Source organism: Actinokineospora cianjurensis (assembly GCF_003663795.1).
Classification (GTDB): Bacteria; Actinomycetota; Actinomycetes; order Mycobacteriales; family Pseudonocardiaceae; genus Actinokineospora; species Actinokineospora terrae.
In genome coordinates this window covers 1-114,143 of sequence record NZ_RCDD01000008.1, presented here as the reverse complement: position 1 = coordinate 114,143, position 114,143 = coordinate 1, and the positions used below count along the sequence as shown (strand labels likewise).

109 protein-coding genes, 1 tRNA gene and 1 pseudogene (1 of these 111 running past the window's edge) are annotated in these 114,143 nt (G+C 71.6%); 80 read left to right on the top strand and 31 right to left on the bottom strand.

Going from position 1 to position 114,143, the window contains the following annotated elements; translation table 11 throughout:
• The 4 genes from CLV68_RS30250 to CLV68_RS30235 all read left to right on the top strand — a co-directional run.
• On the top strand, window positions 1-1,110 hold the 3' portion of the coding sequence (locus CLV68_RS30250; RefSeq protein ID WP_121394416.1) for a DUF2252 domain-containing protein. The gene continues 201 nt to the left of window position 1, outside the view; only the last 1,110 of its 1,311 coding nucleotides appear in the window; its start codon lies beyond the left edge, outside the window; it ends in the stop codon at window positions 1,108-1,110.
• Between the two features lie 50 nt (window positions 1,111-1,160).
• Entirely contained in the window at window positions 1,161-2,792 is a 1,632-nt protein-coding gene (locus CLV68_RS30245) for an alkaline phosphatase D family protein (protein ID WP_121394415.1), read from the top strand.
• A gap of 29 nt (window positions 2,793-2,821) precedes the next feature.
• Window positions 2,822-3,877 carry a hypothetical protein gene (locus CLV68_RS30240; protein WP_092783493.1) on the top strand — a complete coding sequence of 352 codons (1,056 nt, stop codon included), beginning with the start codon at window positions 2,822-2,824 and terminating at the stop codon, window positions 3,875-3,877.
• A gap of 140 nt (window positions 3,878-4,017) precedes the next feature.
• Window positions 4,018-4,527 (top strand): winged helix-turn-helix domain-containing protein, encoded by a 510-nt coding sequence (locus tag CLV68_RS30235; protein ID WP_121394414.1) that lies wholly within the window; start codon window positions 4,018-4,020, stop codon window positions 4,525-4,527.
• A gap of 54 nt (window positions 4,528-4,581) precedes the next feature.
• Here CLV68_RS30235 and CLV68_RS30230 read toward each other — a convergent pair whose 3' ends face one another.
• A complete protein-coding gene (locus CLV68_RS30230; RefSeq protein ID WP_121394413.1) occupies window positions 4,582-4,881 on the bottom strand; it encodes a DUF3467 domain-containing protein in 300 nt (99 codons plus the stop codon).
• Between the two features lie 32 nt (window positions 4,882-4,913).
• Window positions 4,914-5,858 carry a DJ-1/PfpI family protein gene (locus CLV68_RS30225; protein WP_121394412.1) on the bottom strand — a complete coding sequence of 315 codons (945 nt, stop codon included), beginning with the start codon at window positions 5,856-5,858 and terminating at the stop codon, window positions 4,914-4,916.
• A 71-nt stretch (window positions 5,859-5,929) separates the two neighbouring features.
• Here CLV68_RS30225 and CLV68_RS30220 point away from each other — a divergent pair, with 71 nt between their 5' ends.
• From CLV68_RS30220 to CLV68_RS30200, 5 genes are all read left to right on the top strand, one after another.
• The gene (locus tag CLV68_RS30220; RefSeq protein ID WP_121394411.1) at window positions 5,930-6,331 is read left to right on the top strand and encodes a rhodanese-like domain-containing protein; all 402 of its coding nucleotides are present in this window, start codon (window positions 5,930-5,932) and stop codon (window positions 6,329-6,331) included.
• Between the two features lie 118 nt (window positions 6,332-6,449).
• The gene (locus tag CLV68_RS30215) at window positions 6,450-7,079 is read left to right on the top strand and encodes a hypothetical protein (RefSeq protein WP_211346818.1); all 630 of its coding nucleotides are present in this window, start codon (window positions 6,450-6,452) and stop codon (window positions 7,077-7,079) included.
• Window positions 7,080-7,111: 32 nt separating this feature from the next.
• On the top strand, window positions 7,112-8,026 hold the full coding sequence (locus CLV68_RS30210; protein WP_121394410.1) for a hypothetical protein: 915 nt from the start codon (window positions 7,112-7,114) through the stop codon (window positions 8,024-8,026).
• Window positions 8,027-8,096: 70 nt separating this feature from the next.
• Window positions 8,097-8,618, top strand: a complete 522-nt coding sequence (locus tag CLV68_RS30205; protein WP_121394409.1) for a methylated-DNA--[protein]-cysteine S-methyltransferase — start codon at window positions 8,097-8,099, stop codon at window positions 8,616-8,618.
• Window positions 8,618-9,532: a hypothetical protein gene (locus CLV68_RS30200; protein WP_121394408.1), complete on the top strand. Its 915-nt coding sequence runs from the start codon at window positions 8,618-8,620 to the stop codon at window positions 9,530-9,532. The genes CLV68_RS30205 and CLV68_RS30200 overlap by 1 nt, the downstream gene beginning before the upstream one ends.
• Here the strand turns inward: CLV68_RS30200 and CLV68_RS30195 are convergent.
• Window positions 9,529-10,227, bottom strand: a complete 699-nt coding sequence (locus tag CLV68_RS30195; protein WP_246010199.1) for a FadR/GntR family transcriptional regulator — start codon at window positions 10,225-10,227, stop codon at window positions 9,529-9,531. The two genes, CLV68_RS30200 and CLV68_RS30195, sit on opposite strands and share 4 nt — an antisense overlap.
• Window positions 10,228-10,423: 196 nt before the next feature.
• Here CLV68_RS30195 and edd point away from each other — a divergent pair, with 196 nt between their 5' ends.
• The 23 genes from edd (at window position 10,424) to CLV68_RS30075 (ending at window position 36,664) form a co-directional block, all read left to right on the top strand.
• The gene (gene edd / locus CLV68_RS30190) at window positions 10,424-12,265 is read left to right on the top strand and encodes a phosphogluconate dehydratase (protein ID WP_170224672.1); all 1,842 of its coding nucleotides are present in this window, start codon (window positions 10,424-10,426) and stop codon (window positions 12,263-12,265) included.
• An 11-nt stretch (window positions 12,266-12,276) separates the two neighbouring features.
• On the top strand, window positions 12,277-12,882 hold the full coding sequence (gene eda / locus CLV68_RS30185) for a bifunctional 4-hydroxy-2-oxoglutarate aldolase/2-dehydro-3-deoxy-phosphogluconate aldolase (RefSeq protein WP_121394407.1): 606 nt from the start codon (window positions 12,277-12,279) through the stop codon (window positions 12,880-12,882).
• 442 nt (window positions 12,883-13,324) lie between these two features.
• Window positions 13,325-14,518 (top strand): helix-turn-helix domain-containing protein, encoded by a 1,194-nt coding sequence (locus CLV68_RS30180; RefSeq protein ID WP_147460222.1) that lies wholly within the window; start codon window positions 13,325-13,327, stop codon window positions 14,516-14,518.
• A 167-nt stretch (window positions 14,519-14,685) separates the two neighbouring features.
• Window positions 14,686-15,537, top strand: coding sequence for an SIS domain-containing protein (locus tag CLV68_RS30175; protein WP_121394516.1), 852 nt, complete (start codon window positions 14,686-14,688; stop codon window positions 15,535-15,537).
• Between the two features lies 1 nt (window position 15,538).
• Window positions 15,539-16,393 (top strand): class II fructose-bisphosphate aldolase, encoded by an 855-nt coding sequence (locus CLV68_RS30170; RefSeq protein ID WP_121394405.1) that lies wholly within the window; start codon window positions 15,539-15,541, stop codon window positions 16,391-16,393.
• Window positions 16,390-17,307, top strand: a complete 918-nt coding sequence (locus CLV68_RS30165; protein WP_121394404.1) for a 1-phosphofructokinase family hexose kinase — start codon at window positions 16,390-16,392, stop codon at window positions 17,305-17,307. The genes CLV68_RS30170 and CLV68_RS30165 overlap by 4 nt, the downstream gene beginning before the upstream one ends.
• Window positions 17,308-17,383: 76 nt before the next feature.
• Window positions 17,384-17,728 carry a YidH family protein gene (locus tag CLV68_RS30160; RefSeq protein ID WP_170224671.1) on the top strand — a complete coding sequence of 115 codons (345 nt, stop codon included), beginning with the start codon at window positions 17,384-17,386 and terminating at the stop codon, window positions 17,726-17,728.
• 435 nt (window positions 17,729-18,163) lie between these two features.
• Window positions 18,164-18,448, top strand: a complete 285-nt coding sequence (locus CLV68_RS30155; protein ID WP_211346816.1) for a DUF202 domain-containing protein — start codon at window positions 18,164-18,166, stop codon at window positions 18,446-18,448.
• A 344-nt stretch (window positions 18,449-18,792) separates the two neighbouring features.
• Window positions 18,793-19,266, top strand: a complete 474-nt coding sequence (locus tag CLV68_RS30150) for a helix-turn-helix domain-containing protein (RefSeq protein ID WP_121394401.1) — start codon at window positions 18,793-18,795, stop codon at window positions 19,264-19,266.
• A gap of 726 nt (window positions 19,267-19,992) precedes the next feature.
• Window positions 19,993-20,346 carry a hypothetical protein gene (locus CLV68_RS30145; protein ID WP_121394400.1) on the top strand — a complete coding sequence of 118 codons (354 nt, stop codon included), beginning with the start codon at window positions 19,993-19,995 and terminating at the stop codon, window positions 20,344-20,346.
• Between the two features lie 157 nt (window positions 20,347-20,503).
• Window positions 20,504-21,520 carry a phosphate ABC transporter permease subunit PstC gene (gene pstC, locus CLV68_RS30140; RefSeq protein WP_121394399.1) on the top strand — a complete coding sequence of 339 codons (1,017 nt, stop codon included), beginning with the start codon at window positions 20,504-20,506 and terminating at the stop codon, window positions 21,518-21,520.
• Entirely contained in the window at window positions 21,520-22,887 is a 1,368-nt protein-coding gene (pstA, locus tag CLV68_RS30135; protein WP_121394398.1) for a phosphate ABC transporter permease PstA, read from the top strand. The genes pstC and pstA overlap by 1 nt, the downstream gene beginning before the upstream one ends.
• On the top strand, window positions 22,884-24,473 hold the full coding sequence (gene pstS, locus CLV68_RS30130; protein ID WP_121394397.1) for a phosphate ABC transporter substrate-binding protein PstS: 1,590 nt from the start codon (window positions 22,884-22,886) through the stop codon (window positions 24,471-24,473). Before pstA ends, pstS begins: the two co-directional genes overlap by 4 nt.
• The gene (locus tag CLV68_RS30125) at window positions 24,470-26,959 is read left to right on the top strand and encodes a hypothetical protein (RefSeq protein WP_246010188.1); all 2,490 of its coding nucleotides are present in this window, start codon (window positions 24,470-24,472) and stop codon (window positions 26,957-26,959) included. Before pstS ends, CLV68_RS30125 begins: the two co-directional genes overlap by 4 nt.
• A 326-nt stretch (window positions 26,960-27,285) precedes the next feature.
• A complete protein-coding gene (locus CLV68_RS30120) occupies window positions 27,286-28,269 on the top strand; it encodes a substrate-binding domain-containing protein (RefSeq protein ID WP_121394396.1) in 984 nt (327 codons plus the stop codon).
• Window positions 28,270-28,322: 53 nt separating this feature from the next.
• Window positions 28,323-29,897, top strand: a complete 1,575-nt coding sequence (locus tag CLV68_RS30115; RefSeq protein ID WP_121394395.1) for an Ig-like domain-containing protein — start codon at window positions 28,323-28,325, stop codon at window positions 29,895-29,897.
• A 100-nt stretch (window positions 29,898-29,997) separates the two neighbouring features.
• Window positions 29,998-31,035: a WxL protein peptidoglycan domain-containing protein gene (locus CLV68_RS30110; RefSeq protein ID WP_121394394.1), complete on the top strand. Its 1,038-nt coding sequence runs from the start codon at window positions 29,998-30,000 to the stop codon at window positions 31,033-31,035.
• Complete coding sequence (locus CLV68_RS30105; RefSeq protein WP_121394393.1) at window positions 31,025-31,774, top strand: hypothetical protein; 750 nt, start codon at window positions 31,025-31,027, stop codon at window positions 31,772-31,774. Before CLV68_RS30110 ends, CLV68_RS30105 begins: the two co-directional genes overlap by 11 nt.
• A 43-nt stretch (window positions 31,775-31,817) precedes the next feature.
• Window positions 31,818-33,413: a hypothetical protein gene (locus CLV68_RS34850; protein WP_211346815.1), complete on the top strand. Its 1,596-nt coding sequence runs from the start codon at window positions 31,818-31,820 to the stop codon at window positions 33,411-33,413.
• 70 nt (window positions 33,414-33,483) lie between these two features.
• On the top strand, window positions 33,484-34,458 hold the full coding sequence (locus tag CLV68_RS30090) for a sortase (RefSeq protein ID WP_246010187.1): 975 nt from the start codon (window positions 33,484-33,486) through the stop codon (window positions 34,456-34,458).
• A gap of 11 nt (window positions 34,459-34,469) precedes the next feature.
• Window positions 34,470-35,288, top strand: a complete 819-nt coding sequence (locus tag CLV68_RS30085; protein WP_121394391.1) for a phosphate ABC transporter ATP-binding protein — start codon at window positions 34,470-34,472, stop codon at window positions 35,286-35,288.
• A 90-nt stretch (window positions 35,289-35,378) separates the two neighbouring features.
• The gene (locus CLV68_RS30080) at window positions 35,379-35,696 is read left to right on the top strand and encodes an STAS domain-containing protein (protein WP_170224670.1); all 318 of its coding nucleotides are present in this window, start codon (window positions 35,379-35,381) and stop codon (window positions 35,694-35,696) included.
• A gap of 155 nt (window positions 35,697-35,851) precedes the next feature.
• A complete protein-coding gene (locus CLV68_RS30075; protein WP_147460220.1) occupies window positions 35,852-36,664 on the top strand; it encodes an ankyrin repeat domain-containing protein in 813 nt (270 codons plus the stop codon).
• Here CLV68_RS30075 and CLV68_RS30070 read toward each other — a convergent pair.
• Window positions 36,661-37,398 carry a CAP domain-containing protein gene (locus CLV68_RS30070; RefSeq protein ID WP_211346814.1) on the bottom strand — a complete coding sequence of 246 codons (738 nt, stop codon included), beginning with the start codon at window positions 37,396-37,398 and terminating at the stop codon, window positions 36,661-36,663. The two genes, CLV68_RS30075 and CLV68_RS30070, sit on opposite strands and share 4 nt — an antisense overlap.
• Window positions 37,399-37,511: 113 nt before the next feature.
• On the opposite strand from CLV68_RS30070, the gene CLV68_RS30065 reads away from it, so the two are divergent.
• From CLV68_RS30065 to CLV68_RS30055, 3 genes are all read left to right on the top strand, one after another.
• Window positions 37,512-38,888, top strand: coding sequence for a sigma-70 family RNA polymerase sigma factor (locus CLV68_RS30065; RefSeq protein ID WP_121394388.1), 1,377 nt, complete (start codon window positions 37,512-37,514; stop codon window positions 38,886-38,888).
• Window positions 38,889-38,996: 108 nt separating this feature from the next.
• Window positions 38,997-39,404 carry a YciI family protein gene (locus tag CLV68_RS30060; protein ID WP_121394387.1) on the top strand — a complete coding sequence of 136 codons (408 nt, stop codon included), beginning with the start codon at window positions 38,997-38,999 and terminating at the stop codon, window positions 39,402-39,404.
• Window positions 39,401-40,555, top strand: coding sequence for an RNA polymerase sigma factor (locus CLV68_RS30055; RefSeq protein ID WP_121394386.1), 1,155 nt, complete (start codon window positions 39,401-39,403; stop codon window positions 40,553-40,555). Before CLV68_RS30060 ends, CLV68_RS30055 begins: the two co-directional genes overlap by 4 nt.
• A 15-nt stretch (window positions 40,556-40,570) precedes the next feature.
• On the opposite strand, the gene CLV68_RS30050 is transcribed toward CLV68_RS30055, so the two are convergent.
• Window positions 40,571-41,953 (bottom strand): lactate utilization protein B, encoded by a 1,383-nt coding sequence (locus tag CLV68_RS30050; protein WP_121394385.1) that lies wholly within the window; start codon window positions 41,951-41,953, stop codon window positions 40,571-40,573.
• On the bottom strand, window positions 41,950-42,636 hold the full coding sequence (locus CLV68_RS30045; protein WP_121394384.1) for a (Fe-S)-binding protein: 687 nt from the start codon (window positions 42,634-42,636) through the stop codon (window positions 41,950-41,952). The genes CLV68_RS30050 and CLV68_RS30045 overlap by 4 nt, the downstream gene beginning before the upstream one ends.
• A gap of 190 nt (window positions 42,637-42,826) precedes the next feature.
• Between CLV68_RS30045 and CLV68_RS30040 the strand changes: the two genes are divergently transcribed.
• The 3 genes from CLV68_RS30040 to CLV68_RS30030 all read left to right on the top strand — a co-directional run bounded on the left by CLV68_RS30040 (window position 42,827) and on the right by CLV68_RS30030 (window position 48,478).
• The gene (locus CLV68_RS30040) at window positions 42,827-45,178 is read left to right on the top strand and encodes a Tex family protein (RefSeq protein WP_121394383.1); all 2,352 of its coding nucleotides are present in this window, start codon (window positions 42,827-42,829) and stop codon (window positions 45,176-45,178) included.
• A 467-nt stretch (window positions 45,179-45,645) separates the two neighbouring features.
• Window positions 45,646-46,260: a LutC/YkgG family protein gene (locus tag CLV68_RS30035; protein WP_121394382.1), complete on the top strand. Its 615-nt coding sequence runs from the start codon at window positions 45,646-45,648 to the stop codon at window positions 46,258-46,260.
• Between the two features lie 310 nt (window positions 46,261-46,570).
• The gene (locus tag CLV68_RS30030) at window positions 46,571-48,478 is read left to right on the top strand and encodes a Calx-beta domain-containing protein (protein WP_246010186.1); all 1,908 of its coding nucleotides are present in this window, start codon (window positions 46,571-46,573) and stop codon (window positions 48,476-48,478) included.
• Window positions 48,479-48,544: 66 nt separating this feature from the next.
• On the opposite strand, the gene CLV68_RS30025 is transcribed toward CLV68_RS30030, so the two are convergent.
• The 3 genes from CLV68_RS30025 to CLV68_RS30015 form a co-directional block, all read right to left on the bottom strand.
• Entirely contained in the window at window positions 48,545-48,748 is a 204-nt protein-coding gene (locus tag CLV68_RS30025) for a cold-shock protein (protein WP_092783594.1), read from the bottom strand.
• Window positions 48,749-48,910: 162 nt separating this feature from the next.
• Entirely contained in the window at window positions 48,911-49,300 is a 390-nt protein-coding gene (locus CLV68_RS30020) for a hypothetical protein (RefSeq protein WP_121394381.1), read from the bottom strand.
• A 9-nt stretch (window positions 49,301-49,309) separates the two neighbouring features.
• Entirely contained in the window at window positions 49,310-49,882 is a 573-nt protein-coding gene (locus CLV68_RS30015) for a TetR/AcrR family transcriptional regulator (RefSeq protein WP_246010185.1), read from the bottom strand.
• Between the two features lie 49 nt (window positions 49,883-49,931).
• Here CLV68_RS30015 and CLV68_RS30010 point away from each other — a divergent pair, with 49 nt between their 5' ends.
• The 6 genes from CLV68_RS30010 (at window position 49,932) to serB (ending at window position 57,495) form a co-directional block, all read left to right on the top strand.
• Window positions 49,932-51,002 carry an FAD-dependent monooxygenase gene (locus tag CLV68_RS30010; protein WP_121394380.1) on the top strand — a complete coding sequence of 357 codons (1,071 nt, stop codon included), beginning with the start codon at window positions 49,932-49,934 and terminating at the stop codon, window positions 51,000-51,002.
• An 83-nt stretch (window positions 51,003-51,085) separates the two neighbouring features.
• Window positions 51,086-51,727 carry a M50 family metallopeptidase gene (locus CLV68_RS30005; protein WP_121394512.1) on the top strand — a complete coding sequence of 214 codons (642 nt, stop codon included), beginning with the start codon at window positions 51,086-51,088 and terminating at the stop codon, window positions 51,725-51,727.
• A gap of 92 nt (window positions 51,728-51,819) precedes the next feature.
• On the top strand, window positions 51,820-52,491 hold the full coding sequence (locus tag CLV68_RS30000) for a TetR/AcrR family transcriptional regulator (protein ID WP_121394379.1): 672 nt from the start codon (window positions 51,820-51,822) through the stop codon (window positions 52,489-52,491).
• Between the two features lie 239 nt (window positions 52,492-52,730).
• A complete protein-coding gene (locus tag CLV68_RS29995) occupies window positions 52,731-53,972 on the top strand; it encodes an aldehyde dehydrogenase family protein (RefSeq protein ID WP_121394378.1) in 1,242 nt (413 codons plus the stop codon).
• A 142-nt stretch (window positions 53,973-54,114) separates the two neighbouring features.
• On the top strand, window positions 54,115-55,890 hold the full coding sequence (gene ctaD / locus CLV68_RS29990) for an aa3-type cytochrome oxidase subunit I (RefSeq protein WP_121394377.1): 1,776 nt from the start codon (window positions 54,115-54,117) through the stop codon (window positions 55,888-55,890).
• 375 nt (window positions 55,891-56,265) lie between these two features.
• Window positions 56,266-57,495: a phosphoserine phosphatase SerB gene (gene serB, locus CLV68_RS29985; protein WP_121394376.1), complete on the top strand. Its 1,230-nt coding sequence runs from the start codon at window positions 56,266-56,268 to the stop codon at window positions 57,493-57,495.
• Window positions 57,496-57,866: 371 nt separating this feature from the next.
• Here serB and CLV68_RS29980 read toward each other — a convergent pair whose 3' ends face one another.
• The gene (locus CLV68_RS29980) at window positions 57,867-58,727 is read right to left on the bottom strand and encodes a LysR family transcriptional regulator (RefSeq protein WP_121394375.1); all 861 of its coding nucleotides are present in this window, start codon (window positions 58,725-58,727) and stop codon (window positions 57,867-57,869) included.
• A gap of 69 nt (window positions 58,728-58,796) precedes the next feature.
• Between CLV68_RS29980 and CLV68_RS29975 the strand changes: the two genes are divergently transcribed.
• Together CLV68_RS29975 and CLV68_RS29970 are read left to right on the top strand one after the other, a co-directional pair.
• Complete coding sequence (locus CLV68_RS29975; RefSeq protein WP_121394374.1) at window positions 58,797-59,783, top strand: EamA family transporter; 987 nt, start codon at window positions 58,797-58,799, stop codon at window positions 59,781-59,783.
• A 283-nt stretch (window positions 59,784-60,066) separates the two neighbouring features.
• Window positions 60,067-60,840 (top strand): peptidyl-tRNA hydrolase, encoded by a 774-nt coding sequence (locus tag CLV68_RS29970; protein WP_121394373.1) that lies wholly within the window; start codon window positions 60,067-60,069, stop codon window positions 60,838-60,840.
• 27 nt (window positions 60,841-60,867) lie between these two features.
• On the opposite strand, the gene CLV68_RS29965 is transcribed toward CLV68_RS29970, so the two are convergent.
• Together CLV68_RS29965 and CLV68_RS29960 are read right to left on the bottom strand one after the other, a co-directional pair.
• Complete coding sequence (locus CLV68_RS29965) at window positions 60,868-61,215, bottom strand: hypothetical protein (protein ID WP_246010184.1); 348 nt, start codon at window positions 61,213-61,215, stop codon at window positions 60,868-60,870.
• Window positions 61,216-61,247: 32 nt separating this feature from the next.
• On the bottom strand, window positions 61,248-63,272 hold the full coding sequence (locus CLV68_RS29960; RefSeq protein WP_121394510.1) for an ATP-dependent DNA helicase: 2,025 nt from the start codon (window positions 63,270-63,272) through the stop codon (window positions 61,248-61,250).
• Between the two features lie 182 nt (window positions 63,273-63,454).
• Here CLV68_RS29960 and CLV68_RS29955 point away from each other — a divergent pair, with 182 nt between their 5' ends.
• Window positions 63,455-64,150 carry a hypothetical protein gene (locus CLV68_RS29955; protein WP_121394372.1) on the top strand — a complete coding sequence of 232 codons (696 nt, stop codon included), beginning with the start codon at window positions 63,455-63,457 and terminating at the stop codon, window positions 64,148-64,150.
• 181 nt (window positions 64,151-64,331) lie between these two features.
• Window positions 64,332-64,541: a S1 RNA-binding domain-containing protein gene (locus CLV68_RS29950; RefSeq protein WP_170224669.1), complete on the top strand. Its 210-nt coding sequence runs from the start codon at window positions 64,332-64,334 to the stop codon at window positions 64,539-64,541.
• A 266-nt stretch (window positions 64,542-64,807) separates the two neighbouring features.
• On the opposite strand, the gene CLV68_RS29945 is transcribed toward CLV68_RS29950, so the two are convergent.
• Both CLV68_RS29945 and xrtP read right to left on the bottom strand, forming a co-directional pair.
• A complete protein-coding gene (locus CLV68_RS29945) occupies window positions 64,808-66,178 on the bottom strand; it encodes a glycosyltransferase family protein (RefSeq protein ID WP_483902898.1) in 1,371 nt (456 codons plus the stop codon).
• Window positions 66,175-66,696: an exosortase P gene (xrtP, locus tag CLV68_RS29940; protein ID WP_246010183.1), complete on the bottom strand. Its 522-nt coding sequence runs from the start codon at window positions 66,694-66,696 to the stop codon at window positions 66,175-66,177. Before xrtP ends, CLV68_RS29945 begins: the two co-directional genes overlap by 4 nt.
• A gap of 297 nt (window positions 66,697-66,993) precedes the next feature.
• Here xrtP and CLV68_RS29935 point away from each other — a divergent pair, with 297 nt between their 5' ends.
• From CLV68_RS29935 to wecB, 3 genes and pseudogenes are all read left to right on the top strand, one after another.
• Window positions 66,994-67,722 (top strand): choice-of-anchor protein CoaP, encoded by a 729-nt coding sequence (locus tag CLV68_RS29935; RefSeq protein WP_121394370.1) that lies wholly within the window; start codon window positions 66,994-66,996, stop codon window positions 67,720-67,722.
• A 13-nt stretch (window positions 67,723-67,735) separates the two neighbouring features.
• A complete protein-coding gene (locus tag CLV68_RS29930) occupies window positions 67,736-67,897 on the top strand; it encodes an LPXTG cell wall anchor domain-containing protein (RefSeq protein WP_121394369.1) in 162 nt (53 codons plus the stop codon).
• A gap of 77 nt (window positions 67,898-67,974) precedes the next feature.
• A pseudogene (gene wecB, locus CLV68_RS29925) lies at window positions 67,975-69,099 on the top strand (non-hydrolyzing UDP-N-acetylglucosamine 2-epimerase); the annotation flags it as partial.
• On the opposite strand, the gene CLV68_RS29920 reads toward wecB, so the two are convergent.
• Window positions 69,093-69,674: an isochorismatase family protein gene (locus CLV68_RS29920; RefSeq protein ID WP_246010182.1), complete on the bottom strand. Its 582-nt coding sequence runs from the start codon at window positions 69,672-69,674 to the stop codon at window positions 69,093-69,095. The pseudogene wecB and the gene CLV68_RS29920 overlap by 7 nt on opposite strands.
• Complete coding sequence (locus tag CLV68_RS29915; RefSeq protein WP_121394367.1) at window positions 69,674-70,993, bottom strand: nicotinate phosphoribosyltransferase; 1,320 nt, start codon at window positions 70,991-70,993, stop codon at window positions 69,674-69,676. The genes CLV68_RS29920 and CLV68_RS29915 overlap by 1 nt, the downstream gene beginning before the upstream one ends.
• A gap of 262 nt (window positions 70,994-71,255) precedes the next feature.
• On the opposite strand from CLV68_RS29915, the gene clpS reads away from it, so the two are divergent.
• From clpS to rdgB, 12 genes are all read left to right on the top strand, one after another.
• On the top strand, window positions 71,256-71,555 hold the full coding sequence (gene clpS, locus CLV68_RS29910) for an ATP-dependent Clp protease adapter ClpS (protein ID WP_121394366.1): 300 nt from the start codon (window positions 71,256-71,258) through the stop codon (window positions 71,553-71,555).
• Window positions 71,552-72,112, top strand: a complete 561-nt coding sequence (locus CLV68_RS29905) for a DUF2017 domain-containing protein (RefSeq protein ID WP_092783645.1) — start codon at window positions 71,552-71,554, stop codon at window positions 72,110-72,112. Before clpS ends, CLV68_RS29905 begins: the two co-directional genes overlap by 4 nt.
• On the top strand, window positions 72,109-73,050 hold the full coding sequence (locus tag CLV68_RS29900) for a P1 family peptidase (RefSeq protein ID WP_121394365.1): 942 nt from the start codon (window positions 72,109-72,111) through the stop codon (window positions 73,048-73,050). Before CLV68_RS29905 ends, CLV68_RS29900 begins: the two co-directional genes overlap by 4 nt.
• 143 nt (window positions 73,051-73,193) lie before the next feature.
• Window positions 73,194-73,646 (top strand): M67 family metallopeptidase, encoded by a 453-nt coding sequence (locus CLV68_RS29895; RefSeq protein ID WP_121394364.1) that lies wholly within the window; start codon window positions 73,194-73,196, stop codon window positions 73,644-73,646.
• A gap of 79 nt (window positions 73,647-73,725) precedes the next feature.
• Window positions 73,726-74,004, top strand: coding sequence for a MoaD/ThiS family protein (locus CLV68_RS29890; RefSeq protein ID WP_121394363.1), 279 nt, complete (start codon window positions 73,726-73,728; stop codon window positions 74,002-74,004).
• 28 nt (window positions 74,005-74,032) lie between these two features.
• Window positions 74,033-74,983, top strand: coding sequence for a PLP-dependent cysteine synthase family protein (locus CLV68_RS29885; RefSeq protein WP_121394362.1), 951 nt, complete (start codon window positions 74,033-74,035; stop codon window positions 74,981-74,983).
• Between the two features lie 415 nt (window positions 74,984-75,398).
• Window positions 75,399-75,872: an SRPBCC family protein gene (locus CLV68_RS29880; protein WP_092783657.1), complete on the top strand. Its 474-nt coding sequence runs from the start codon at window positions 75,399-75,401 to the stop codon at window positions 75,870-75,872.
• Between the two features lie 54 nt (window positions 75,873-75,926).
• Window positions 75,927-76,547: a rhomboid family intramembrane serine protease gene (locus tag CLV68_RS29875; protein ID WP_121394361.1), complete on the top strand. Its 621-nt coding sequence runs from the start codon at window positions 75,927-75,929 to the stop codon at window positions 76,545-76,547.
• Window positions 76,544-77,335, top strand: coding sequence for a glutamate racemase (gene murI, locus CLV68_RS29870; protein WP_121394360.1), 792 nt, complete (start codon window positions 76,544-76,546; stop codon window positions 77,333-77,335). Before CLV68_RS29875 ends, murI begins: the two co-directional genes overlap by 4 nt.
• Window positions 77,336-77,371: 36 nt before the next feature.
• Window positions 77,372-78,142: an MBL fold metallo-hydrolase gene (locus tag CLV68_RS29865; protein ID WP_121394359.1), complete on the top strand. Its 771-nt coding sequence runs from the start codon at window positions 77,372-77,374 to the stop codon at window positions 78,140-78,142.
• A gap of 23 nt (window positions 78,143-78,165) precedes the next feature.
• Complete coding sequence (rph, locus tag CLV68_RS29860; RefSeq protein WP_121394358.1) at window positions 78,166-78,927, top strand: ribonuclease PH; 762 nt, start codon at window positions 78,166-78,168, stop codon at window positions 78,925-78,927.
• The gene (gene rdgB, locus CLV68_RS29855; RefSeq protein ID WP_121394357.1) at window positions 78,924-79,526 is read left to right on the top strand and encodes an RdgB/HAM1 family non-canonical purine NTP pyrophosphatase; all 603 of its coding nucleotides are present in this window, start codon (window positions 78,924-78,926) and stop codon (window positions 79,524-79,526) included. The genes rph and rdgB overlap by 4 nt, the downstream gene beginning before the upstream one ends.
• On the opposite strand, the gene CLV68_RS29850 is transcribed toward rdgB, so the two are convergent.
• Complete coding sequence (locus tag CLV68_RS29850) at window positions 79,527-80,396, bottom strand: serine hydrolase (RefSeq protein WP_121394356.1); 870 nt, start codon at window positions 80,394-80,396, stop codon at window positions 79,527-79,529. It lies immediately after the preceding gene.
• A 125-nt stretch (window positions 80,397-80,521) separates the two neighbouring features.
• Window positions 80,522-80,995, bottom strand: a complete 474-nt coding sequence (gene bcp / locus CLV68_RS29845) for a thioredoxin-dependent thiol peroxidase (RefSeq protein WP_121394355.1) — start codon at window positions 80,993-80,995, stop codon at window positions 80,522-80,524.
• Between bcp and CLV68_RS34360 the strand changes: the two genes are divergently transcribed.
• Window positions 80,994-81,410 (top strand): hypothetical protein, encoded by a 417-nt coding sequence (locus tag CLV68_RS34360; RefSeq protein WP_170224668.1) that lies wholly within the window; start codon window positions 80,994-80,996, stop codon window positions 81,408-81,410. The genes bcp and CLV68_RS34360 overlap by 2 nt on opposite strands.
• A gap of 39 nt (window positions 81,411-81,449) precedes the next feature.
• On the top strand, window positions 81,450-81,632 hold the full coding sequence (locus CLV68_RS33565) for a hypothetical protein (protein ID WP_147460219.1): 183 nt from the start codon (window positions 81,450-81,452) through the stop codon (window positions 81,630-81,632).
• Between the two features lie 1,323 nt (window positions 81,633-82,955).
• On the opposite strand, the gene CLV68_RS29835 is transcribed toward CLV68_RS33565, so the two are convergent.
• Window positions 82,956-83,029: transfer RNA gene (locus tag CLV68_RS29835), tRNA-Leu, on the bottom strand.
• A 98-nt stretch (window positions 83,030-83,127) separates the two neighbouring features.
• Between CLV68_RS29835 and CLV68_RS29830 the strand changes: the two genes are divergently transcribed.
• Window positions 83,128-83,349 (top strand): DUF3618 domain-containing protein, encoded by a 222-nt coding sequence (locus CLV68_RS29830; protein ID WP_092783681.1) that lies wholly within the window; start codon window positions 83,128-83,130, stop codon window positions 83,347-83,349.
• Here the strand turns inward: CLV68_RS29830 and CLV68_RS29825 are convergent.
• Together CLV68_RS29825 and CLV68_RS29820 are read right to left on the bottom strand one after the other, a co-directional pair.
• A complete protein-coding gene (locus tag CLV68_RS29825; protein ID WP_121394353.1) occupies window positions 83,346-83,660 on the bottom strand; it encodes a hypothetical protein in 315 nt (104 codons plus the stop codon). The genes CLV68_RS29830 and CLV68_RS29825 overlap by 4 nt on opposite strands.
• A 113-nt stretch (window positions 83,661-83,773) precedes the next feature.
• Window positions 83,774-84,397 (bottom strand): TetR/AcrR family transcriptional regulator, encoded by a 624-nt coding sequence (locus tag CLV68_RS29820; RefSeq protein ID WP_121394352.1) that lies wholly within the window; start codon window positions 84,395-84,397, stop codon window positions 83,774-83,776.
• 76 nt (window positions 84,398-84,473) lie between these two features.
• Here CLV68_RS29820 and CLV68_RS29815 point away from each other — a divergent pair, with 76 nt between their 5' ends.
• The 3 genes from CLV68_RS29815 to CLV68_RS34355 are packed head-to-tail and all read left to right on the top strand — an operon-like array spanning window position 84,474 to window position 86,689.
• A complete protein-coding gene (locus tag CLV68_RS29815; RefSeq protein WP_121394351.1) occupies window positions 84,474-85,994 on the top strand; it encodes a flavin-containing monooxygenase in 1,521 nt (506 codons plus the stop codon).
• A gap of 10 nt (window positions 85,995-86,004) precedes the next feature.
• Complete coding sequence (gene smpB / locus CLV68_RS29810; RefSeq protein ID WP_121394507.1) at window positions 86,005-86,499, top strand: SsrA-binding protein SmpB; 495 nt, start codon at window positions 86,005-86,007, stop codon at window positions 86,497-86,499.
• A 13-nt stretch (window positions 86,500-86,512) separates the two neighbouring features.
• Complete coding sequence (locus tag CLV68_RS34355; protein WP_092783693.1) at window positions 86,513-86,689, top strand: hypothetical protein; 177 nt, start codon at window positions 86,513-86,515, stop codon at window positions 86,687-86,689.
• Between the two features lie 323 nt (window positions 86,690-87,012).
• Here CLV68_RS34355 and CLV68_RS29805 read toward each other — a convergent pair whose 3' ends face one another.
• From CLV68_RS29805 to CLV68_RS29785, 5 genes are all read right to left on the bottom strand, one after another.
• Window positions 87,013-87,705, bottom strand: a complete 693-nt coding sequence (locus CLV68_RS29805; protein ID WP_121394350.1) for a hypothetical protein — start codon at window positions 87,703-87,705, stop codon at window positions 87,013-87,015.
• Between the two features lie 4 nt (window positions 87,706-87,709).
• Window positions 87,710-88,057, bottom strand: a complete 348-nt coding sequence (locus tag CLV68_RS29800; protein ID WP_121394349.1) for an effector-associated constant component EACC1 — start codon at window positions 88,055-88,057, stop codon at window positions 87,710-87,712.
• A gap of 21 nt (window positions 88,058-88,078) precedes the next feature.
• Window positions 88,079-88,534, bottom strand: coding sequence for a helix-turn-helix domain-containing protein (locus tag CLV68_RS29795; RefSeq protein WP_121394348.1), 456 nt, complete (start codon window positions 88,532-88,534; stop codon window positions 88,079-88,081).
• Between the two features lie 120 nt (window positions 88,535-88,654).
• Window positions 88,655-90,169, bottom strand: a complete 1,515-nt coding sequence (locus tag CLV68_RS29790; RefSeq protein ID WP_246010181.1) for an LCP family protein — start codon at window positions 90,167-90,169, stop codon at window positions 88,655-88,657.
• Window positions 90,170-90,918: 749 nt separating this feature from the next.
• Window positions 90,919-93,090, bottom strand: coding sequence for a phospholipase A2 family protein (locus CLV68_RS29785; protein ID WP_121394347.1), 2,172 nt, complete (start codon window positions 93,088-93,090; stop codon window positions 90,919-90,921).
• A 350-nt stretch (window positions 93,091-93,440) separates the two neighbouring features.
• Here CLV68_RS29785 and CLV68_RS29780 point away from each other — a divergent pair, with 350 nt between their 5' ends.
• A complete protein-coding gene (locus CLV68_RS29780) occupies window positions 93,441-96,920 on the top strand; it encodes a BTAD domain-containing putative transcriptional regulator (RefSeq protein ID WP_121394346.1) in 3,480 nt (1,159 codons plus the stop codon).
• Window positions 96,921-96,978: 58 nt separating this feature from the next.
• Here CLV68_RS29780 and CLV68_RS29775 read toward each other — a convergent pair whose 3' ends face one another.
• A complete protein-coding gene (locus CLV68_RS29775) occupies window positions 96,979-98,205 on the bottom strand; it encodes an MFS transporter (protein WP_121394345.1) in 1,227 nt (408 codons plus the stop codon).
• Between the two features lie 417 nt (window positions 98,206-98,622).
• Between CLV68_RS29775 and CLV68_RS29770 the strand changes: the two genes are divergently transcribed.
• Together CLV68_RS29770 and CLV68_RS34350 are read left to right on the top strand one after the other, a co-directional pair.
• Complete coding sequence (locus tag CLV68_RS29770; protein WP_211346813.1) at window positions 98,623-99,504, top strand: SDR family NAD(P)-dependent oxidoreductase; 882 nt, start codon at window positions 98,623-98,625, stop codon at window positions 99,502-99,504.
• A 2,094-nt stretch (window positions 99,505-101,598) separates the two neighbouring features.
• Window positions 101,599-102,816, top strand: coding sequence for a GGDEF domain-containing protein (locus CLV68_RS34350; protein WP_170224666.1), 1,218 nt, complete (start codon window positions 101,599-101,601; stop codon window positions 102,814-102,816).
• Window positions 102,817-102,882: 66 nt separating this feature from the next.
• On the opposite strand, the gene CLV68_RS29760 is transcribed toward CLV68_RS34350, so the two are convergent.
• From CLV68_RS29760 to CLV68_RS29745, 4 genes are all read right to left on the bottom strand, one after another.
• On the bottom strand, window positions 102,883-104,388 hold the full coding sequence (locus CLV68_RS29760; RefSeq protein ID WP_121394342.1) for a S1 family peptidase: 1,506 nt from the start codon (window positions 104,386-104,388) through the stop codon (window positions 102,883-102,885).
• 198 nt (window positions 104,389-104,586) lie between these two features.
• Window positions 104,587-105,570, bottom strand: a complete 984-nt coding sequence (locus CLV68_RS29755) for a LysR family transcriptional regulator (RefSeq protein WP_092774623.1) — start codon at window positions 105,568-105,570, stop codon at window positions 104,587-104,589.
• 294 nt (window positions 105,571-105,864) lie between these two features.
• The gene (locus CLV68_RS29750; RefSeq protein ID WP_121394341.1) at window positions 105,865-106,692 is read right to left on the bottom strand and encodes a DUF4184 family protein; all 828 of its coding nucleotides are present in this window, start codon (window positions 106,690-106,692) and stop codon (window positions 105,865-105,867) included.
• A gap of 240 nt (window positions 106,693-106,932) precedes the next feature.
• A complete protein-coding gene (locus CLV68_RS29745) occupies window positions 106,933-107,835 on the bottom strand; it encodes a M28 family metallopeptidase (RefSeq protein ID WP_246010180.1) in 903 nt (300 codons plus the stop codon).
• Window positions 107,836-108,247: 412 nt separating this feature from the next.
• Here CLV68_RS29745 and CLV68_RS29740 point away from each other — a divergent pair, with 412 nt between their 5' ends.
• From CLV68_RS29740 to CLV68_RS29705, 8 genes are all read left to right on the top strand, one after another.
• Window positions 108,248-108,778: a sigma-70 family RNA polymerase sigma factor gene (locus tag CLV68_RS29740; RefSeq protein ID WP_121394340.1), complete on the top strand. Its 531-nt coding sequence runs from the start codon at window positions 108,248-108,250 to the stop codon at window positions 108,776-108,778.
• Entirely contained in the window at window positions 108,775-109,680 is a 906-nt protein-coding gene (locus tag CLV68_RS29735) for a zf-HC2 domain-containing protein (protein WP_121394339.1), read from the top strand. The genes CLV68_RS29740 and CLV68_RS29735 overlap by 4 nt, the downstream gene beginning before the upstream one ends.
• A gap of 22 nt (window positions 109,681-109,702) precedes the next feature.
• Window positions 109,703-110,011, top strand: a complete 309-nt coding sequence (locus CLV68_RS29730) for a hypothetical protein (RefSeq protein WP_121394338.1) — start codon at window positions 109,703-109,705, stop codon at window positions 110,009-110,011.
• Window positions 110,008-111,213, top strand: coding sequence for a hypothetical protein (locus CLV68_RS29725; RefSeq protein ID WP_121394337.1), 1,206 nt, complete (start codon window positions 110,008-110,010; stop codon window positions 111,211-111,213). Before CLV68_RS29730 ends, CLV68_RS29725 begins: the two co-directional genes overlap by 4 nt.
• A gap of 21 nt (window positions 111,214-111,234) precedes the next feature.
• On the top strand, window positions 111,235-111,726 hold the full coding sequence (locus CLV68_RS29720; RefSeq protein ID WP_147460217.1) for a hypothetical protein: 492 nt from the start codon (window positions 111,235-111,237) through the stop codon (window positions 111,724-111,726).
• Complete coding sequence (locus tag CLV68_RS29715) at window positions 111,723-113,006, top strand: PPE domain-containing protein (protein ID WP_121394335.1); 1,284 nt, start codon at window positions 111,723-111,725, stop codon at window positions 113,004-113,006. Before CLV68_RS29720 ends, CLV68_RS29715 begins: the two co-directional genes overlap by 4 nt.
• Window positions 113,003-113,737, top strand: coding sequence for an ESX secretion-associated protein EspG (locus CLV68_RS29710; RefSeq protein ID WP_121394334.1), 735 nt, complete (start codon window positions 113,003-113,005; stop codon window positions 113,735-113,737). Before CLV68_RS29715 ends, CLV68_RS29710 begins: the two co-directional genes overlap by 4 nt.
• On the top strand, window positions 113,734-114,143 hold a 410-nt coding region (locus CLV68_RS29705), incomplete at its 3' end, for a YbaB/EbfC family nucleoid-associated protein (RefSeq protein ID WP_147460216.1). The genes CLV68_RS29710 and CLV68_RS29705, both read left to right, overlap by 4 nt.

Below are 114,143 nucleotides of genomic sequence, written 5' to 3'. Positions count from 1 at the left end.
CGGGTGTGGATCCAGGGCGACCTGCACGCGGAGAACTTCGGCACCTACATGGACGCCGAGGGCACCCTGGTCTTCGACGTCAACGACTTCGACGAGGCGTACCTGGGCGCCTTCACCTGGGACGTGCGCCGCTTCGCCGCGAGCATGGCGCTGCTGGGCTGGCGCAAGGCGTTCCCGGACGAGGCGATCACCCGGCTGGTGCGCGCCTACACCGAGACCTACGTCCGCCAGGTCCGCGAGTTCGCCGACAAGCCCGGCGACGAGATGTTCAGCCTGCGCCTGGACAACACCGAGGGCGCCATCAACCAGGTGCTCCTGCAGGCCAGGCTCGCCACCAGGGTCGGCCTGCTCAACGAGACGACCAGCGTGCGCGACTTCGACCGCGTCTTCCGCATCGGCCCGGGCGTGCGCAAGCTCGACGACGAGGAGCGCGCCAAGGTCGAGGCCGCGTTCGAGGGCTACCTCGACACCATCCCCAGCGGCAAGCGCGCGTCGAGCAGCCTGAGCTACAAGGTGAAGGACGTGGTCGGCCGCAGCGGGTTCGGCATCGGCTCCGCCGGGCTGCCCGCGTACAACGTGCTGGTCGAGGGCCGGTCGCAGGCGCTGGAGAACGACGTGGTGCTGTCGATGAAGCAGGCCAACGTCGCCGCGCCGAGCCGGGTGGTCGACGACGAGAAGATCCGCTCGTACTTCCACCACCACGGCCACCGGACCGCGGTCTCGCAGCGGGCCCTGCAGGCGCACGCCGACCCGTGGCTCGGTTTCACCGAGGTCGACGGCACCGGCTTCGTCGTGGCCGAGCTGTCCCCCTACGTGACGGATCTGGACTGGTCCGACCTCACCGAACCGGGTGACATCCTCCCGGTGGTCGAGTACCTCGGCCGGGCCAGCGCCAAGGCGCACTGCGTGTCGGACTCCGACTCCGAGCAGACCCTGGTGGGCTTCCAGGTCGAGGAGGCCATCGCGGGCGCCATCGGTGACCGGGAGGGGCCGTTCGTCGACGCCGTGGTGGACTTCGCGCACCGCTACGCCGAGCAGACCCGGCTTGACCACCGGCTCTTCGTCGAGGCGTTCCGGGGTGGTGAGATCAAGGGCGTCGAATCCGTGTGAGGGTTCACCGGATCGGGGTACGTAGCGCCGGGCGGAGCTGAGGAGGTTTCATGCCTGATCTGATTCTCGGTCCGGTGCTGCGGCACGTCGACTCGACGTCGGCAACGGTGTGGGTGGAGACGGACGCGTCCTGCGACGTCACGGTCGCGGGGCGGTCCACCCGCACGTTCGAGGTGCTCGGGCACCACTACGCGCTCGTCGTGCTCACCGACCTGGAGCCCGCGTCGGTCACCGAGTACGACGTGCGGCTCGACGGCACCGTCCGCTGGCCCGAGCCGGGCGACGACCTACCGCCCAGCCGGATCCGGACGCTGCCCGACGGCGGCGACCACGACTTCCTGCTGCTGTTCGGCTCCTGCCGCAAGCCCGAGAGCGACGACCCCACCGAGCACAAGCTGTGGGGCACCGACGCGCTGGCCGCCTACGCGCTGCGGATGGCCACCCAGGAGGAGGTCGACTGGCCGGACTCGCTGGTGCTGCTCGGTGACCAGGTGTACGCGGACGAGACCAGCAAGGCCACCCAGGAGTGGATCAAGGGTCGGCGGGACGCGAGCAAGCCGCCTGGCACCGAGGTCGCCGACTTCACCGAGTACGTGCGGCTCTACCACGAGTCCTGGTCGACCCGGCTGGTCCGCTGGCTGTTCGCGACCGTGCCGACCTCGATGATCTTCGACGACCACGACGTGCGTGACGACTGGAACACCTCCCAGACCTGGCGCGACGAGATCGAGGCCACCGACTGGTGGGCCCAGCGCGAGCGCGCGGCCGTCGTCTCGTACTGGATCTACCAGCACATCGGCAACCTCGCGCCGGAGGAGCTCGCGCAGGACGAGACCTTCCGCGCGGTCACCGCCTCCGGCAGCGACGCGGTCGCGGTGCTCAGCGACTTCGCCGACGTCGCCACCCAGGAGTTCAACGGCCGTAAGGGCACGAGGTGGAGCTACCGGCGCGACTTCGGCAACGTGCGGCTGCTCGTCGTCGACACCCGGTCGGGCCGCATCCTCAAGGACGGCCACCGCTCGATGGTCGGCGACGGCGAGTTCGAGTGGATCGAGGCCAACGCCGACGGCGACTACGACCACCTGCTCATCGGCTCCTCGCTGCCCTGGCTGATGCCGCACGCGATCGCGCACGTCCAGTCCATGAACGAGGTCTCCTGCCGCCGCACCGACTGGCGCGGCAGGCTCGCCGAGAAGCTGCGCCAGGCCGCCGACCTGGAGCACTGGCCGTCCTTCCGGGCGTCATCCGACCGGCTGACCAAGCTCATCCGGCGGATCGCCGAGGGGAACGCCGCGACCGTGTGCGTCCTGTCCGGGGACGTCCACCACGTGTACGCCGCCGAGGCCACCTTCGACCGGCCGGTCAACGCCCGGGTCTACCAGCTCACCTGCTCGCCGCTGCACAACGCCGTCGAGCGGTTCATGCGGCCGCTGTTCCGGCTCGCCTGGTGGCAGCCGCTGGCCGGGGTGCTGCGCCGGTGGATGTACCGGTCGCCGGAGATCGAGCCGCTGCCGGTGGACTGGACGAAGGTCGCCGGTCCGTTCTTCGGCAACGCCGTCGCCACGCTGCGGGTTCGCGGCCGGGACGCGGACGTGGTCATCGAGATGGCGGGTGATGGCGACGACGGGCCGACACTGCGCCCGCTGCCCGCCGTCGCGCTCACGGCGGGTCGCCCGAGCTGACCCGGGCGCCCGCTCCTAGACTTCGCGGCGTGGAATACCAGCTCACCGCCGATGTGTCGCCGCCGTCGGACACCGACCTCGACCCGTTGCAGCGCCACGGTGTCGCCGCCGTGCTCGACGAGCAGCTGGAGCTGCTCGCGGGCATCGAGGGACCGGACGGGGTCGAGGTAGAGCCGCTGGACCACCGGGTCGCGGTGCACCCCACCGGCGCCGTCATCACCTGGCTGCTGGACGCCCCCGCGCTGTCGTTCGCCGAGGAGGCGGCCAGGCACGTGCTGACCGAGCTGCTCGCCACCAGCGAGCTGCTCTCGGACTGGACCCTGGGCCGGTGCGAGGTCATCGCCTCCGACGACGACCTGGCCGCCGCGCTCGGCCAGGACGACCCCGAGCTCGACGACGAGGACGAGGACGAGGAGCTGAGCCCGGAGGAGGTCGCCGCGCTGCGCGACGAGCTGCTGGTCTCCGCGGGCACGCTGCGCGCGTTCGGCCCCGAGGCGTTCGGCCACGACCCGGCCGACCCGGACAGCCCGGTCTCCGCCGAGGCCGCGCGCCTGGTCGCCGGTGCGCTGGTGCAGGCGATGGAGATCCTCACCGACGAGCTGTTCGCCGACGTGCAGGAACTCGAGGACGCCGAGGAGACGGCCAGCGAGGTCGACGCGCTCAGCGTGCTCAACCAGCTGCCGCTGCGCTACGCCGAGCACTACGGCGCGCTGTTCGCCAAGCAGTTCCTGGTGGTCAGCGCCATCTTGGGCTACCGGCTCGCGCAGCCGGGTTGGACGCCGCCGCTGTGCACCGCGGAGGCGCTGGCGCTGCACGTGCTCAAGGCCGAGGCCGGGGTCCAGCTCGACCTGGCCGGGCTGCTCGACGAGCTGCCGCTCAAGGACATCTTCGCCGCCTTCGACGCGCACGCCTTCGCCGACCTCGACCACGAGCGGCTCTTCGACCTCGACGAGGAGACCGGCGAGGACGAGATCGACCTGCTCGGCACCCCGGGCCTCGACATCGACGAGTGGTTCCTGCCGCGCGGCGCCGAGGTCCTGCACCCGTACCTGGCCGCGGAGTCCGCCGCCAGCCACGCCGAGTAGCTCCCACCTTCCGGACACCGTTGACCAGCCGTCGCCCGACTGGTCAGCTTGTCGCTGTGCGTCCCTACCCGATCACCGGCGGTCGATGTCAGGGCTGAGCACCATCGTGTCTCAGCCCTCCTTCGAACCCAGGGATCACCATGGCCTTGTCCGCGCTGCCCACCCACACCGAACCCTTGAGCGAGCCAGCCAGAGTCACCCTCACCGTCCACGTGACCGCCGAGGCCGACCGCATCCCAGCGCTGACCGCGGGCCTCGTCAACGCCCTCAACGCCCTGGGCCGCGACGAACTGGCGGTCACGGTGGACGGCCCGGTGGCCCCGGTGCTGCCGCTGCCCGCCCGCAAGACCGCGCCGCTGCGCGTCCAGGCTGACGCCCGCCGCGTCCTGTGGCGCGACCGCGAGGTCATCCTGACGCGGCTGGAGTTCGACCTCTTGCTCTACCTGGCCACGCACCCGAACCGCGTCCACCGCCGCCGCGCGCTGATGACGCAGGTGTGGCGCACCACGTACGTGAGTGAGCGGACGGTGGACGTCCACGTGCGGCGGTTGCGGGGGAAGATCGGGGGCGGGGAGCAGTTGATCCGCACGGTGCGCGGGGTCGGGTACCAGTTGGCCGACCCCGCAGTGGTCGCCGTGGAACGGGGCTAGGGCTAGTCGCCGTGGAACGGGGATAGGGCTAGCCGCCGTTGAGCAGGGCTAGGGCTACTGCAGCGGCTTGCGGCCGGTTTCCTGCTCCCACTTCGACAACTGCTGCTCCAGGGCCTTCATGATCTCGAAGACCTGGGACGGGGGGATGCGGACGCGGGAGACGATGCGGGCCGGGGTGGCGAGGAACTCGGTGCCGCTGTCGTCCTGGGTGGGGTGGTTGGGGCCGACGATGGTGGCGAAGTCCAGCACGAAGGACTCCTTGTCGTGCCAGACGACGGCGAAGTTGGCGTAGTGGCCGACCTCCTGCTCCGGGGGCATGTTGACCATGAAGCGGGATTCCAGCGGCTGGTCCATCTGCGTCCTCTCGTCGGCCTCTGGCCGCGATGCTAGCCGCGTTCGCGGAACGCCCGGCGGTACGCGGACGGGGAGGTGCGCATCGCGCGGGTGAAGTGGTGCCGGTAGGTGACCGGGGAGTCGAAGCCGACCGCGGCGGCGACGTCGGGGATCGGGTGCTCGCCGGACTCCAGCAGGGCGAGGCTGGCCTGGACGCGCTGGGTGATCAGCCAGCGGATGGGGCTGGTGCCCGCGGTCAGCCGGAACCGGCGCAGGTAGGTGCGGGTCGACAGGTGGGCGAGCCTGGCCAGCGACTCGACGGTGATCGGCGCCGCCAGGTTCGCCAGCGCCCACGTCATGCTCGCGGCCACCGCGTCCTCGGTCGGTTCCTGGACCGGTGCCTCGATGAACTGCGCCTGCCCGCCCTCGCGGTGCGGGGCCACCACCAGCCTGCGGGCCACCGCGTTGGCGACCGTGGCGCCGTGGTCGGCGCGGACCAGGTGCACGCACAGGTCGATGCCCGCCGCGCTGCCCGCGCTGGTGAGGATGTCGCCGTCGTCGACGTAGAGCACGTCCGCGTCGACCTCGACCGCCGGGTGCCGCTCGGCCAGCAGCGCCGCGTACTGCCAGTGCGTCGCCGCGCGCCTGCCGTCGAGCAGCCCGGCGGCGGCGAGGGCGAACGCGCCGGAGCAGATGGACACCAGCCGGGCGCCCCTGGCGTGCGCGGTCCGCAGCGCGGCCACCACCGGCTCCGGCACCGGGGACCGCACGTCCGACACCCCGGGGATGATCACCGTGTCGGCCGCGGCCAGGTCGTCGAGCCCGTACCCGGCCAGCATGGTCGCCCCGCCGACCACCCGGACCGGGCCGTCCGCGCAGATCACCAGCCGGTACCACGGCACGTCCAACTCGGGCCTGGACAGGCCGAAGACCTCGGTCACGATGCCGAGTTCGAACGGTGACATGCCGTCGTAGGCCAGGACGCTCACGGTGCGGATGGCGGAATGTTAGCGCACGGCGGCGTCCGCGCCACTTCCTCGACGGTCGTCGCACCCGCAGGATCAGCGGCATGAACGCCATCGCCCACTTCACCGCCCGGCTCACCTTCGAGACCGACTCCAGCGACGTGCACGCCACCCTCCCGGCGGGCGGCTTCACCCTCGTCGACACCCGCTCCGCCGAGGCGTGGGCCCAGGGGCACGTGCTCGGCGCCATCCACCTGCCGACCAAGGAGATCGCCGCGCGCGCCGCGGGACTGGTGCCCGCCGGGACCCCCGTTGTCACCTATTGCTGGGGGCCGGGGTGCAACGGCGCGACCAAGGCCGCGCTGGAGTTCGCCCGGCTCGGCTACCCGGTCCGGGAAATGCTCGGCGGCTTCGAGTACTGGGCGCGCGAGGGATTCCCGGTCGAGGGCCGCTCGGTGCCGGTCGACCCGCTGACCACCGTCGTCACCGGGGGTTGCGGCTGCTAGCAGGGGTCCACAGTGGACGGGTTGGGCCCAATGGCCCAACGTGGAACGGAAACCGTTTCACCCCCTGGGGGCGAGGGTATCTACCCGGCATCACGCGATGTCCGGGAAGGAGAACCCGATGTCAACAGGTGCGATCATCGGCATCGTCGTCGCGGTCGTCGTCGTTGTCGCCATCATCGCGGTGGCGCTGCGGGCCAAGGCGCGCAGCAACCACCTGCGAGACCGGTTCGGGGACGAGTACGACCGCACGGTCCACGCGAGCTCCAAGCGCGAGGCGGAGCGGGAGCTGCTCGGCCGCGAGAAGCGGCACGCCGAGCTCGAGATCCGCGACCTGACCCCGGCCGAGCGCGAGGACTACACCTCGCGGTGGTCGTTGGTGCAGGCCGAGTTCGTCGACCGGCCCGGTGCCGCCGTCGACGAGGCCGACCGGCTGGTGACCGCGCTCATGTCCGACCGCGGCTACCCCGTCGACGGCGACCACGACCAGCGGGTGGCCGACCTCTCGGTCCGCCACTCGTCCACTGTGGAGCACTACCGGCTGGCCCGATCGGTGCGCGCCAAGCACACCGGCGACGGCGACGCCTCCACCGAGGAGCTGCGCGAGGCGATCGTCCGCTACCGCGCGCTGTTCGACGACCTGCTCTCCGACGGTTCCGGCACGCACGCCGACGAGTCCCCTGTGGACGGTCAGGTGGCGGGCGGGGCGGACAGCGCCCACCCGCACGACGCCCGCCCCGCCACCCAGTGAGTCAGCCCCACGTCCCCACGGAAGGCCCAACCGTGACCAAGCCAGACAACGAACACCGGCTCCAGACCGAGGACCTCCTGGTCGACCGCGACACCGAGCACGCGACGACCGGCACCGGCAGAAAACCCGACGTTGACACCCACGACGGGGACGCCCACGGCACTGACACCCGCGACGGGGACACCCGCGGTGACGCCTACCGCGACGGCGAGGACGCCCGGACCGCGGACACCGCCTACGCGGGCACGACCCACGGTGACACGGCTGACACGGCGCGCGGGGACTCGGCCTACCGGGACTCGGGCTACGCCGACGAGGCGTACAGCGACACCGGCTACGGCGATCGCGACGACGCGCGCACCGACCCGCCGAACTCGCTGACCGACCCCGACTCGACCGACGCCGGGTACGCCGACCCCGAGCACACCGGGTCCACGCACGCCGGCGTCGAGCACACGGGATCCGAGCACACGGGATCCGAGCACACGGGATCCGAGCACACGGGAGTCGAGGACACCGGGGTCGACCACGCCGGAGTCGGGCACGCCGGATCCGAGCACACCGGGGCCGGGCACGCTGAGCCCGAGTACACCGAGAACGCGCCCACCGCGGCGATCCCGGAGCAGCAGAGCGTCCGCGAGTCCGGTCTCCCGGTCGCGACCGACGCCGAGGAGCCCGCGGCGCAGCTGTTCTCCGAGGAGGAGGTCGGCCGCTTCCGCGAGCAGTGGCAGGCCATCCAGACCACCTTCGTCGACGACCCGCAGGACGCGGTCCGCGGCGCCGACCACCTGGTGGCCGAGGTGATGCAGGCCCTCGCGGCGACCTTCACCGAGCACAAGCGCGGCCTGGAAGAGCAGTGGCAGGGCGGTTCCGCGGCGCAGACCGAGGACCTGCGGCTGGCGCTGCGCCGCTACCGGTCGTTCTTCCACCAGCTCCTGCACTCCTGAGCTGTTGCCAGGTCCCCGTTTCCGGCACACTGCCGGGGGCGGGGATCTCGGCACGTCCGGAGGTGGTTCGGTGTACGCGCTGTTCGACACGGCGATCGGCCGGTGCGGGGTCGCGTGGGGTGAGCGTGGCATCACCGCCGTGCAACTGCCCGAGCGCACCGAGTCGGCGACCGCGGCCCGGTTGCGCCGCTACGGCACCGAGGCCGAACCGCCCGCCGCGGTCGTGTCCGCCATCGCGCGCATGACGGCCCTGCTCGACGGCGAACGCGACGACCTCACCGACATCGTCGTCGACCCCGAGGGCATCCCCGAGTTCGACCTGCGCGTCCACGCCGTTGCCCGCGCCATCCCGGTCGGCGAGACGCTCACTTACGGCGAGGTCGCCACCCTGATCGGCCTGCCGGGTTCGGCGCAGGCCGTCGGCCAGGCACTCGGCCGAAACCCTTACCCCATCGTGGTTCCGTGCCACCGGGTGCTGGGCGCGAACGGGAAGGTCGGCGGGTTCTCCGCGGGCGACGGCGCGGTCACCAAGCTGCGCATCCTGGGCATCGAGGGCGCCGCGCCCGGCGGCCAACCGTCCCTTTTCGACTGATGGTCACCGACGCCCGCCTGCGCGAGGCCCTGGTGACGGGGCCGTTCAGCCTCGCGCTGCGGCTGGCGCTGCGGGCGAGCGGGCTGAGCCTGGACCGCGTGCAGTACCGCCTCGCCGAACGCGAGGTGCCGGTGAGCAAAACGGCGCTGAGCAACTGGCAAAGCGGTCGCACACAACCGGAACGGCCGGAGTCGTTGCGCGCACTCGCTGTCCTGGAAGAGATCCTGGTGCTGCCGGACCGCGCTTTGTCGTCCCTGCTGGGACCCCCGCGTCCGCGCGGCCGGTGGTTGACCCGTGCGCCGGACGACATGCGCGCCGACCAGGCGTGGGCACGGCCGGACGGGTTGCTGCGCACGCTCGACAGCCTCGGGACCACGCTGGCGGCGGTCGACCGGATGTCGAAGGTGTCGCTCCAGGTGATCTGCGTCGTCGGCGCGGACCGGCTGCTGTACCGCGTCGAGCACCTGGTCGTGCTCCGGGCCGAACAGGCAGGTGTCGACCGCTACACCGTCGCCTACCGCAGCGACCTCGGCGAACCGGAGATCACCGCGACGGTCGGGTGCAGGCAGGGGCGACGGCGCGGCGACGCGGAGACCGGGTTCACGACGTTCGAACTGCTGCTGGACCGCGGTCTTGGCGCGGGGGAGTTGGTGTCCCTGGGGTACACGATCGCTCCTGGGTCACCGGAGCTGTACCACTCGCAGCGGATCGGGGCGGCCACGCGGGTTTACGGGGCGACGGTCCAGTTCGACGCGGCCGCGCTGCCGGTCCGGGTCTACCGCCGTTTCCAGTCCTCCGTGGGCGAGACCGACTGCGCCGAAACCGACCTCCGACTCGGCGCCACCTCGACCGCCCAACACGTCGAAGCCGACCCGCCTCCCGGCATCTACCGCCTTGGTTGGGACTGGGATTAGGCCGCTCGTGCCGCCGTGATCCTGAGGCGGATGGGGGCGTAGTGGGCGGCTACCGCGGTGGCGAAGCTGTCGAGGTCGTTCGCGCGGGCGGCGGTGATGATGTCGCGGTGCAGCGCGACGGTGTCGTGCTCGTCGGTCGGGAGGCCAAGGTGCGGGGCGACCGTGGTGTAGACGTCCCAGAAGGCGTCGGTGAGCTGGCTGACCAGTTCGTTGCCGAGGGGGTGCACGAGCAGGGCGTGGAACGCGCGGTCGGCCGCCAACGGGTCGTCGCCGGTGTCCATGCGGTCGACCAGGGCGTCCAGGCTGGCCAGGTGCTCGGCGTCGAGGGCGGTGACGATGCCTGCCGCGTTGCCGCGCTCGAACAGTTCGCGGACCTCGACCAGGTCAGACAGCACGCCGAACTCGTCGTCCGGGCTGAGCAGGCCGCGGAAGGTCAGGCCCTCCACCAGCGCAGACAGGCTGAGGCCGCCGACGTAGGTGCCGTGCCCGTGCCGCACCTCGACGATGTCGAGCGCGTCCAGCGTCTTGATCGCCTCGCGGACACTGGAACGGGAGGCGCCCAGCGCGGCGCACAGCTCGTTCTCCGTGGGCAGCGGGGCACCCGGGCGCAGGCGGTTGTCGAGGATGTAGCGCTTGATGCGCTCGCTGACCTCCTCGCGCAGCAGCGACCGGCCGACCCGTTCGTTGGACACCACCTCGGGCAACCCCTCTCCTGTCGTGGGCGACACCCTCTCACGTTCTGCCCAGCCCCGCGTCTGGCGATCGGGGCACCGCAGCTGAATCGATTTTGACACCCGCTCGGGCCAGTCGGTAGTTTCGGTGGCGCGGTGCACGCCAGTGTCGTCGTTCGCCCGGGGGAACAACACCGACGATGCCCGGAGAGTAGTGACGATGAGCGTGCCGTTGAACTCGGTCGTTGCCGATGTGACCGCGAGGATCGCCGCCCGCAGCGCCGGGAGCCGGTCGGACTACTTACGCCGGATGGCCGCCGCCGTGCCGTCGCGGCCGATGCGCGCCGGGCTGGGGTGCAGCAACCTCGCGCACGGGTTCGCCGCCTGCGCCGGACCGGACCGGCTGGCCGTCAAGGGGGTCAGCGCCCCGGGGGTGGCGATCGTGTCCGCCTACAACGACATGCTCTCGGCGCACCAGCCGTTGCACGAGTTCCCCGGCTGGATCAAGGAAGCGGCCCGCCAGGCCGGTGGCGTCGCGCAGTTCGCCGGTGGGGTGCCCGCGATGTGCGACGGGATCACCCAGGGGCGGCCGGGCATGGAGCTCTCGCTGTTCAGCCGCGAGGTCATTGCGATGGCCACCGGTGTGGCGCTCTCGCATGACATGTTCGACGCAACGTTGCTGCTCGGGGTGTGCGACAAGATCGTCCCGGGACTGCTGATCGGCGCGCTGGCGTTCGGCCACCTGCCCGCGATCCTGGTGCCCGCCGGGCCGATGGCGTCCGGGCTGCCCAACGGGGAGAAAGCACGGGTCCGGCAGGCGTTCGCCGAGGGCAAGGCCACGCGTGACGACTTGTTGGCCGCGGAGTCGGCGTCGTACCACTCCCCGGGGACGTGCACGTTCTACGGGACGGCGAACTCGAACCAGCTCGTGGTCGAGGTCATGGGGCTGCACCTGCCCGGCGCCAGCTTCATCCCGCCCGGCACCCCGCTGCGGCGCGCGGTGACGGAGGCCGCCGCTCGGCGGGTCGTCGAGATCACGGCGCAGGGTGCGGAGTACACGCCGATCTCGCAGGTGGTGGACGAGCGGTCGGTGGTCAACGGTGTCATCGCGTTGTTGGCCACGGGTGGGTCCACCAACCACACGCTGCACCTGGTGGCCATCGCGGCCGCGGCCGGGATCCACCTGACCTGGGACGACTTCTCCGACCTGTCGTCGGTCGTGCCGCTGCTCGCCCGCGTCTACCCGAACGGATCGGCGGACATCAACCACTTCGTTGCGGCAGGTGGCGTCCAGTTGCTGGTGGGGGAGTTGCTGGACGCAGGGTTGCTGCACGGCGATGTGTCCACAGTGGCCGGTCCGGGGCTGGACCGGTACCGGCAGGAGCCCGTGCTCGACGGCGGGGTGCTGCGCTGGCGGGACGGGCTGCGCGAGTCGGCCGACCTCGACGTGCTGCGCCCGGTGTCGGCGCCGTTCGCGGCCGACGGCGGGCTGCGGATGCTGGCCGGGAACCTGGGGCGCGCGGTGGTCAAGGTGTCGGCGGTGGCCGAGGAGCACCGGGTCGTCGAGGCGCCCGCGCGGGTGTTCACCACGCAGGAGGCGGTCACCGAGGCGTTCCGGGCGGGGGAGCTGGACCGGGATGTGGTGATCGTGCTGCGGCAGCAGGGGCCCCGGGCGAACGGGATGCCGGAGCTGCACGGGCTGACGCCGTCGTTGAGCGCGGTGATGAGCCGGGGGCACAAGGTCGCGCTGGTGACCGACGGGCGGATGTCCGGGGCGTCGGGCAAGATCCCCGCGGCCATCCACTGCACGCCGGAAGCCGCGGCAGGTGGTCCCATCGCGTTGATCCGCGACGGCGACCTGGTCCGGCTGGACGCGGATGCCGGGCGGGTGGATGTCTTGGTCGCTGCTGAAGTTCTTGCTGTGCGGACGCCCGAGGATGTTGTGCCCACCGAGTGGACGGGCACCGGGCGTGAGCTGTTCACCGCGCTCCGCCGCGCTGTCGGTCCCGCGGACCAGGGCGCAAGCGTTTTCGCACCGTTCGACCTGGTCCCGGCGCTGTGAGGAGTCGTTCGATGAGCTTGCTTGACCTGTCGCCGGTGGTGCCGGTCGTGGTGGTCGACGACGTGGCGCGCGCGGTGCCGTTGGCCGAGGCGCTGGTGCGCGGGGGCGTTCGGATTATCGAGGTGACGCTGCGGACCGACGCGGCTCTTGAGTCCATCCGGCGGATCGTCGACGAGGTCCCGGACGCGGTGGTCGGCGCTGGGACTGTGACGACACCGGTTTTGGCCGCCGCCGCATTGGCCGCGGGCGCGAAATTCCTGGTGACCCCCGGCACCACCGAGTCCGTGCTGGCCGCCGCCGCCGACACCGGCCTCCCCATCCTCCCCGGCGCCGCCACCGTCTCGGAAGCCATGCGCCTGGCCGAACTCGGCTACACCGAACTCAAGTTCTTCCCCGCCGAAGCCGCGGGCGGCGTCCCCTTCCTCAAGTCCATCGCGGGCCCCCTCCCCGCCCTCCGCTTCTGCCCCACCGGCGGCATCACCGCCACCACAGCCCCCACCTACCTATCCCTCCCCAACGTCGCCTGCGTAGGCGGCAGCTGGCTAACCCCCACCACCGCCAACCCAACCACCATCGAACGCCTGGCCCGCGAGGCCACCGCGCTTCGCTCCAGCTGAGCCCTCCCCGGCGGCGTCGGTAGGCCACGCGGCCTTGCCCGCCCGGAACCATCCCCAGTCGGCGGCCCTACCACGCTGGTGTCACCGCTCCGCCCCAGCTCGACAGGTCGGACCGGTGACACCAGCGCCACACCTTGTGCCGCGTGAACAACTCTTCCTCTCTTCCCCGCCCCAGACCTGCGACGGCGTCGACGCCCACGGCGAACAGTGCGGCCTGTGCGCCCAGGTCGGCCTGATCCCCGAGCAGCCTGTACCCCAAATGGCGTGCCCCGGCCGGACGGCGATGGAACAGGCTGCTGGCTACCCACACGACGAAGCCGGGTCCTGCGCCGTCGCGCAAGAGGCTCGACCGCTAGGTCGATCGGGTGAAGAATCCGTTCGACTTTAGACCAAAGCCGTTCCGGAGAGGTTTTAAGCCGTTCGTTCGGATATTGTGTACGACATGAAGACCATGTTGCAGCACTTGCGCGAAGCCTTGGACGTTGGCCAACGCGAACTCGCGGCTCGCGCGCAGGTCTCGCAGGAGACGATCAGCCAGTTGGAGTCTGGCAAGTCGAGTAGGCCCCGACTTGACACGCTGACCAAGTTGCGCGATGCCCTGCAGTTGGGCGACCTGAAGCCGGAGGAACTGCTTGAGCCCAGTCCGCTCTTCGGTGACCCTGAACTCGTGCCCGCGGCGGCCTTGATGATCCGACTTCTCAAGGCGTTGCCCGTCTACCGCGGGGAGAACTCGCGGGCTGGTGAGTTCTGGAGGGAGTTGTCCCGAAGCTTGGGCTACACCGATCTCTACCCGGCCACCAAGATCCGTGGTCATCTCCGGGCGGCGGCCGAAGACGACTATCCGAACGCCGCCACGGACCTCGCCGAGTACGTGCTGACGTTCTTCGACCCCGACATCGACGCCGTGATCGGTGTCTTGGTCAAACACAGTGGCATCGGTCCGGGTAGGTACGGCGCCAGGCGATGGTGTCGCGATGTCACCGATGCCGCCTGGGTGCTGCACCGCGCTGCCATGACCTCGTACCCGACGCAGGTTGGGGAGTTTCTCCACGAGGCTCAGCAGACGACCGATCCTGCTCGCGTCCTCGAGTTGTGTGCGAGCGTCTATCCCGGTGTTCGTGCGCGCGCGTATGCGCGCGCACCCTTCGAGGTGCAGGTCGCGGCGCTGAGCGATGATCCTTCCGCTGAGGTCCACTACGCGATCGCCAAGGCCGCCGACGGTCGGTTGCAACGTGAGGTGTTGAGTTCTCCGACGGCTTGGTCGGGTCTCGCGATCAACCCGCGCTTGGACTCGCGCGTCGCCGAGCAGTTGGTCGACGCTGTGCTTGGCGCCTTGACCGGTCCGTATGAGTCGGAAGCCGGACGTGCGCTGTTCAGCCTCGCCGAGAACGTCGAGCTTCCTGAGCCCCTGCTTCGCCGCATCAGTGCCGCCATCGACCACGATGATCGTGACGAGGACGCCAGTGGCGGGAACATCTCTGCTGTCCTCGCAATCCGTCGCACGTTGCACACTCTCGACGCCGCCAAGTCCGCGAACGCCGACGAGTCCGGCGCGTCGGGCGAGCAGGCGTCCGAGGTGGCTGACCGGAAGGCCGATTCCGAGTCCTGGTGGCGACGTGCCTTTGGCGGCAAGTAGCGACTGGACCTGCCCCGCCCGGGTGCTCGACGTCTGCCCGGGCGGGGGTTGCCCGCCCCCGTCCTGCGGTCGAATTGGTTGAGACATCTGACCTCTTCGGCTGGTAGTCTGCGCACTGCTGCACTGTGGGCGCCGGTAATGTGCAGCTCTGAGCACGGAGGGTGGCCATGTCGTTCGTCGCGGTGGAGATCGCGGGGCAGCCTGGGTGTTGGGGGCGGGTGAGCGGGGCGCCGGTGGCTCGGGTGGGCGAGCGGGTGGCTGTGGTGGGGTGCGGGACGTCGTGGTTTGTGGGGATGGCGTTTGCGGCGTTGCGGGGTGCCAGGGGGGAGTGGACGGACGCGTTCGCGGCTTCCGAGGCTGTGCTGGGGCGGGGGTACGACCGGGTGGTGGCGATCACGCGGTCCGGGACGACCACCGAGGTCGTCGACCTGCTCGAACGAATCGACTTACCCAGCACGGTGATCACCGGGGTCGCGGGGTCGCCCGCGGCGGAGTTGGCCACCGAGACGGTCTTGCTGGACTTCGCCGATGAGCGGTCTGTGGTTCAGACCAGGTTCGCGACCACCGCCTTGGCGCACCTGCGGGCGTCGCTGGGTGAAGACCTCTCCGCGGCCATCGCCGACGCGGGAACGGCGCTCGAAGTTGACCTCCAGGACCTCCCGGACGCCGAGCAGTTCACCTTCCTCGGGCAGGGTTGGACCGTGGGACTCGCGCACGAAGCCGCCCTGAAGATCCGGGAAGCCGCCGGGTTGTGGAGTGAGTCGTACCCGGCCATGGAGTACCGGCACGGGCCGATCAGCATCGCGCAGCCGGGCCGGGTCGCCTGGGTGTTCGGGCAGGCGCCGGACGGGCTGGAGGCGGACATCGCCAAGACCGGGGCCACCTACGTCGGCAGCGACCTGGACCCCATGGCGCAGCTCGTGCTCGCCCAGCGCGTCGCGGTGGAAGCCGCGCTCCGGCGGGGGTTGGACCCGGACCGGCCGCGCAACCTCACCCGTTCCGTCGTCCTCGGCGCCTGAGATGCCACTGGTCCCCACCGCCGCCATCCTCGGCGCCGCGGCCGGTCGCGGGGTCGGGGCGTTCAACGTCATCCAGGTCGAGCACGCGGAGGCCGTCGTCGCGGGCGCCGAGCGCGCCGGTGCCGCCGTCGTGCTGCAGATCAGCGAGAACTGCGCGCGCTACCACGGTGCCCTGGAACCGATCACCCTCGCGACCATGGCCGTCGCCAGGAACGCGGGCGTCCCCGTCGCGGTGCACCTCGACCACCTCGAATGCACCGAACTGGTCGAGGAAGGTCTGCGCCTCGGCGTCGGCTCGGTCATGTTCGACGCCTCCGCACTGCCTTACGCCGACAACGTCGCGCTCACCACCGCCGTCGTGCGCCGTTGCCACGCGGCCGGGATCCCGGTCGAGGCCGAGCTCGGTGAGATCGGCGGCAAGGACGGTCACGCGCCCGGGGTGCGCACCGACCCCGCCGAGGCCGCCGCGTTCGTCGCCGCGACCGGGGTGGACGCGCTCGCCGTCGCGGTCGGCAGCAGGCACGCGATGCTGACCAGGGACGCCCGGCTCGACCTCGCCCTGGTGGCCGCGATCCACGCCGCCGTGCCGGTCCCGCTGGTGCTGCACGGGTCATCCGGCGTGCCGGACGCCGCGCTCGCCGCCGCCGTGCTGGCGGGCATCACGAAGGTCAACATCGGCACCCGGATCAACGCCGTGTTCACCGCGGCCGCCCGGTGCGCGCTCGCCGACGACGAGTCCCTCGTGGACACCAGGAAGTACCTCGGCCCGGCCCGCGCCGCGGTCGCCGCCGAGGTGGCCGGACTGCTGGGTGTGCTGGGCGCGGTCCCGGCACGGAAGATCGGGACAACCGGATGATCCTCACCGTCACCGCCAACCCCGCCCTCGACGTGAGCTACCGCGTCGACCGGCTGCGCCCCGGCCACGTCCACCGCATCGGCGCGGTGTTCGAGCGCGCGGGCGGCAAGGGCTTCAACGTCAGCCGCGTGCTGCACGACCAGGGCGTGCCCACCAGGGCGCTCGGCCCGGTCGGCGGCATCCTCGGCGACTCGCTGCGCGCGGACCTGCTCGACGCCGGGCTGCCGCACGACCTGCTGCCGGTCGCCGCCGCGACCAGGATGACCATCGCGGTGGTCGCCGACGAGGCCACCACGTTCAACGAGCCGGGCGGCCCGCTCTCGGCGTTCGACTGGTCGCGCCTGCACGACCTGGTGCGGTCGTACCTGCCGCGCACCGAGGTGCTGGTCTGCTCGGGCAGCCTGCCGCTGGACGCGCCGGACGAGTCCTACGCGGACTTCGTCGCGCTGGCCGCGGAGTTCGGCGTGCCCACCGTGGTGGACGTCGGTGGTGCCCCGCTGCGGGCGGCGGCCGAGGCCGGGGTCGCCATCGTGAAGCCGAACGCCGAGGAACTGGCGGCCGCTGTCGACGACGACGACCCGGTGGCCGGTGCCAGGCAGTTGCGCGCTCTGGGTGCCGAGGCCGTCGTCGTCTCGCTCGGCGCGGACGGTCTGCTGGCCGCGACCCCCGACGGCGAGTGGCGCGCGACCCTGCCAGAACCGGTCGCGGGCAACCCGACCGGCGCGGGTGACGCCGCCGTCGCCGCGCTCGCCGACAGCCTCCGCCGCGGCCTCACCTGGCCGGAACGCCTCCGCCTCGCCGTCACCTGGGCAGGCGCCGCCGTCGCCGCCCCCCTCGCGGGCACCGTCGACCACGACGTCCTGCGCGCGCTCTACAACCAGGTCGACGTCACCCCGCTCCAGTCCCCGCTCTAGTCACCGTGGGGATGCCCACTGAGCAGCGGTACCGGCCTCCCGGCGACCTAGGATGCGCGGGGAGGCGATGCGACCGATGGGTGAGACAGTGGGCGAGGAACCGGACTACCGGTTCACGCTGGCCAACGAACGCACCTTCCTGGCCTGGGTCCGCACCGCCCTCGCCCTGGTGGCAGGCGGAGTCGCGGTCTGGCAGTACCTCCCCGACATGGGCCTGCCCGCGCTGCGCTCGGGGATCGGGATCGCGCTGGTGGTCCTGGGGACCGTCCTCGCCGTGCTGAGCCACCACCGCTGGCGCGTGACCCAGCGCGCGATGCGATCGGGGGAGCCGCTGCCCGCAGGTCCTCAGGTACCGCTGGTGGCCATCGGGGTGAGCGTGGTGGCGATCGCCGTCCTGATCCTCGTCATCGTCGGCCGGTGACCGCCGACAGCGGGCCAGTCACTGTGGGTCGTGCACTGCTTACTGTGGACAGTGGGCTGTGACCACTGAGGACCGTGGGTTGCAGGCCGGGCGGGCGCGGTTGGCGTGGTCGGCCACGACACCGGACGCGCCTGCGGGTGGCGGCCGTTGGCGGAAGACAGCAGGGTCGGTAGCCGTGGGTGCGAACGCTGGATCAGCGGCTGACGATCTCGCGGCCGCGACCACGGGTCGGCGGCGGGTGTCAGCGGTGGGCACGCCCGCGGTGCAGGTGGCAGGAGTCCGGGAGCTGGCAGCTGTGGGCCTGAAGATCGGGGGCTGCGAGCCGATGACTGCTGAGCGCGCACCGGCGACCACACGCGGTGGGCGGGCGACCGCGACCACTGACCCGGCGGCCGCGAGGGCGAGCCGCTGGGGAGCAACCGCGGATGGTCGGGTGTGACCACTGAGGACCGTGGGTTGCAGGCCGAGCGGACGCGGTTGGCGTGGTCGCGGACGGGGTTGGCGTGTGCGGGGGTGGGGGCCTTGCTGCTGCACGGGGCGATGACGCCCGTGGCGGTGGGGGGTGGGGTGGGGGTGTTGCTGTGCTCGCTGGTGATGGTCCTGTGTGGAGCGCGGCGGTACCGGGGGCGGGTGTTGGTGCTGCCGGGGTGGGTGGGGTTGGTCGCGGTGGTGCCGTGCGTGGTCGTGGTGCTGGTGTTGGTGGTGGGGCAGCGGGGGTGACCCGGGGCCGGTGCGGCACCACCGGCCCCGGGCTCGCACTCGCTCGGACCCCGCTCCGCCGCAGGAGGGGGGCGGCGGGCTTCGACGCGAGGGCCGTGAGCCTGGTGCCCGGGCAGTATCCGCTGGTACCCGGCAGGTGGTCCAGCCCTACCGCGCGGTAGGAACACTGCGGTCGTCGCGCTACGCAGTGTGGAGTTCACCCGGTGTGGGCTCACTCGATGGTGGCACAGTCCGCGCGCGCCGGGTGCGCCGAAAGCAAATGTGCGTAACGTGGCACCAATCGGGGAAACCGCAGGTCAGCGCGCTGTCGAGAACAGGGCCCCACACGGGACGGGGGAAGCGGCATGGATGGTGTGGCATACCAGCGCGCGCTGGGGCGCGAGTTGCAGCAGTTGCGGATGCGCCGAAGGTGGACCCGGGCGCAGCTCGTGCAGCGGCTGCCCAACGAGCTCTCCGCCCAGGCGCTCGCCTCCTACGAGACCGGGACCCGCTCCTGCACCGTCGTCCGGTTCGTCCAGTTGTGCACCGCGCTGGAGGCGTCCCCGCACGACCTGCTGGAGCGGGTGCACGACCAGGTCAGCCACGAGGAGTACCCGGCGTCGCTGAAGGTCGACCTGACCGAGTTGGCCGGCGACTCGCGCCCGGAGCTGGCCCCGGCGCACCGCTGGGCGGTCACCGAGGTCGCCAGGCACGCGGCGAGCACCCGCGACCTCGACATCAGCGCGCTGGAGTCCCTCGCCGCCCTGTGTGGACTGTCCACAGTCGAACTGGTCCGGATGCTGCGCTCCGGTGGCAAGGTCGACGCGACCGCCGAGTAGCGGTGACTGGGAGCACTGCTCCGGGGTGGTCTAAGAGCGGGTAGCCGCCAGGCGAACGGCGGTTGGCCGCCAGGGCGGAGCCCGCCGCCGCGCCGCGCCGCCGATCGCGCGGACCCGTCGGTGTTCGGTGCATATCGTCGCGACCATTGCGCGCGTAACAGCTTCATGATCGGTACAGCCCCTCGCCGGGAGAACTCCACCGCGCCGGGGTGCCCCTCCGTGGACGCGTGCGCGGCCGATCGGCGACCGCGCCGGGGGAGATCGCCCGGGTCGGCCCGCCGCGGTCCTTTGTCGCCGAATTCGTCCGCTTCGGCGATGTCGATCAGCCCTCCGCCGCGGTGGCCGTCGCTGCGGGCGATCGCGCGGACACCGCAAGTGCCGCAACGGATCCAGCCCGGGTGTGACCCGCGCGACCTTCTCCGGCGAATGCGAACCGGGGTCCGGCCGAAAACGTTGCCAGGGCCGCGCGACCGTGACCGGATCGGCACGCAGCGTTCCGGTTTACAGCCTTTACCGAGGGCCGTGGTGGTGATTTTCCGCCACCTGGCGAGATCGATAGCGGCTAAGGCGTTACACCTGGTTTCCGAGTTGTGACAATTGGTTGCCCGTCGTCCGTCGTGAGCGTGATCGCAACCGGGCGGACGCCGTGGATTTTTCTCCCGTACACCCCGGAACAAGACGATTCGCGCACACGTCGGGGTGTGCCAGTTGATGGGAGAAACCTCGATGGCCCTCGCTCGCTTCCAGATCTACAGATCCGCCGACGATGCGGTGACGTGGCGGTTCCTCTCCGCGAACAACCGCAGCCTCGGCCAGGCCGCGCAGCGGTTCGTCGACGCCGAAACCTGTTCACGGGCGATGTTGGAACTGCGCACCAGGCTCACCGAGACCTCGGCCACCACCGCCAGGGAGACGCCGTCGCAGTTGTGGTCGTGGCGGGTTCGGCTCGCCGGGCTCGATCTCGCGGTGTCGAGTCGCAAGTACCACCGGCGGGTGCAGGCGCAGTACGCGTGCCGCAGTTTTCTCGGCCTCGTCGCCGAAGCCCAGGTCGCCGACCTCCCGCGAGTGGTGCATTTCTGATGCTCGGATCCGCCTATTCCCGGCGCTGCCATTCGGCGTATCCGGGGTCGGAGAATCCGGTGCGTTCGTCCGTTGTTCACACCGGGATGTGGACGCGGCCAACTGGGCGGGTTTGGCTATCGCCCATAACCCAGTCTGCGATCCGGAGCAACCCCAGATGACCCAGTTGACGAGCGCGCCCGGTCCGGTCGCGGTCGCCGAGGCACCGCGCAGGCGGGTGTCGCTGCCCGGCGGGATCGACCGGGTGTTCCGCACCGTGCTGCGCGGCGCCGGGTTCACCGTGCTGGCCCTGATGGCCACCGTCGGCGTCTTCCTGCTCATCCGCGGCCTCGGCGCGTTCTCCAGCGCGGGCCTCGGCTTCGTCACCACCCAGGCGTGGCAGCCGGACTCGGGGAACTTCGGCATCGCCGCGGTGCTGGTCGGCACGCTGCTGATCGCCTCGGTGGCGCTGGTGGTCGCCTTCCCGCTGGCCACCGGGATGGCCCTCTACATCTCCGAGTACGCGCCGCGCCGCGTCCGCGGGTTCTTCACCAGCCTGATCGACCTGATGGCCGCGGTGCCCAGCGTGGTCTACGGCCTGTTCGGTTCCACCCTGCTGCAGTGGGAGGGCACCGACATCCCGAAGTGGCTGTCCATCCAGTTCGGCTGGATCCCGTTCCTCGACGTGCCCGACGCCGACCCGGACAACCCGCTCTCGCCCAACGGGGTCTACATGACCTCCACCTTCTGGGCCGGTCTCGTGGTCGGGTTCATGATCATGCCGTTCATCTGCTCGGTGATGCGCGAGTCGTTCACCCAGGCGCCGCAGGGCGAGCGGGAGGGCGCCTTCGCGCTCGGCTCGACCCGCTGGGGCATGATCCGCAGCGTCGTGCTGCCCTTCGGCCGCTCCGGCATGATCGGCGGCACCATGCTCGGCCTGGGCCGGGCGCTCGGCGAGACCATCGCGGTCGCCATGATCATCTCGCCGGTGTTCGTGATCCAGCCGCACATCCTGGGCTCCGGCGCGAACTCGGTCTCCGCCCTGATCGCCCAGCAGTGGGGCTCGGCCAGCCCGTTCGGCCTCGGCGCGCTGATGGCCGCGGGCCTCGCGCTGTTCATGTTGACCCTGGTGGTCAACTTCGCCGCCTCCGCGGTCATCGCCCGCAGCCGGTCCGGCCAGGGGAGTGACGCCTGATGTCCACAGTGGAGCAGAAGCCGGTGCACCAGCCCACAGCGCACCAGCCTGCCGCGCAGCAGGACCCGACGCGGCCGGTCCCCCCGTACGGCAGGCACGCCGACCGGACCGAGGTCATCGTCGCAGGCCAGGTCACCACCCGGCCGCCGGGACCGCCGCGCGTCGGCCCGCCGGAGGTCCGCCGCGACACCAGGACCATCCGCCGCACCGACATCGTGGCCGCGTTCGGCGCGCTGGTCGCCGCCGCGGCGCTGACCGGGGTGCTGTTCGACCAGATCGCCCCCTTCTCCGGGGTGGTCGGTTTCATCGCCATCGCCTACCCGCTGTTCCTGGCGATCTACGCGCTGCTGGTGTCGCTGGAGGAGAACGCGCTCACGGTGCGCGACAAGGTCGTCTCCGCCGTGGTGCACAGCACGGCGGTCATCGCCATCGGCGCGCTCGGCGCGATCATCTTCTACCCCATCTGGATGGGCTGGAGCGCGCTGTGGAAGTCCAACTTCTACACCGAGGACATGGCTGACGCGGGCACCCTCGACCCGCTGGAGTACGGCGGGATCCTGCACGCCATCGTCGGCACGCTGGAGCAGATCAGCATCGCGCTCATCATCACCGTCCCGCTCGGACTGGCCACCGCGGTGTTCCTCAACGAGACCAGGGGCGTGTTCACCCGGCTGGTGCGGACCGTGGTGGAGGCGATGACCGCGCTGCCCTCCATCGTGGCAGGCCTGTTCGTCTACGCCTCGCTGATCCTGCTGCTCGGCTTCCAGCGCTCCGGGTTCGCCGCGGGCACCGCGATCAGCATCATGATGCTGCCGATCATGATCAGGGCCGCTGACGTGGTGCTGCGGCTGGTGCCCAGCTCGCTGCGCGAGGCATCGCTCGCGCTGGGCGCCGGGCAGTTGCGCACGGTGTGGCACGTGGTGCTGCCGACCGCGCGCTCCGGCCTGACCACCAGCGTGCTGCTGGCCACCGCCCGCGGCGTCGGCGAGACCTCGCCGGTGCTCATCGCCGCCGGGTTCACCCCCTACCTCAACGCCAACCCGTTCGTCGACGCCCAGGTCTCGCTGCCGCTGGCGACCTACCAGATGGTCGGCTCGTCCGAGGAGACCATGCAGACCAGGGCCTTCGGCGCCGCGACGGTGCTGATCGTGCTGGTGCTCGTGCTGTTCGTCCTGGCGCGGGTGCTCGGCGGCCGGGGGGCGGGCGCGCTGTCCAACGGCCAACTCCGCCGCAGGGCGCGGGCCTCGGCGCGCGACCGGGAGCGCTACATCGCCGCGCGCGCCCACCAGCAGGCGCACTTCCTGCCCGACCCCCAGCAGCAGCCCAGCCCCCAGCAGCCCGACCCGCAGCAAGGAGCTCAGTCATGACCCCGCAGGGACGCACGCGTGGGCGGGTGGTGGGCCTGCTCACCACGCTCACCGTGCTCGTCACCGTGGCGGTCGGGTTCGCCCCGGCCGCGTCCGCCCAGGGCTACGTGCCGATCAGCGGCTCGGGGTCGACGTGGAGCTTCAACGCCCTCGACCAGTGGCGCAAGAACGTGCAGCAGTTCGGCATCCGGATCAACTTCTCCGGCACCGGCTCGACCGACGGCCGCAACCAGTTCAAGGCCAACCAGGTCGACTTCGCCGTCTCCGAGATCCCCTACGGGCTCACCGACGGCGGCGTGAAGGACGAGCCGCCCAAGGACGGCAACTTCGCCTACATGCCGATCGTCGCAGGCGGCACCTCGCTGATGTACAACCTGAACATCGGTGGCAAGCGGGTCACCAACCTGCGCCTGTCCGGCGACACGGTGACCAAGATGTTCACCCGCAAGATCACCATGTGGAACGACCCGGCGATCGCCGCGGACAACCCGGCGCTGAGCCTGCCCGCCCGCCAGATCCTGCCGGTGGTGCGCAGCGACGGCTCCGGCTCCACCGCGCAGTTCACCAGCTACCTCGCCGACCAGCACGCCGGGGTGTGGGACGAGTTCTGCGCCAAGGCGGGCCGCAAGACCCCGTGCGGGTTCACCTCCAGCTTCCCCGCCTACAACGGGATCGTCGGCCAGGTCGGCTCGATCGGTGTGGCGAACTACGTGCGCCAGGCGCAGAGCGACGGCGCCATCACCTACGTCGAGTACTCCTACGCCAAGAACGCGGGCTTCCCGGTCGCCAAGCTGCTCAACAAGAGCGGCTACTACATCGCGCCGACCGCGCAGGCCGTGGCGGTGGGGCTGCTCCAGGCGCAGATCGACCCCAACGACCTGACCCAGAAGCTGCAGGGCGTCTACAACTCGACCGACAACCGCACCTACCCGATGTCGAGCTACAGCTACATGATCTTGCCGACCGCGGTGAAGGGCAACTTCAACGAGCTCAAGGGCAAGACGCTCTCGGACTTCGCCTACTACTTCCTGTGCGAGGGCCAGCAGCAGGCCGAGCGGCTCGGGTTCTCGCCGCTGCCGATCAACCTGGTGACCGCGGGCCTCAAGCAGGTGGAGCGGATCCCCGGCTCGACGAAGAAGCCGACCGACATCTCCAAGTGCAACAACCCGACCTTCTCCACCAACGGGTCCAACACGCTGGCCGAGACCGCGCCGCGGCCCCCGGAGTGCGACAAGTCCGGGTCGACGGCCCAGTGCGACGCCACGGGCAAGTCGGTGACCAAGAAGGGCAGCACCACCACCAAGACCAGTGGCGCGGCCAAGCCGGGTGAGGCGGCGCCGGGCGCGGCCGAGGCGGCGGGCGGCGATCAAGCGGCTGGTGGTGACCCGGCGGCCGAGTCGGCCGGGGAGACGACCGAGGGCGGGGACAGCGGCGGCGACGGCAGCCTCTCGGCCGTCCCGGTCTCGGTGGACCTGCCGCAGGACGACGGCACGTTGCTCGTCGTGGTCGCGGCGGTGCTCATGGTGGTGCTCGTCGCCGGGCCGCCGCTGGTGGCGCGGTTGATGCGCGGCAAGGGGGGATCATGATCCACGAGCGTGCCTGGCGCCTGGTGCTCGCGTCGCTGGTGCTCGCGACCGGCGGTGCCCTGATGGTGCCCGCCACCGCGGCGGCGCAGACCACCCCGAAACCGGTCCCGGCATCCGCGGTGACCGTCAAGGGAGCCGATGCCTTCGAGTCGTTGCGGTTCACCGTCGCCCAGACCAAGGGCCTGATCAACCAGACCGTGCACCTGTCGTGGACCGGCGGCAAGCCGACCGACGCCGGGCGCGGCTACAACTACCTGCAGATCATGCAGTGCTGGGGTGACGACGCCGCGGGGCCGCGGCGCGAGCAGTGCCAGTACGGCACGCCGATCGCGGCCTCCTACGTCTCGGCCGCGCAGTGGTCGCGTTCGCTCTCGGTGCGGCCCAAGGACCTGCCGCCGGGCGCCCCGGACCCCAAGGGCGTGCTCATCGACAAGAACGAGCTGACCCAGGAGCAGACCGACAAGCCCGGCTCGGCGACGTACCTGCCGTTCGTCCCGGTCGAGGCGTCCGGCCCGCCGACCAAGCCGAGCGAGCCGGGCTACGGCCTGTACTTCGACCCCAGCACCACCAACGAGGTGCAGTTGGGGGTCACCAGGGAAGACGGCAACGGCGCGATCGACTTCGAGATGCAGACCACGCTGGAGGCGCCCGGCCTCGACTGCGGTCGGGTGCGCACCAGCGGCCCCGACGCAGGCAAGCCGCGGCACTGCTGGCTGGTCGTCGTCCCCCGCGACGACACCGAGGTCAACGGCAAGAAGGTCACCGTCCCGACCGACCAGGGCGGGCACCTGCACGACTACCTCGACTCCTCCCCGCTGAGCCAGTCCAACTGGAACAGGCGGCTGCCGCCGATCCGGCTGGACTTCGAGCCGGTCGGCCTCTCCTGCCCGCTGGGCAAGGCCGAGCGCGCGCTCAGCGGCAACGAGTTCGTCGCCGACGCGGTCCTGCGCTGGCAGCCCGCGCTGTGCGCGAACGACGGCCCGGTGTTCGGCTTCGTGCAGATGCCCGACCGGCAGGCCCGCGACCTGCTCGGCGGTGACGACCCCGGGCTGGTCTTCCTCGCCAAACCCGCGGCGAAGGCGTCGATGATCGACGACAGGGCGCTGGTCTACGCGCCGGTCTCGATCTCGGCCTACACCGTGGCGTTCATCATGGAGCGCCAACCGCCTGGCGACGCGCCCGCGAATGTCAAGGCCGAGGACGGCAAGCTGATCGAGAGCCTCAAGCTCACCCCCCGGCTGGTGGCCAAGCTGCTCACCCAGTCCTACTCCGGTGCCATCCCCGGCGGGCAGGACTACCTCAAGGGCAACCCGACCCGGCTGAGCCAGGACGAGGAGTTCCTCATCCTCAACCCGGAGTTCCGCAAGCACGCCTCGCTGAGCATGTTCACCGTCGACGCCATGGCGTCCTCGGTGGACATGGACGCCAACGAGTCGCTGTGGGAGTGGATCAGTGCCGACCCCGACGCGCGCGCCTGGCTCAACGGCACCCCGGACCAGTACGGCATGAAGGTCAACAAGAACCACCAGAACGTCGCGCTGCCGGTGCAGAACTTCCCCAAGTCCGACCTGACCTGCGTGCAGGAGAAGGTCAACGGGCTCAAGGCCGAGGTGTGCGGCAACACGCGCCACCCGCTGGCCGCCGACATGCACGAGGCGGGTCGCTCGGTCAACCGCGGCGACACCCTCGGCCGCGAGCCCAACGGCGTGCGCGACCCCAACGACCGCGAGCGCTCGGCCTTCTCCAAGATCGGCCGCTCCGTGGTCGGCAAGCGCGCGATGCTGGCCGTGGTCGACACCGCGACCGCGCGGCGCTACGGCCTGACCGAGGCGCTGCTGCGCAACGCGGCGGGGGAGTTCGTCGCCCCGACCGAGGCCGCGGTGCTCGCCGGTGTCGCCGAGATGACCCCGAGCGACACCCCCGGCGTGAAGCTCACCAACCCCCGGCCCAAGGCCGCGAACGCCTACCCGCTGCCCGCGGTCACCTACGCCGCCACCGCGCCGTCGATGCTGACCAAGGACTCGGGCAAGGACTACGCCAGGATGCTGCGCTACGTCACCGGCGACGGGCAGGTCCCCGGTGAGGGCACCGGCAAGCTGCCCGCGGGCTACAACCCGCTCCCGCAGGACATGCGCGACCAGGCCGCCACCGCCGCGACGGTGATCGAGCGGGACGCGGGCATCAAGCCGCCCGTGCCGCCGGAGCCGGTCGAGGAGCCCGCGGCCGACACCGCGACCGGGGACGACCCGGCGCCCGCGCCGGAACCCGCGCCCGCCCCGGAACCCGCTCCCGCGCCCGCACCCGCCCCGCAAGCCTCTGCGCCACCGGCGAAGACGACCCCGGTGGCGCAGAGCAAGACCACACCGTCCACTCCGGTCGCGTGGGTGATGCGCTACCTGCTCGCCGGGCTGCTCATCGCCGGTGGGCTGACCACCGCGGCAGGCCCGGTGCTGACCAGGCTCGGCGCCCGCACGAGGGTCGGGTGAGCGGCGGTGGTGCGCACGGTAGTCCGATCGTCACTGTCCAGAGTGGACAGTCTGTTGCCAACGCCCTGTTCGCCAACCGGCCATGTAGCGGTGCCTGGGATGACAACTGCACCGCGATACACCAGGTGTGGGGACGATCCGGTCGCGGATCGCGCGGGCGTGGCGAGGGGGTGAGACGGCCGACCGGCCCGAGGCGGAGTAGCGACTCCGCCACCGGACCGGCCGGACCTGCTGCGTGGCTCCGGTGGTCACGGCCTGACAACCACCCACCGGGACGTGCTCGGACAACCAGTCCGCGCACCACTGCGAAGAAAAGGATACAGGTAGTGAGCAAGAAGCAGCGTATGATCGTCGTGGCCGCGGCCGCGCTCGCCATGGCAGCGGTCTTCTCGACCTCCGCCCAGGCGGACCCGACCGGCGCGCCGACCTACCGCGAGCTGGTGGGCACCGGCTCCGACACCACCCAGACCGTGCTCAACGGCCTGGCCGACGTCGTCACCATCAACGGCACCAAGGTGCTGGGCTCCTACGACGCCCGCGGTACCGCGAACATCACCACCAAGGACGCGGCCACCAGCCCGAACTGCACCTTCATCCGCCCGGAGAACTCCGGCCAGGGTGTCACCACGCTGAAGAACAACATCACCAGCGGTGACGGCTGCGTGCAGTTCGCGCGTTCGTCCTCGAACTCGGCCGCGGCGAACCCGGACCTGAAGTTCATCCCGTTCGCGATCGACGCCCTCACCTACGCGGTGCGTAGCGACAGCGCGGTGCCGAAGAAGCTCACCAAGGCGCAGCTGACCGCGATCTACACCTGCACCAACACCGCGTTCAAGCCGCTGGCGCCGCAGTTCGGTTCCGGCACCCGCGCGTTCTTCGTCCGCTCGGTCCTGCCCACCGGCACCGTGGACTCGGCGAACCTGTTCGGCCCGACCGGCCAGTACCCGTGCGTCACCGACAAGGACGCCGCGGGCGAGGGCATCCAGGAGCACGTCGGCACCTACCTGACCGACACCCGCCACCTGCTGCCCTACTCGATCGCGGTCTACAACTCGCAGGTCTACGGCAACGCCCCGGCCGCCCAGGGCAAGGCTGTTCTCGGCACCGTCGACAACATCCAGCCGACCAACCTGAACACCTCCTCGGTGTTCAAGCGCGACGTCTACAACGTGATCCCGGCCGACAAGCTCACCGTCGCCCCGTACAGCACCGTCTTCGTCGGCGCCGACTCCCTCATCTGCCAGCGCGGCGACATCATCACCCGCTACGGCTTCGGTGTCGCGGGCAACTGCGGCGTTCCGGTCCAGTAACTCCCCACCCCTTTTCTTCGCTGTTCCCTTGATCACGGAAGGTTTGCACACCAGTGCGCGCTAACTCGTTCGCCCGCAAGCTCGTCGGCGGGGCCCTCGTCTTCGCCGCCGCCACCGCGGCCACCCTCGGTGCGGCCGGTATCGCCGCCGCCGCCGCTCCCGCCGGGAACCTCGGCACCCTGAGCATCAACAAGACCACCGGTCTTGACACCGACGCCCCCACCTACACCACCTCCGCGGGCTGCACCCCGGACTCGGACGGCTACAGCCTGTTCGTGTACGGCCCGGGCGCCTGGGACGCCGGCTTCACCGCGACCCCGGTCACCGACGTCGGCTTCTCGCAGGCCGCTGGCTTCCCGATCGTCCAGGGCCTGTCCTTCAAGGACATCGCGGTGGACAACGCCACCACGATCGCCCCGGGCAAGTACACCGTCGCCGCCTACTGCGTCGACCAGTTCGGTGCCGAGAACAAGGGCGCGTTCACCCGCGACATCTGGTTCACCTCCGCCACCGCGTGGCGCGACACCGACCCGAACGCCCAGGTCGCCACCACCACCGCGCTGTCGGTCTCCCCGGCCGCCCCGGTCGCCTCGGGCACCAACGTCACGCTGACCGCCAACGTCACCCCGGCCACCGCCGCGGGCACCGTCCAGTTCAAGGACGGCGCCAACAACCTCGGCTCCCCGGTGACCGTGGTCAACGGTGTCGCCACCTTCTCCACCACCGCGCTCGCCGCCGGTACGCGTTCGCTGACCGCCTCGTTCTCCGGCGCGGGCTTCGCGACCTCCACCTCGGCCGCCGTGTCGTACGTGGTCAACGCGCCGGTCGCCGTGCCGACCACGACCGCCCTCGCGGTCTCCCCGAGCGGCACCGCCGCGGCGTACTCGCCCGTCACCCTCTCCGCCACCGTGAACCCGGGTGCGGCCGTCGGTGCGGTGCAGTTCTTCGATGGCGCCAACGCCCTGGGCAACCCGGTCGCCGTGTCCGCCGGTGCGGCCACGCTGACCACCTCCACCCTCGCGGTGGGCGCGCACAGCTTCACCGCGCGCTTCGTCCCCACCAACGCCGCCAACTACGCGACCTCCGTCTCGGTCGCCGTCGCCCTGGACGTCACCCCGTTCGCCGGTGTGACCGCCTCGGAGACCATCACCACCACCGTGCTCGCCGGTGAGCTCCTGATCAGCGTCGCGAACCAGAACGTGGTCCTGCCCTCGCCGGTCATGGCCGCCGACGGTTCGCTGCTGACCACCTCCGGCTCGCTCAACCCGATCAAGGTCACCGACACCCGCGCGGGCAACCCGGGCTGGAACGTCTCCGGCCAGGTGTCCGACTTCTCCAACGGTGCCAACTCGATCAACGGCGCGAACCTGGGCTGGACCCCGAAGCTCGTCGACAAGTCCGCCCCGCAGGTCATCGCGGTCGGCGCGCAGGTCAACCCGGCCAACGCCATCGCCCCGGGTGCCTCGGCCCCCAACGGCCTCGGCCTGGCCGCCGCCCGCGTTCTCGCCACCGCTGCCGCCCTCGGCGGCAACGGCACCGCGAACCTGTCGGCCGACCTCGCGCTCAACGTCCCCACCTCCACGGTGGCGGGCACCTACTCGGCGCTGCTGACCCTCACCGCCATCTGAGGTAGCCCCGAGAACGGCTGACACGCACAGCCAGTGGGGCGGACCGGGCCAGGTACCCCGGTCCGCCCCACGCCCTTGACCCTCTACTAAGGACTCTGACATGACGCGGATCTGGCGCCGCGCGGTGCTCCCCGGCCTGCTCGCACTGCTGGCGACCACCCTGGTCCCGGCCGCGGCGACGGCGCAGCCGCAGGCACGGGCCGCCGCGGTCGCGGCAGCGCCCGCCACCTACGGCGTGCGCCCGGCGACCGCGCAGGCACCGGACAACCGCCCGAACTTCAGCTACAGCGCCACCCCCGGCGCGGTCGTCGTCGACCACGTCGCGGTGTCGAACGTGTCCAACGACCCGCTCTCGCTCAAGCTCTACCCCAACGACGCCTTCAACACCCCCGACGGCGGGTTCGACCTGCTGGCCTCCAGCGCCAAGTCGGTCGACGTCGGCTCGTGGGTCACCGTGGAGACCGGCCAGGTGGAGATCCCCGGCCGCTCCACCAAGATCGTGCCGTTCCGGCTGGCCATCCCGCAGAACGCGACCCCCGGCGACCACGTCGGCGGCATCGTCGCCGCGCTGGTCACCGAGGCCACCAACGCCGACGGGCAGAAGGTCGCCGTCGAGCAGCGCGTCGGCGCGCGGGTCTACCTGCGCGTGTCCGGTGACCTGTCGCCGAAGCTGAGCATCGACGAGTTGACCGCGGACTACGAGCACTCGCTGTTCGGCCGCGGCGACACCGTCGTCGAGTACACCGTGCGCAACACCGGCAACGTCCGCCTCGGCGGCAAGCAGAAGGTCACCGTCGAGACCCCCTGGGGCTCCGGGACCGCAGCGCCGAACCTGCCCGACCTGCCGGAGCTGCTGCCGGGCAACTCCTTCCGGGTGCGCACCGTCGTCCCCGGCGTCCTGCCCGCCGGTTGGCTGGACGCGCTCGTGCACATCGACCCGGTCGCCGCGCCCGGCCCGCAGCCGCAGGCGGTGGCCGTCGACGCGAGCGTCACCGTCGTCGCCGTCCCGTGGCTGGTCCTGATCCTGCTGCTGCTCGTGGTCGCCCTGGTGCTGTTCCTGCTGTGGCGCAGGCGAAGGCGCCGGTCGCGGACCACGCAGGAGCCCGAACCGATGCCGGAGGTGGAACATGCGGTCTGATCGCTACCTGGTCGCGGCGCTGCTCGCGGTCCTGTTGGGATTGTTGTTGCCCGGTACGGCTTCCGCGGGCCGCGTCGGCGGGCTGCTGGTGACCCCGGGCGAGAGCGTCGACGAGGTCCCGGTCCGGCTCAAGACCGACAAGGGCTGCCCGCAGGGCTCGACCGGCTACATCGCGACCATGAAGGGCCACGGCCTCGACAACGTCGTGGTGGTGCCGACCTCGGACGTGCTGCTCTCGCACACCCAGGGCTTCGTCGTCCCGGTCGCCAACACCTTCCGCGACTACGCCACCGACAACAAGACCACGCTGCAGGGCAAGTACGAGATCACCCTGAGCTGCATCGACGCGTTCTCCCAGCAGAACTTCGGCGACTTCACCGCCGTCGTCGACATCCCCTCGGCAGGCCACTACGCGGCGGTCGGCGAGGCCAAGGGGCCCGCGCGCAACACCGACCCGATCATCCCGCCGGAGCTGGGGCTGAACACCCCCCAGAACCCGGCGCCCACCCCGCAGCCGGGCCAGGCGCAGCCGCAAACCCAGGCGCAGCCGGGTGATGAGCAGCCCGATGGCGAGCCCGTCGACACCGCGGCGCCCGCCGCCGACGGGGGTTCCGGCGTGCACCCGTTCCTCTACCTGGGGGGTGGAGTGGTCGTGCTCGTCGCGGCCGCCGCCATCGCCGCCGGGGTGCGCAGGCGCGCGGCCACGGCCGCCGAGGACACCGAGACCGAAACCGAGTGACGCCGAACCCGGCCGCAGCTCATGAACTGGAGGCAGAGAAGTCATGCGTAAGCGCCAACTGATCGCGGCAGGCGCGGCGGTCCTCACGACGGTCACCGCGGGCATCGTGCTCGCCGCGACCAACAGCCAGGCCGAACCGCCCGCAGCCACCCTGGGCACGTTGTCCTTCAGCAAGCAGTCCGGTTTGGACACCGACGCGCCGGTCTACACCACCTCGGCGCCGTGCACCGCGGACTCCGACGGCTACCGGCTGTCGATCTTCGGCCCGGCCAAGTTCGGCCCCGGTCTCACCGGCGCCCCGGTCTCGGACGTCGGCTTCTCCACCACCGAGCCGATCCAGGTCACGCAGGGCCTGACCTTCAAGGACATCGCGGTCGACGCCAACGCCACCATCGTCGCCGGTGAGTACACCGCCGTCGTCTACTGCGTGGACTCGTTCGAGGCCGCGGACCGGGGCACCTTCACCAAGAAGTTCTACTTCACCGACGCCACGCACTGGCAGGTGAAGAACCCGGCGGACCCGACGACGACCACGACCACCACGACGACGGCCCCGCCGACCACGACGACGACCACCACCACGGTCCCGCCGACGACCACGACGACGACCACGACGACGGTCCCGCCGACGACCACGACCACGACGGTCGAGCCGACGACGACCACCACCACGGTGGCGCCGACGACGACCACGACGACCGTCGAGCCGACGACCACCACGGTCGAGCCGACCACCACCACGGTCGAGCCCACGACCACCACGGTCGAGCCCACCACGACCACCGTCGTCCCCACGACCACGACGACGATCGAGCCGACGACGACCACCACCACGGTGGCGCCGACGACGACCACCACCTCGGCGACGACCACGACGACCTCCGTGACGCCCACCACGACCACGACGTCGGGTTCGTCGACCACCACGACCACGACCACGACGAACCCGGTCCCCGGGCTGCTGGGCACCCTGACGCCGAGCAAGGAGTCGGGGATCTCCACCGACGCGGGCACCTTCACCACCGAGAAGGGCTGCGTCGAGGCGTCGGACATGTTCCTGATCAGGATCACCGGGCCGGGTGACGGGTTCAAGGACGGCCTGGTCATCACCACGGTGACCGACCAGGGCTACTTCGAGGACCAGCCGATCGTCGGCACGCAGACCCTGAGCTTCCGCGACGTGGCCAACGACAACAAGGCCACGATCGCCGTGGGTGTCGACTACACCGTCGAGCTGCACTGCATGGACAGCTTCGAGTCGAAGTCCAAGGGCTTCTTCGCCGCCGTGGTGACCTTCTCCAACGAGCGCACGGACCCCGACGACGCCAAGCTCCTGCTGCACGACTGGACGTGGAAGAAGGGCGCCACCCCCACCACCTCCGGCCCGACGACGACCACCACCGTCGCGGGCGGCAGCACCACGACCACCGTCCCCGGTGGCGGCACCACCAACCCGACGACCAACGACCCGACGCCGCAGGGCAGCGCCGGGAGCGGGGGGCTCGCCAGCACCGGTGCGTCCGTGGGTCTCGCGCTGCTCGCCGGTACCGCGCTGATCGGCTTCGGCGCGCTCGCGCTGATCGCCTCGCGCCGCCGCCGGGCCGCGGCCGCGCCGGGTGAGTGGCCGACCGAGAGCTGATGACCGCCACCGGTGTGCGCCGCGGGATGCCTCCCGCGGCGCACACCGGTCTCCCCGAGAGGACACCAGGGTGACCGTGCTCGACACGACCCCACCGGCTCCGCCGCCACCCGGCGTCCCGCACGCCCCGCCGCCACCCGGCGTGCCACCGGCGGCGCCGCCGCCCGGTGTGCCGCACGCCGGGCCGCCGCGCTACCGGCCGGAGCGACCGGCGCTGGTGATGGCCGGGCAGATGCTCGCCATCCTCGGCGCCGTGCTGCTGTGCTTCGTCGCGCAGCTCACCCTGCTCGGCGGCCTCAAGCACGAACGCGACCAGAACAGCGCCTACAACGCCTTCCGCACCGACCTGGCCAAGGCGACCGCACCGGTCACCGCGCTCGACGGCGGCGGCAGGCTCCTCGACAGCGGCACACCGGTGGCCATCATCGAGATCCCCCGGCTGCGGCTGCAGGAGGTCGTGCTGGAGGGGACCTCGGCGCGCACCCTGAAGTCCGGCCCCGGGCACGTCCGCAACACCCCGCTGCCCGGCCAGTCCGGCACCAGCCAGATCCTCGGCCGCAAGGCGTCCTACGGCGGACCGTTCGCCGAGATCGACAAGCTCCGCCAGGGCGACGAGATCGTCATCACCACCGGCCAGGGCGAACACCGCTACCTCGTCCAGGGCGTGCGCCGCGCCAACGACAAGGAACGCACCGCTCCCGCGGGCGAGGGCCGCCTCACCCTGGCGACCGCCGACGGCTCGTACTTCCTGCCGACGGACATCATCCGGGTCGACGCCCGGCTCGTCTCCGAGGTCCAGGCCAAGACCAGGCAACTACCCGCCTTCGCCGTGGCCGACAACGAACGCGCCATGGTCGGCGACCGCTCCGCCCTGGTCCCCATCGCACTCTGGACCCTGATCCTGGCCGCCGCCGCGGTCGCCGCGGTGTACATCCGCCAACGGGTGGGCCGCTGGCAAGCCTGGGTGATCGGCGTCCCCGTCGTCGGCGCCGTGAGCCTCACCCTGGCCGACCAAGCCGCCGCCCTGCTGCCGAACCTGATGTGACCGGAGGACCGATGACCAGCGTGTTGCCCCACCCCCAGCCCATGGCCGCCGCCGAGTTGGCGAGCATCGACGCGCGGGAGGTGTCCGCGTGGTTCGGGGAGCGCAAGGTGCTCGACCGGGTGTCGTTGTTGATGCCCGGCGGGTCGGTGACCGCGTTGATCGGGCCGTCCGGGTGTGGGAAGTCGACGTTCCTGCGGACGCTCAACCGGATGCACGAGTTGATCCCGGGGGCGTCGTTGGCCGGGGAGGTGCTGCTCTCCGGGACCGACATCTACGACCCGGCGCGCAAGTTGACCGACGCGCGCAAGCAGATCGGGATGGTGTTCCAGAAGCCCAACCCGTTCCCGGCGATGTCGATCTACGACAACGTGGTGGCCGGGCTCAAGCTCACCGGGCTCAAGGCGACCCGCTCCGAGCGGGACGACCTGGTCGAGCAGTGCCTGGCGAAGGCGGGGCTGTGGGTGGAGGTTCGCGACCGGCTGCGGCAGCCCGGTGGCGCTCTCTCCGGCGGGCAGCAGCAACGGCTCTGCATCGCGCGGTCGCTCGCGGTGCGGCCCAAGGTGTTGCTGATGGACGAGCCGTGCTCCGCGCTTGACCCGACCTCGACCCGGCGCATCGAGCAGACGATCGCCGAGCTCGCGCACGAGGTGACGATCATCATCGTGACGCACAACATGCAGCAGGCCGCCCGCGTCTCGCAGCAGTGCGCGTTCTTCCTCGCCGAGCAGGGCACGCCGGGGGTGATCGTCGAGGCAGGGCCGACGACGCAGATCTTCGGCGCGCCGGTCGACCAGCGCACCGCCGACTACGTGCACGGCCGCTTCGGCTGATCAACCCGATCGTGGGGTCGGCGCGGACCGGGTCACGCGGGTAGCGTGGGAGACCGGCACGGTTCGCGTGGGGGTGTGGTGGATCTACGGTTGGACCCTGCTCCCGCCCCGGGGGTGGTCCTGGTCGCCATCGGCGGCGAGGTCGACCTGGTCGCGGCGGGCATCCTGGAGCGGTTCCTGCTCGGCGCGGTCGCCGAGCAGCGCAGCAGCAAACCGGGGCTGATCGTCGACCTGTCCGACGCCGAGTTCTTCGGCTGCGCGGGCCTCAACGCGCTGCTGGCCGCCCAGCGCAGGCTCGAGCGCACCGGCGGCTGGCTGCGCCTGGTCGACATCTCCGCCGCCGTCGCCCGCGTCCTCGACGCCAACGGCATGAACACCCACCTCAAGGTGACGACCTCGGAGAAGTGAGATGCCACCCGTCCTCACGGCGAGGTGTGTCCACGGAGAGCGTGGACCTGGTCGGACGGGGTGTCATCTGGGGGCGACCCCCAGACCCCCGCGGCCCGACGGCTTCCGCTGCGGCGGGGTACCTTCGCGGAAGGCGTGTGGTCAAGGGGTGAACGGTGCCGAGTCCTGACATGGCGGAGGCGGCGGACCGGTCGCCGCACCTGGTGACCGAGTTCGCCTCGCCGGCCGACGAGTTCCTGGCGCACGCCTGCCTGACCTACGGCGGTGACGACGAGGCCAGGATCGCGCACGCCAGGGATCTGCTGGCCGAGCACCCCGGGATCGACGGGATCGCCGTGGCGGTGGTGCTGGGTGATGTCAGGCGGGTGCGGTCCTGGATCGAGCGGGACCCCGAGGCGGCGACAGCGCAGACCGGGCCGTTCGCGTGGGAACCGTTGCTGTACCTGACCTACGGCCGGTTCGGCGGCGGTGACCCGGTCGGTGTCGCGGAGGTGTTGCTCGCCGCGGGGGCCGACCCGGACTCCGGGTACCTCTGGGAGGGCCTGCCGTCGCCGTTCACCGCGCTGACCGGGTGCTTCGGCCGCGGCGAGGGCGACCAGCCGCCGCACCCCGACGGGCTCGCCCTCGCGCGCGTGCTGCTGGTCGCCGGTGCCGACCCGAACGACAACCAGACCCTCTACAACCGCCAGTTCCGCACCGACGACGACCACCTGCGGCTGCTGTTCGAGTTCGGCCTCGGCCGCGGCGCGCCCCGGTGGTCGATGGCCCCGGAGCCCGCGCGGATGCTGCACGACGTGCTGCTGTGGGCGGCGTCGACCGGCCAGCGCGACCGGGTGGCCCTGCTGCTGGCGCACGGGGTCGACCCCGACCCCGGCATCGAGGGCCACCCGATCCACCGCGGCGCGACACCGCGGGAACTGGCCGAGCACGCCGGGCACCCCGAGGTGGCCGACCTGCTCCGTCCTTAGTGGACTGGAGCTCGGCCGGTGCCGAAGGTCTGCGTCCAGTAGATCCGGTAGCTGCCGCCCTTGTACATCCCGACGCCGATCTCGGTGGACTTGCAGTTGAGGATGTTGGCGCGGTGCCCGGGGCTGTTCATCCACCCGGTCATGACGGCCTCCGGGGTGGCCTGGCCCGCCGCGATGTTCTCGCCGCTGGCCTTGGTGTAGCCCTCGGCCTTGATGCGGTCCCACGGGGTGCGGCCGTCGGGGGAGTTGTGGTCGAAGTAGCCGCGCACCGCCATGTCCTGGCTGTGCTTGCGGGCGGCGGTGGCGAGCTTGTCGTTCCACCGCAGCGGTCCGCACCCGGCCTCGGCGCGCCGGGCGTTGACGATCTCGACGACCGCGAGCTCCTCGGGCTGGCCGCTACCGGCGATCGTGGTCGTCGGCTTGGGCGCGGTCGTCGTGGGCTTGGTCGTGGTCGGCTTGGTGGTGGTGGTGGCGTTCGTCGTGGTGGTCAACGGCACCGTGGTCGTGGTGGTGCTGGTGGGTATGGACGTGCTCGGCGCGGGGCTGGAGCTCGGGTGCGGCCTGGTGGGGTGCGGCCGGGTGGGGGCGCCGTGCAGCGGCTCGCCTACCAGCGCGGCTGGCAGGTCCTGGCGGGCCTCGGTCTGGTTCGGCCAGGCCACCACCATCGAAATGGCCGCTAGCGCCGATCCGGTGGCTGCGGCGGCCAACACGGTGACTCGGCGTCGTGATTTCACGATGGGTAATCCCTTCGGGCGGATCGCGTGTACGCCGGTTGGACGGAGGTCTTGCGCTAGGGATTACGGTCTGAGGCCGAACCGAACGCGAATTTTCTCCGCGGAGGCCCGCCGTGCGACCCAACGACCCCACCGACGCCGACCTCGTCGCGCGTGCGAGAGCGGGGGACACCGGGGCGTTCGCCCAGCTCTACGACCGGCACCGGGACCCGGTGACGCACTTCCTGACCAGGTTCGTCGGTGATCGACACCTTGCCGAGGACCTCACCCAGGAGGCGTTCGTCAGCGCGATGCGCAACCTGCCGTCGCTGCGCCGCCCGGCCCGGTTCCGCCCCTGGCTGTTCAGCATCGCCCACCGGGGTGCGCTGGATCACATCCGCCGCGGCGGCCCGGTCCTGCTGGCCGACCTGCCCGATCTCGTCGACGCGGGCGACCACCCCGCCGAGGCCGTCACCGCCACCGAGGCGACCCGGCTGGTGTGGGACGCCGCCGCGAGCCTGGAACCGCGGCAGTTGGCCATCCTCGAACTCACCTTGCGTGACGACCTGACGACGCCGGAACTGGCGCACGCGCTCGACGTCAGCACCGCCCACGCCGCCGTCCTCGCGCACCGCTCCCGATCCGCCCTGGCCAACGCCGTGCGGATGCTGCTGCTGGCCCGCGACCCGGCGCACTGCCAGCGCCTCGCGTCGATGGTCCCCACCCGGCCCCGCGCGCTCACCCGGTCACAGCGCGTGTCCGTCGACCGGCACCTGCGCCGCTGCCAGGACTGCCGCGACCTGGTCGGCAGGCTCACCGCGCCGCTGGCCGTCCTCGCGGTCCTGCTGTCCGACCCGACGCCCTCGGTGCAGGACCCGGCGTGGGCGTCGGTCGACCCGCGCAGCCACCTCGCGCGCAAGGTCGCGGTCACGGCCGTGCTCACGTTGGGGCTGACCGTGGCCGTGTCGCTCTCACCGCACAACCAGATCCCGCCGGACACCGCGCCGCCGGTGGTCACGACCACCACCGAGATCCCGGCCGTCACCACCTCAGAGCCCAGCCCGGCGCCCACCACGACCACCCGGCCGCCGATCGCGCCGCCGACCGCGAGCAGCGCCCCGGCGGGCCCCGCCGTCGCCCGGCCCGCGTCGGAGCCGTCGCGCCTGGTCGCCGAGCTCAACGACCGCCGGGTCGACCTGGGCTGCCGCCCCCTCCAGGTCGACTCCCACCTGACCACCGCCGCCCAGCGCCACAGCGCCGACATGGCCACCGGCGACTACATCGGCGTCAAGTCCCCGTCGGGGGTCACGGTGTCCGACCGCGCCCAGACCGCGGGCTACCCGGGGATGGTCGGCGCCTTCGTGGCCGCCAGCCGCGAGACCGCCGACGACCTGATGCCGCTGCTGTCGGACTCCCCGGCACTGACCTGCGGCACCAGGTCGATCGGCACGGCGAGGGCGGTCGGCGGGTCCTGCGGCTTCTACTGGACGCTGCTCTACGGGGCCGACTGACAAGTCGCGGAGAAAAGTCCGGCCACGATGTCGAGAACGCGTCACCGGCTCCGTCCCCGCCCTGGAACGCGGCCACACCGGGCCGCACCAGCACCGAGGAGAACAACGATGGCCAAGTACCTGCTGCTCAAGCACTACCGCGGCGCCCCGGCGGCGGTCAACGACGTGCCGATGGCGCAGTGGACCCCCGACGAGATCTCCGCGCACCTGAAGTACATGAACGACTTCGCGGCGCGGCTGGAGCAGACCGGCGAGTACGTCGACGGCCAGGCGCTCTCGCCGGAGGGGACCTTCGTCCGCTACGACGGCGAGGGGCGCCCGCCGGTGACCGACGGCCCGTTCGCCGAGACCAAGGACCTCATCGCGGGCTGGATGGTGATCGACGTCGACAGCTACGAGCGCGCCGTCGAGTTGGCGGGCGAGCTGTCGGCCGCCCCCGGCGCGGGCGGCAAGCCGATCCACGAGTGGCTGGAGCTGCGCCCGTTCTACGGCGTGTCGCCCACCATCACGGAATGACCGCGCCGGTGCCCGGGGCCGTGCTGCGCGGCCTCATCCCGGGTGTCCTCGGGATCCTCGTCCGCCGCGGAGCCGACTTCGCGGCGGCCGAGGACGCCGTGCAGGACGCGCTGCTCGAGGCCGTCCGGGTCTGGCCGAGCGACCCGCCGCGCGACCGGAAGGGCTGGCTGGTCACCGTCGCCTGGCGCCGGTTCCTCGACGCCACCCGCTCGGAGACCACCCGCCGCCGCCGGGAGGAACTCGTCGAGGAGGAACCCGCCCCCGGCCAGGTCTCCCCGGTCGACGACACCCTCCAGCTCTACTTCCTGTGCGCCCACCCCTGCCTGACCCCGTCCTCCGCTGTCGCCCTCACCCTCCGCGCCGTCGGCGGCCTCACCACCCGCCAGATCGCCCAGGCGTACCTCGTCCCGGAAGCGACGATGGCGCAACGCATCAGCCGCGCCAAGCGCACCGTCTCCAGCACCCGCCTCAACCAGCCCGGTGACGTGGCCACCGTCCTGCGCACCCTGTACCTGGTCTTCAACGAGGGCTACTCCGGCGACGTGGACCTCGCCGCGGAGGCCATCCGGCTCACCCGCCAACTGGCTGCCGCGATCGACCACCCCGAGGTGGCTGGGTTGCTCGCGCTGATGCTGCTGCACCACGCCAGGCGGGCCTCCCGGACCGGCCCCGGCGGCGGCCTGATCCCGTTGGCCGAGCAGGATCGCGGGCTGTGGGACACCGCCTTGATCGCGGAAGGCGTGGACATCGTGCAGTCCGCGCTGTCGCGCGACCGGTTGGGGGAGTTCCAGGCGCAGGCGGCCATCGCGGCGTTGCACGCCGACGCGCTGGTGGCCGCGGAGACCGACTGGGTGCAGATCGTCGAGTGGTACGACGAACTGGTCCGGCTGACCGACAGCCCGGTGGTCCGGCTCAACCGGGCGGTCGCGGTGGGGGAGGCGGACGGGGCCCGGGCCGGGCTGGCCGCGTTGGCCGGGCTGGACGAGTCGCTGCCCCGGTACGTGGCTGTGGCCGCGTACCTGCGGGAGCGCGATGGGGATCTTGTTGCCGCCGCGCGGTTGTACGCGGAGGCGGCGGCGAAGGCAGCGACCTTGGCCGAGCGGGAGCACCTGACCCGGCAGGCGGCTCGGGTGAACGCGGGACTCGCCTGAGTCCGGGGCCCACTCTCACGCGCGTCCACCCCACCAGTCCCGAAAGGACTCCTCGGCGGGTGCGGGGAGGTCCCGAGCCTGGGTCCACTTCCGCCACGGCCCCGGCAGCCACCCGGCCACGCGGGTGCCCAGAGCGGTCAACCGGCGGACAGCGGCGAACCGCGAGGAACTGCCCAGCACCCACGCCGCCGCGCGCATGACCGCCCGTTCGCGCGGCGGGTGGGCCACCTCGCCGCGCAGGTGCACCAGCGCCCGGGGGATGTCGATCTTCACAGGGCAGACGTCGAGGCAGGCGCCGCACAGGGTCGACGCGTACGGGAGCGAGTCGGCGACCGGGTCGGGGCCGCGCAGCTGCGGGGTGAGGATGGCGCCGATGGGGCCGGGGTAGACCGAGCCGTAGGCGTGACCGCCGACGCGTTCGTAGACGGGGCAGACGTTGAGGCAGGCGGAGCAGCGGATGCAGCGCAGCGCGTCGCGGCCGATGTCGTCGGCCAGGGCGGTGGTGCGGCCGTTGTCGAGCAGGACGAGGTGGAACTCGCGGGGGCCGTCGCCGGGGGTGGTGCCGCGCCAGATCGAGGTGTACGGGTTCATCCGCTCGCCGGTGGCCGAGCGGGGCAGCAGTTGCAGCACCACCCCGAGGTCGGCCGTGGTCGGGATGACCTTCTCGATGCCGACCACGCTGATCAGCACCTCCGGCAGCGTCAGGCACATCCGGCCGTTGCCCTCCGACTCGACCACCACCAGCGCGCCCGTCTCGGCCACCGCGAAGTTCGCGCCGGACACCGCGACCCTGGCCGAGAGGAACGCGCGCCGCAGGTGCGCCCTGGCCGCCGCGGCGAGGGCGACCGGGTCATCGGTCAGGTCCGGGTCGACGCCGGGCATCTCGCGGCGGAACAGGTCGCGGATCTGCGCCCGGTTGCGGTGGATCGCCGGGACCAGGATGTGCGACGGCCGGTCGTGTCCCAACTGGACGATCAACTCGGCCAGGTCGGTCTCCAGCGCGGTGATCCCGGCCGCGGCGAGCGCCTCGTTGAGGCCGATCTCCTGCGTCGCCATGGACTTGACCTTGACCACCTCGGACGCGCCTGCCGCGCGCACCAGCCCGGCCACGATCCCGTTCGCCTCGTCGGCGTCGCGCGCCCAGTGCACCACCCCGCCCGCCTCGGTGACGCGCTGTTCGAGCTGGACCAGGTAGGTGTCCAGATCGCGCAGGGCGCGGTCCTTGATCGCCCGGCCCGCCTCGCGCAACTGCTCCCAGTCGTCGCGCTCGGCCACCACGGCGGCCCGTTTCGCGCGGATCGTCCCGGTGGCGGCGCGCAGGTTCGCGCGCAACTGGCTGTCCCGCAACGCCTCGCGCGCGGCCTCGGGGAACGGCGGCATGCCGAGCCAGGTGCTCATGTGCCCGCCAGGATCTCGGCGACGTGCAGCACGCGCGTGCCCGACCGCCACCGGGACAGCAGGCCACCGATGTGCATGAGGCACGAGTTGTCGACCGCCGCCAACACCTCCGCGCCGGTACCGAGCACGGCGCGCGCCTTGTCGGTCCCCATCGCCACCGAGGTGTCCGCGTTCTTGAGGGCGAACGTGCCGCCGAACCCGCAGCAGTGCGTGGCGTCCGGTAGGTCTATCAGCCGCAGGCCGCGCACCGCGCGCAGCAACGTAGTCGGACGGTCACCGAGATCGAGCAGGCGCAGACCGTGGCACGTCGGGTGGTAGGTGACCCGGTGCGGGAACGCGGCCCCCACGTCCGTCACCCCCAGCACGTCCACCAGGAACTCGGTGAACTCGTAGACCGGCGGCGCTTCCCCCACCAGGTCGCGGTAGTTCTCCCGGACCATCGCCACGCACGACGCCGACGGGGACACCACGTGGTCGAGACCGGCGAAGTCGCGGACGAACTTGCGCGCGAGAGGACCGCACTCGCGCTGATAACCGGTGTTGAAGTGCGCCTGCCCGCAACAGGTCTGCGCGGGCGGGAACACGACCTCGTGCCCCAGCCGCTCCAGGACCTGGACCACGGCCTTGCCCGCGGCCGGGAACAGGGTGTCGTTGAGGCAGGTGAGGAACAGCCCGACCCGCACGGTGTCCTCCTCTCGTTGGGCCGACACCCTTTATCGCACAGGCCGGGCGCCGGTGCCCGCGGTTGTCCACAGGCCGGGCCGGTCCACAACCCCCGGAGTTGTCCACAGGCCGGTGCCCCCGCCGCCCGCACCCCGCGCCGATCGACCAGAATGCAAACAGGCAGTGACCAACACGTGGGAGCGAAGGCCGATGACCACAGCAATCCACCAGCGCATCGCCGAGGAGCTCGGGGTGCGCGAGCGGCAGGTGGCCGCCGCCGTCGAGCTGCTCGACGGGGGCTCGACCGTGCCGTTCATCGCCCGCTACCGCAAGGAGGTCACCGAGGCGCTCGACGACACCCAGCTGCGGACCCTGGAGGAGCGGCTGCGCTACCTGCGCGAGATGGAGGAGCGGCGCACCGCGATCCTCGACTCGATCCGCGAGCAGGGCAAGCTCGACGACGCGCTCGCCGCGCAGATCATGGCGGCCGACTCCAAGGCGCGCCTGGAGGACATCTACCTGCCGTACAAGCCCAAGCGGCGGACCAAGGCGCAGATCGCGCGCGAGGCGGGGTTGCAGCCGCTGGCCGACCAGCTGCTCGACGACCCCGCGCACGACCCGCGCGAGGTGGCCGCCGCGTTCGTCGACGCGGACAAGGGCGTCGCGGACGCCGCGGCGGCGCTGGAGGGCGCGCGGTCGATCCTGGTCGAGCGGTTCGCCGAGGACGCGGACCTGATCGGCGAGCTGCGCGAGCGGATGTGGACGCGCGGGGTGCTGGCGTCCAAGGTCCGCGAGGGCAAGGAGGAGGACGGGGCGAAGTTCTCCGACTACTTCGAGTTCTCCGAGCCGTTCGAGCGGCTGCCGTCGCACCGCGTGCTGGCGATGCTGCGCGGGGAGAAGGAAGAGGTCCTCGACCTGACCCTGGAGCCGGATCCCGACGCGGACCCGACCGCGATCCCGCCGGTGCGCAGCGACTACGAGATCCGGATCGCGGCCCGCTTCGGCGTGGCCGACCGGGGCCGCGCGGGCGACAAGTGGCTCTCGGACACCGTCCGCTGGGCGTGGCGCACCCGGATCCTGGTGCACCTGGGCATCGACCTGCGCTCGCGGCTGCGGCAGAACGCCGAGGACGAGGCGGTCCGGGTGTTCGCGATGAACCTGCGCGACCTGCTGCTGGCCGCGCCAGCCGGGACCAGGGCCACGATGGGGCTCGACCCCGGTTTCCGCACCGGCGTCAAGGTCGCGGTGGTGGACGCGACCGGCAAGGTGGTCGCGACCGACGCGATCTTCCCGCACGTGCCGCAGCAGCGCTGGGACCAGTCGCTGGCCACGCTGGCGAAGCTGGCCGCCGAGCACCGGGTCGAGCTGATCGCCATCGGCAACGGCACCGCGTCGCGGGAGACCGACAAGCTCGCCGGTGAGCTGATCAAGAAGTTCGCCGAGCTGAAGCTGACCAAGGTCGTGGTGTCGGAGGCGGGCGCGTCGGTGTACTCGGCCTCGGCGTTCGCCTCGCAGGAACTGCCGGGGATGGACGTGTCGCTGCGCGGCGCGGTGTCCATCGCGCGGCGGTTGCAGGACCCGCTCGCGGAGCTGGTGAAGATCGACCCGAAGTCCATCGGCGTCGGGCAGTACCAGCACGACCTGTCCGAGGTGAAGCTGTCCCGCTCGCTCGACGCGGTGGTCGAGGACTGCGTGAACGGCGTCGGCGTCGACGTGAACACCGCGTCCGCCCCGCTGCTGACCAGGGTGTCCGGCATCGGCGCGACCCTTGCCGACAACATCGTGGCCCACCGCGACCAGCACGGCCCGTTCCGCACCAGGAAGGGCCTCAAGGACGTCGCCAGGCTCGGCGCGAAGGCGTTCGAGCAGTGCGCGGGCTTCCTGCGCATCCCCAGCGGCGACGACCCGCTCGACTCCTCCAGCGTGCACCCCGAGTCCTACCCGGTGGTCCGCCGCATCCTCGCCTCGACCGGCGGCGAACTGCCCACCCTGATCGGCAACACCGCGAAGCTGCGGTCACTGCGCCCCCAGGACTTCGTCGACGACGCCGTCGGCCTGCCCACCGTCACCGACATCATCGCCGAACTGGAGAAGCCCGGCCGCGACCCGCGCCCCGAGTTCAAAACCGCCACCTTCGCCGACGGCGTGGAAAAACTGGGCGACCTCCGCCCCGGCATGACCCTCGAAGGCGTAGTCACCAACGTCGCCGCCTTCGGCGCCTTCGTGGACATCGGCGTCCACCAAGACGGCCTGGTCCACGTCTCCGCCCTCTCCCACAACTTCGTCAAAGACCCCCGCGAAGTAGTCAAATCCGGCGACGTGGTCCGCGTCAAAGTCCTGGACATCGACATCCCCCGCAAACGCATCTCCCTCACCCTCCGCCTGGACGACGACCTCCCCACCCCCAACACCCCCACCCAACCCCGCCGAGGCGACAACACCACCTCCCGCCCCCGCCCCGCCCGCACCAACCAACCCAGCGGCCGCCCCCGCCAGTCCACCCCACCACCCCCCACCGGCTCCCTGACCGACGCCCTCCGCCGCGCCGGCTACAAGGAGTAGCCCGAGCTCGTTGGCCGAACCGCGCTCCTTGGAGTCACTGGCCCCAACTGATCGAGACTGTGCGACGTTGACCCCCACCCGGCCCTCACGATCGTTGGTCCCTACACGCCCCTCTACGACGTTGGTCCCTACACGCCCCTCTACGACGTTGGTCCCTACACGCCCCTCTACGACGTTGGCCGAACCGCGCTCCTCGGATCCGCTGGTGCCAAGCCTGCTCGATGGGGCGGACTTGTTTTGTGTGGGGGGACGGCACACGTAGCGTCGTTCGCGGCAGGGCCTGCTTTTCGGCCCCTGCTTTGTGGTTCTGCCCGGGTGTCGTAGGGGCCCCGCGCAAAACAAGTTCGCCGCATCGAGCAAAGCTCGAAACTCGCGCCCAGGCCAATGCCGCAGGCGAGGCGTTCACCGTCGACGCCGCAGGCGAGACCGAGAGCCGCAGATCCCCAACCAGCGACAAGGCGACCCCGATGAACGCCCGCGACGACATCCTCCACAGAATCCAAGCAGCCATCGGCAACGACAGACGCGACATCCCAGTCCCCACCAACTACCGCACCCAGGCCCCCGACAACACCGACATAGTCGAACTCTTCGCCGAAAGAGCCGCCGACTACCGCGCCCAAGTACGCCGAGTCGACCGGGACATAGCCGCCGAGGTACGCCAGGTAGTACAAGAGCTGGAAATCACCTCCATCGCCATCCCCACAGGCTTCCCCGAGCACTACCTAACCGGCCTGGAAGCAGACCTCAAGCGAGACAACCTACCCCTCAGCACCGCCGACCTCGACCGCACCCAAGCCGTCATCACCGAATGCGCCGCCGCCATAGCCGAAACCGGCACCATAATCCTCGGCGCAGAACAAGGCAGGCGGGCCCTCACCCTCCTCCCCGACACGCACCTCTGCATCGTCCACACCGACCGCATAGTCGGAACCGTCCCCGAGGCGCCAGCCGTCCCCACTCCCGCCACCTGGATCAGCGGCCCCTCCGCCACCAGTGACATCGAGCTGCACCGCGTCGAGGGCGTCCACGGTCCCAGGACCCTCGTCGTGCTGTTGACAGCGGTCCATCGTGGACCATGAACCCCACCCGCACCACCGGCACCGAACCCCACCGGGTGGAACGTCGGACCCCCACCACACCCACCACGGGTTCGTGAACCGCTGACGTGACTGGGTGTCGCACTGTCCACAGTGGTGGGCGGATCCGGCGCGTCCAATGTGGTCGGAACCGGCGCGGACGCAGACCGTCTGTCACCATCGGAGCCCGTGCCGTAGCTCGATGGCATGGGGGTGATACCCGGAATGGTGGTCTGTGCGGCTGCCCATTGGCGCGGTGGCGGTGGCGCGCCCACGATCGGATGGGGGATACCGCCATCCGATTGGAGGATCTGTGCGCACACTGCGGAAACCGCTCGTGCTCGCTGTCGTCGTCGCCACGGTGACCACAGGGCTGACCGTCGTCCCGGCCACCGCGGCGCCACCGGGCGTCACACCCTCCATTGTGGACATCGTGCTCACCCCGGGTGGGTCGACGACCATCGCCAAGGCGGTGACCACCCCGCTCATCCCGGTCAACCCCGACGTCGTGTTCCTGGCCGACACCACCGGCAGCATGACCGCGGCCATCGCCAACGTGCGGTCCAACATCGGCAGCCTGGCGGGCACGATCCTCACCGAGCAGCCCACCGCCCGGTTCGGCGTCGCCGAGTACAAGGACATCAAGGACACCATCCCGTACCGGGTCAACCTGCAGCCGACCGCCGACATCGCGGCCGTGCAGGCGGCGACCACGCAGTGGGTGGCGGCGGGTGGCGGTGACTTCCCCGAGGACAACATCAACGCCCTGTACCGGATGGCCACCGGTGACGTGAACTTCCGCGTCGGCGGCGCCCGCGTGATCGCCATGTTCGGTGACGCCCCCTCGCACGACCCCAGTGGCGGCCACACCCTCGACGAGACGGTGGCGGCGCTGCAGGCGGCGAACGTGCGCGTGATCGCGGTCAACTCCTCCGGCCTCGACAGCAAGAAGCAGGCCACCGCCCTGGTCAACGCGACCGGCGGGGTGCTGCTCAACAACGTGGCCTCCGGCGCCGTCCCGCAGGCCATCCTCGACGGGCTGCACGGCATCAGGGTGACGGTCAGCCCGACCGTCAAGACCTGCGCGCCGGAACTGACCGTGGCCGCGACCCCGGTCACCTCGGCCACGGCGGCCAGCGGCCAGGTCATCTCCTTCACCGAGACCATCACGGTGAGCCCGAGCGCTGCCCCCGGTAACTACAGCTGCGTGGTCGACTACCTGGTCGACGGCGTGTCGCTGGGCTACACCCAGTCCACCACGGTCCGGGTGCTCGGCCTGTCGATCAACGACATCACCGTGCAGGAGCCGCGGCTGCTCGGGACCGGCTCCGCGGTGTTCGCGGTGACCCTCAACGCCGCGTCGCCCTCGCCGGTCACCGTCAACTACGCGACCTCCGCGCTCACCGCGACCGCGGGTCTCGACTTCACCCCGGTGTCGGGCACGCTGACCTTCGCGCCGGGCGAGACGTCGAAGACGGTCACCGTCCCGTTGATCGGTGACCTGCTCGACGAGGTGTCCGAGACGTTCCGGGTGACGCTGTCCGGCGCGACGGGGGCCGGGATCGTCAAGGCGGTCGGCACCGCGACCATCGCCGACGGCAACCGCAACGGCAGCTACACCTGCCAGGCGACCGCCGCCAAGCTGGTCGTGCTCGGCGTGGTCGGCGCGACGGCCGCCGTGGCGAACGCGGCGAACGACCCGTGCGCCGAGGCCACCGCGACCCTGATCAACGCCTCGCTGCCCAACGGCATCCTGACGGTGATCACCGGTGACGTCTCCGCCACCACCAACCTCACCCCGGACGACCAGACGATCCTGCCGGTGGCGGGTGACAGCGTCGTGTCGACCGCTGATGTCAGCAGCACCACCATCAGCCTGCTCGGTCTCGCCAACATCCAGGTCGGCGCGGTCACCGCGTCGGCGGGCTACACCTGCACCGCGGGTGCCGGTGGGGTGCTGACCCCGGTGTTCAGCGCGTCGTCGAACGTCGCGTCGCTGCGGGTCAACGGCCTCACCGTCGCCGTCGGCAGCGGCACGCTGGTGATCCCGCTGGTTGTCGGCCAGTTGCGGATCAACGCCACCACCGTCGACGCCAACGGCCAGTACACCCGGCAGGCATTCGCCCTGGACACCTCGGTCGCCACGGTCGTGCTCGGTGAGGCCAAGGTCGGCCTGAAGGGCACCGCGCTCAACCCGACCGCGAACCCCTGCTCCGCCTGATGGACCGGTAGTGCGGAAAGGCCCCGTCCCGAGTCCCGGGACGGGGCCTTTCCGCTTCGTGTTCGATCAGACCGCGGTCACGCCGGTCGCCTGCGGGCCCTTCGAGCCCTGGCCGACCTCGTAGCGCACCTTCTGGTTCTCCTCCAGCGTCCGGAAACCGGCCGTCTGAATCTCCGAGTAGTGCACGAACACGTCAGCGCCGCCGTCGTCGGGGGCGATGAAGCCGTACCCCTTCTCCGAGTTGAACCACTTGACGGTGCCCTGGGCCATGCTTGTCTCCTAGCCGTCCTGCTGGAGGGTGACCGCTGGTGCGGACATCCCAGCCGCCCACCCCGTCCCCGACGTCCCAGGCGGGCGTCACGGGGGCGATGCGAGCGACCACAGCCAGTCAACCACAACAGACCGACAACGGGGAGGAACCCGCGCTGGGTCTTACTTCCGCCCGCGCGACCGCCCCGCCGCCAGCGCCGACAGCGCGCACAGCCCGGCCCAGATCCCGGCCACCAGCGCGGACTTGCGGCGCGCGTCGGCGTCGGGCAGCCCGGTGCCGAACCCGACCGCGTCGGCGATGTCGGCGCTCACCCGCACCGCGATGGCCGTGCGCAGCGCCGTTCCCGCGGGCGCGACCGCCATCGCCAGCCCGGTCGCCACGTCCCTGACCCCGATGCTCCTGGTCAGCACCGCCACCCCGCGCGCGGGCTCGCCGGTCAGCGTGACCAGGCCGGTCGGCTTGGCCATCAGCGCCGGTCGGACCGTGACGGCGGCGCCGTAGACGGCGGTGGCGAGCCCGAGGGCGCGCGGGATCCAGGTCAGCTTGGCCATGCCCGCAGGTTACCGAGGCGGGTCGCCGAGCACCCCTCGGAGCGCCTCGGCGAACGAGCGCAGGACCCCCTCGGCGTCGAGCGGGACGGCGCCCGCGCCCGCGATCCGGTCGAAGATCATCCCGTCCAGGAACGCGACCAGGGCCCGGCCCTGCCGGTCGGGGTCCGGCGCGCCTGCCGCGGTGAGCAGCGCCGAGGCCAGGACCCGGTACCGCTCGCCGACCGCGACCAGCGCCGCCCGCAGTTCGGGCCGCCGGGTCGCCTCCAGCGACAGCTCGTACCTGGCGACCATCCGCGCCCGGTGCACCGTCACCGAGCGCTCGGCCATGCCCGCGATCAGCTCGGCGAGGCGGTCGGCGGAGATCCGCTCCGGCAGCGGGGTGACCGCGGCCAGTTCATCGGCGTCGAGGTCGGCGAGCCGCTCGACGGTGGCGGCCAGCAGCGCGTGCCGGGTGCGGAAGTAGTACGAGCACGAGCCCTCGGGCAGTCCGGCGGCCCGGTCCACCGCGCGGTGGGTCAGGCCGCGCAGCCCCTCGGCGGCGAGTGTGGCGATCGCCGCATCGGTGATCTCGTGGGTGCGCACTCTACGAGTGTAGAGTCCTCTACAGATGTAGAGGACGGCTGGAGGAGACATGCGGACAGCGGCGGTGGTCGGCGGCGGGATCGCGGGCCTGGCGACGGCGATCGGGCTCGGCAAGCAGGGCTGGCGGGTGTCGGTGTTCGAGCAGGCGGCCGGGTTCGCCGAGGTCGGGGCCGGGATCTCGCTGTGGCGCAACGCGTTGCGGGCACTCGACGCCATCGGCGTCGGCGACCAGGTGCGGGCCAGGGGCGCCAGCCCGGGCAGTGGTGGCCTGCGGGACAAGCACGGGCGGTGGCTGGCGGCGTCCTCGGCGGCCGACCTGGTGATGATCCACCGCGCCGACCTGCTCGAAGTCCTGCTCGGCGCCGTCCAGCCCGGGGTGTTGCGGCCCGGGACCCCGGTCGACCGGTTGGCGGTCGTGGACGGCAAACCGATCGTCAACGGGGAGCGGTTCGACCTGCTCGTGGGCGCTGACGGTCTCCGTAGCACCGTCCGTGCCACCTTCTGGCCGGACGCCAAGCCGCCGCGCCCCACCGGGCACACCGCGTGGCGCATGGTCTTACCTGCCAAAGACGTCACACCTAGCGAGACCTGGGGTGACAGGCAGGTCTTCGGCATCTTCCCCATGAGCGACGACAGGGTCTACGCCTACGCCGCCGCGGTAGCGCCACCGAACACCGTCTTCCCGGACGGTGACCTCGCCGAGCTACGGCGCCGCTTCGCGGACTGGCACGACCCGATCCCCAGCCTCGTCAACGCCACCGAGACCGTGCTGCGCCACGACCTCTACTACCTGCCGGACCTGTCGACCTACGTCAACGGCCCAGTCGCCCTCGTCGGAGACGCCGCCCACGCCATGACACCCAACATGGGCCAAGGCGGCTGCCAGGCACTAGAGGACGCGGTGACCCTCGCGGCCACCGCCGACGACCTCGCCCACTATGACGCCCTGCGCAGGCCGCGGTCGCAGCGCATCGCCCACCGCTCGCGCAGCACCGGCAAGTTCGTCCACAGCGGCGCCCCCTGGCGCGACACCCTGGTCCGGTTGCTGCCGTCGAGCCTGGCCACCCGGGCCGTCGAGAGGGCACTTGACTGGTACCCGCCGGTCGCCACCCCGGGTTGAGGGAAGATCGTGGGGTGCAGATAGCCGCTACCAAGGACCTCTGGCAGCAGATCTTCGGTGACCAGTGGGAGCCGCCTGCGACGATGGTGCTGGTCACCGCCGGGGCGGCCCTGGTGATCGTCCTGGTCAACGCCCTGTGGCGACCCGCCCGCACCGTGATCACCATCGTGCACGAGGCAGGCCACGCGCTGATCGCCCTGCTCGCGGGCCGCAGGCTCACCGGCATCCGGCTGCACTCGGACACCTCCGGCGTCACCGTCTCGCGCGGCAAGCCGGAGGGCCCTGGGATGGTCTGCACGGCCCTCGCCGGGTACGTCGCGCCGTCGCTGCTCGGGCTCGCCTTCGCCGCGCTGCTGGGCACCGACCGGGTGACGGCGGTGCTGGTGATCTGCGCGGTCCTGCTGTTCGCCGTGCTGATCATGATCCGCAACGCCTACGGGGTGTTCGCCATCGTGGCAACCGGCGCCGTGCTGTTCGCGGTGTCCTGGCTGGCCACCGACGAGATCCAGGCCGGTTTCGCCTACCTCATCGCCTGGTTCCTGCTCCTCGGCGGCCTGCGCCCGGTGTTCGAGCTCCAGGCCAAGCGCAGGCGCGGTCACGCCCGCGACTCCGACGCCGACCAGCTGGCCAGGCTCACCGGCGCACCCGGCTTCTTCTGGGTCGGCACCTTCGCGATGGTCAACACCGGCGCGGTGCTGCTCGCGGCGGGGTGGCTGCTGCTCTAGCGTGCGACCGCGCTCGATGTTCTCCCGTGGGCGTGTCCTCACCCGCACTTCGCGCGTTGTGCTCGGCAGGACCCCACCGAAAGGTCGACACCATGACCGAGGCACAAGGGCGACCCCAGCGACGCACCCAGCGCGAGCGCCGCGAGGCCACCGTGGGCAAGCTCGTCGACGCCACCATCGCCGCCATCTCCGAGGTCGGCTACGCCAAGGCGTCGGTGCAGGAGATCTGCCGCCGCGCGGGCGTGTCCCACGGTGGGCTGTTCCGGCACTTCGAGACCCGGCTGGACCTCGTCGTCACCGTCACCGAGGAGGTCGGCCGCCGCCAGATCGCCGGGTTCGTGGCCAAGGTGCACCCGTTCTTCGCGGAGCCGGACGACCCGAGCGGGTCCGGAGACCCTGCCGGGTCTGGGGCGGACGACTTCGTGGAGGTGCTGCGGGCCATCCGGGAGGCGTCCCGGTCCCCGCTCAACATCGTCTGGTTCGAGCTGCTGCTGGCCGCCCGCACCGACGACGAGCTACGCGCCCGCCTCGCCCGCACCATCGAGGCGTACTCGAAGGACATCTACCTCACCGCGCTGCGCATCCCGGCCATCGCCGCCCAGCCGGACGAGATCCGCCAGGTCGCGGTGTTCACCGGCCTGCACATGTTCGACGGCGAGACCTTCGTCAACGCCGTCTACCCGCGCCCCGACCTCGACGAGAAGCGCCTGCGCTTCGTGGCCGCCTTCTACGCGTCCACCCTCACTGGCCGGACGGGTGGCTAGCGCTGGTTGTGGGGAGGCGTTGAGCGCAGCGTCCACCCTCACTGGCCGGACGGGTGGCTAGCGCTGGTTGTGGGGAGGCGTTGAGCGCAGCGTCCACCCTTACCGGTCGAACGGACAGTTAGCGCTGGTTGTCGGGCAGCGTCGACCCTCACCGCTGCTCCGGAACGCGACGGTTGGCGCAGGTGGGCCATGCGGCAGACTCCGTGCCTAGTCAGGCCCACCTGCGAAGGGATCGATCCGTGTCCGACCAGCCCACCATCGGCGAACTCGTCTCCGCGTGCGCGACCAGGGCGTTCGCCGCGGCGCCGTCGCTGGCGGGTGCGGACGACGAGACCATCGACAACGCCATCGCCGAGATCGCCGCCCGGCTCTCCTCCGCGCGCGCCAAGGTCCTCGCCGCCAACGCCGAGGACGTCGCCGCTGCCGAGGCGGCTGGCATGAGCGGTGGCCTGCTCGACCGGCTGCGCATCACCGAGGAGCGGCTCGCCGAGATGGCCGAGCAGGTGCGCCTGCTCGCCTCGGTGCCGCACCCCGCGCGGTCCCGCGAGGTCCGCACCCTCGACGGTGACCTGCGCCTGGTCGAGTTGACCCGCCCGGTCGGCGTCATCGGCGCCAACTACGAGGCCAGGCCGAACGTCACCGTCGACATCGCCTCCCAGCTGGTGAAGTCCCGCAACGGTGGCGTGCTGCGCACCGGTTCCGCCGCCCTGCGCTCGGCGACCACCCTCATCGAGCACGTCGTCGCCCCCGCCCTGTCGGACGCGGGCCTGGACCCCGACGCGATCCAGCTCGTGCCCAGCCCGGACCGCGAAGCTGCCGGTGCCCTGGTCGACCTGCCGCACCTGGTGCCGCTGGTCATCCTGCGCGGTAGCGGTGAGAGCACCCGTGAGCTGGGCCGCCGCGCCGCCGCGTCCGGGGTGCGCACGCTCGCGCACGCCGACGGCGGGGGAGTCCTCTACTACGACACCAAGGCCGACCCGGCCGTCGCCGAGGACCTGATCACCCGCAGCCTCGACCGGCTCGGTGTCTGCAACCGGCTCAACCTGCTGCTGGTCCACCGCGACGTCTACGACGCGGCGCTGCCCGGCATCCAGGCCGCCCTCGCCGCCGCGGGCGTCACCGCCTCGCTGCCCCCGCACGACCACGCCGTCGGCTACGAGTGGGCGCTGGACGCCGACCGCGAGGCCACCGTGACCGTCACCCCGGTCGACGACCTCGCGCACGCCGCCCGCGTCGCCAACACCGAGACCTCTGGCCTGGCCGCGGGCATCGTCACCGCCGACCGCGCCCGGGCCGAGGAGTTCATCGCCGCGTACACCGGAACGGGTGTCTTCTGGAACGCCCCGACGCGCCTGCTGGACGGCTTCACGCTGCTCGGCGTGCCGGAGACCGGGATCAACATCGACCGCGTCCCCGGCCCCCGCGGCCCGGTCACCTTCACCGACCTGACCCTGCGCCAGTACGCCGTCCTGCCGGTGTGAGCTGGGCAACTGCTGATCGACAGTTGTCCACAGCACACCGTCCCCACCCGAGCCCAGGCCCACCACCGGGGCTACGATCCCCCCAACGGGCCGATCTGCCGGTCCGCCCGAGGACGCCCACCACCAGCAGCAGGAGGCAGGAGTGACGGCAGTAGCCCCGCAGCCGATCGCCACGCGGCCCTACCCGGCGCGCGAGACGGCCAAGGGTTCGTACCTGCTGCGGCTGTTCCGCACCACGGACCACAAGCAAATCGGCATCATGTACCTGGTCACCTCGTTCGCCTTCTTCATGGTGGGCGGCGCGATGGCCATGCTGATCCGGTCCGAGCTCGCCGTTCCCGGCCAGCAGTTCCTGTCGCAGGAGCAGTACAACCAGCTGTTCACCATGCACGGCACGATCATGCTGCTGCTGTACGCGACGCCGATCCTGTTCGGGTTCGCCAACTTCGTGCTGCCGCTGCAGATCGGCTCGCCGGACGTGGCGTTCCCCCGGTTGAACGCGTTCTCGTACTGGCTGTACCTGTTCGGCGGCTTGATCGTCATGTTCGGGTTCCTGACCCCGGGCGGCGCGGCCGACTTCGGCTGGTTCGCCTACACCCCGCTGTCTGACAAGATCCACTCGCCCGGCGTCGGCGCCGACCTGTGGATCACCGGTCTCGCGGTCGGCGGTCTCGGCACCATCCTCGGCGCGGTCAACATGCTGACCACCATCGTCTGCCTGCGCGCGCCCGGCATGACCATGTTCCGGATGCCGATCTTCACCTGGAACATCCTGATCACCAGCGTGCTGGTGCTGCTCGCGTTCCCGATCCTGACCGCGGCCCTGTTCGGCCTGCTGGCTGATCGACAACTCGGGGCGCACGTGTTCGACCCGGCCAACGGCGGCGTCATCCTCTGGCAGCACCTGTTCTGGTTCTTCGGCCACCCAGAGGTCTACATCGTCGCGTTGCCCTTCTTCGGCATCGTCTCGGAGATCTTCCCGGTCTTCAGCCGCAAGCCGCTGTTCGGCTACCGCGGCCTGGTCTACGCGACCCTGGGCATCGCCGCCCTGTCGGTCACCGTGTGGGCGCACCACATGTACGCCACCGGCGCGGTGCTGCTGCCGTTCTTCTCCTTCATGACGTTCCTCATCGCGGTCCCGACCGGCGTGAAGTTCTTCAACTGGATCGGCACCATGTGGAAGGGGCAGTTGACCTTCGAGACCCCGATGCTGTTCAGCGTCGGCTTCCTGGTCACCTTCCTCTTCGGCGGCCTCACCGGCGTGCTGCTCGCCGCCCCCGCGATCGACTTCCACGTCTCGGACACGTACTTCGTCGTCGCGCACTTCCACTACGTGCTCTACGGCACCATCGTGTTCGCGACCTTCGCGGGCATCTACTTCTGGTTCCCGAAGATCACCGGCCGGTTCCTCGACGAGCCGCTGGGCAAGCTGCACTTCTGGACCACGTTCATCGGCTTCCACGGCACGTTCCTGGTCCAGCACTGGCTGGGCAACGAGGGCATGCCGCGCCGCTACGCCGACTACCTGCCGACCGACGGCTTCACCACGTTGAACATCGTCTCGACGATCGGCGCCTACATCCTGGGCGCCTCGACGCTGCCGTTCATCTACAACGTGTTCAAGAGCTACCGGTACGGCGAGATCGTCACCGCCGACGACCCGTGGGGCTACGGCAACTCCCTGGAGTGGGCCACCAGTTCCCCGCCGCCGCGGCACAACTTCACCGAACTGCCCAGGATCCGCTCCGAGCGGCCCGCCTTCGACCTGCACTACCCGCACATGCGGGAGGCCACGGAAGCGGACAAGTACGTGGGCCTGATGGGTGGCCACGGCCACAAACCGGCCCCATCCGAGGTCGTTGCCGAGAAGATGAACCCCGACGAGATCTCGAAGGGCGACCCCACGTTGCCCAACTGAGCGAACCCGGCCGCCCGGCGTCGACCGAGCGGGACCGGTGGAAGGACTGAGACGGGTGGAGCCCAGGCGCGCGAGCTGCCTTCGCTCCACCCGTTTCCGCTTGTCCGGAAGATCCACTGTGGACTTCCCGGCCGGGTCGGCGGCAGCCGAGGACGTCTGCCACGTGCGCCGACCCGGCCCAGTTCGGGCGATTCCCGCGCCGAGGGCAGCCGACGACGCCTGCCACGGCCGCACCGGCCCCGCCGGGAACCGCAGGCACCGCACCCGCCGTGACCCGGCCGAGGGACGTGCCACCATCCGCACAACGCCCAGTCACCCCTCAGCCCGGTCCGCGCGCGGCGGCCCCGGGCCAGTCGTCATGGGAGTCACCGGATCGTGTCCACCTCAGCTGGTCCCCGCCCCACCCCTGTCCTGATCACGGTCACCGGACCGGACAAGCCCGGGGTGTCCTCGGTGCTGTTCGCCGCGCTGACCCGGCACGGGGTCGACATCGTCGACGTCGAGCAGGTGGTCATCCGCGGCCAACTGGTCCTCGGCGCGCTGGTCAGCACCGACCACGACCCCGAGGGGTTGCAGGAGTCCGTCGAGCAGGCCATGGCCACCGTCGCCATGCGCGTCGACGTGGAGATCGGCGTCGACCAGCAGCCGGGCGCGGCGTCCACCCACGTGCTGGTCGTGCTCGGCAGGCCGGTCAGCGCGAAGGCCCTCGGGGCCGTCGCCAGGCGGCTGGCCGCGCTGGACATCAACATCGAGGCCATCCGCCGGGTCGCCGACTACCCGGTCACCGGCCTGGAACTGCGCGTCTCGGTGCCGCAGGACACCGACGAGGCGGACGCGGCGCTGCGCTCGGCCCTGGCGGAGCTGTCGGTGAAGGTCGGCCTGGACATCGCCGTCGAGCGCGACCTGCTGGCCCGCCGCGCCAAGCGCCTGATCGTCTTCGACGTCGACTCGACCCTGATCCAGGGCGAGGTCATCGAGATGCTGGCCGCCAAGGCGGGCTGCGAGGCCGAGGTCCGCGACATCACCGAGGCCGCCATGCGCGGCGACATCGACTTCACCGAGAGCCTGCACCGCCGGGTCGCCACCCTCGCCGGCCTCCCCGCCACCGTCCTGACCGAGGTCGCCGACGCCCTCGAACTGACCCCCGGCGCCCGCACCACGATCCGCACCCTCAAACGCCTCGGCTACCGCTGCGGCGTCGTCTCCGGCGGCTTCACCGCCATCATCGACCGGCTCGGCGAGGATCTAGGACTCGACTTCCAGGCCGCGAACGAACTCGAGATCGTGGACGGGGTGCTGACCGGCCGCGTCATCGGCGAAGTTGTTGACCGGCAAGGGAAGGCTGTTGCCCTGCGGCACTTCGCGGACGCGTTCCATATTCCACTGGAGCAGTGCGTGGCGGTGGGGGATGGGGCCAACGACATCGATATGTTGTCTACGGCTGGTCTGGGGATTGCGTTCAATGCCAAGCCAGCGTTGCGGGAGGTGGCTGATACGGCGTTGTCGCATCCTTATTTGGATGTGGTGCTGTTTGTGTTGGGGGTTACTCGGGCTGAGGTGGAGGCGGCGGATCTGGCGGATGGGTTGGATCCGGAGCGGGTCTGACGGCTTGGGGCTGGGGGCTCGAGTGTTGGGGTGTTGGCGGCGGGCGGGTTGTGCGGGCGGCGGGGGAGTTGTCCACAGGCTGTCGGCTCGCTCGGTGCGTTCTGTCGGTGTCTCTCGGTAAGCTGTATGTCGGGGGGTGCTTTGGGCGGTTTGCCCGTCTCCCCACAAAACAAGTCCGCCCCATCGAGCTGGGTCGGCACCAGCGGATCCGAGGAGCGCGTGGCTGGCCAACGTTGTCTGGGGGCGCGTGGTTGGCCAACGTCGTAGAGGGGCGGTGGTGGGCCAACACCTCAGAGGGGCACGGTTGGCCAACGATCGTGAGGGCAGGGTGGTTAGCCAACGTTGCAGAGGGGCGCGTTGGACGAATGGAGCTAGTCGGGGTGGGTGAGGGTGGTGTGGATGAAGGTGGCCAGTTCGGTGACGGCGGGGTGGCTGGGTGGGTCGTTCCAGGCCAGGTGGAGTTGCAGCGGTGGGGCGTCGGTCAGGGGGCGGTAGGTGAGGCCGGGGAAGGTGTGCATGGCCGCGGTGGCGGCGGCGCTTACTCCTATTCCTTGACCCGCGGCTATGGCGGCTAGCCAGTCGTCGGTGTTGTCCACTTCGAGGATGGTGGTGGGGCGGGCGGTGGGGCTCCACAGGGCGGCGGTGGTGCTGCCGGTGATGGGGTTGACGACGATCGGGTAAGGGACGAGGTCGGACAGGGTCAGGGTTTCGTGCGCGGCCAGGGGGCTGTCGGCGGCGATGGCGGCTACTCGGGGTTCGTCGTAGAGGTGGGCGCTGCGGACGCCGGGGCTGCGGGACGGGTCGCGCACGAGAGCCGCGTCGACGCGGCCGGAGGCCAGGCCGGTGGAGCGGTCGTCCATGCGCAGCAGTTCCAGCGGCATGCCCGGGTGTTCGCGCTGCCACCGCCGCAGGATGGTCGCGGTGTGTTGGCCGAGCGCCGACCACGCGTGCCCCAGTCGGAGCGGCCAGGCGCCTGCGCGGGACGGGTCCAGTGCGGCGTCGACAGCGGCGACGGCCGTGGCGGCGCGGGCGAGGAACGCCTGGCCCGCGTCGGTGAGGCGCAGGTGGTGGGTGGACCGGTCGACCAGCCGCACGCCCAGGTGCGCCTCCAACGCCTGCAACGTGCGCGACAGGGCGGGTTGGCCGGTGTGCAGCCGCGCGGCCGCCCGGGTGATGGTGCCCTCCTGCGCGATCACCAGGAAGGCCCGCAGGTGCCGCAGCTCCACCGTCATGTCTGTAGAGCATAACCGCTGGTGGACTGGCATTTCCCGGCGCGATCCAGCGGCCGTAGCGTCGGTGCGGTGACCACTGCCTCCCTCGCCGTCCCCCGGGTTCCCCGGGTCAGCGGCCACGTCGCCGGTACCGGTCTGGTGCTGGCCGGGCTCTTCGCGCAGGAGTTCGGCGCGGCCCTCGCCGCCGGGCTGTTCCCCAGGGCGGGCGCGTCCGGGGTGGCGACGCTGCGGTTGGTCGTCGCCGCGGTGCTGCTCTGGGCGGTGTGCAGGCCGCGGGTACGGGGCCGCAGCCGCGCGGACTGGGCGGTCGTCGGCGCCTTCGGGGCGACGCTCGCGTGCATGAACATCACCTTCTACCAGGCCATCGACCGGATCCCGCTCGGCGCGGCCGCCGCGCTGGAGGTGTTGGGGCCACTGGCTTTGTCGGTGATCACCGCGCGGCGGGCCAGCAGTTGGCTGTGGGCGGCGCTCGCACTGGGCGGGGTGGCGCTGCTCGGCCGCGATGGGTTCGACCGGCTCGACCCCGTGGGCGTCGGCTTCGCGTTGGCGGCGGGCGCGTTGTGGGCCTGCTACATCGTGCTCGCCGCCCGCGCGGGCAGCCGCTTCCCCAAGGCGGACGGCTTGGCACTCGCCATGGCCGTCGGCGCTGTCCTCAGCCTCCCCATCGGCCTGGTCGACGCGGGCACCCGGCTGCTCGACCCCGTCACCCTGGGCCTCGGCGCCGCCGTGGGGATCTTGTCCTCAGCCCTGCCCTACACCCTGGAACTCCTTGCCCTGCGCCGGATCACCCCCGCCACCTTCGCCGTCCTGGCCAGCCTCCTGCCCGCCCTCGCCGCCGCCGCGGGCTTCTTGGTCCTAGACCAACGCTTGGCCCCGCTCGACCTCACCGCCATAGCCCTGGTCATCACCGCCGCCACCGGCGCCGTCCGCACCGCACCCCGCGCCGCCCCACTCACCCAGGACAGTCCCGCCACCGACACCCCAGTTGTCCACAATGGCCCAACCATCCACAGATCGCCCGAATCGACACCGCACCCCATCAGCTCACCCCACTAGGCTCGATTCGGGGGCTGCTCAGCCAGCCACCAGCAGCGCCACCGCCGACGGCCCGCCCACTCGGCCGATCGTGCCGGTCCACCAACCACGCGCTGCCCCGACCAAACGCGTTCGTCCCACCACAAACGGCCAGCCGCCGAAGGCACCCCGCGCTATCCACAATGGCCCCGTTGTCCACAGTCCGCCGGAATCGACACCGCTGCCGTTCCGCCTGCCCGGGTAGGCTGGATTCGGGGGCTGCTCAGGAGCCGCCGCAACTGTCCGTCGATGGTGGGGAAGGTCGTTGAGCATTCTCGAGCCCCTGGCCGCTCGGTACGCCACCTGGTTGCGCCTGCCCGCCGAGGCCACCAACGACACCGGCGACGAGGATCCCGCCCTGGTCCGCGCGATGCCGATCGTGCTGCGCGTCGAGCGCGACCCGCAGCCCGCGCGCACCCCGCTGCTCGAAGCCGCAGCCGCCGCGTCCATCGCGGTGTGCCTCGACGAGCGCGCCGAACCAGAGGGCCCCTGGCACGAAGAGGTCGATGTGTGGGTGCGGGGCCGGATCCGCAAGGTGTCCCGCCGCGCGCGGGGCGCCCATTGGGAAGCCGTGCAAGACCTGCCCGGCATCACGGTCACCGTCGACGGCGCGCAAGCCCGCGCGCTCGTCCCCGGCTTGGTCGTCGAGTCGCCGAAGGTGCTGTCCCGCCTGCAGATCTCGGGGAGCGAACTGCCCGCCGACGAGCCGGGACCGGTGGAACCCGGCGTCCCGGTGCTCTGGCTCAACCCCGGCGTCCCCATGACCGTGGGCAAGGCCGCCGCGCAGGTCGGTCACGCCACCATGCTGTTGGCGGCCCTGCTGCACGCGTCCGGCGGCGGCGCCGACCTCAAGTCCTGGTCCACCGCGGGTTTCCCCTGCGCGGTCCGCACCCCCACCCCGGACCGCTGGCGCGCGCTGCACCCCGCCGAGGACCCCGACACCGCCTGGCACACCCACGGCACCACGGCCGTCCGCGACGCGGGGTTCACCGAGGTCGCCCCCGGCACCGTCACCGTCATCGCCCAGTGGCCGCGCTGATCCACTTCCGGCGACCGCGGCACGGCGCTAGTTGCGCTGCCAGATGACGAACAGCCCGTCCTCGATCGTGGTCATCGCCTCGACGAAGGCGTCGTTGTCGAAGTCCGGCAGCGACTGCAACCGAGCCATCAGGTCGTCGGCCGAGGGGTGACCGGCGGGCACGGCGCACCCGCCGCCGCCGGAGCGCATCAGCAGGAAGAAGACGTCTTCCTTCCACGGGCCTTCCGGCGTGGTGCGGATCGCGACCTCGGCCAGGTCGGTCCAGGAGACGGCCTCCTCGCTGCCGTCGGCCAGCGTTCTGCGCACGCCATTGTCGTCGACGACGATGCCGCCGTCGCCGGGAATGACAGAGCCGTCGCCGGGAATGACAGACACGCGTCCTCCGCTGGGGATCTCGATGAGCACTCTCAGCTCGCCGCGGCCAGTCGGCGCAGCGCGGCCCGCACGACCTCGGGATCGGTCGTCGGCCAGAACGGGGGCAGGGACGCGCGCAGGAACCCGCCGTAGCGGGCGGTGGCCAGGCGCGGGTCGAGCACCGCGACCACCCCCTTGTCGTCCATGGACCGCAGCAGCCTGCCAGCGCCCTGGGCGAGCAGCAGCGCGGCGTGGGTGGCGGCGACGGTGAGGAACCCGTTGCCGCCCCTGGACTCCACCGCGCGCTGGCGGGCCGACGCCAGCGGGTCGTCCGGGCGGGGGAACGGGATGCGGTCCATCACCACCAGGGTCAGCGACGGTCCCGGCACGTCCACCCCCTGCCACAGCGACAGGGTGCCGAACAGGCAGGTCTGCGGGTTCTCGGCGAACTTCTTCACCAGCAGCGCGGTGGAGTCGTCGCCCTGGCACAGGATGTCGACGTCGACCTTGTCGCGCAGCTCGGCGGTGGCCTGCTTGGCCGCGCGCATCGACGAGAACAGCCCGAGGGTGCGGCCACCGGCGGCGTTCACCAGCTCGCGCAGCTCTTCCAGGTACGCGGGCGGCAGACCGTCGCGACCGGGTGGGGGCAGGTGGCGCGCGGTGTAGAGGATGCCGGAGCGCGGGTGGTCGAACGGGGAACCGACGTCCATGCCGGTCCACCGGATGTCGTCGGACGGTTCCTTGTCGGTGGCGGTGCCCTCAGCCTTCACGCCGACCCGCTGCTTGCCCGGTAGGCCCCACTGCTTGGCCAACGCGTCGAACGTACCGCCCAGCGTCAGCGTCGCCGAGGTGAGGACCGTGGTGTTCTCACCGAACAGCCTCTCCCGCAACAGACCCGCGACACCCAGAGGCGCCACGCGCAACGTGACCGGCCGCGGCCCGGCAGCATTGAAGTCACCGCTGACCCACACCACGTCCCGCAGCTTCGCGTCCTCCGACCCGAACGCGTCGAGGATGCGCACCGCGGTGTCGTGGACCTCCTCTAGCGCCGACAACGCAAGCTTGCGCGCGGTGGACGACTCGGGGTCTTCCTTGCGGTCCGGCCCGATCGAGGTGACACAACCGTGTGCGGCGTCGCGGATGGCCTGAAGGGTGACGGCGACCGGCTCTGGCAGGTCGTCGAGCCTGCCCGCGGGAGCCTCGGACAACAGCATCGCCAGGCCCTCGCCCGCCTCGACCAGCCGGTCGGCGACCTCGTCGGTGACGAGCTTGCCCGAGCGGCGCGCGGCGACGGCGATCGCGGTGGCCGACAGCTCGCCGGTGGCCACGGAGGTCACCCGGTCCACCAGGTCGTGCGCCTCGTCGATGATCACCACGTCGTGCTCCGGCAGCACCTGCGCGGTGCCGAGCGCGTCGATGGCCAGCAGCGCGTGGTTGGTGACCACCACATCGGACTTGCCCGCCTCGGCCCTGGCCTTCTCGGCGAAGCAGTCGGTGCCGATCGGGCAGCGCGACACCCCGAGGCACTCGCGCGCCGACACCGACACCTGCCGCCACGCCTGGTCCGACACGCCGGGCACCAGCTCGTCGCGGTCGCCGACCTCGGTGTCACTGGCCCAGTCGCGCAACCTGCCGACCTCGCGCCCGAGCCGCGACACCGCGAACGGGTCGAACAGCACCTGGTCGTCCGGCTCCTCCTGCGGCCCGTCGAGCCGGTGCAGGCACAGGTAGTTGCGGCGCCCCTTGAGGATGGCGAAGGTCGGGGTCCGCTTGAGCGACTTGGTCAGCGCCTTGGCCAGCCGGGGCAGGTCGCGGTCCACCAGTTGGCGCTGCAGCGCGATGGTGGCCGTGGAGATCACCACGGACTTGCCGTTGGCCACCGCGTGCCGGATCGCGGGAACCAGGTAGGCCAGCGACTTCCCGGTCCCGGTGCCCGCCTGCACGGCCAGGTGGTCCCCGGTGCGGATGCTGCTGTGCACGGCCTCGGCCATCTCGACCTGCCCAGGGCGCTCCGCCCCGCCGACCGCCTCGACCGCGGTGGCGAGCAGCTCGCGCAGCGAGGGCAGGGAGTCGGGCATGGCGGAGACGGTACCCGGGAGGCCCGTCAGTCCCGCCCGCAGTCCCACCCGGCCGCCGGTGTCGCCTGTCCGGGTGGCGGTCCGGTTCTGCCGGGTGACTCTCGCTGCCCGCCTGGCAGTGGGGGCGCGCACGCGATCCACTCGGAACGAGAGGATCGTTCACCTAACGGAGGGAGTTCGACATGTCACCGGTCAGGTCACTGCGGATCGGCGTGTTGGCGGTCACCACGGGACTGGTCGCGTTCGCGCCGCCTGCCGCGGCGAGCGTGCCCGCCGACAGCAGCGCCACCGTCGGCGTGGCTGTAGCCCTCGTCGGCACCGAGGCGATCGACATCGGCCCGTTGGCCCCGTGCGCGGCGGGTGGCCCGGGGATCGGCACCACGACCGGGCAGGCATCCGACGCCGGCCTGGTCACCTACGGTCTCGGCAGCAGCACCTGCTCGTTCGACCCGGCCACCGGCGCGTCGTCGGCCACCGTCAACGGCAGGCAGTTCGAGCTCAACCGCAACAGCGTCGCGGGCGTCCCGAAGATCAAGATCGGCACGTTCTCGGTGTCCTGCCACACCAACGAGGAGGGCGGCGTCTCCACCTCGCTCTCCCTCGGCGGCGTCGTCGGACTCGACCTGCCCGAGGAGATCCCGCCCAACCACACCATCCTGGTGCCCGGGTTCTTCGAGGAGGACCCGCCGATCGCCAAGATCGTCCTCAACGACATCGTCGAGGCCGAGGCGGTCGAAGGTGAGGCACCGGACAAGTCGCTGACCGTGCACGCCGCCAAGATCTGGCTCTACCCGGACGCCGACCCGCTCGGCCCGCCCACCCCCGGCAGCGGCTCGATCACCGTCGGCTCGGTCACCTGCAACCCGGCCCACGACTGAACCCGGGACACTCCTCGACCGGCCGGGCGAACCCCGCTAGGCTGACCGACATGACTGCCGGGTCGGCCGCGCGCCGCACACAGAACGGGCACCCGGCCCGCGCTTGATCACCCGGCGGGCCCGCGGCCCGCCCCCTCGCGTTCCCCCAGTTCCCCTGGTGACGCGAGGAGGTGAGAAACAAGTGAGTTGGACAGAGTTCCAGAACACCCACGCGGTAGGCGACGTCATCGAAGGCGTCGTGACCAGCACCGTGCCCTTCGGCTCGTTCGTCGAGTACGCGGGCGTGACCGGGTTGGCCTACGAACAGCAACTGCCGGTCGGCACCACCGTGTCGGCCCGCATCCTGGCCATCGACCCGCAACAGCAGCGGTTCAGCCTGGAGCAGGCGTGAGGTAGGTGCTGGTCCGGGGAAGGTGAGATTCCCCGGACCAGCACCCCCGATTAGACCACGCCCCCACCCTCCCCGGCGGGTCATAGCCCCCCGCTGCCCGCCCGGCGTCCGCCCCCACGCGCCCGCCACAGCCGCCTGCTTTGGGCCCCTGCTTTGTGGTTCTGCCCGGGTGTCGTAGGGGCCCCGCGCAAAACAAGTTCGCCCCATCGAGCTCTTCGCTTTCTCGCGCCCCCACGCAAGGCCGCAGGCGAGCCCGAACCGCCCCCCTAATGATCCAAAGCCACCACCCGAGAAGGCAACTCCTTGTTCCGCCGCGTCTTCGTCCACCCATTGCGCCCCTGAGCCATGCGAAGCGCAGCCCGCCAGGAGGTGATGTAGAACGTATAGATATAGAGCGCGTAAGCGAGCCCATACCCGACTGAGCGAAGGAAGCCCTTTCCAGGCTCACACCGCCGCCGATAGATCGGGCCCCAGATAACAAACGGCAGCAACCCAAACGCGCCGTACACAGTGAACAAGAGCCAAGCGCCGTCAGTGAACCACGTCCACACGCTCGAGAAGTCCGTGGCAGCGCGGTAGCCGAGCAGCAGGAACGGGATCGGGTAGATCAGCGTCCCCAGCAGCTGCATCCACGGTTGCGCCAAGTAGTACAACATCTCCGCCGCGCCGAGTGTCGACAGGTGTTGTGAGTCGAAGATGCGGCGGATGTAGCGGCCGCACTGCATCGTGCCCTGGCCCCAGCGGGTTCGTTGGGCCAGGAAGCGGCGCAGGCTGTACAGCGCTTCTTGGTCGACGTGGGTGTCCACGGTGAATCCGGTCTTCCACCCGGCTGTGAGCAGGTGCACGCCCAGTTCGAAGTCCTCCAGCAGCGCGCCGCGCCACGGGCCGAGGCCGTGTGCGATGGAGTCCAAGGCGGACAGTCGGGTGAACTGGCCGTTGCCGCCCATCGCGATGGTGCCGGTCTTGCCCCGCGACAGCTGGATGGCGGCGATGGCGCTGCGGAACTCCAGGTCCTGCATGCGGACCATGGCCAGGCCGAAGCGCCGCCGCCAGCCACCGGTGTCCGGGGGTGGGGTGCCCCGGTTGCTCATCCGGACGTCGACCTGGACGGCGCCGACGGCCGGGTCGCCGAAGAGGTGGTCGGCGGCGCAGACCGACAGGCAGTTGGCGGCGGGGCGGCCGTCGGCGTCGACCACCACGATCACCGCGCGGTCGGTGTCGGCGTGCTTGCCCATCCAGTTCTTCAGCGCCCGGTACGCCGAGTTCAGCGCCGCGCCCTTGCCGGTCCGCGCGTTCGGCAGCTTGCGGCACACCAGGTGCAGCAATCGATCCCCGCCGTGCCGGGGTCCCTGCAAATCCCGGACGACGCCGACGGTGTTGTCCGTCGAGTCGTCATCGATCACCCAGACATGGGCGTGTGCGAACGTGCCCCGCAGGTATCGCACCGTGTCGCCGATAACGGCCTGCTCGTCCCGGCACGGCACGAAGAAATGCCACTCCAACCGGTGCGGATCACCAGGATCCGCCCGCCGGTAACGCAGATACGGCACAACGATGAGACACACGTAGGTCATGAACGCAACGGACATCGTCAATGCGAGGGCTTGCGTGAAGCCGAGCAACAGCGGCAGGTTCACCGCGTCGCCTTCCACACGAACAGCACCAGTGCGGCCGCGCCACCCACGACGCTCACGATGGACCCGAGGAAGGTGTGGCCCCAGTAGTAGCCCTGGTCGGTGCCGAGCCAGTCGATCAACCCGACCAGCGTCAGCACCCGCAGCTGGTTGACCACCACGACCGCGATCCCCGCCAGCAGCAGCGCGACGAGCACCCGGCCCGCGATTCGGCCGCGCAGCGCGATCATCACCGCGGCGACCACCAGCAGCGGCAGCACCAGGAACGCCGACGTGCACTCCGGACTCATCCGCAGCCCGAACGGGTGGTCGGTGCCGAGTCCGAAGTAGACGGTCTGGCGCTCGGCGACCAGGTGCACGCCACCCGAGGTGATCAGCCGCAGGATCCCGCTCGCCAGCGCCATCTCCGCGGTCCGGTAGAGCCGGTTGCCGACCACCAGCGCCACCGCGGCCGCCACCAGGGCGATCGCGATGAACCTCGTCGGTGGTCGGGGTACCGGCAGCGCGTTGGCCAGGGCCACCGCTGCTCCCTCCTCCAAGAATCGCGCGTCGTTAACCCGACGCGTCAGGAATTCCATCGGCCACACCACCACCAGGGCTACATCCGCGATCCGGGTGACAAAGGCCCGCAGGCCAATGCACCCAGCGTCAGCAGAATCGTGAAACCAGGTCGTGATCCACTCGATCGGGTTGCATCGGCGCAGATCTGTGATCTCTGGCCGGTTGCCGGCGATACGCCTTCCGCAAGCCCCGGTCCCCACCGCACTCCCCGTGCGGATCTCGTGGGCGGCGACTCTCGAATCCCTTGGAGGATAAGGATGTACAAGCGTTGGCTTCGCCACGCCTGCGCAACGGGCGTGGTCGTCACGGCCACCCTGGTGGTCGGTGCCACCCCGGCGGTGGCGGAACCCGGTGATGGGACGGCGTTCGTCGCGGTCGGGGCGATCTCCCTGCTCGGCCAGCGGACCATCGTCGGTCCGCTCGCGCTCAGCAGCACCAACGGCCCCGGGCAGGCGCAGGTGGCATCGGTCGACGTGTCCGGTGTGGCCACCGCGGGCGTCGCCTCGAGTGCCGCGTCGCGGGACGACGAGACCGGTGTGGTGCACGCCGAGGCCAGCCTGGCCGATGTCGCCGTGGTGCTGTCCGGCCTCGGCACGATCGGTGCGATCAAGGTCACCTGCGACGCCACCCAGGCAGGGGTTTCCGGCACCACCTCACTGGCCGACGTGGCGCTCACCGGTGTCACGCTCCCGCTCGACCCGGCTCCCAACACCGTCGTCGGTGTCCCGGGGATCGCCACCATCACGCTCAACGAGCAGATCCGCGCGGCCGACGGCACGCTGACGGTCGGCGGAGTCCACTTGCGACTTGAGGCGCTGGGCAGCGGCGGTGATCTCGTGCTCGGCGGCGCCGTGTGCGGGGTGGCCGCGCCGCCGATGCCGATGGCGTCCGGCTCCGGCCTGTGGGCCGGGATCGGTCTGCTCGCGCTGGTGGCTCTACCCGTTGGTGTCACGGCAATCCGGCGCCGTCGCGTCGACACGGCCTGAGCGGGGGGCCACCATGTACCGAGCACCCACCGGAGGTGCCATCGGCGGCAGCGCGGGGCTTGCGATGACGGGCGCCGACGTCGGCTGGTGGATCGCGCTGGGCCTTGCCCTGCTGGTCACCGGCTTCCTGCTGCTGCACGCCAACCGCCGACGCGCCAGGCGCGTGGCGGGCTGATCCGAAGTGGATCCCGGGTGCGCCCACCCCTCCCCACCGGTCCCGGGATCCACTTCGCTCCCCCACCTGAGGAACACATGCGCAACGAGGTCCTGATCCTGGTCGGCACCCGCCCGGAGGCGGTGAAGGCGGCGCCCGTCGCGCTCGCGGCCGCCGCCGACCCCCTGCTCGCCCCCTACATCGTCCACAGTGGACAACACCCCGGCATGGTCGAGCAGGCGCTCACCCCGTTCGGGCTGAGCCCGGACGAGGTGCTGGTCGTCGACCGGCCGGTCGGCGGGCAGGCGGAACTGCTCGGCGCGCTGCTGCCCAGGCTGGACGCCGTCCTCGCCCGCCGCGACCCCGGTGTCCTGCTCGTGCAGGGCGACACCACCACGACGCTGGCAGGCGCGCTCGCCGCGTTCTGGCGCGGTATCCCGGTCGCCCACCTGGAGGCGGGACTGCGCACCGGCGACCTCGCCGCGCCCTTCCCCGAGGAGGGCAACCGGCAGATGGTCGCCAGGATCGCCGCGCTGCACCTGGCCCCCACCGAGGACGCCGCCGCCGCGTTGCGCGCCGAGTCCGTGTCCGGCGCCACGATCGAGGTCACCGGCAACACCGTCGTCGACGCTGTCCGCCACATCGCGTCGGTGGACCTACCGGCCGCGAACGCCCCACTGGCTCGGCTGGAACAAGACCTGGACAGCACTGGCGGCAGGCTCGTCCTGGTCACCGTGCACCGCCGCGAGTCCTGGGGGGCGCCGCTCGCGGGCATCCTCGGCGCGGTCCGCACGATCGCCGACCGGCACCCCGACGTGCGCGTGCTGCTCCCGGCGCACCCCAACCCCGAGGTCCGCGCCCAGGTCGCTGCCGTGCTCGGCGGCCACCCCGGCATCGTGGTGACCGACCCGCTCGACTACCCCGACCTGGTGCGCGCACTGCGCCGGGCCGCCCTGGTCATCACCGACTCCGGTGGCATCCAGGAGGAGGCGCCCACCTTCGGCGTCCCGGTCCTGGTCGCCCGCGACGTCACCGAACGCATGGAGGCCGTCCGCGCGGGCTGCGCGCACCTGGTCGGCACCGACCGGGTGAAACTGCTCGGCGAGGCGGAGCGGGTGCTGGTCACCGGCCAGCGGGTGCCCAACACCGACAACCCGTTCGGCGACGGGCACGCCGCGCGCCGGGTCTGCGCCGCGCTGACCAAGCTGCTCTCCGGTCAGCCGACCCTGGGCGTCCCGACCAGCGTGACGTCCGCGGCCCTGAGGCCCGCCAGCGCTGTCTCGACGGTCGGCGCGGCCACGCCCGCGGTGAGGTCGAGCAAGACCGTGGTGGTGAAACCGGCCGCGGCCGCGTCGATGGCCGTCGCGCGCACGCAGTGATCGGTGGCGATCCCGACGACGTCCACCCGGGTCACCGCCCGTGAGCGCAACCAGTCGACCAGCGACACCTCGGCCGGGCCGACCCCCTCGAAGCCCGAGTACGCCGCCGCGTAGGCCCCCTTGGAGAAGACGGCCTCGATCGGCGCCACGTCCAAGGCGGGGTGGAACGAGGACCCGGCGGTGTCGACGACGCAGTGCACCGGCCAGCTGTCGACGAAGTCGGGGGTGTCGCTGAAGTGCGCGCCCGGGTCGATGTGGAAGTCCCGGGTCGCGACCACGTGGTCGTAGTCCGAGGCCGCCACGTGGGCGGAGATCGCGGCGGCGACGGCGGCGCCACCGGTGACGGCCAGGGAGCCGCCCTCGCAGAAGTCGTTCTGCACGTCGACCACGATCAACGCGGACTTCGCCAAGTCGGTCATCACGGCTCCAGGTACACGGTGGGGATGGCTGGGTCGCCCGCGGACAGCTTCAGGCCCTCCCAGGGGAGGCTGACCAGGCCCTTGCGCACGCGGGTCCTGCTGTCCTCCAGCGTGGGCAGGTCGGGCACCGGTTGTCCACCGCGCATCAGGGGGATCTGCAGCAGCCGGTCGTGCTCGCCGACCTCGGGAGCCGCCGCGCCCGCCGGGTAGATGACCTCCTCCAGCGCGGTCCCGGTCGGCTTGTGCCTGCGCAGCGCCAGCTTCCGGCCGCCGCGCGACTCCTTGTGCGAGCTGCGCTTGGCCACCGGCCGCCCGTCGACCTCGACCAGCTTGTAGACCATCCCGGCGGTCGGTGCCCCCGAACCGGTCACCACCGAGGTGCCCACCCCGTAGGCGTCGACCGGCTCGGCCCGCAGCGACGCGATGGCGTACTCGTCGAGGTCGCCGGACACCACGATCCTGGTCTGGGTGGCGCCGAGGCCGTCGAGCTGCTCGCGGGCGTGCCTGGCCAGCACCCCGACGTCACCGGAGTCGATGCGGATGGCGCCCAGCCCGGTCCCGGCGACCTCGACCGCGGTGGCGATGCCCTGGGTGATGTCGTAGGTGTCCACCAGCAGCGTGGTGTCGACGCCGAGGGCGGACACCTGGGCGGCGAACGCGGCGCGCTCGTCGTCGTGCAGCAGCGTGAACGCGTGCGCGCAGGTCCCGGCGGTCGGGATGCCGTAGGCGCTACCCGCGGCCAGGTTCGACGTGGTGGAGAAGCCCGCCAGGTAGGACGCACGGGCCGAGGCGATCGCGGCGACCTCGTGCGTGCGCCGCGACCCCATCTCGATGATCGGCCGCCCGTTCGCCGCGCCCGCCATCCGCGCGGCGGCCGAGACGATGGCGCTGTCGTGGTTGAGGATCGAGAGCACGACCGTCTCCAGCACGACCGCGTCGGCGAAGGTGCCCGTCACGGTCAGCACGGGGGAGCCGGGGAAGAACAGCTCGCCCTCGGGGTAGCCGTCGACGTCACCGCTGAAGCGGTACGCGGCCAGCCACTCCAGCGTCGCCGCGTCCACCACGGCGGTCTCCCGCAGGTGCGCCAGCTCGGCGTCCCCGAACCGGAACGTGGCCGCCGCCTCGACGACCCGCGCCGTCCCGCCGACCACCCCGTACCGGCGCCCGTCCGGCAACCGCCTGGTGAACACCTCGAACACGCAGGACCGCTCCGCCGTGCCGTCGGCCAGCGCGGCGGAGAGCATGGTCAGTTCGTAGTGGTCGGTCAGCAGTCCGGTGCTGACCGGACCCACGCCGCTCGCACCCGCGTTCACACCCATGGGTATGAGCCTATGTCGTGTTCGCCTGCCCGATGCCCCTGGTCCCAGACCTGGCAGCGCTCGGCTCGCTCGGCGACCGGCCCCTACGCCGAGCTGCGATGATGCCGGGTGAGCCGAGGTCGCAAGCCGGGGACGATGCCGGGTGGGGACGAGGGGGCGGGCGGCGGGAGGAAATAGGCAGAGCGCACGATCGGTGATCGAGTAGTCCGATCGAATGAAGATCCGCCGGTGTCGGCGAAACGGGTCATGCCACCATTGACCCATGACCGCAGCCGTCGACATGGAGCAGACGCAGGCGACGCCGTCCAGCTCGGAGGTGGTGGCCGAGGACCGGCCCTGGCAGACCGTCGTCTGGAACGACCCGGTCAACCTGATGTCGTACGTGACCTACGTGTTCCAGAAGCTGTTCGGCTACAGCAGGGACCGGGCGACCAAGCTCATGCTCGACGTGCACCACGAGGGCAAGGCGATCGTGTCGTCGGGGACCAAGGACAAGATGGAGGCCGACGTGGCGAGACTGCACGCCGCGGGGCTCTGGGCGACGATGGAACACACGTCATGAAGCCGTGGAAGCGCAAGGGCGACCTGGTGCACGCCGACATCGACCGGCAGGAGGCCGCGGTGCTGCGCGGGCTGGTGTCGCAGATCGACGACATGCTGCGCGCCCGCATCGAGGAGACCCCGCAGGACGAGCTGGCGGAGCTGACCGGCATCCGCACCGGCCCGTCGACCTCCCCGGACGACCCGATCCTGTCCCGGCTGCTGCCCGACTTCCACCGGCTCGACGACGACAACCCCAGCAAGGCCGACCTGGACTCGGCCGCGGTGCTGCGCTCGCTGCACGAGCCGACGCTGCTCGACCTCAAGACCGGGGTCGCGGCGGTGGTGCTGGAGACCTGCCCGATGTACGGCGGCGGGATCCGGCTCTCGCTCGAACAGGCCGACGCCTGGCTCTCCGCGCTCAACGACGTGCGGCTGGCCCTGGGCACCGCCATCGAGGTCACCGAGGACATGCCGGACGAGCTGCCCGACGACGACCCGCGCAGCCCGCACCTGTCGGTGTACCACTGGCTGACCTGGGTGCAGGAGTCCATGGTGCAGGCGCTCTCCACGCCGTGATCACCCAGGTTCCGGGGGTCCGGGTCGGCCACCACCACCGGGTGGGCGGCGGGTGGGCGACCGGGACCACGGTCGTCCTGCTGCCTTCGGGCACGGTCGGTGGGGTCGACTCGCGCGGTGGGGCGCCCGGGACTCGCGAGACGGATCTGCTCGCTCCCGAGAACCTGGTCAGCAGGGTCGACGCGGTGTGCCTGTCCGGCGGTAGCGCCTACGGGCTGGCCGCGGCGGATGGCGTTATGCGTTGGCTCGGCGAGCGCGGCATCGGGTTCCCGGTAGGGCCAGAGCCGCACCACGTCGTGCCGATCGTTCCTGCGGCGGTGCTGTTCGACCTACCTCGCGGTGAGTGGGGTAACCGACCGGACGCGGAGTTCGGGTACGCGGCCTGCGCGGCAGCCTCTGACGGCCCAGTCGAGATGGGCAGCGTCGGGGCGGGAGCCGGTGCCAGGGTCGGGTCGCTCAAGGGCGGTATCGGCTCGGCCAGCGCAAGAGTGGGCGAGTTCACAGTTGGCGCTATCGCCGCGGTCAACGCCAAGGGTGAGGCGGTCGACCTGTCCACCGGCGGCTTCTGGGTCGACGGTGAGCCGGGGGAGTTCCCGCCCGCGCCGGGGCGGGCCGCGCAGTTGGCAGCGCGATCTTCGGACCTCAACACCACCATCGGCGTTGTCGCTACCGACGCTGCCCTGGACAAGGCGCAGTGCAAGCGGTTGGCCATGGCGGCCCAGCACGGGCTCGCCCGAGCAGTACGCCCGTCGCACACGCTCTTCGACGGCGACACCGTGTTCGCGGCCGCCACCGGGGTCCGACCGGTGTCCGGTCCGGCTGAGTTGGACGCGCTCTATACCTCGGCGGCCGAGGTGTTCGCCCGGGCTGTCGCACACGGCGCGCTCACCGCCACCACCGTCGGCGACCTGCGCTCATATAGCGACATTTGGGGATGAACTGCGGGTCTCGCACTCGATTGGCGGCGGCCGCCAAGCCGGGGACGATGCCGGGCGGGGACGAGGGGGTGGGTGGCGGGAGAGAGTGTCACTGCGGCCTCCCACACATTGGGAGGGGTATATCCAGCCCGTAGGATGGTGCCGTGCTGACGATCCGCCGAGACCTCGTGGACGCGATGGTGGCGCATGCCCGCCGCGACCACCCGGACGAGGCGTGCGGCGTCATCGCGGGACCCGACGGCTCCGACCGCCCCGAGCGGTTCATCCCGATGCTCAACGCGGCCCGCTCGCCCACGTTCTACGAGTTCGACTCCGCGGACCTGCTGCGGCTGTACCGGGAGATGGACGCCAACGACGAGGTGCCGGTGGTCATCTACCACTCGCACACGGCCACCGAGGCGTACCCGTCGCGCACCGACGCCAAGATCGCCGCCGAGCCGTACGCGCACTACGTGCTGGTCTCCACGCGCGACTCGCACGAGCACGAACTGCGCTCGTTCCGCATCGTCGACGGCGTCATCACCGAGGAACCCGTCGAGGTCGTCGAGTCCTACCGGTTCGCCCACACCGGACCGGACGACGTCCCAGAGCTGTGAGTTCCCCCGTGCCGCGCAATACCCGCGGCACCCGCGCGCGTCCCTTCCCTTGAACCCACCTCCCGGAGGATGACCCACCATGGCCGTCAGCGTCTCGATCCCGACCATCCTGCGCACGCACACCGGCGGCGAGAAGACCGTCCCCGCGGCGGGCGACACCCTCGCCCAGGTCATCGACGACCTCGAGGCCAACCACGGCGGCCTCAAGGCCCGCCTGGTCAAGGACGGCGTGCTGCACCGCTTCGTCAACGTCTACGTCAACGACGAGGACGTCCGCTTCGCCGGTGGCCTGGAGGCCAAGGTCTCCGACGGCGACAACGTGACGATCCTGCCCGCCGTCGCCGGTGGCGCGCGCTAGTTTTTCCGGCTTCGCTTGAGGGGGATCCGTGGCCCGCTACGACTCGCTGCTCGACGCGCTGGGTGACACGCCGCTGGTCGGCCTGCCCCGGCTGTCCCCGGCGCCGACGGTGCGGCTGTGGGCCAAGCTCGAGGACCGCAACCCGACCGGCTCCATCAAGGACCGCCCCGCGCTCGCCATGATCACCGCGGCCGAGCGCGACGGCAGGCTGGCGCCTGGGGCGACCATCCTGGAGCCCACCTCGGGCAACACCGGCATCTCGCTGGCCATGGCCGCCAAGCTCAAGGGCTACGGCCTGGTCTGCGTGATGCCGGAGAACACCTCCGAGGAACGCAAGCTGCTGCTGCAGGCGTACGGCGCCCGCATCGTGTTCTCCCCGGCGGCAGGCGGCTCCAACGAGGCCGTCCGCCGCGCCAAGGAACTCGCCGAGCAGCACCCGGACTGGGTGATGCTCTACCAGTACGGCAACCCGGACAACGCCGCCGCCCACTACACCGGCACCGGCCCCGAGATCCTGCGCGACCTGCCGTCCATCACCCACTTCGTCGCGGGCCTGGGCACCACCGGGACGCTGGTCGGCGTCGGCCGCTACCTGCGCGAGCACAAGCCCGACATCCAGATCATCGCCGCCGAACCCCGCTACGGGGAGTTGGTCTACGGCCTGCGCAACCTCGACGAGGGCTTCGTCCCCGAGCTGTACGACCCATCGGTCCTGAGTGGTCGCTTCTCCGTCGGCTCCTACGACGCCCTGCGCCGCACCCGCCAACTCCTGGAAACCGAGGGCATCTTCGCAGGCGTCTCCACCGGCGCCATCCTGCACGCCGCCCTCGCCGCCGCCGAGAAAGCCGCAGGCGCGGGCGAAGAAGCCGACGTCGTCTTCATCGTCGCCGACGCTGGCTGGAAGTACCTCTCCACCGGCGCCTACAGCGGCACCATCGACGAAGCCTCCGACCGCCTCGACGGCCACCTCTGGGCGTAACCGTCCCGCGTGCGGCGGGGGTGGTGGCGTGCGGGGCTAGAACCAATGTCGCGCTGAGACGCCGCGTGTCGTCGCGGACTGCTGACATCTCGCGCAGACAGCGGGCGCTTGGACCTCGGGCTGGCAGCGGTGTGTGGGCTGTTGCCCCCTCCACGGTGTGGGCGGCCCTGCGAGCCGCCTTGGCGCACGAACGCGGAAGCGGCGCATGTCCATCGCCGCTGACGCGAGTCGGGAAGTGACTTGTCCGCCGGGCGCGTGCAGCGGCACCATCGACGAAGCCTCCGACCGCCTCTGGGCGTAGTCCGGTGTGCTCCGCGTGGGGGTGATCGGTGCCCTCGGTTCGGTCGCTCGGTAGTGGGTGCGGGCCTGGTGGGTGGGCGTGGTCCGGGGCCGGTCAGGCGCTAGGTTCTGCGGTATGGCCGGTGTTGTCGAGGTGCTGCGGAGCGCCCAGGTGCCTGCTCCGGTGGAGCGGGTGTGGGCGATCGTGTCGGATGCGGGGCGGGCGCCGGATTGGTTCAGCTTCGCGGAGCGGACCGAGGTGTTGTCCGGGGACGGGGTCGGGCAGCGGCGCAGGCAGTTCGGGCTGTGGGGGAACCGGCGGTCGGAGATCGACCAGGAGGTCGTGGCCTTCGACGCGCCGGTGCTGATCGGGTGGGTGCACAAGGCGGAGCGGTTGGACGGGAAGGCGGCGCCGACGTTGGCGAGGTCGACGCGGTTCACCATCGAGCTCCAGGCCGACGGGGAGCGGACGACGGTCACCCTGCGCACGGTCCAGGAGCCGGTCGACGCGCTGCGCGGGTTCCTCATGCGCACCGCGTGGACCAGGGAGATCAAGCGCCGGATGGACGAGTCGCTGGCCAGGTTGGCGCGGGCGGCGGAATCGGGGTGACCTCCGGGGTTTCGCCGGATCCGGTGCCCCGCGCGAACACGTAGTCTCACAGGTGTGAGCACCGTGCCCGTCCAGCCGAGCAAACCCGCAGCCCGGGTGTTCCCGCCGAACCCGGTGCAGGCCGTCATCGTCGTCGGCGGGTTCGCCGCGCTGCTGTACCTGATCGAGTTCCTCGACGCCGTGCTGCCTGCCGACCTCGACCAGTTCGGCATCATCGCGCGCGACAGCTCCGGGCTCGACGGCATCCTGTGGGCGCCGCTGCTGCACTCGGGCTGGGGCCACCTGGTGTCCAACACGCTGCCGCTGGTGGTGCTGGCGTTCCTGGCGATGGCCAACGGCCTGGCCCAGTGGGTCGCGGTCACCGCCACCATCTGGCTGGTCAGCGGCGCGGGCGTGTGGCTGACCGCCAACCCGGGCACGGTCACCGTCGGCGCGTCCGGCCTGTGCTTCGGCTGGCTGCTGTTCCTGCTGGTGCGCGGCCTGTTCACCCGCAGCGTCCTGCACATCGCGCTGGCGCTGGTGCTGCTCGGCTACTGGGGCACGATGCTGTTCGGCGTGCTGCCGGGCGACCCGAGGATCTCCTGGCAGGGCCACCTGTTCGGCGCACTCGGCGGCGTGCTGGCCGCCTGGCTGGTCTCGATGGGCAACCGGTCGGTCACCAAGCAGGCCGCGTGAGCGCCCCGATCGGCATCTTCGACTCCGGTGTCGGCGGCCTCACCGTGGCGCGCTCGATCATCGACCAGCTCCCGCACGAGCGGCTGCGCTACATCGGCGACACCGCCAACACCCCGTACGGCCCGCGTTCGATCGCCGAGGTCCGCGAGCTCACCCTGCTGCGCACCGACGAGCTGGTCGCCAGCGGCGTCAAGATGCTGGTCCTGGCCTGCAACACCGCGTCGGCGGCGTGCCTGCGCGACGCCAGGGAGCGCTACGCCATCCCGGTCGTCGAGGTCGTCGTCCCCGCCGTGCGCCGGGCGGCCGCGGTGACCAAGACCGGCAGGGTCGGCGTGATCGGCACCACCGGCACCGTCCGCTCCCGCGCCTACGACGACGCGTTCGCCGCCGCCCCCGGCATCGAGGTCACCGCGACGGCCTGCCCCAGGTTCGTCGACTTCGTCGAGCGCGGCATCACCTCCGGGCGCCAGGTCCTCGGTCTCGCCCAGACCTACCTGGAACCGTTGCAACAGGCCGCTGTGGACACCGTCGTGCTCGGCTGCACGCACTACCCGCTGCTCACCGGTGTCCTGCAGGTCGTTCTGGGACCGGACGTGACGCTGGTGTCGAGTGCGGAGGAGTGCGCGAAGGACGTCTTCCGGGTGCTCACCGAGACCGGCCTGCTGACCGAGGACGAGACCGAGCCGGTGCACGAGTTCAGCGCCACCGGCCCCGCGGAGCCGTTCGACCGGCTGGCCCGCCGCTTCCTCGGCCTCGGCGCGGGCCTTGCTCCATTGGCTCGATGGTGATCGTGCCGCGATGCCCGCTGTGACAGGCTGATCGGCGTGCTGCTGACCGTCCTCGGCTGCTCGGGAAGCGTCCCGGGCCCCAACGCCGCCTCGTCCGGGTACCTCGTCGAGGCGGACGGGTTCCTGCTCGCCGTCGAGCTCGGCAGCGGCACCCTCGCCGCCATGCAAGCGATCCGCGACCCGTTCGCGCTGGACGCACTGCTGTTCTCCCACTTGCACGCCGACCACTGCGCGGACTTCGCGTCGCTGACCGTCTACCGGCGTTACCACCCGCGCCCCACCAGGGATCCCCGAGCGGACCGGTTACCGGTGTACGCGCCCGCTGCCGCCCCGCGCCGGTTCGCCGCCGCGTACGCCACCGACGAGGCCGAGTTGGCCGTCACGGATCTGTCCGATGTGTTCGACTTCCGCCCGCTGCGCGCCGCGACGTTCCACATCGGACCCTTCGAGGTGACCGCGGCGACCGCGGCGCACCCGTGCGACGCCTACGGCTTCCGGATCGCCCACGGCGGCCGGTCCTTGGTGTACACCGGCGACACCGGGCTGTGCGGCCCGGTCACCGCGCTGGCCGACGGCGCGGACGTCGTGCTCGCCGAGGCGTCCTGGACGCACGGCTCCGGTGCCCCGGCCGCGATGCACCTGTCCGGTCGGGAGGCCGGTGAGCTCGCCGCCGCGGCGGGCGCGGGCCGGTTGCTGGTCACCCACATCCCGCCGTGGACCGACCGCGACGCCGTCGAGGCGGAGGCCACCGCGGCCTTCCCCGGCGAGGTCACCCTCGTCCGGGAGGGCGCGGCCTACGAGCTCTAGCGGCGGCCGGCTAGGCTGACCGGGTGGTGAGAAGCGACGGCAGGAACGACAACCAGCTCCGGGACATCACGATCACGCGCGGCTACCAGGACTGGCCCGCCGGATCGGTGCTGGTGTCCTTCGGCCGCACCAGGGTGCTGTGCGCGGCGAGCGTCACCGAGGGCGTCCCGCGGTGGCGCAAGGGCTCCGGGCTCGGCTGGGTCACCGCCGAGTACGCGATGCTGCCCTCGGCGACCAACACCCGCAGCGACCGCGAGTCGGTGAAGGGCCGCGTCGGCGGCCGCACGCACGAGATCAGCAGGCTCATCGGCCGGTCCCTGCGCGCCTGCATCGACCTGTCCGCGCTCGGGGAGAACACCATCCACCTCGACTGCGACGTGATCCAGGCCGACGGCGGCACCAGGACCGCGGCGATCACCGGCGCCTACGTCGCGCTGGCCGACGCCATCACCTACCTGGGGGCCGCGCGCAAGCTCGCCGACCCGCAGCCGCTCTCGTGCGCGGTGTCGGCGGTCAGCGTCGGCGTCGTCGGCGGCCGGGTGCGCCTCGACCTGCCCTACGAGGAGGACGCGCGCGCCGAGGTCGACATGAACGTGGTCGCCACCGACGCCGGGACCCTCATCGAGGTCCAGGGCACCGGTGAGGGCGCCACCTTCGCCCGCTCGACCCTCGACGCCATGCTCGACCTCGCCCTCGCCGGGTGCGCCGAGCTCAACCGCGTCCAGGCCGAGGCGCTCGCGCTGCCCTACCCGGGCACCCTGCCCGAGCCCAAGGGCTCCCGGTGACCCGCGTCCTGCTGGCCAGCCGCAACGCCAAGAAGCTGGCCGAGCTGCGCCGCATCCTGGCCGCCGAGCGGGTCGAGGGCATCGAGATCGTCGGCCTCGACGACGTCCCCGAGTTCCCGGAGGCCCCGGAGACCGGCGCGACGTTCGAGGAGAACGCCCTGGCCAAGGCCCGCGACGCGGCCGCGGCGAGCGGGCTGCCCGCCATCGCCGACGACTCCGGCATCGCGATCGACGCCCTCAACGGCATGCCCGGCGTCCTCTCGGCCCGCTGGTCCGGCGGCCACGGCGCCGACGAGGCCAACCTCCGGCTCGTCCTGGCCCAACTCGGCGACGTCCCCGACGACCGCCGCGGCGGTGGCTTCGTCTGCGCCATCGCCCTGGTCCGCCCGGACGGCACCGAGACCACCCTGCGGGCCGACTGGCGCGGCGTCATCACCCGCGAACCCAGCGGCACCAACGGCTTCGGCTACGACCCGATCTTCCGCCCGGACGGCGAAGACCGGACCTCGGCGGAGCTGTCCCCCGCCGAGAAGGACGCCATCTCCCACCGGGGACAGGCCCTGCGCCTGCTGCTGCCCCACCTGGCCGCGCTCGCGTAGTCAGGACAGGTACGGGTCCAGGACCGCGGCGCCCGCGGTGACGGCCTTGCGGGCGCTCGCCCAGCGGGTGCCCAGGGGGTACTCGGTGAGCAGGACGACCGTGTAGCGCCAGTGCTCGCCGACCAGGCCGGTGGTGTGCACGACGATGTCGTTCGTGCTGTCCGACCAGCCCTGCTTGACCGCCCAGGTGGCGGAGATCCCGGTGGGGATGCCGAAGGTCTGGTCGAAGCCGTCCGCGGCCTGGGGGGTCGAGGCGGCCAGGGCGTCGACCACGAGGTAGCGGTCGGCCGCCGGGAGGTCGTCGAGGATGTAGTCGTAGACCCTGGCCACGTCGCGGGCGGTCAGCAGGACGTCGCCCCAGCGGCCGACGATGGCGGGCGGCTCGGTGTCGGTCAGGCCCATCCGCCTGGTCGAGCGGGTGAGCAGGTCGACGCCGCCCTGGCGGACCCACAGCGAGGTGGCGATGTCGTCGTCGGAGGCGGTGAGCATCGCGGCGATCTGCTTGCGGGTCGCCGCGGTCGGGCCGTCGGCGAGGACGTCGACCGCGATCATCAGCTTCACCAGCGACGCCGACCGGAACTGGCGCTCCGGCTCGACCGCGACGACATCGGCACCGGTGTCGCGGTCCACCACCAGCACCCCGACCCGGGCGGTCCCCAGCACCGACCGCACCGCCGCGGTGATCGCCGCCGGGTCGGGCACCTCGGCCGCCCTGACCTCCGGCGCCGCCTGGACCGTCGGTGCCTCGGTGGTTGTCGGGGTGGAGGTCTGGGTGAGTACCTGCACGGTGGGCTGCACCGCGGCCGACCCGCACCCGGCGACGGCCAGGGCGACGAGGCCGATCAGAGCCAGGTTCCGGAGTGGGCGCACGTCCGGTGAAACGCCACCCCATCGGGGAAGGTTGACCCGGTCGGGCGACAACTTCCCTGGTGAGCGGGCCGTAACGACACCGCACCGGGATCCGTTGCCCCGACCGGGCGACCCTCACCGGATTCTCAGATGGAGATGTCCCGGCGTAGCTTCGCGACGTGCCCGGTGGCCTTCACGTTGTACCCGGCGTGCGCGATCCTGCCCTCCGGGTCGACCACGAAGGTGGACCGGATCACGCCGGTGACCGTCTTGCCGTAGAGCTGCTTCTCGCCGTAGGCGCCGTACGCGGTCAGCACGGTCTTGTCCGGGTCCGACAGCAGCGGGAAGGTCAGGCCCTCCTCGGCGACGAACTTGGCCAGCTTCGCGGGCTTGTCGGGGGAGATGCCCAGGACGGTGTACCCGGCGTCGTTGAACTCGGCGAGGTTGTCCCGGAAGTCGCACGCCTGCTTGGTGCAGCCCGGGGTGGAGGCGGCCGGGTAGAAGTAGACGACGACGGACTGGCCGCGGAAGTCCGACAGGGACACCTCGGTGCCCTCGCTGTCGGGAAGGGTGAACTCCGGTGCCGCGTCACCGGGGGACAGGCGCAACTGTTCGGTCATGCCCAGGACGCTAGCGCGCCGCTACGCCTGCCCGTCGAACACGGTCACCACCGCCGCGCCCGCCGGGTCCGGCTGCGCGCTCACCACCACCGACGCCTTCTCCGGCGGCAGCGCGAACGCCACCAGGAACCGCGTGCTGCGACCCGGCGCCACCGCCTCCGCGCCCACCGCCCCGGTGTACCCCTGCGCCGAGTCGACCACCTGCCTGCTCGCCGCCCCGCCCGCCACCGCGGACAACGACAACAACGTCGGCGAGTACGGCGAGGTCCCGTCGTTGCGCACCGTCATCTCGAACCCGACCGCCCGCGACACCGCCGGAAACGCCGACCCGGTCGGCACGAACGACTTGGGCGCCGACACAGTGATCGTCAACCCCATCCCCAACGCCGTCGGCTCCCCACTCCGCGTCGGCTGACTCACCCCAGCCAGATCCGCGCTCGTAGGCACCGGCGCCGTGACCGTCGCCGAGTACGCGGTGGCGCTACCGCAGCCGGTGATCGCCACCAAGAGCGCGCAGCAAGCGGCCACGAGCGCGACGATCTTCACGGGACATGCCTCTTCCTGGCGGGGACTCGAGCTGTGCACCCCCACCATGGCACCAGTCCCCGCCACCCCGCCGAGCCGAATAGGCCGTTGAGTCGTACCTGGTTCCGCACTGTGGCCGACCCGTGATCACCGCCGCACCCAGCGTGACCAACCCCACTGCCCCCCGTGTCAGTCGATCATCCGATGATCGCCACTGGATGTGGGTCCCCCAGGCCCGGACCGCCCGCTCACCTGTCCCGCTTCGGGCGAGTTCGGCTACTGAGGCGGCGACCCTGACGACGCCGGCAATCCAGTCGAAGTCGCGCCAGCGGCCACCGCGCTGGTCCCCTGGCCAGACGCGGCCCCTGTACCCGGCTGGCGCGGGCACCTCGACGCCGCCACCCTGATCGAGCCCGGTGACACCCACCCCGCCCAGCCGCCCCACCTCTGCCCGCGACCCACCGCTCAAGCCGAGCCTCGCCGCATCGCTAGACACACCCCGCCCCTCCGGAAGTGCTTGAACCCCAACACACTCACAACAGCGGTGCCCCAAACGAGCGGACCTCGCAGGCACCCCCTGTCCACTTGCAAACCGTCAACCGCCCCCGCCTGTCCTGCGCGAACTTCACCCGTTCCAGCGACAGAAGTTATCCACATCTGGATCTTGCCAACCCCCGTTCCAAGATCGACTGTCCTGAGGTCCCGGTAGACTGGGCACTGGGACGCCCCCCGGTGTGGGTGGGGGCTGGGCCGGGTCGGGACCGCGTGCGCGCGAAGCGGCTTGGGCGGGGCTAGAGGGCTCGTGGAGCGTTAGAGGCGCCACCCGAAGTCGCCCACGTGCCCACCGACTTGCACGTTTCACGGATCGCACTCGACGCGAAGCTCAAAGGCCGAAACGACCCCGTGTCGGGAGCGATCGACTCATGGGCGACAAGCCCGTTGACTTCCCGACTCGATGCGATGACCGAAGGTCGAGTGAGCCCCCGCTGGTCCCGCCGCCCACTGCACCCCAGGCGACAGAGACAGGCCCGTGGTTCACATACCCGATGTGGGGGTCGCCAGGCGCGAGCGAGCCACACTGGGGGCAGGAGTGATCGTGGGCTAGCAGCCCACTGGTCGCATACCTCGATGCGACGCCCGAGGATCAAGCGAACCCCGCTGGCCCTGCCACCCGCCGCACCGTGGGCGACAACCCCATTGGTCACACCCGATGCGACGGCCGAAGGCCGGCGGAGAACCCCGCTGGTTCCGCTGCTCGCCGCACCGTGGGCGACAGCCCCATTGGTCGCATACCTCGATGCGATGACCGAAGGTCGAGCGAACCCCGCTGGTTCCGGCGCCGACCGCACCGTGGGGGTCCGGGGGCTCGGCCCCCGGGTCGGAGGACGAGCGACCCCGTCCACGCGTTCTGCGGGCATGGGTAGCCCAGAGCTCGTGGGGCCGGAGAGACTCGAACTCTCACTGGCACGGACCTAAACCGTGTGCCTCTGCCAATTGGGCTACGGCCCCCGGGTAGCGTTCACAGCCTAATCGGCGTGGCCCGTGCGCGGGCGGGGTGGTCGGTGATCTACCGTTGGGGCTGTTGGTTGGGTTGCGAGGAGGATGCAGTGGCGCGGGATCCCGACACCATCCAGCGTGAGATCGAGCAGGCGCGGGACGCGCTGGCGGCGACGTTGGACCAGCTCAGTGTGAAGGCCAGTCCGAAGCGGCTGGTGGAGAGTGCGAAGTCCGGCGCGCGGTCGCGGTTGGACGACCCGAAGGTGCGGTACGCGCTGATCGGGGTCGGTGTGCTGGTCGGCCTGCTCGTGGTGCGGCGGTTGTTCCGCTAGGCCATGGCCGCCGGGGGCGGCGCGGGGGCTTTGTCCGCGCTCGCCTGGGCGGGGATGGTTGTCACCGGGTTGTCCAGGCCGAGCCGGGCGGTGAGGTAGGCGGCGGTGAAGCCGACCGCGTCCCCGTCGAGGGTGTGCACCACGGTGCGCTTCTTGTCGTTGGCGAGGAGTTCCTCGACAAGGGTGTCGGCGCGTTCGCGGGCGGTGACCAGGTCGGGCGCGGTGGCGGTCTTGGTCTGGCCCTTGGCCTTGACCTCGACGGTCCAGTCGGTGCCGCGCGCGGTGTAGTTGGCCAGGATCGGTTCGTACATGGCTCGCCCCTCCTGCTCCGGTGCGTCGCGGGGAGGCGAGGCGTGCGTCCCCACACCGCTGAGCTTGCGCGCCGTGGCGGGTTTCCGCTCGTCGACGGCGGCGAACAGGGCTTTTACCTGGGGTCGACCAGTGCGTCGAGCCCGCCCCAGAGGATCCGGGTGAGGTGGTCGGCGGCCTGGTCGGCGGTGATGTCGTCGCGGCCGACGTACCAGAGGGAGAGCCGTTCGCAGGCGCCGACGACGGTCTGGGCGGCGACCTCGAGGTCGGTGCGCGCGGTGTCGGGCAGGAACGTCGAGAACAGCGCGATGTTGATCTCCACCTGCTCCTGCCGGACGGCCTCGACCTCGGCCGCGGCGGCCTGTCCCGCGACGGCGGCCTCGTTGCGCAGGACCAGCGACCAGGCCCGGCGGTGGGCGTCGGTGAACTCGAAGAAGGCGACCAGGCCGCGGCGCAGCGCGTCGCGCGGGCCGGTGGCGCCGACGACGGCCTGGGTGGTCGCGGTGGCGAGTTGGGCGCGGGCCTGGCGGATGCAGGCGACCAGCAGGCCCTCCTTGGAGCCGAAGTACTCGTAGATCATCGGCTTGGAGACCCCGCAGCGCTCGGCGATCTCGTCCATGGACGCCGCCAGGTAGCCGCGGTCGGCGAAGATCTCCTCGGCGACGGCGACCATCTGCCGCTCGCGTTCGGCGCGGGGCATGCGGCGCTTGCGGGTCTGCTCCGGCGCGGTGCTCACCACGGCACTCTACCGCAAGTAACCTACTTCCAGTAAGGTGACCGCGGGTAACACCTGATCGAGGGCATGGAGGGCCGCCATGGGCAAGCTCGTCAACACCGGTGTCGTGGTGATCGGCACCGGGTTCTCCGGCATGGGGATGGCCATCCAGCTGCGCAAGGAGGGCCGCGACGACTTCGTCGTGCTGGAGAAGGCGGCCGACTTCGGCGGCACCTGGCGGGACAACACCTACCCCGGCTGCGCCTGCGACATCCAGTCGCACATGTACTCGTTCTCCTTCGAGCAGAAGCCGGACTGGACGCGCTCGTACGCCCCCCAGCCCGAGATCTGGCAGTACCTGCGCGACGTGGCCGCCAAGTGGGACCTGGCCCGCAACACCCGCTTCGGCGTCGAGGTGACCGGCGCGCGCTGGGACTCGGGCGCGAACCGCTGGCACGTCGAGACCTCCGGCGGCGACACCTACGTCACCCGGTTCCTGGTCGCGGGCATCGGCGCGCTGCACCTCCCGGCCGTCCCCCGGCTGCCCGGCATGGAGACCTTCGAGGGCGCGGCGTTCCACTCGGCCCAGTGGGACCACGACTACGACCTGACCGGCAAGCGCGTCGCGGTGATCGGCACTGGGGCGAGCGCGGTGCAGTTCGTGCCCCGCATCGCGCCGCGGGTGGCGGAGTTGACGCTGTTCCAGCGCACCGCGCCGTGGGTGATGCCCAAGCCGGACCACGGGATGCCCGCCTGGTCGCAGGCCCTGTTCGCGAAGGTCCCCGGCGCCCAGCGCGCGTACCGGCACCTGCTGTACTGGATCAACGAGGTCCGCGCGGTCGGCTTCAACGGCCACCAGGGTGTCCTCAAGCTCGCCTCGAGGCTCGCCGCGCACAACATCACCCGATCGGTGCGGGACCCGGAGTTGGTGCGGAAGCTGACCCCGGACTACGTCATGGGCTGCAAGCGCGTGCTGATCTCCAACGACTACTACCCGACGTTCAACCGGTCCAACGTGCACCTCGACACCTCGGGCGTCGCGGAGGTCCGCGCGCACAGCGTTGTGGGTAAGGACGGGCGCGAGCACCCGGTCGACGCGATCATCTACGGCACCGGGTTCCACGTCACCGACTCGTTCGACTACCTGAAGATCACCGGCCGGGACGGGGTCGACCTGGCCGGGCTGTGGCGGGAGCGGGGCATCAACACCCACCTCGGGATGAGCGTCGCCGGCTTCCCGAACCTGTTCTTCCTGCTCGGCCCGAACACCGGGCTCGGCCACAACTCGGTGGTGTTCATGATCGAGTCGCAGATCCGGTACGTGGCCGAGGCGCTGCGGCTGGCCGACCGCGACGGCGCGGAGGCGCTGGAGGTGCGGGTCGCGGCGCAGGAGTCGTTCAACACCGAGGTGCAGCGCAAGCTCGCCGACGGCGTGTGGACCCGCGGCGGCTGCACCAGCTGGTACCTGGACTCCCAGGGTGTCAACCGCACCATCTGGCCCGGGTTCACCTGGCGCTACTGGCTGCGCACCCGCCGCGTCGACCCGTCGGACTTCGAGCTGGTCACCCGCACCCGCGCCACCGCCGGAAATGGCGCGAGCGACCCGGCGGCCGTCCGCTAGTTTCGGGGGCATGGCCGCAGACCCCAACAGCGCGACGATCGCCACGAACCGGCGGGCCCGGCACCACTACGCGGTGCTCGACACGGTCGAGGCGGGCGTCGTGCTGGTGGGCACCGAGGTCAAGAGCCTGCGCCTGGGCCGGGCGTCGCTGGTCGACGCGTTCGCCACCATCGACGACGGCGAGGTGTGGCTGCGCGGGCTGCACATCAACGAGTACGCGCTGGGCACCTGGACCAACCACACGCCCCGGCGGACCCGCAAGCTGCTGCTGCACCGGCGCGAGATCGACAAGCTGTCGCAGAAGGTCCACGAGTCCGGCCTGTCCCTGGTCCCGCTGTCGATGTACTTCACCGACGGCCGGGTGAAGGTCGAACTGGCCCTCGTCCGCGGCAAGAAGACCTGGGACAAGCGCGCCGACCTCGCCGACCGCGACGCCAAACGCGAGATCGAACGCGCCTTCGCCCGCCACATCAAGGGCAAGCGCCACGAGGGCCGCCGCCCGTGACACCATCCACCCCGTGCCCCGCCTGTTCACCGCCCTCCTGGGCCTGGTCGACAAGTTCGAGGAACGCGGAGTCCACGTCCCCGGCGCCGACGACGGCAAGATCTCCCCGTGGCGCGACTTCGGCTGGCTGATCGCCGCCTGGCTGGTCGCCATCGGGTTCTTCATCCTGTTCTTCGCCCTCGCGGCCTGAACGCGGTAGCCAGGCCGGGCCGCTCCCGGGTCGGCGGTACGAGATGCGCTCGGGTGACTTCATCACCATTCGAATGTCGCGCCAGTCGGTCGTGGATCTGCTCAACGGGATAGCCGCCTTGATCGCCTCAGATGCCCAGAAATGGTCCAAGACAGTTAGTCGCGACGAGGACTGAGGTGCTTGGAGGATGTCAATCCCTGCGAAGGAGAGCCTGATCTAGCGGCAGGGCTCGCACTGCGGCGAGCAGTGGACTCAACGGGCTTCATCGGCCTGTGCGTCTGCGAGATCAGTGTATGTGCTGGCTGTCGGGCTCGGGCTTCTGGTTAGAGGCGGGCGGTGCGGTGGTGGGCTGCGGTGTCTAGGAGCGTGCCTACGGTTCGGCGGCGCGGAGGGGTGGTGGTGGGTTGAGATGCGACGGTGAGCAAGGTGGGGTCTAGGCGTAAGAAGGCGGATAGGGCGCTTTGGGGGGTGGTGAGGGAATGCAGGTCCGGGGGGACTGGGGGTTCGAGTTCGTCGTCGGCGGAGGTGGGGAAGGCGTTTTCGTTGCGTTCCCAGGTGCCGTAGGCGGCCAGCCAGGCTAGGTAGAGCGGGCGGAAGTCTCCGGCGGCGAGTTCTTCGCGCACCTGCACGAGCGACTCCAGCAATGCCTCCGCGTCGTAGTCGACATCGCCAGGGTCGCTCTCGATGGTGAGGTCGAGTACGACGAACTCGCCCGTTGCCCAAGCGTGCACCTGGTCGTCGACGAGGTACTCGGCTATCGCGCCCAGGGCGAGCACCGCGCCGGGTAGTCGCAACATCACCCGGTGGGTGCCCCAGTCGGTGATGTGCACGTGGACGTCGTAGTACCGCGACATCAGCTCGGCCGGGTCGCCCTTGAAGTCGCCCCAGTGGTACTCGTTGGCGAATGTGGTGGCGGTGATCTCCGCCCGGGTGGACAGGGTGCGGACCGCGCGCTGCTCGGCGAGTCCTAGTGGCCGGTCGACCGCCAGGAATCCGTAGTACTGGTACTCGCCCACGGGGCTACTTGTCGAAGAACTTGTCCACCTGGGCCAGGACCTCGTCCACGTTCGAGTCGTTGGTGAGCTTGACCTTGACGTGCTTGTCGCCGTCCTTGAGGTCGAGGTCGAGGACCACGGCCTTGCGGCGGGTGCTCAGGTAGGTGAAGACGGAGCGGATCATCACCGCGCCCGCGCCCGCGCCGCCGCCGCCGAGGGCGATGGTGAGGGCGTCGATGGCGGCGCCCATCTCGCCTTCGCGGATGGGGGCGTCGCGGAGGCGGACCCTGCCGCGCAGTTCGTCCTCGTCGCGCAGCCAGGTGGCCAGTTCGCGGAGGTCGTCGTCGGTGCCGGTGAGTGCTGCCTCAGTCACTCGTCCAGTGTACGTAGGTGATCACTCCGCCTGGGCCCTGATGTGCGCGACCAGTTCGATGGTGTCCATCCCGCACAGCTCGGCCAGCCGGTCCAGCGCCGAGCCGTCCAGGTGCACCTCGTCCTGTTCGGACAGCAGTTCGGCCGCCCAGCGGCGCAGCGGCATCAGCTGGGGTCTGTCATCCGCCGCCGCCGCGTGCAGGTCCACCCGGACGCGGCCGAGGGGCGTGTCCGCGAAGACGCGGTCGTGCACCCTGGCCATCAGGTCGTGTGGCAGCGCCTCTAGCGCCACGCAGATCTCTACGAACCGGACCACGGAACACTGCCGGGTGCCCAGTTCGTAGGTCGCCAGGGTCTGCAGCGAGATCTCGCTCTGCAGCCTGCCGTTGAGCTCCTTGCGGGTCCAGCCCCGCTGCTTGCGCAGCCTGCGGATCTCGTCCCCGAGCACCCGCTGGTAGGTCGCCGCTTCGATGCGCAAGGTCCGCCCCTCCTCGACCGGCGCCGTTGTACGCCGGCGCCTCCACCACAGGAAGCGATCAACCCGCCCGCCCTGACGCGGGTTCGGCGAAGTTGCTCCGATCGAGTGAGGGCGAAAGCCTCAGTTCACACACGGAGGCCCGGTCTGCACCGCCGCGCGGGCACCCAGGTCGAGCAACGGGGCACCCGTCAGCCGCTCGCCGGGGGTACCGGCGGTGGTGCTGAAGTCCTTGCCGATGATGACGGTGACCTTGCCCTTGGTCAGGTTGGTGTCCGCCTCGCTGGTGGCCTTGCCGCCGAGCGCGTCCACGACCGACTTGCCGCCAGCCTCCTCGCCCTTGGCGTAGCGCACCACGGTCTTGGACCTGGCCGCGGCGTTGCCGGTCTCGCCGGTCGGGAAGCCCTGGCTCTCCAGGGTGTCGGCCACCTCGGCGGCCAGCCCGGTGCGGCCGGACCCGTTGAGCACCGACACCGTCGGCTTGGCCGCGGGCGCGTCGGCGGTGCCGGTGGTGGGGGCGCCGCTGCTGGGCGCCGGGGTCCCGCCGGTCAGCAGGCCGGTGACGAACTGCTTGACCGCGGTCGGGTCGACCTGCACGGCGCTGCCGTCGCTGGGGGTGGTCAGGTCGATGGTGCCGTGCGGGATCGTCTCGAACCCGACGTCGCCGCCGGTCACCGAGATCATCTGCTGGGCGAACCGCATGATGTCCCAGTTCTTGTCCAGCACCACCGACTTGCCGATCGCGGTCTTGAGCTGGTCGAGCACCTGCGAGCCGGGCGCCAGCACGTCGCCGGACACCATCTTCTTCGCCATGGCGCTCATGAACACCTGCTGGCGGGTGATCCGGTCGATGTCGCCGTTGGGCAGCCCGTGCCGCTGCCGGACGAACTGCAGCGCCTGCACCCCTTGCAGGGTCTGGGTCCCGGCCGGGAAGTTCGCGCCGGACAGCGAGTCCTTGGTGGCCTTCTTCAGGCACACCTCGACGCCGCCGACGGCGTTGGTGATGTCGTAGAAGCCGAGCAGGTTGACCTCGGCGTAGTGGTCGATGGTGGCGCCGGTGAGCTTGGTCAGGGTGGCGATCAGGCTCTTGGCGCCCTCCTCGTTGGACCGGCGCTCCAACTCCTTCTGGTCGGAGACGCCCTCCTTCTGCAGCCTGCCGCGCGCGGCCAGCTTCGCCCTGCTGTAGGCGGAGTTGACCTTGTGCTTGCCGTAGCCGGGGATGTCCACGTACGAGTCGCGGGGGATCGAGATGCCGACCGGCTTGCCGCCGTTGTTCGGGATCCTGATCATGATGAGCGTGTCGGTGTTGGTCTCGCCGTCGGACTTGCCGCCGTTGAGCATCGCCAACTGCTCCTTCGACAGCGGGTTGCCCTGCGCGTCGGTGCGGCTGTCCACGCCGACCATCAGGATGTCCACCGCGCCGTCGGCTGGCTTCTCCCCGGTGTCCTCGACCACGTTGGCCTTGGTGACCCCGTCGGAGAACGAGTCGGTCACCTTCCAGTAGTAGCCGGTCGCGGCCAGCACGACCGCCGAGAGCAGCGCCACCGCCGTGCGGCCCGCGACCATCCCCGGTTTGGGCTTGCGCGCCCGCGTCGACGACGGCTTGGTGCTCGGCCGGATCCGCTCGGTCTCGGCCACCCCGGACACCCGCTTGCGCGGCCCGGACCCCTCGCGCGCCCCGGCACCGTCGCGGCCCGCACGCCGTCCGGCGCCCTCGCGACCAGCGGCACCGACGGCACCCGCCCGACCCGCGCCGTCCCGACCCGCGCCGTCCCGATCCGCACCGCCCCGACCCGCGCTGGTCCGGCCAGCACCGTCCCGTCCCGCGCTGTCCCGTCCCGCACCGTCTCGACCAGCACTGTCCCGACCGGCACCGCCCCGACCTGCGCTGTCCCGACCAGCACCGTCCCGGCTCGGCGACTCCGCCCGACCAGCGCCGTCCCGAGCGGTGCGCCCCCGTGCCCGGTCGTCGCCGCGTCCCGCCTCCGGTCGCGGCCTGCGCGCGCCATCGGCCCGCGTCCCGCGCTCGTCCCTGGCGCCGCGGTCACGGGCCGGGTCCTGCCGCGGCCGTTCGGGCCGCGCGGCCCGGTCCTGGCCGTCGCGCGCCGCCCTGGGGTGGTCGCCGGGTGGTGGGACGCGCCTGCCTGGGGCCTGGGCGCGCGGTGGTACGGGTCGACCCGATCCCGCGCGATCGCCTGGCCTCGGTGGCCGGTACTCCACGCCCCGCTCCTCCCTGTCGCCTGACGCCGGTCGGCCCTGGGCGCGCTCGTCCGCCGGTGAAAAGTAAGACGCGCGCGAGGTGTCCCAGGTTGTCCGTAGCGTGACATATCCGGATGTCCCACCGGGCACGGCACACGTCCCACCGCCGCGAGCACGCCCCTATCGAGTCACACCCGCGCCCGTGACCTGCGGTTGCTCCAGGAGATCACCCTGCTGGCCGCCGCGAGCACCGCGACCCCCATCGTCGCCCCGTAGAGCCCGACGCCCGGCCCGAGCGCCGAGCCCATCGGGGGCAGGCAGGCGACCGCCGTCACCAGCCACGGCCAGGCCGTGCCGGTGGAGCCGATGCGGACCGCGTGCAGCAGGTACCAGCCGAGCAGCAGGTGGATGGCGCTGGTCATCGGGTCGACCGGGATGCCGAGCAGCACCGGGTCGTGGTGGGCGCCGGTGAGGCCGCTCATGGCGAAGCCGATGATCCCCAGCGCGCCGTAGCCCGTCCCGATCGCCGCCGCGACCGGGTCCCAGCGGCTCACCGGCAGGTCGTCGGGGCGGATGGTCCCCGGGCCGCCCCGGCCGCGGCGCTCGAACAGCAGGAACGCCAGCACGGTCGGCACCGCCAGCAGCACCAGCGCGAGCAGCGTCCTGGGCTGGGTGGCCCAACTCAGGACCGTGCCGGGCACCCCCGTGCTGGACGCGGCCCCGATCGCCCCGGCCAGCAGCAGCATCGCGCACAGGTACACCAGGTAGACCGTCATCGGGGCGTTCCGCAGCCGGTGCACGGCCCTGGCCACGCCGCCGTGCGCGATCACCCGGACCCGGTCCCGGCCGGGAGCCACCACCAGGCACACCTGGACCAACCCGACCAGCAGCACCCCCAGCGCCGACGGTACGAAACTCGCTGTGCCCGCCGGAGCCGCGATCAGCCCCTTGTCATGGCCGCCAACGGTTGTCAGCAGCACCAGGCATGCCAACGCGCAGGCTGACACCACCGGCAAGGCCCGGCGTGGCAGGTGGTCGAACGATCCGTCGGCGTAGTGCATCGACAGTTGCCCGAACAGGGCCGCGAGCACGATCCCACCCGCGTAAGCGGCGATGGTGCCGCTACCGAACAACCCGAGCCCGGCAACGACAAGAGCCTGCGCGACCGGTGTCCCGACCGGGGCTCGCCTGTGCAGCCAGTGCATCGCGGGAGTCATCCCGACCACCAGCAGGTACAGGCCAAGCAGCCACAACGGCTGGGTGATGAGTCGGGTGAAAGCGTCGACGGCAGCGTCAGAGGCGTTGAGCAGGTCTAGTGACAGCGGCACCACCAGCCACGCCGTGACGAACGCCAGCACCGGCCGGATCAGCCAGCACACCCGCCCGGCAAGGTAACCGCCGTAGCCGGTGCCGTCCGCCACCGCGGCCCGCCAGGCCAACAGGTTCGAGTCGCCACCGGCGAAGAAGAACAGCGGCACCAGTTGCAGCACCCAGGTCAGCGGCCACAGCGCGGCGATACCGGTGCCCAGCAACGGCGCGAACGCCAGCGCGGACTCCGCCAGCACCACCCCGGCCAGGCTCACCACCCGCAGCATCCCCAGGTACCCGGCCCGGTCCCTGGCACGTTCGCCGACCGGCACCGCGCCGCGCGGCACCCCCGTCCTGCGGCGGGCGAACGCGGGCACCCGCACCGCCAGCAGCAGCGCCACCACCAGCAGCGCCACCACCCAGGTCCCGATCGGCTCCGCCCGCGGCGGACCCCAGCGCTGGTGCCAGGAATTGGCGACCAGCCCGGCCGCGTACAGCGACGCCACCAGTTGGCACGTCCCGGCCGCCCCGCGCGGGTTGAGCTCGCACTGGCGGTGCATGTCGCTGGCGAGCCGGTCGTCGAGGGCGCGCCGCGGTCCCGGTCCGAGCGGCTGGCCCTTGGTCGAGGCGTACCGCAGGAGGTCGTAGCCGAGGTCGTGCGCCTTGCAGCCCGCGGAGAAGTCCCAGCGGGAGTTGTCCTCACCCCACGGCGCCGAGCACCCGCCGTCGACGTGGACCGCGCGCCTGGTGCCGTCCGGCGCGGTCAACCGACCGGGCACGACCCCGGACACCCGGGTGAAGTCGGCGGGCAGCAACGCGATCGGGTCGCGGCCGGAACCCGGGTCGAGCAGGGCGTCGATGGCGGCGGCGGCCCTGGCGACGTCCCCGGTCGGCGGGGTGGTCGGCTCGTTCGGCGCGCGCGAGGCCACCACCCCGTAGCCGCCTGCGACCAGGATGACCAGGACGAGCCAGCCGACTCGGCCGCGCAGCCGCACCGGCCGCCGGTGCTCCGGCGGATCCGGTCTCGGCGGTGCGGCGATGGTGGCCGTCACGATCGGAGATCTCCCACTCGGGGGAGGCTACCGCCGCTCGACGCGCGCGAAGGGCGGAAAGGCGCTAGGGGGTGAGACCCGGGCCGTGGCACGGCGCACCCCCAGGACGCCGCGCCACGAAAGGTCCCCCCGCGGACCCCCGGTCCCCCGACTTCACACGCTACGGCCTGCCCTGGCATCCTGCCTGTACCGCGCACTGCCGCTGCCCGGACCGGAAACAGGGCCGCCGACCAGGCACAACCGGGGTAGCCGATGCACTACGATCGGCAACCGGCAAGTCCGTCGGCCCGGCGGCGGCAACTCCGGACGCGGGGGCGTTTTCCGAGCGCGAGCGAGGCGAGGGGGAGCAGATGGTCGACCCGCCCGGTGCGTTCGGTGATCTGCTCCGCTCGCACCGGACCCGGGTGGGCCTCACCCAGCAGCAGCTCGCCGAGCGCTCGGGGGTGAGCGTGCGGGCGCTGCGCTACATCGAGCGCGGCGAGGTCGGCATGCCGCGGGCGGACTCGCTGCGCAGGCTCGCCACCGCTCTCGGCGTCACCCCGGAGGCGCTGGCCGACGGCGCGGCCGCCCCGGCGAGGCCCGCGCGGCCCACCCACCTGGTGCTGGGCGTCCTCGGCTCGTTCACCGTGGCCCAGGGCGAGAAGGAGATCACCGTCGGCGCGCTCAAGCAGCGCATCCTGTTCGCCCTGCTGGCCCTGCACCCCAACCGGCCGGTCAGCCGCGAGGAGATCGTCGACGTGCTGTGGGGCGACGACCCGCCGGAGAGCAGCCTCGGCCTGATCCACACCTACGCCTCCCGGCTGCGCCGCGTCCTGGTCGCCGCGGGCAAGCGCAACGCCGCGGTGATCAACGCGACTCCGGCCGGGTACAAGCTCAGCGTGCGGCCGGACCAGCTGGACACGCTGCGCTTCGAGGACCTGGTGCGCCGGGCCCGCTTGGTCCGCGGCAGCGACCCGGACCAGGCCGCCGACCTGCTCGACGAGGCGCTGGCCTGTTGGCGCGGCCCGGTGCTGGCAGACCTACCGGCAAGACTGCGCAAGCACCCGGCCGCGGTGGCGCTGACGGCAAGGCGCCGCGAGGTAGCGCTCACTCACGCCGATGTCGCTCTCTCGCTCGGTAGGCACGCCAGGGTCGTTGCGGGTATCCGGTCGTTGGCACACGAGGAACCGCTGCACGAGGGCCTGCACGCGCGGCTGATGCTGGGTCTTGCCGGTACCGGCGAGCAGGCCGAGGCGCTGCGCGTGTTCGCCGACATCCGCACCCGGCTCGACGAGGAGCTCGGCGTCGAACCCGGCCTGGAGATCCAGGACGCCCACCTGCGGGTGCTGCGCGACCGCCCACCGCCGCCCACCGTCCCCGAGCCCGTCGCCCAGCGCCCGCCCGCGCAGCTGCCCGCCGAGACGCCCGGGTTCGTCGGCCGGGCGCAGCCGCTGACCGACCTCGACGACCTGCTCGACCACGTCGAGGGCAGCCCGGGCGTGGCGATCGTCGCGCTCTCGGGCACCGCGGGCGTCGGCAAGACCGCGTTGGCGTTGCGCTGGGCGCACCGGGCGCGCGACCGGTTCCCCGACGGGCAGCTCAGCGTCAACCTGCACGGTTACGCCTCGGGCACCCCGCTGACCACCCAGGAGGTGCTGGTCCGGTTCCTGCACGCGCTCGGCGTCGCCCCCGAGCGGGTGCCGATCGACCCGGACGAGGCCGCCGGCCTGTTCCGGACGCTGCTGACCGGCAGGCGGGTGTTGGTGCTGCTGGACAACGCCGCGACCGCCGAGCAGGTGCGGCCGCTGCTGCCCGGCTCGTCGGGCTGCCTGGTGCTGGTGACCAGCCGCGACCGGCTCACCGGGCTGACCGCGCAGGACGGCGCGCACCAGGTGCCGCTCGACGTGCTCGACCCGGCCGAGGCGGTCGACCTGCTCGGCAGGCTGGTCGGGGTCGGCCGGATGCGCCGCGAGCCCGACGCCGCCGCCGAGATGGCCGCGATCTGCGGGCACCTGCCGCTGGCGCTGCGCATCGCGGGCGCGAACCTGGCCATCCGGCCGCTGATCAGCATCGCCGACTACACCCAGGAGCTGCGCGAACGCGGCCGCATGTCCGGGCTGACGGTCGCGGGCGACGAGTCGGGCGCGGTCCGGGCCGCCTTCGACCTGTCCTACGAGAAGCTGGTCCCCGCCGCGCGCAGGCTGTTCCGGCTGCTCGGTGTGGTACCCGGCGCGGACGTCGACGCCGAGGCCGCCGCGGAGCTCAGCGGGCTCGCGCTCAACGACGCGACCCGGCTGCTGCGGGTGCTCGACCACGGCAACCTGATCCGCGAGCACGCCAGGGGCCGCTACACCTTCCACGACCTGCTGCGCGAGTACGCCTCGGGCCGGGCCGACGCCGAGGACGCCGAGACCGACCGGGTCACCGCCGTGGTGGCGCTGTACGACCACTACCTGCGCGAGATCGAGGCGCACAGCGCGGTGCTGTGGCGGGTCGGCGCGATGCCCGAGCACGGCTCGGAGGAGAAGGCCATCGCGTGGTTGGACGCCGAGCGGGCCAACCTGGTCGCTGCCGCTACCGCCGCGTCCGGACTGGGGCTGCACCGATACGCGTGGCGCTTCGCGGAGGCTCTTAGGCCGTACTTCTGGAACCGGGGCCACGGAGCCGACGGCCTCGCGGTGGGACATGCCGCTCTTGCCGCCGCCAGGGGCGCTAAGAACCTGGACGCCGAGGCATCCGTGCACGACCTGCTCGGCCTGATCCACACGAACCTCAGCGACTACGTTGCCGCCATCGAGAGCCACCGGTGGGCACTGGAGTTGAGCCAGTCCACCGGCAACCGGATCGTGGAGGCGGCCGCACTGCACAACCTGGGCCGTGCGCACTCCCAACTGGGACAGCCAGCGCAGGCGTCGTCCTTCTACGAACAGGCCCTGGATCTGAACCGGGTCATCGGCAACCGCTTCGGCGAGGCAGGCGCGTTGAACTACCTCGGCGGGACAGCGCTATCGCTGGGCCGACCGCAGCAGGCCATAGAGCGTCACACCGAGGCCCTGGAACTCAGTACGCGCATCGGCAACCGGCACGTCCAAGCCGCCGCATGCCAAGGACTTGGTCTGGCCCACTGGGCGATGGGTGACCTACCGAAGGCCGCGCAGCGCTACCGCGAAGGCATGGCCATCTGCCGCCGGTACGGCTACCGCCACGGCGAGGTCAGCATGCTCATCTGCCTCGCCGAGACGGGCTGCGACGCGGGCGACTACGCCACCTCCGCTGCCCAGGTCCGCAAGGCCATGGACGCGGGTAGGCAACTCGGCGAACGCAGGCACGAGGTCAGCGGTCTGGACATCCTGGCGACCATCCAGCAGCGCACGGGGGAGTGGTCGTCGGCGGCCACCCACTACACCCGGGCGCTGAGCCTGGCCCGCGAGATCCGGTTCGGCTTCGGCGAGGCATCGGTGCTCACCGGCCTGTGCGCCCTGTTCCGCCGCACCGGCGACCCCCGCTCGGCCATCGAGCACGGCACCGGCGCGCTCGCCCTGATGCGCGACACCGGCATGCGGCTGCTGGAGGTCAGGGCGCTCACCGAACTGGCGCACGCCCACCTCGACAGCGGCGACGCCAACCGGGCCACCGAGCACATCGATCGCGGTCTGGAGATCGCCCAGCGCAGCGGCCAGAAACTCGCCGAGGCCAGGGCCAGGCACGTCCGCGCCCTGGTCCGCCAACTCGACGGCGACCGCCCCGGCGCCGTCTCCGACTGGCGCGCCGCCCTCCCGGTCTTCGAACGCCTGGGCGTCCCCGAAGGCGCCCACGTCCGCGCCCTCCTAGCCGCCTTCAGCGCCGACTGAGCCGGTCACCCACGCGAAACAAGTCCGCCCCATCGAGCACCCCCAGCCACCCCCGCCGCTATGCCGCTTCCTGCTGTCCCGACTCAGCCGAGGACTTCTGACCCGCTTCCGCCGGGTTGCGCTGCAACCGGGCCCAGGACACCGCCAGCGGTACCGCCAGCGCCACGCCGAGCATCCCGGCCAGCGCCACGGTGTTCATCGCCGAGCCGATCAGCTCGGCCACCAGCCCACCGGCGGCCACGCCGAGGCCCTGCGACACCCGTAGCCCGGTGCGGGCCGCGCCGAACGCGCCGCCGCGGATCTCGTTGGGGACGATGGAGTTGAACACGGCCATCACGGTGATCTGGTAGGCGCCGACCATCCCGGCGAGCGCCAGCAGCACCAGCGCCACGACGAGGTTCGGCTTGATCACGAACAGGGCCAGCACGCCCACCGAGGCCGTGGCCAGCACGCCCACCAGCTTCACCCGGTGGTGGTCGGGCACGAAACGCGAGATCAGGAACGTCCCCAGGATGAAGCCCATCGGGTCGGCCGCTAATAACCAGCCCACAGCCTCAGGCGGCGCCCCGGCCTCTTGCGCTAGGGGAGCGGCGAGACCCTCGGGGATCACGGCAAGGCCGACGAGCCACGACAGGGACAACAGCACTCGCAGCCTGCGGTCGCTGAAGACCCACTTGGCTCCGTCGAACCAACCGTCGTCCTTCGACCCCGCGGGTGGGCGGTTGCGAACGTCGCGTTGGACCAAGATGGCCGCGATGGTGAAGGTGCCCGCGTCGATGAGCAGCGTCGCTGTGACGCCGATGGCGCCGATGAGCAACCCGCCACCACCGAGCCCGAGCAGCATCATCGTGTTCGTCGAGATGCCCCGTAGGTCCTGGCTGCGCAGGTACATCGCGTCGTCGTCGGCGAACACCTCGCGGGTGGTGGCGTTCTGCGCGGCCAACGCGGGTGACTGGACCATCGGCACGATGATGACCAGGACGAACAGCACCCACAGCGGCACGTGCGGGATGGCCATCGTCGCGACGACCACGGCCTGGATGACCGAGCACACCACCATCAGCGTCCGGCGCCGGTAGCGGTCCGCCAGCTGCGAGAGCCCGAGGCCACCGGCCAGCGCGGGCAGGAACGTCAGTGCGTAGATGCCCGCGGCGTAGAAGGCCGATCCGGTGCGGTTGTAGACCAGGATCGCCAGCGCGACCCGGGTCAGCTGGTCCCCGGCGACGGAGACCGCCTCGGAGATCCAGAGCGCGCGGAACTCCCGGTTCGCCAGAACCGTGACCATGCCCGGCGCTGCTCGGCTCACGTGTGCTCCCGTCCGGCGGGTTCGTGGCCCGCTGGCTGACTCCATCCTCCGCGCCCCTGGGTCTGGGGGCGGTGAACCCGGTGCCTGCCGCCGCTCGGTCATCGCGGCGTCGCACAGAGTACCGGCAGTATCGGCGCCTGATCGGCACAGGTGAAGCATCCAGGACCCGGAAAACCCGCTGATGCGCCCGTCCGGCGCAACCGGTCCGATCGGTCGGCGACTACCCGCGGGCTGAATGGCCCACCGCGTTCGGCGCAGCCGCCTCGCCGCTCGTCGCCGGGCACCCCGGCGCCGTCACGAAGTACCCAACACTGGCTGGAGCTTGTGGCGGTGTGACCGCCACCGCGGCGGGCGCGGTCCGCGGCGGGGATCGGGGCAGGCGTCATAGGGAGCGGCATGGACGGCAGGGCTGTGGTGGTGACCGGGGCCGGGCGGGGTCTCGGGGAGGCGTTCGCGGCGCACCTGGCCCGCGCGGGCGCGGCGGTGGTGGTCAACGACGTCGACGAGCCGCTGGCTCGGCGGGTGGCCGAGGCGATCCGGCGCGACGGCGGGGCGGCGGTGGCGAGCGCGCACGACGTCGCCGACCCCGAGCAGGCCGACGCCCTCGTGGCGCTGTGCGTCGCCGAGTTCGGCGCGGTCAACGGGTTGGTCAACAACGCCGGGCTGACCTACGAGGCGCTGCCGTGGGAGGACGACGACCCGGCGCGAATCCGGGCGGTGGTCGAGGTGAACGTGCTCGGGGTGATCTACACCGGCCTGGCCGCGATCCGCCGGATGCGGGCGGCCGGGGGCGGCGCGATCGTCAACATCTCCTCCGGCGCCTCGCTCGGGCAGCGCACCATCGCGACCTACGCGGCCACCAAGGGCGCTGTGTCCTCGCTCACGGCGTCCTGGGCGCTGGACCTGGAGGACTCCGGCATCCGGGTGAACGCGGTCTGCCCGAAGGCGTACACCAGGATGGTGTGGACCTCGGAACGGGCATCGCGGCACACACCGCCCGAACACACCCCCGACCTGGTGGCCCCGCTGGTGCACTTCCTGCTCGACGAGCGCTCGGCTGGCATCACCGGACAGGTCGTCCGCTGTACCGGACCGGAGTTGCACATCGTCGGCCAGCCCTACTTCAAGGCGCCGATCCTGCACCGCGACGCCTGGGACGTCGACACCGTGGCCACCGCGTTCGCCGAGGTGTTCGGCGGGCACCTCGAGCCCTACGGGCTGGAGAAGCGACTGCCGCCGCGCCTGCGCAAGTGGCTGACCCCTGTGCGCAGCGCGTAACGGTCCTCCCGCGCGGCAGGGTGATCAATTCGCTCGTTCGGGCGCTGCCCGGCGGTGGCGAACGTCGTAATCGAGTAGTCGACACGTCCGAGTAGTGTCGTGCTCCATTCGGGCGCTGCTTGGCGTAGCGGGGTCGCTACTGTCGGCGCAGGACGTACCGTGGGGACAGTGCCGCGCGGACCGGTCACGCGCGGCGAGGGCACGGCCGATGACACACCGCGTGAGCGGTGGGCGATGTCACGGGTGAGGGTCCGGCGGCCACGCCGGGCCGGGTACCCGGGTGTGGAACAACCCCCCGGGCGCGCGGACGTCTCAGTGGACGCTCGCACGTGGTGCGGAGGAAGGGAGGGCGAGGCGTTGGGGCTCACCGATCGCGGCGACGCGCACGACGCGCCGCTCACCGGCGTGCCTCCGGTTTCCGGTGGGGACACTGGGGATGCCGCGGCGGACAGGGGTTCCGCGCGCACCGAGCACAGCCGGGTCGCCGCTCCCACCGGTGTCAGCGGGGCAGCGGACGGGGTCACCGGCGACGGCCGCGCATCGGGCTCTGCCGCCGGTGTGGACGGTCGGACCGGGCATCCGGTCGCGGGCGGACTCGAGTCCGCCGAGGGGGTCGGGCCGGGGCTCACCGGGCGCGGGAACGCATCCCGGGTTCCTCCTGCCGATCAAGCCGAGATCGAAGTGGACGGTCACGCTGCGTCCACGGCTGCGGTGCTCACCAATCGCGGGACATCGGGCGCTCCTCTGCGGGGACGGGTCGGTGCGGGGGACGAGGTCGGTTTCACCAATCGCGGGACATCTGTAGCTCCTTCGGCCGAGTCGGTGGCTGAGGTCGACGCTGTGGTCACCAGTCGCGGGACATGTGCGGCTCCTTCGGTTGCCGGGGTTGTGGACGGTTCGGTGTTCACCAGTCGCGAGACATTGACGGCTCCTTCTGCTGTGGTCGGGGTTGAGGCCGGGGCTGTGGTCACCAGTCGCGGGACATCCGGGGCTCCTTCTCGGGTTGACGCGGGTAGTGCTGCTGGGGCTGGTGTCACCAATCGCGAGACATCTGCGGCTCCTTCTCCGGTTGGGACGGTCGGTGGCGTCGAGGCTGTGGTCACCAGTCACGGGACATTGAGGACTCCTGGTTCTGCTAGTGGGGCTGAGGTCGTGGTCACCAGTCGCGGGACATCTGCGGCTCCTTCGGTTGCCGGGGTTGTGGACGGTTCGGTGTTCACCAGTCGCGAGACATTGACGGCTCCTCCTGCGGTGGTCGGGGCTGAGGTCGAGGCTGTGGTCACCAGTCACGGGACATTGAGGACTCCTGGTTCTGCCGGCGGGGCTGTGGCTGAGGGTGTGGTCACCAGTCGCGGGACATGTGCGGCTCCTTCGGTTGCTGAGGTGGCGGGTGGTTCGGTGGTCACCAGTCGCGAGACATCGGGGGCTCCTTCTAGTGCGGTTGGGGTAGTGGCTGAGGCTGTGGTCACCAATCGCGGGACATCTGTTGCTCCTTCGCCGAGTGGGGTTGTGGGCGGTTCCGTGGTCACCAGTCGCGGGACATCTGCGGCTCCTTCTCCGGTTGGGACGGTCGGTGGCGTCGAGGCTGTGGTCACCAGTCACGGGACATCGGGGGCTCCTCCTTCTCCGGTCGGGACAGTGGGCGGGGTGGTCACCAGTCGCGTGAGCGCATGGGGGGTTCCTCCTGCGGGTACGGTCGGTGCTGTGGCGGACGGCGGCACCGGGCGCGCGAACGCGTCGGCCGCTACTCCTTTGCTCGATGTGGACGCTGCCGATAGGTACGCTGCCGGACACCACGCTGACGACAGGGCTGTTCACCCTGCGCGGTCGGTTGGGGCGCGAGCGGAGCACGGGAACGCGAGCGCATCGGACACACCTCCAAGGGGATCCACGCTGGACGAAACGTTCGACAGGCCGGAAGGTGACGCCGCGGCGGCGAATCGCAACCGTGGCGGCACCGGTGCCGACGTGCCTGGGTCGGCGCCCCGCGGGGGTGTCCGGCGCCGGATCCGTTCACGGCTAAGTGTGACCGACTCGCTGCGCACTGAACACCCTTCGTCTTGGCGGTGGGTCCGGTCGTGGGGCCTGTGGTCGTTGCCGACGGCCGCCCTGCGCTATGTGATCATCTTCGAACTCCTCGCCGCCACGGCGGTCGTCGTCGCCTGCCTCACCGACGTACCACCAACGCGGGCCGATTGGCGCTGGCTCGCCGTCCTCGTCGGCGCGGGCGCGGCGCACCTGTGGCTCTCGAGGCGCACGGAGGAGACCCGGCGCGACAGCGGCACCGGTCCGCACATGGACACCAGTGTGGTGTGGATCCTGCCCGCGATGGTGTTGCTGCCCGCGTGGATGGCCGTGCTGTCGATGTTGCTGTTGCGCGTGCAGCTCTACCCGGTGGCCCGCCGACCGCTCTACCGCTACACCTTCGGCACCGCGGGCATCCTGCTCGCCGCGCTCGGCTCGTTCGCGGTGGTCCGGCTGGCCGGGGTGGACGTGACCAGCGCGTTCGGTGCCCGCGAGGCCCTGGTGCTCGCCCTGGCCGGGCTGACCTACTTCGTGATCAACGCCATCGCGATCGGCGGGGTCATCGCGCTGTCCGCGCCGCAGCCGACCTGGACGGTCGTGATCGGCTCCCGGCGCGACAACGCCATGGCGGCGCTGACGGTGTGCCTCGGCGCGCTCGCCGCGCTGGCCATCGCGCACGCCTGGCTGGCGCCGCTGTTCGTGGTGCCGCTGCTGTGCGCGCTGGACTGGGGCGCGCTGCAGATCGAGAACCTGCGCGGCGACGCCCGCACCGACCACAAGACCCAACTGCTCAACAGCCGCGGCTGGCACGAGCAGGCTGGCCGGGAGATGTCCCGCTCGGCGCGGCTGCGCACGACGCTGTCGGTCGCGGTGCTCGACCTGGACCACTTCAAGCTCGTCAACGACACCTGGGGCCACCCGGCAGGCGACGCGGTGCTGCGCGCGGTCGGCCGGGTCCTGCGCGAGACCACCCGCCAGGGCGATGTGGTGGGTCGCTTCGGCGGCGAGGAGTTCGTCCTGCTGCTGCCCGACACCGACCTAGACGGCGCGGTGCAGGTCGCCGAGCGCATCCGCCGCGGCGTGGCCGCCATGCAGGTGGCCGCGACCGACAAGCGCGGCCAGCCGGTCGTCATCAGCGGCCGCACCACCTCCATCGGCGTGGCCACCGCCTCCGGGGTCGACCTCGACACGATGCTGCGCCGCGCCGACGCCGCGGTGTACGAGGCCAAGCACGGCGGCCGCAACCAGGTTCGAGTGGCGGATCACACGGCGGACGCGGCCCTCTAGTCCCGAGATGCGGGAAGCCGGCCCCCGAGAGGACCGGCTTCCGGCGTCGACTGTTCGGTTGGGACGTTACGGGCGAGACGCCCGCAGGGTGTAAGAGCCGGAGCCGCTGTAGGCGTGGACCTGCCAGCGGTAGTACCCGGCGGTACCGGTGTAAGAGACGGATTCGACGTTGGACGGCGTGCCGCCCGTGCCGACGTTCGCCCACGTGCTGCCGTTCCACTTCTGCAGGTACAGGTCGAAGTCGGTTCCGGCGGGACCGGTCAGGCAGCCGCGGTGGGCACCCGTGACGGTCGTTTGGTAGTAGCTGTTGTTCGGCTGCACGGCCCTACCGCCGCCGGCGAGGCTGCCGGTGTAGGTGGTGCCGGTGCAGTTGCCGGGCGGGTTGGTGGTGGGCGGGGTCGTGGTCGGCGGGGTGCCGCCGTTGGTGACCAGGCTCAGCCCGTACGCCTGGAGGATCTCGTTGACCGGCTGGAAGTACGTCGTGCCGCCGGAGGAGCAGTTGCCGGACCCGCCCGAGGTGACGCCCTGGGCCTGGCTGCCCGAGATGGCCGAGCCGCCGGAGTCGCCCGGCTCGGCGCACGCGTTGGTGCGGATCAGGCCGGTGATGGTGCCCTCGGGGTAGGTGACCGAGGAGTTGCGGGCCTGGATGGTGCCGCAGTGCCACCCGGTGGTGGACCCGGAGCGGCAGATCGACGACCCGACCGGGGCGTCGGTGCTGCCCGCGACCGCGACCCGGCCGCCGGAGTAGTTGTTGACCGCGCCGATCACCGTGTTGCCCGCGCCGACCCGGACGAACGCGTAGTCGTTGCCGGGGAAGCTCGACCCGGCGAAGCTGCCGCTGGGCTGGGTGGTGCTGGCGCCGGTGCTGCCGCAGTGGCCCGCGGTGACGAACCCGCCGGTCACCGAGAAGCCGACCGAGCAGCGGGTGCCGCTGCCGATGTAGTACGCGTTGCCGCCGACGACGTCGATCAGCTTGCGCGGGGACTCGTCGGACGCCTCCACGCTGACCGCGTCCGCGGGGACCCCGCTGGCGGCCACGAACGCGCGGGCCGCGGCGAGTGCCGAGCCGCGCGACTTGACCACGATCTTGTTGCCGGGCAGGTCGACGTACCAGGCCGGGACGGTCTTCGGGCTCCTGGCCTGGTTGGCGTCCAACCTGGCCTTGAGCTCGTCGAGCTGGGCCTCGGTCCGCGACACCAGCACCGCGTCCGCGCCCGCCGACCTGGCGGTCGCCGCGGCGGCGTTGTCGGTGACGGCGACGACGAGCTTGCCCCGGCCCGCGTCGTACCAGCTGCCGCCGAGCTTGGCCGCCAACTGCTTGCGCAGCCCGCGGTCGGCCCGAGCGGCCCGGTCCTCGCTGGCCAGCCTCGTGTTGGCGCCCTCGGCGGAGAGGCCGAGGTCTCGTTGCATCGCCGACTGCATGCTGTCCGCCGCGGCGGCGGCCCCGGCTGGTGCTGGGGCCGCCTCGGCGGACAGGGTCACCGCGACGGCGATGCCTGAGGTCACCACCGTGGCCGAGAGTAAGGCGGTGATCTTGCGGGTCGTGCCGGATTTCCCGGTCTTGGGTGCCATGCCGTGCTCCTCGTGCAGGGGAGGGTTACGGGGCCCGCCGACCGACGCGTCGAAGCCGACCGGCTGGCTGGGCCGGTCGTCGGCGACGTGCGGGATGGGTCCGGTGACGTCTCAACCGGACGAATCGGTCAGCAGGTGTCTGGCACAGTAATCCGCGTCACAGGGCTTTGGGCCATAGTAGTTGGCCATAGCACCTGGTCAGATCGCCTCCGGGCGCTCGACGCCGAACCCGGGGTAGTCGCGCAGGAACTCGGTGTAGCGCGCGCTGCGGGCGATCACGTCGGCGTAGGCGGTGCTGGCCATCTTGACCAGCTGGTCGGAGAACGCCGCGGCGGAGCCGTCGGGGTGCCAGCCGATCAGGTTGCGCCACCGCAGCGGGTTGCCCGCGATCGGCACCGGCACCACGCCGGGCATCCTGCGGAACATCGGCTGGCAGAGCACCACGGCGTCGCCGGACTCGACCAGGTCGATGCAGCTGTTGACGTCGGTCTCGTAGAGGGTGCGCGGGGTGAACCCGGCCCTGGCGCAGGCCGCGGCGAAGCAGTCGGCGAAGCAGCCGTCGCCCGGTGTCGCCCCCCACTGCACGCCCGCCAGTTCGGAGAGCTGCACCTCGCGCTGGTCGGCCAGCGGGTGCTTGTCCGAGAGCAGCACGAACACCGGGTCGGTGGCCAGCGTCCGCCAGATCAGCCCCGGTTGCGACGGCGGCGGCGCGTCGCCGCACACCCCGACCAGGGTGTAGTCGACCCGACCGTCGGCCACCATCGACGCCAGCTCCTCCGACGACCACGACACGTGCGTGGTGACGTGCAGGTCGGGGTAGGCGGCGTTGAGCTGGTGCACGAGGCCGCCGAGCACCGGGCCGGTCGCCGACCCGAGCCGCAGCCTGGCCGGGGTGTCCCCGGGCAGTGCGGCGTTGTTGGCGAAGCGGGCCGCTTCCTCCCGCAGCCCGGACACCGCGGGCAGCAGCAGGCGGGCCCTGGACAGCACCAACTCGCCGAGAGCGGTCGGTCTGGCTCCCTTCCTGTCGCGTTCGAAGAGAGGTCCACCGAGCGCGCGCTCGATCCGGTGGAGCTGAGCGGTCAGCGCGGGTTGGGCGAGTCCCAAGGTGGACGCGGCCTTGGTGATGCTGCCCGCCTCGGCGACCGCAACGATGATTTTGAAGTGGCGCAGCTCCAGCTCCATGGGACAAAGCTAGGCCGAAGGATCACAGACGCCAAGCCCTAGGACCAGGGCGCACGAGTTCTGCGTGTTGTTGATCGGACACCGCGCGTTGGTGACAACTTCACGCAGTGAACGTGCAACCACGGTTCAGGGGTGCGCACGTGCGGCCACGTGCGTAGACGTCGATGTGCAAGTTGCACATTAGTCCGCCCCGCTGGCCGTTGTCAGCGGGCGCGGGCACTCCGATCGTCCTGGGAGCGCTCCACCCGACCTCCGGATCGGCCAGTGTGGACAGTCCAGCACGGACTGGGCGGTCTAGTCCACTACTCCGGCTGTGCGCTGCCTCGCACGCTGGTAGAGCCCCACCGCGACCAGGGCGACGAACACGCCGGTCACCACGCAGATCGACGCCCTGGCCACCCCGGCCGCCACCTGGGCGTCGCTCGGCCGCACCCCGGCCGCCAGCGTCTTGGTGAACCCCACCACCGACTGGTGGTTCATCCACGCCATCACCGTCACCGCCCTGACCACGGCCAACCCGACCCCGGCCGCCACCACCGCGCTGATCACCAACCACGGCCTGGCAGGCGGCGCGTACAGCGGCGACACCCGCTCCACCGGCTCCTGCCGCCGCAGCCGCGCGACCGCGTACCAGAGCACCACGGCCCCGCCGAGCACGCTGCTCAGGTACTGCAGGAAGTGGTAGCGCGGCATCCCCACCCACAGCCACTCCCGGAACAGTCGCGGGTACTGCCGCACCACCCAGCCGTCGTGGTGGGTGAACGCGTCCCACACCAGGTGCGTCACCCCGCCGAGCAGCACCGACAGCACGATCCACCCGACCGCCGCGACCCCCAGCCGCGGCGGTCGGGGTACCACCCGCGCCCGGACCCAGCGCGGGGCCAGGGCCATCAGCGCGGGCACGACGAGCACGTGGAACACCGCGAGCAGGGCGAGCGCGACCGGCAGGTCGATGACCACCAGGCCGAGCCAGGTGTGGGTGCGCTCGTCCACGCCCGGCTCCAGGGCCAGGAAGTACAGCAGGTCCGGCGACATCGACCCGACCACCAGCGCGGACCCCACCAGCGGTCGCCGCCGGAGGAACGGCAGCACCGCGGCGGCGTGCGACAGCGTGTAGGGCATGGCGCCACCTTGCCCGGTCCGCTGTGTCCCGCGCGCGTCCGAGTGGTGCACATCCTGTGGAGAACCGGTCGAGCCGCGCCCGGCCCGGGGACGCCGAACGCGGGCCACCCCCCGTCCGGGGTGGCCCGCGTTCGACGCGGTCAGCGCGTGCCGACCGACTCCTGTGCTGCGGCGTCGGGGGTTACCGCGCCGGGGCTCTGCTATCGCGCAGGGCCTGTGCTTACTGCGCCGGGGCTCTGCTTACTGCGCCGGGGCGCCGGAGAGCTTCCAGATGGCGTAGGCGATCGCGTCGCTGTGCCGGTCGAGCGAGGTCGCGTTGATGTTGGTCGTCCGGTCGCACGAGCGGTGGTAGCAGGGGTCGTAGGCCGCGTTGGCGGTGCCGCCCCACTTCTGCGCCTGCGCCGCGGTCTTGGTGCCCTCCGCGCCGCTGAACAGGCCGCCGATCGGGATGCCGGAGCGGGCGAACGCGGCGTGGTCGGACCGGCCGCCGACCGAGGTGGTCTCGGTGGGCACGCCGATGCGGGCGAAGTGCTCCTCGAGCGCCTTCTGCAGCGTCGCCGACCCGGTGGGCTGCCCGCTGGAGGAGTACACGAAGTACGCGGGGTTGGGCGAGCCGGTCATGTCGAAGTTCAGGTAACCCTTGATCTTGGACCGCTCCGTGCTCGCCAGCGTGTTCACGTAGTTGGTCGACCCGACCAGGCCGAGCTCCTCCGCGCCCCACCAGCCGAACCGCAGGTGCTTGGTCGGCTTGAGCTGCGCCCGCGACACGGCCAGCGCGACCTCGAGCAGCCCGGCCGACCCGCTGCCGTTGTCGTTGATGCCCGGCCCGGCGCTGACGCTGTCCAGGTGCGCGCCCGCCATCAGCACGTTGTTGGCGTCCCCGCCCGGCCAGTCGGCGATCAGGTTGTAGCCGGTGGCCCCGCTGGAGGTGAACGTCTTCACCGACGTGGTCCACCCGGCGGCGTCGAGCTTGCCCTTCACCCAGTCCACCGACGCCTTGTACCCCGGCCGCCCGTGCGCCCGGTTGCCGCCGTTGTTGTTGGCGATGGTCTGCAACTGGTTGAGGTGCGCCTGCACGTTCGCCACCGAGATGTCCGGCGCCGCGAGTGCCTGCGCAGCACCCGCGGTTGGCACGCTGAGCACAGCTCCCACCAGCGTGAATCCGACTGCCACGGACAGAATGGCTTTCCTGGCCATACCTGCTGCCTCCTACCGGGTTGGGGACACGCACCTCCGATCCTCAACCACGGTCCTGGCCGCCCGAAAGGCCGCGTTATTCCCTTTCGTTCCCATTCGCCCGCCCATTCCACAATGGAGCGCGGAAATCCTCGACCGCCCGCGCCGGTGTCCACCGTGGTCCCCTACCGAAAAGCGCCGGAATGTGCTTGTCGGACAACCGGAAAACGCCGCAGGGTGGTGTCCCGGGCACCCGCGGTGGCCCGCCGGGGTGTCGCATGTGGTCCGGACGACATCGGCGGCCGTTTCCGAACCGACCGCCCGTCCCATCCGTGTCAGCGGTGAAGGCCACCGCATGGCTGAGCACAGGGGAGTCGGGATGGCGCGGCTGTTCGCCTCGGCGCGGGTCGTCCGCAGGGACGAGGCGTTCATCCGCACCCTCTACGAGGACCACGGCCAACCCCTCATCGCCTACGCCACCCGGCTCACCGGTGACCGGGCGGCCGCCGAGGACGTGGTCCAGGAGGCGCTGGTGCGGGCGTGGCGCAACACCGACGCGCTGGCGGCCAACGCGGAGACGGCACGGGCCTGGCTGTTCACCGTGACCCGCAACCTGGTCATCGACCGGTCCAGGGCGCGCGCGTCGCGGCCAGCCGAGGTGGCCGAGTCGGCGAGCCACGACGTGGTGCTCGGCGACCACGCGCAGCGGGTGGTCGACTCGATGAGCGTGCTGGCCGCCATCGACGCGCTCTCCGAGGACCACCGGCAGGTCCTGGTGCAGATCTACTTCCACGACCGCAGCGTCGCCGACGCGGCCCAGGAGCTGGGGATCGCGCCGGGCACCGTCAAGTCGCGGTCGCACTACGCCGTCCGAGCGCTGCGGGTCGCGCTGGAGAGGGTCGCGACATGAGCGCACCGACCTGCCCGTCGCTCGGCGCCTACGTACTGGGCGTGCTCGACGACGAGGAGCGCGGCCTGACCGAGGCGCACCTGCGGGACTGCGCGCCGTGCCGTGCCGAGGCGGGGGCGGTGCGCTCGATGCTGGACCTCGTCGGCGCGCTGCCCCCGGAGGCGCTGCTGCGCACGACACCGACCGACGACCTGGTGCTCCAGCGGGCCCTGCGGCAGATCCGGGCCGAGGTGGCCGTCCGGCGAACCCGGGCGCGGGTGCTGCTGGCCGCCGCGGCCGGTGTGGTGGTCGCCGCCGTGGTCGGGGTGGGCGTGCTGGCTGGCCCCGCGGCGCCGGAAGGGGTTGTCGCGCAACGCGGTCCGGACACCGGTCGCGAACCGAGAGTGCCGGCCACGACCACCGCCGTCGCGTCGCCTGGTCCGGCTCCGACCACCACGCCGCTCCCGCGCCGAGACCGCTCCCCGAGCACTACCCGGCACCCGATCCCGAAGACGACCACCGTGACCGGCGACCCGCCGACGGCAGGGACGACGACTGACACGACTGCGCCGGGTACGACGACCACCACGACCGCTGCCTCGACGGTCCCGACCAGCCCCGTGGTGCCGCCGGACTGGGGCGATCCGGTGCGCGTCTCCGGCACCGACCCGGTGACCGGCGTGCGGCTGGAGGCCGTGCTGACCCCGCGGGCCATGACCGCGACGGTGGCCGGTGTCCCCGAGGGCAGGGGGTGCTGGCTGGTCGTCGTCGCGATCGACGGCACCCGGGAGCGGGTCGCGCGCTGGATCTCGACCGCCGAACCCGCCGCGCTCAGCGGCACCACCCCGTTCCCGTTGACCGCGGTCGCCGCCGTCGAGGTCGTCGACTTCGACGGCACCCGCTACGTGACCGCGACCCGCTGACCGTCCACAGGAGAGACACGAGATGACGAGCCCGAACATCAAGGTCACCCCGGCCGACCTGCAGGCGATGGCCACCCACCTCGACGACGCGGCGCACTGGGTGAAGGACACCGCGGGGCGGATGGGCGACAAGTGGAACCCCCAGGCGTGGGGCTACCTGCTGGGGCAACTGTTCGGCATGCCCGCCCACACGGAGATCGACCGCCTGGAGGCCCTGTGCGCGACCAGGGCGAGGGTCATGGCGGGCGATGCCGACGAGTTGCGCGCGATCGTCGCGAAGTACGTCAACACCGACCTCGACAACGCCGACACCTTCACCGGCACGCCGTGACCACCCCCGGGCAGGTCATCCCGCCCCGACCCACGGCGGGCGCGGGGATCTTCGACTCCGGTGCGCTGCTGTTCGAGGACATCAACGCCCTCAGCACCGCGCAGGGCGAGGACATCGCCGCGTTCCTGGTCGCGGTCGGCGTGGACGCCGTCGCCCTGGCCTTCGACGTCGCCAAGCTCGTGATCAACCCGCTCGGCTCGCTGATCGCGGCCGGGCTCGGCTGGGTGATGGAGCACTTCGAGCCGGTCAGGACCCTGCTCACCTGGGTCGCGGGCGACCCGGACCAGGCCATGCTGACCGCTCGGCACATGCACTCGCTGTCCAAGTCCTTCACCCAGGTCCACGAGAAGTTCGGCGCTCAGCGCGCCGTGATCGACCCCTGGCACGGCCTCGCCGCGGAAGCCTGCAAGAAGCACATGGACCACCACCACACCGAGTTGGCGGTGCTGGCCGCGACCGCCGACGCGATCGGCTACATCGTGCACACCAGCGCGGTGGTGGTGGCCGTGGTGCGCGCGCTCGTCCGCGACCTGATCGCCACCCTGGTCGGTGACGCCATCGCGGTCGGCCTCACCGCGCTGGCGCTCGCCCCGATCACCGGCGGCACCTCGATCGCGGGATTCCTCGGCTGGCTGTGGACCTCCATCAGCCTGACGTGCGGCAAGGCGCTGACCGCGATCCTCAAGGCAGTCGGCCTGATGGAGCGGTCGGCGGCCAGGATGAGCTCGCTGAGCAGGGTGCCGAGCGCGGCCAGGTCGAACCCCGGGCACTCGGCAGCGGCGGGCCACGCGCCCGCCTCGGTGCGGCCCGCCTCCGCCGCGCCGATCCGCCGGGCCGAGTCGGTCCCCGTCACGAGGGTCGAACCCGCCCCGGTGCCGGTCCGGCGCGCGTCCGTGTCCGGCGGCCTGCCCCCCGGCCGCGCGTACTCGCCCCCGAACGGCTGGCTGAAGGGCCACGAGCGGCTATTCCGCCAGCGCGCTCCCCAGGCGTGGTCGCGGTACAAGCGCAGCGAGGTCCGGATCAGGGAGCACTGGCGCAAGAGCTACCCCGCGCTGCGCAAGATGGCCGACCTCGACAGCTCGAAGGAGTACATCGGCTGGGCGGTCAAGGCGGGCACCAGGGGTGCCCACGACATGTCGGAGATCAGGTGGTCCGCGCGGCAGGGGTGGACCGCCCAGCACAACAACCCGCACCAGCCCTGACCGACCGCCACCGCGTGATCGATGAGGAGAACCGTGGAAGACCTGCACGACATCCGGCAGCGGCCGGGCCGACCGGCCGAACCCGATCCCGAGATCCCGCGCGACCTGGCCGACTCGGCGCTCGCCGCGGTGGGCGACAACGGGATGGCGGCCGCGATCAGCGGTGTCATCGCGCTGACCGACGACATCCGGCACGGCCGGGTCGCGATCGACCCGGAGACCGGTGGGCGGCTGGTCGCCGCGCTGCGCGAGCAGTGCGACGACGCCGCGGGCGGGCTGGAGCGCGCCCAGGCGCTGGTCGGCGCGATCCCGTTGGGCGACAACGGCGTCGCGCTGGCGATGTCCGCGAAGTTCCACCGCAGGGCCGACAGCGACCAGACCTCGCTGCTGGTCGTGCTGCGCCGCTACGTCGAGGTGCTGGCCGACGCGACCGAGGCGGTGACCGGCGCCATGGCCAACTACCAGGACACCGACCACGAGCGCGCGGGTCGGATGCGGACGGTGGACGCGTGACCGGCGCGACGACCACGGTCGGGAAGCCGCCGGGCGCCGATCTCGTGCTGACCGAGCCGACGAACTGGGCGGCGTACTCGCACCCGCAGCTCTACCTCTCCGTGCACGCCAACCTCGACCCGGGCGTGACATCGGCCGTCGTGAACACCTGGGCGCGCCTCGGCGCCGACATGGGGGAGTCGGCCACCCGGTTCGCCACCGCCGTGCGCGACACCGAGTCCGGCTGGGAGGGCGAGGCGGCGAGCACGGCCCGGTCCTCGATGACGGCCCTGGCCGACTGGGGCGCGGAGACCGCGGCGACGGCGGTCACGCTGTCGGTGCGGCTCGACGAGCAGGGCTCGCACGCCGAGCGGGCCAGGTCGCGGATGCCGGAGCCGGTCCAGTTCGACTGGGACTCGGTGCTGTCGGACATGTTCGGCTCGGGCAACCCCGTGGGCTTGTTCATCGTCTTGCAGGACCTCAAGCGGTTCAACGACCTGGCGCGCGACGCCCACGACCAAGCGGTCGAGGTGATGGTCGAGCTGGAGACCAACTCCCGCACGATCGACGCCGCGATGCCGGTGTTCGCCCTGCCGCCCAACGTCCTGCGGACGACGCTGGGCGACGCGGCCGGATCATCCTCCGATGTGGACGGTCTCGGGGGCGCGGGCGGCGGGTCCGAGGGTCGCTTCGGGGCTGGATCCGGTGGTGGTGGTGGCGGTTTCGAGCTGCCGGGTGGTGGACAGGGCATGTTCGCGGGCGACCTGTTCGAGCCGGGAGCCGGTGCTGACTGGACGCCTCCCACGCTGCCTCCGCGCGAGGTGACGTCGGCGGCCGCCTTCCCTTCTCCCGTGCAGGCGTACGTGCCCGGTGCTGGTTCCGGGGTCGGCGCGGCGGCGTTCGCGCCTGGCCTCGGCGGCGGTCCGCAAAGCTTCGCCGCGCAGGGTTTTGCCGTACCCGAGCACGGCGGCATCGGGTCCGGGGTCGGCGGCGGCGCGGGCTTCGGGCCGACCGGTGCCCGGGTGCCGGTCGCGGGGTTCGGCCAGGCGCGCCAGGGCTTCGCCGCCCCGGTCCGTCCCGGTGACCTGGGCGCGGGCGTCGCGGCTGGTCGCGGCGGGCAGGCCGGTTCCGGGTTGCCCGGGTTCGCCGGTGGCGGCGGGGGCGGGGCCAAGGGCGAGGAGGACGAGGAGCGCGGGCCCACGCCGTACGTCCAGGGCGAGTCGATCTTCGATGACGAGCAGCGGGTGCCGCCGCCGGTCATCGGGGTCAGCTTCAAGTCCAAGAGCTGGGTCCGCGAATGACCGCGATCCGGCTCAGCACCGCGGAGTTCGACGTGGTGTGGTCCACGGGGCGGTTCGGCAGGATGCCCTACCCGCTCGACGTCGCCCACCACGGCGCCACGGTCGCCGAACGCGCCGCGGTCACCGAGCGCGTGCGCGGCGAACTGGCCGCCAGGGGCCTGTGGTCCGGCCGCGGCCCCGACGGCGTGCTGCTCGACGTGCTCGCGGTGCTCGCGGCCGCGCACCGGTCGGTCGACGCGGTCGGTCACCTGCCGGTGGAGTCGGCCGCCCTCGGTCCGGCTGGGGCGTTCCGGGCACTCGGCGCGGTGCGCGACGACAGGGGCGCTCTGGCGGTCGTGCACGCGGACGGCACCGTGACGCTGCGGGTGCTGCGGCACACCGAACTGCCCAGGGCCGTGGTCGACCTGCTGCCCGCGGGCCAACCCGGCCCGGGGTACGCGGTGTCCGTCGCGATGGCCGAGCTGGCGGGCGAGGAAGAAGGCGGTGTCCTGGAGCCCGATGTGCCGAACCCGGACTACGCGATGTTGGGCGAGTTGGCGGAGACCAGGGTCGCGGGCGGGCAGTTCGGCGTCAGCGCCGGTCGGCTGCGGGCGCACCCGGTGGTGTCCTGGTTCGACACTCCCCGTGGCCGCTACCTGGTGATCCTCGACGACCACTGGCTGAGCATGGCCCCGAGCGACAACGACCGCATCGCCGCCCGCCTGGACTCGATCCTGGCGACAGCCCCATGACCTGGCCCGACCGCGACCCGGTAGCACTCGCGGACACCCAACTCGCGCTCGACGAACTCCGCTCCCGCGCGGCCGACCTGACCACCCGCCTCTCCACCGACCGCGTAACCGAGTCCTCCCCCGACGGCTCGGTCACAGTCACCCTGAGCCTCACCGGCGCCCTGATCGACCTAACCCTCAACCACCGCGCCTGCGCCCTAGGCCCCACCCGCCTAACCGCCACCATCCTCCAAACCACCGCCGCCGCCCAGGTCCGCGCCACCCACCAGGTGGCTGCCGCCGTATCCCCCTTCGCCCCCGAAGCCCTCCACCTCATCACCCACCACCACCCCCCCCACCGACCTCCCCCCAACCCCCCCAACCCCCCCAACCCAACCTCCCCCTCCCCCTTCCTCCTCCCCTCGCC

What these genes read in the sequence shown, in the direction of transcription:
- CLV68_RS30110 (WP_121394394.1), top strand. Translation starts at nt 29,998, where the DNA reads ATGACGCGGATCTGGCGCCGCGCGGTGCTCCCCGGCCTGCTCGCACTG.
- pstC (WP_121394399.1), top strand. Translation starts at nt 20,504, where the DNA reads ATGACCCAGTTGACGAGCGCGCCCGGTCCGGTCGCGGTCGCCGAGGCA.
- CLV68_RS34360 (WP_170224668.1), top strand. Translation starts at nt 80,994, where the DNA reads ATGCCCAGGACGCTAGCGCGCCGCTACGCCTGCCCGTCGAACACGGTC.
- CLV68_RS29720 (WP_147460217.1), top strand. Translation starts at nt 111,235, where the DNA reads ATGAGGAGAACCGTGGAAGACCTGCACGACATCCGGCAGCGGCCGGGC.
- CLV68_RS30020 (WP_121394381.1), bottom strand. Translation starts at nt 49,300, where the DNA reads ATGGCCAAGCTGACCTGGATCCCGCGCGCCCTCGGGCTCGCCACCGCC.
- CLV68_RS29880 (WP_092783657.1), top strand. Translation starts at nt 75,399, where the DNA reads ATGGCCGGTGTTGTCGAGGTGCTGCGGAGCGCCCAGGTGCCTGCTCCG.
- CLV68_RS29775 (WP_121394345.1), bottom strand. Translation starts at nt 98,205, where the DNA reads ATGGTCACGGTTCTGGCGAACCGGGAGTTCCGCGCGCTCTGGATCTCC.
- CLV68_RS30220 (WP_121394411.1), top strand. Translation starts at nt 5,930, where the DNA reads ATGAACGCCATCGCCCACTTCACCGCCCGGCTCACCTTCGAGACCGAC.
- CLV68_RS30105 (WP_121394393.1), top strand. Translation starts at nt 31,025, where the DNA reads ATGCGGTCTGATCGCTACCTGGTCGCGGCGCTGCTCGCGGTCCTGTTG.
- CLV68_RS29740 (WP_121394340.1), top strand. Translation starts at nt 108,248, where the DNA reads ATGGCGCGGCTGTTCGCCTCGGCGCGGGTCGTCCGCAGGGACGAGGCG.
- CLV68_RS29780 (WP_121394346.1), top strand. Translation starts at nt 93,441, where the DNA reads ATGGTCGACCCGCCCGGTGCGTTCGGTGATCTGCTCCGCTCGCACCGG.
- CLV68_RS29755 (WP_092774623.1), bottom strand. Translation starts at nt 105,570, where the DNA reads ATGGAGCTGGAGCTGCGCCACTTCAAAATCATCGTTGCGGTCGCCGAG.
- CLV68_RS30170 (WP_121394405.1), top strand. Translation starts at nt 15,539, where the DNA reads ATGCCACTGGTCCCCACCGCCGCCATCCTCGGCGCCGCGGCCGGTCGC.
- CLV68_RS29960 (WP_121394510.1), bottom strand. Translation starts at nt 63,272, where the DNA reads ATGCCCGACTCCCTGCCCTCGCTGCGCGAGCTGCTCGCCACCGCGGTC.
- pstA (WP_121394398.1), top strand. Translation starts at nt 21,520, where the DNA reads ATGTCCACAGTGGAGCAGAAGCCGGTGCACCAGCCCACAGCGCACCAG.
- CLV68_RS29770 (WP_211346813.1), top strand. Translation starts at nt 98,623, where the DNA reads ATGGACGGCAGGGCTGTGGTGGTGACCGGGGCCGGGCGGGGTCTCGGG.
- CLV68_RS30150 (WP_121394401.1), top strand. Translation starts at nt 18,793, where the DNA reads ATGGATGGTGTGGCATACCAGCGCGCGCTGGGGCGCGAGTTGCAGCAG.
- bcp (WP_121394355.1), bottom strand. Translation starts at nt 80,995, where the DNA reads ATGACCGAACAGTTGCGCCTGTCCCCCGGTGACGCGGCACCGGAGTTC.
- CLV68_RS30005 (WP_121394512.1), top strand. Translation starts at nt 51,086, where the DNA reads ATGGTGCTGGTCACCGCCGGGGCGGCCCTGGTGATCGTCCTGGTCAAC.
- CLV68_RS30040 (WP_121394383.1), top strand. Translation starts at nt 42,827, where the DNA reads ATGACCACAGCAATCCACCAGCGCATCGCCGAGGAGCTCGGGGTGCGC.
- CLV68_RS30180 (WP_147460222.1), top strand. Translation starts at nt 13,325, where the DNA reads ATGAAGACCATGTTGCAGCACTTGCGCGAAGCCTTGGACGTTGGCCAA.
- CLV68_RS30200 (WP_121394408.1), top strand. Translation starts at nt 8,618, where the DNA reads ATGGTCACCGACGCCCGCCTGCGCGAGGCCCTGGTGACGGGGCCGTTC.
- eda (WP_121394407.1), top strand. Translation starts at nt 12,277, where the DNA reads ATGAGCTTGCTTGACCTGTCGCCGGTGGTGCCGGTCGTGGTGGTCGAC.
- CLV68_RS30235 (WP_121394414.1), top strand. Translation starts at nt 4,018, where the DNA reads ATGGCCTTGTCCGCGCTGCCCACCCACACCGAACCCTTGAGCGAGCCA.
- CLV68_RS30160 (WP_170224671.1), top strand. Translation starts at nt 17,384, where the DNA reads ATGGGTGAGACAGTGGGCGAGGAACCGGACTACCGGTTCACGCTGGCC.
- CLV68_RS30035 (WP_121394382.1), top strand. Translation starts at nt 45,646, where the DNA reads ATGAACGCCCGCGACGACATCCTCCACAGAATCCAAGCAGCCATCGGC.
- CLV68_RS30025 (WP_092783594.1), bottom strand. Translation starts at nt 48,748, where the DNA reads ATGGCCCAGGGCACCGTCAAGTGGTTCAACTCGGAGAAGGGGTACGGC.
- clpS (WP_121394366.1), top strand. Translation starts at nt 71,256, where the DNA reads ATGACCGCAGCCGTCGACATGGAGCAGACGCAGGCGACGCCGTCCAGC.
- CLV68_RS30060 (WP_121394387.1), top strand. Translation starts at nt 38,997, where the DNA reads ATGGCCAAGTACCTGCTGCTCAAGCACTACCGCGGCGCCCCGGCGGCG.
- CLV68_RS30125 (WP_246010188.1), top strand. Translation starts at nt 24,470, where the DNA reads ATGATCCACGAGCGTGCCTGGCGCCTGGTGCTCGCGTCGCTGGTGCTC.
- CLV68_RS29920 (WP_246010182.1), bottom strand. Translation starts at nt 69,674, where the DNA reads ATGACCGACTTGGCGAAGTCCGCGTTGATCGTGGTCGACGTGCAGAAC.
- CLV68_RS29760 (WP_121394342.1), bottom strand. Translation starts at nt 104,388, where the DNA reads ATGGCACCCAAGACCGGGAAATCCGGCACGACCCGCAAGATCACCGCC.
- CLV68_RS30050 (WP_121394385.1), bottom strand. Translation starts at nt 41,953, where the DNA reads ATGAGCACCTGGCTCGGCATGCCGCCGTTCCCCGAGGCCGCGCGCGAG.
- CLV68_RS30175 (WP_121394516.1), top strand. Translation starts at nt 14,686, where the DNA reads ATGTCGTTCGTCGCGGTGGAGATCGCGGGGCAGCCTGGGTGTTGGGGG.
- CLV68_RS30230 (WP_121394413.1), bottom strand. Translation starts at nt 4,881, where the DNA reads ATGGACCAGCCGCTGGAATCCCGCTTCATGGTCAACATGCCCCCGGAG.
- smpB (WP_121394507.1), top strand. Translation starts at nt 86,005, where the DNA reads ATGGCCGCAGACCCCAACAGCGCGACGATCGCCACGAACCGGCGGGCC.
- CLV68_RS30245 (WP_121394415.1), top strand. Translation starts at nt 1,161, where the DNA reads ATGCCTGATCTGATTCTCGGTCCGGTGCTGCGGCACGTCGACTCGACG.
- CLV68_RS29750 (WP_121394341.1), bottom strand. Translation starts at nt 106,692, where the DNA reads ATGCCCTACACGCTGTCGCACGCCGCCGCGGTGCTGCCGTTCCTCCGG.
- CLV68_RS29935 (WP_121394370.1), top strand. Translation starts at nt 66,994, where the DNA reads ATGTACAAGCGTTGGCTTCGCCACGCCTGCGCAACGGGCGTGGTCGTC.
- CLV68_RS29915 (WP_121394367.1), bottom strand. Translation starts at nt 70,993, where the DNA reads ATGGGTGTGAACGCGGGTGCGAGCGGCGTGGGTCCGGTCAGCACCGGA.
- CLV68_RS29815 (WP_121394351.1), top strand. Translation starts at nt 84,474, where the DNA reads ATGGGCAAGCTCGTCAACACCGGTGTCGTGGTGATCGGCACCGGGTTC.
- CLV68_RS30055 (WP_121394386.1), top strand. Translation starts at nt 39,401, where the DNA reads ATGACCGCGCCGGTGCCCGGGGCCGTGCTGCGCGGCCTCATCCCGGGT.
- CLV68_RS29710 (WP_121394334.1), top strand. Translation starts at nt 113,003, where the DNA reads ATGACCGCGATCCGGCTCAGCACCGCGGAGTTCGACGTGGTGTGGTCC.
- CLV68_RS29905 (WP_092783645.1), top strand. Translation starts at nt 71,552, where the DNA reads ATGAAGCCGTGGAAGCGCAAGGGCGACCTGGTGCACGCCGACATCGAC.
- CLV68_RS29730 (WP_121394338.1), top strand. Translation starts at nt 109,703, where the DNA reads ATGACGAGCCCGAACATCAAGGTCACCCCGGCCGACCTGCAGGCGATG.
- CLV68_RS30085 (WP_121394391.1), top strand. Translation starts at nt 34,470, where the DNA reads ATGACCAGCGTGTTGCCCCACCCCCAGCCCATGGCCGCCGCCGAGTTG.
- CLV68_RS30215 (WP_211346818.1), top strand. Translation starts at nt 6,450, where the DNA reads ATGTCAACAGGTGCGATCATCGGCATCGTCGTCGCGGTCGTCGTCGTT.
- CLV68_RS29930 (WP_121394369.1), top strand. Translation starts at nt 67,736, where the DNA reads ATGTACCGAGCACCCACCGGAGGTGCCATCGGCGGCAGCGCGGGGCTT.
- CLV68_RS30165 (WP_121394404.1), top strand. Translation starts at nt 16,390, where the DNA reads ATGATCCTCACCGTCACCGCCAACCCCGCCCTCGACGTGAGCTACCGC.
- CLV68_RS29735 (WP_121394339.1), top strand. Translation starts at nt 108,775, where the DNA reads ATGAGCGCACCGACCTGCCCGTCGCTCGGCGCCTACGTACTGGGCGTG.
- CLV68_RS30145 (WP_121394400.1), top strand. Translation starts at nt 19,993, where the DNA reads ATGGCCCTCGCTCGCTTCCAGATCTACAGATCCGCCGACGATGCGGTG.
- CLV68_RS29890 (WP_121394363.1), top strand. Translation starts at nt 73,726, where the DNA reads ATGGCCGTCAGCGTCTCGATCCCGACCATCCTGCGCACGCACACCGGC.
- CLV68_RS29980 (WP_121394375.1), bottom strand. Translation starts at nt 58,727, where the DNA reads ATGACGGTGGAGCTGCGGCACCTGCGGGCCTTCCTGGTGATCGCGCAG.
- pstS (WP_121394397.1), top strand. Translation starts at nt 22,884, where the DNA reads ATGACCCCGCAGGGACGCACGCGTGGGCGGGTGGTGGGCCTGCTCACC.
- CLV68_RS30000 (WP_121394379.1), top strand. Translation starts at nt 51,820, where the DNA reads ATGACCGAGGCACAAGGGCGACCCCAGCGACGCACCCAGCGCGAGCGC.
- CLV68_RS29955 (WP_121394372.1), top strand. Translation starts at nt 63,455, where the DNA reads ATGTCACCGGTCAGGTCACTGCGGATCGGCGTGTTGGCGGTCACCACG.
- CLV68_RS30010 (WP_121394380.1), top strand. Translation starts at nt 49,932, where the DNA reads ATGCGGACAGCGGCGGTGGTCGGCGGCGGGATCGCGGGCCTGGCGACG.
- CLV68_RS29825 (WP_121394353.1), bottom strand. Translation starts at nt 83,660, where the DNA reads ATGTACGAACCGATCCTGGCCAACTACACCGCGCGCGGCACCGACTGG.
- edd (WP_170224672.1), top strand. Translation starts at nt 10,424, where the DNA reads ATGAGCGTGCCGTTGAACTCGGTCGTTGCCGATGTGACCGCGAGGATC.
- CLV68_RS34850 (WP_211346815.1), top strand. Translation starts at nt 31,818, where the DNA reads ATGCGTAAGCGCCAACTGATCGCGGCAGGCGCGGCGGTCCTCACGACG.